Below are 112626 nucleotides of genomic sequence, written 5' to 3'. Positions count from 1 at the left end.
CCTGTGAAGTGCGCGCGTCATAGGCCGAACCATCGACCGAGGCAAGCGCCTTTCGTCCCGTGTTCCTCTGGCCACCAATACCTCGGGGAGCGCGAGGGGCTGGCCCCGCGCCCCGTCCGTGCGGCCAGCGCAGGGTCAGGGGATGATGCGGTTGTATTTCTGCCCTTCGATCGTCGCCCCGGCGATCAGGCCCGCCTGCCCGAACACGACGGCAACGACTGGCGTCAGCAGCGACGTCGTATCCGTCGTCAGGGACCGTGCATTGGACGATGCGGCATACTCAAGGTCCGCCCCCGCAACCCAGCCCGGCGACGCGCGGAAATTGTTCAGCGCGGCTGGCGTCATGAAGAACAGGGCATGCGCATACTGCTGCGCCCCGATCTGCAACCCGATGGAGGCATTGGTGGAGGAGTAGTAATCCACCGTCACATTGTCGACGCGCAGGGCCCCGCGGCCGAAACCACCACCAATGCCAAGGCCCGCTTCGGTGATCAGCGGCATCATCAGGATACCGGACGCTTTCGACGCGAGGGTCTGCGTTTCGGGCAACGTGTCATACATGAAGTTGGTAGCTTCATCGACGCGCGCGTCGATACGGCTGCTGCCGGGGCTGCCGATGCCGTTGCCACAGGCCGCCAGGGCCAACGGAGCACTTGCCGCCACAAGAAAGCGGCGACGCGAAAATATGGTCATGGGTTCTGTCCTGTCCAAGTCTGCTCTGGCCGGTCAGGGTCTGTCGCCCCGATCCGTGCAGAAGGATACCCGATGTGATCCCGGCTGTCACCTGCCGAGGCAGAACGGCATCCCGACCGGCCTTCTGGCCGCCGATCGGCGGGTCAGGGCGTCCAGCCGCCGGGGGTGTTCACAGGCTCTTCCTCGGGGTCTTCCGGCCCACGCGGATCGAATTCCGGAAAGGCCGCGCCGAACCGTTGCGCCTGCCGGTCGGTCCAGCGCAGGGCCAGAACAACGCCGGTATCGCCGGCCGTCTCGGATTGGATCACACCCTCTTCGTGCAACCACGCGCGCGCGCGGCCCGCGTCAAACGGAAGGGTCAGGGACAATTCACTGACGCTGTCGCCCAGTTCGCTGGCAACGCGGTCAAGCAGGCGTCGCAACCCCTGCCCCGACAGCGCAGACCCCAGGTAGACGTCATCGCGGCGGGCGGCCACATTTGCAGCCGCCTCCAATGCATCCATGTCCAGCGCATCGGACTTGTTCCACATCTCGATACGCGGGGTGTCGCGCTTGACGCCCAGCTGCTCGAGAATCGTATCGACATCGCGGGCCTGCGCCTCGCTTTCCGGGTGGCTGATGTCGCGGACGTGCACGATCAGATCGGCGTCTAGCACCTCTTCCAGGGTGGCCCGGAACGCGGCGACCAATTGCGTCGGCAGGTCCGAGATGAAGCCCACCGTATCCGACAGGATGACGTCGAATCCGCCAGCCCCGGTTTCCAGCGTCACGGCCCGCATCGTCGGGTCCAGCGTCGCGAACAGCATGTCCTTGGCCATGACATCCGCCCCGGTCAGGCGGTTGAACAGGGTCGATTTTCCCGCGTTCGTATAGCCGACCAAGGCCACGACCGGGTAAGGCACCTTGGCGCGCGCGGCGCGGTGCAGCTCGCGCGTCTTGACGACCTTTGCCAGTTGACGGCGCAATTTGTGCATCTGTTCGTCGATGGCACGGCGATCCGCCTCGATCTGTGTCTCACCCGGGCCGCCGACAAAGCCGAGGCCGCCGCGCTGCCGCTCCAAGTGGGTCCATGCACGCACGAGGCGCGTGCGCTGATAGGTCAGCGCCGCCAGATCCACCTGCAACACGCCCTCGCGGGTGGCGGCCCGGTCGGCGAAGATCTCAAGGATGAGGGAGGTCCGGTCAAGCAATTTGACCTTCCACGCCTTCTCCAGATTGCGCTGCTGCACCGGCGTGACGTTCCCGTCGATCAAGACGAGGTCGATCTCATCCGCTTCGATCAGGGCGCGCAATTCCTCCACCTTGCCGGAACCGAACAGCATGCCGGGGTGCGGTTTCGGAAGGCGGACGACATCCTCGCCCGCGACCTCCAGGCCGGGCAGCGCATGCGCCAGGGATACCGCTTCGCCCAAGGCAAGACGCGGATCACGACCCGAGCGGTCGCCACCACGGGTGTCGGGGTGCAAGACGAGGGTACGGGTTGGCCGTGCCTCGGTCGAATGCGTCTGATCAGGAGGATTCGCCAGAATCGTCCTCGCCCGAATAAAGGTTGATGGGTTGTGCCGGCATGACGGTCGAAATCGCGTGCTTGTAGACAAGCTGGCTTTGGCCGTCGCGGCGCAAAAGCACGCAGAAATTGTCGAACCAGGTGATGACACCCTGAAGTTTGACGCCGTTGATCAAGAAGATCGTAACCGGCACCTTGGTCTTGCGGACATGGTTAAGAAACGCGTCCTGTAGGTTTTGCTTATCCGAGGCCATGCTTGCCGTCCCTGTCGTGCGCGGCCCATTTTTACGGGTCCGTCCTTTTCAATGCTGCGTTTATGAGCGGCTGTTCTCGAAAGTTCCAGCCCCCCGCAACGTTAATTCCCATGCGGGGCCGGTTTGCATCGCCTTTGCTGCTTTCGGCGCCTCAGCGGCGCCAGAAATCGGGGTTGAACAGGGCAATCAGGGCCAGGGCTTCCAGGCGGCCAAGGATCATGGCCGCCCCCCAGATCAGCATCGCGATATCGCTGAGCGTGCCGATCCCCCGCGCCGGTCCGGTGCCAAGCGTCAGATCGGCCAAGGGCCCCGTCGTCGTCAGCGCGGCAATCGCGAGGATCATGGCATTCGAGAACTGCAACCCGGTCGCAGACAGGGCTAATGTCACCGCGGCGATGGTGATGGCGAACAGCATGAAAAAGACCCAAGCCGCCTGCACGCCGCGCATCGGGATCCGCAAGCGGGCCCCCTGCCCGCCGACGATACCGTGTGGATGCACCAGCAGGTGCATTTCCCTGCGGCCATGTTCGTACAACGCATAGATCCGCAACAGCTTCACGCCGCCGGCGGTGGTCGCGATGCCGCCACCGAACACCGCAAGCCCCAGCAACAGGACGACCGGGGTTTCCAGCCCCGACCAGTTGCGCGCGGTCGACCAATCGCCACTTTCCCATCCGGTGGTCGTCAGGAACGACAGCACCGTGAACGCCGTCCCCCAGAAGGCCCGCAAGGCAGAGGCGAAACTGGCCTCCGCGTTCACGTCGAGCGAGCTGTACCAATGCCGCACGAGGATCAGCGTCGAGACCGACACGACGATCAGGGCGGCAATCCGCAACTCCCTGTCCTGGCTCAGCCGGATGGCGCGATCCTTCTGGATGTCGGTGGTAAAGGTCTGTCGGCTGACCGCGAAGATCAGAAAGGCGAACACCGCGATTTCACCGGGCAAACCGGCTGGCGAACCTGCGACGCCGTCGGCACCGGTGATGCCGGATGTGGACATCGTCGACATGGCGTGGATGGCCCCGGCGGTCGGCGCCTCGCCCAGTGCGACAAGGATGGCCCACAACGTTCCCGTCAACACGATGTAGACCGGCGCGATCAGCCGGGCATATCGTATGACCCGGAATTCCGGATCGACCGCCTGCATCTGCGGCGACAGGCGCGCGTATTGGCCGTCACGGGCGGAATAGGTGACTTCGAACCCGCCAAGCCTCAGTGGCGCGAGGATCGCCACGGCGGCGACAAGGATCAGGAAGCCGCCCTGCCACGCGACGAGGGCGCGCCACAGATGCGCGGTTTCCGACAGGCGTTCGGGCGCGAATAGCGTGCCGCCGGTCGTGGTTATGGCGGCGATCATCTCGACATAGGCGCGCACGGGATGGGTGTCGGCGACGACCTCTCGCAGGGGGATCGCCGCCATCGCGGGCAGGATGGTCATCGCGCCCAACAGGGCGACGAGGTGGCTGCGCGTCGGGTTCGACGACCGCGTTCGCACCGTGGCCAAGGCAATCCCGAGGCAGATCGCCAACATGAAGGTTCCGCTGTAGAAGAATGCCTGCGCCTCGCGATGCGCATCGCGGACCAAGGCATGAATGGCGGGCACATACATCGAGGCGGAAATCGCCATCGCGAAGCGCACCAGCAACGGCAACCGCACGCGCAGCAGATCCCGCGCGCGCGTCATCAGAAGAAGTCCACTTGCACCTGCAACAGCCGCTCGACCTCGGGGACGTCGGCAGACAGCGCAAAGATCGCGACCGTGTCACCTTCTTCGATAAGGGTGCTGCCGCCGGGGCGCACGACCTTGCCGCCGGCCTTCTGGATCACCCCGACCAGCGCGCCCTCGGGAAAGGACACATCGCGAATGCGGCGTCCTGCAAGTGGCGAAGTCGACATGACCTGCGCCTCGATCACCTCGGCCTCGGCGTCCCCGACCGAATAGACGTTGCGCACCCGGCCATGCCGGACATGGCGCAGGATGGAACTGACGGTCGTCTGCCGCGGGTTCACATAAGCGTCGATATTCAGCGGGCCCATTAGCGGCACCAGCGTGGGATCGTTGATCAGCGCGATGGTCTTGCCACATCCCGATGCCTTGGCCCGCACAGCCGCCAGCAGGTTCGTCTTGTCGTCATCCGTCACGGTCAACACGACGTCCGCACGTTCGATGTTCGCCTCGTGCAGCATTTCGATATCCAGACCGTCGCCGGACAGGACGATGGTCCGTTCCAACGCTTCGGCGGCCCTTTCGGCACAGACCCGGTTGCGTTCGATCATCTTGGTGCGCAGCCGCTCCGGCGCCGCCTCCAACGCCCGCGCAACGGTCAGGCCCACGTTTCCGCCGCCGATCAGGACGATACGTTCCTGTTTCTTTACCTTCTTGCCGAAAATCTCCTGCGTCCGGACCAGGTCATCGGTATGGCACAGGACATAGATCTGATCGCCGCCCTGCAACTGATCGCGCGGCGTCGGCGCGAAAAGCCGGCCACTGGCCGCGCGTCGGATGCCCACGACCACGGCCCGCAAGGTGCTGAACAATTCCGACAACTGGCGCAGGGGCGTGTCCAGAACCGGGCAATCCGCGTCCAGGCGCAGGCCGATCAGCTGGGCCTTGCCGTCCATGAATTCTTCGATGTCGAAAGCTTCGGGCGCGCGCAGGCGGCGCAGCGCGGCCTCCGCCACCTCGCGTTCCGGGCTGATCACCACATCAATCGGCAGGTGATCACGGCGATAAAGGTCGGACCGCATGGCCGACAGATAGGATTGCGCACGAAGGCGCGCGATCTTGCGCGGAACCGTGAAAACGGAATGGGCAACCTGACAGGTCACCATGTTGACCTCGTCCGAATGGGTCGCGGCGATCAGCATGTCCGCGTCTTCGGCCCCTGCCCGCTCCAACACGTTGGGGTAGCTGGCAAAACCGGTAATGCCCTGAACATCCAGCGTGTCCGTCGCACGATCGACGAGGGCGGGGTTGTTGTCGACGACGGTCACGTCGTTGCGCTCGCCCGCCAGATGGCGCGCGATCTGCCAGCCGACCTGCCCCGCGCCGCAGATGATGACTTTCAAAGCCGTCGCTCCTCGAAGTGGCTGTAGCCGTCTGGATAGGCCCCGCAATCGGGGCGGTCAACTCGGGCCTTCCGTGGCAAATGTCTGACATTCAAGGCGGGCTGCTTTCGAATGTCAGACATCAGACGTCACCTCAGTCGTCCACTCGCGCGACCCGCGCGCCACCTCGCGCACTCGTCACCACGCCCAGGGACTTGAGCTTGCGATGCAGGGCGGACCGTTCCATGCCGACAAAGCTTGCCGTGCGGCTGATGTTTCCACCGAAGCGATTGATCTGCGTCATCAGATACTGACGTTCGAACAATTCGCGCGCGTCGCGCAGCGGCAGGCTGGCAAGGCTACCGGTCAGGGTCATCTCACCATTGTCGCCCCCGCCGTCGGTGGGGCTGGGCAGTTCGGTAGGCTCGATCGGGCCGGTTCCGTCGCCAAGGATCAGCACACGCTCGATGACGTTGCGCAATTGTCTGACATTTCCGGGCCAGCGCATCGTCTGCAACAACGCCCGCGTCTCATCGCTCAGCTGGCGCAGCGGCAGGCCCTGCGCCTTGTTCAGGGCCCCGATGAAATGGTCCGCCAGAACGGGGATGTCATCGCGACGATCCTCCAGCGACGGCACGGCAACAGGCACCACATTCAGCCGGTGAAACAGCTCCTCCCGAAACCGCCCGGCCCGGATCTCGGCCTCGAGGTCTCGGTTCGTCGAGGAAATAACCCGTAAGTCGACGCGCACCTTTTCCTGTCCGCCGACCCTCTGGAACGATTGATCGACCAGCACGCGCAGGATCTTGGATTGCGTACCCAGCGGCATGTCGGCCACTTCGTCGAAATAGACGACGCCTTCGTGCGCCTGCTCCAGCAATCCGGGTTCGATGCCACGCTCGCTGCTTTCGCGCCCGAAAAGAACCGCCTCCATCCGGTCAGGTTCGATGCTGGCCGAAGAGACGGTGACGAACGGCGCGGATGCACGGTTCGAATTGGCATGGATATAGCGTGCGGCGACTTCCTTGCCGGACCCGGCCGGCCCGGTCAGCATTACGCGCCCGTTGGAATTCATGACTTTCTTGAGCTGTCCGAGCAGCGATTTGAACGCCACGCTCTGCCCGATCATCTCGGCGGAGGAGGCATCCTTGCGCCGCAGTTCGCTGTTTTCATGTCTCAGGCGCGACGTCTCCATGGCGCGACCGACGACGACCATCAACTGGTCGATATTGAACGGTTTCTCGATATAATCGTAGGCACCCTGCTTGATCGCCGCGACGGCAATCTCGATGTTTCCATGCCCCGAAATGATGATGATCGGGATATCCGGGTGACTGCGCCGGACGGATTTCAGGATATCGATCCCGTCCATGTCGCTGTCCTTCAGCCAGATATCGAGGATCATCAGGCTTGGCGCCTCTTCTTCGATGGCGGCCATGCATGCCTCGGACGTGCCCGCCTTGCGACAGGTATATCCTTCGTCTTCCAGAATATCGGCGATCAGGCCACGAATGTCGGCCTCATCGTCGGTGATCAGAATGTCGCCCATTATCCCTCCTCTGGCAGCGGCAGGCGGATCACGGCCTGCGCACCCTTGTGGCCGGTGACGTCCGGCTCTGCATCGCGCAGCTCCAGCGTACCACCATGTTCTTCTATGATCTTCTTGACGATCGGCAGGCCCAGGCCAGTGCCCTTGTCGCGCGTCGTCACATACGGTTCGAACAGGCGTGCCCGATCCGCCGGCAGGCCGATTCCGGTGTCCGATATCGCGATTTCGGCCATCCTTGGCGACAGGGTCAGGGTCACGGTCACTTCCTGTGGACAGGTCGGGTCCGCCTCCGCGCGCGCCTCGATTGCCTCGCCGGCATTCTTGACGAGATTGGTGAAAGCCTGCCGCAGCATCGTGGTGTCGATCTCGGCGGTCACGGGCTCATCCGGGATCACGTCGTTCAGGACGACCGGTTCGAGGGCCGCGCGCTGCAACGTCACGGTGTCGCGCAGAAGACGTGCAATGTCCGCGGTGCGGCGTTCCGGTTCGGGCATACGGGCGAACTTGCTGAACTCATCAACGATGCGCCGCAAGTCATTGGTCTGACGAACAATGACATCCGTCAATTCGCCCAGCTTCTGCGCGCTTTCCTCCGGCAACTCCCGGCCAAAGCGCCGTTTCACCCGCTCGGCCGACAACTGGATGGGCGTCAACGGGTTCTTGATCTCATGGGCAATGCGACGGGCCACGTCACCCCATGCGGCCATGCGTTGCGCACTGACCAGTTCGGTCACGTCGTCGAAGGCCACGACGTAGCCCTCCAACGTGCCGTCGGTGCCGGTCCGGGTCGCGATGCGCACGAGCAGGTTTTCAAGCTTGCCGTCGCGGACAAGCCGGACCTCATCCTGTGCCGTCGTGGCATGTCCTTCGGTCAGCCGGTCGAAAAGGTCCGCGAATTCGGGCACGAGGTCACCCAGTTCGCGCCCATAGTGATCGGCGCCCTCGACCTGCAGGATCCGTTGCGCGGAACGGTTCGTGAAATCGACATTGCCCTGTGCGTCAAGGCCCACGACACCCCCCGTAATGGACCCCAGAACGCTGTCGAACAGCCGTCGGCGACGCTCCGTCTGCTGATTGGTCTCGACGAGGGCATCGCGTTGTCCCTTCAACTGCCGCGTCATCTGGTTGAAGATACGGCCAAGCATGGCGATCTCGTCTTCGCCCTGCTCCTCGGTGACGCGCACATCCAGATCGCCTTGGCCCACGCGTTGGGCGGCACCGGCCAACTGGCCGACAGGTCGCGACAGCCGCTCGGCGATCCACAGACCCGCCCACGTGGCAGCGAGGATCAGGATGACCGCGAATTCCAGATACAGAAGACCGAAGTCAAACAGCAGCCGGCCGCGGTCCTCCTCCAACTGCTGATAGAGCTGCACCGTCTCTTCGGTCTCGTCCAGCAATTGCAGGATCGCGCCATCCACCTCGCGCGTGACATACAGGTATCTGTCCGCGAAGGCATTCAGATGAATAAGGGCGCGGAACTCGTTGATTTCCTTGTCTTCGATCAAGACAACTTCGCCGGACTGGGCGCGCGCCAGCTGTGCCGCCGTCACCGGCTCGAAATCGAAAAGATAGCTGCGATCACCTCGCGCGCGGATGTCGCCAAGGCCGTCGATGACGAAAGCTTCCTCAAGACCCCGTTGAACGAGTTCCTGACCCTGCGACAGGATCTGCCGCAGGTCGCCGTCGGTCATGAAGAAACTGGCCTGCTTTGCGACGTTCAGATACCCGGCAAGGCCGCGACCGTCTTCGATCAGGTCATCGCGGTGTTCCTGCGCATAGGCCTGTGCGGCGGCGACGCTGTTGCCCAGGGCGCTGCGCACCCGTTCGGAAAACCATCCTTCAAGTCCGATGTTGATCGTGATCGTGGCAAACACGGCAACCAGGATCGTCGGGATCAGGGCGATGCCCGTGAAAATACCCGTAAGGCGCAGGTGCAGTTGCGATCCGGCCGACCGCGCCCTTCGCGCCGCAACCATCGCGGTGATCCGCCGCACGACCATCGCCGCGATCAGGAGGATATAGATCAGATCGATCAGAAGGACGGCGCGCAGGGCCGTCTGACTGTCGGATGGGCCACGCAGGCCAAGCACGATGAACGTCAGGACCACGAGGACGGGACCAAGCGCGACCAAGGCAATGGTCACACCTGTCCTCAACTGTTTCCTGCCGCCCCAAATCAAGGAGCGCCACAGAGTCTCCGTGGTGGTTGGGGATCGCAAGATCGCCTCGCATCAATGTCTTACCGCGCGTTGGTCGCCGGGTTGTTCCCGATCCGCAACGCATGTGGCGAATCTACATCAATTTGCGGCGGCGTGTCACGAGGATATCCAGATCGGTGATCTTCTTTCTGAGCGTATTGCGATTGATCCCAAGCAGGTCGGCGCATTTGGCCTGATTTCCGCCGGTCGCATCGAGCGCGATCTCGATCAGCGGGCCTTCGACGTCGCGCAGGATGCGCTGATACAGACCCGGAGGCGGCAGTTGTCCCCCCTGAAGGTCGAAGTACCGGCGCAGGTGCTTTTCCACCGCTTCGGACAGATCATCGGTCGCCGCCGTGGAATCCGGCCCGAGATTGACCGTTGCGGTTCCGACGACCAATTCCACCTCCGAGCGTGAAATCTCCTCTGCCGGGCTGGTCGCGACAAGGCGGCGAACGGTGTTTTCCAACTGTCGGACATTGCCGGGCCAGGGGTGGGACCGCACAAGGCCCAATGCATCTTCACTGAACCGGCGCAGGCTTCCGCCCTCGCGTTCGGCGCGAGACAGGAAATGGGCCGCAAGCAGGGGAATGTCATCCACCCGTTCGCGCAGGGACGGCACGTCGATCTGTGCGCCCGCCAACCGGTAGTAAAGGTCGGATCGGAACGCATCGCCAAGCCGGGTCGACAGATCCTGTTGCGAAGTGGCAAGAATGCGCGGCCCGGATCCGTTCAGCCCGTCGAGCATGCGGACGACCCGGGCCTGTGCCTCGGCGTCGAGGTCGCCGACCTCATCGAAAAGCAGTGACCCGCCCTTTGCCTGCGCCAGAAGTTCGGCGGGGCCATCGAAGCTGGCCAACTGGGCGCCAGTGGCGGTGACGAACGGCAGGGTCCGTCGATCGGAAAAATCGTGGATGGCCCGCGCGATCAGGGATTTTCCCGTCCCGCTTTCGCCCGTGATCATCACGGGCAGATCGGTATTCATCACGCGCGCGACAAGACGGTACAGCGCCTGCATGCGCGGGGTGCGCCCGACGAGCGGCAGATCATCCGCCTCGGTCGGGACGCTGGGCGCAGATTTGGGTGTGGCGGCGACCGATTTGCGCTCCAACGCGCGGGCGGCGCGTTTCATCAGATCCGGCAGGTCGAACGGTTTCGGCAGATAGTCATAGGCGTCCGCTTCGGTCGCCTGAATGGCTGTCATGATGGTATTCTGTGCCGATATGATGATGACCGGCAGGCCCGGCCGGGCCGAACTGATCTTGGGCAGCATCTCCAGCCCGTTGCCATCCGGCATGATGACATCGGAGACGACAAGGTCACCTTTGCCCTCCTCGACCCAACGCATCAGGGTCATCAGGCTCGAGGTGGCATGCACCTTGCACCCTGCCCGGGTTAGGGCCTGCGTCAGAACCGTTCTGATCGTGCGGTCGTCGTCAGCGACAAGGATTGTTCCATCCATAAGATTAGCCTCTATTCAGTCGCTTGTAGCGCGTTGTTCATGTTCCACGTCCCGAGGGACGAGCGGGAGGGAAAGGCGAAAGACGGTCCGGCCGGGGGTGCTTTCGGCCTTGATCCATCCATCGTGCTCGTTGACGATCTTGGCGACGAGCGCGAGGCCGAGACCGGTTCCGTTTTCGCGGCCCGATACGAAGGGTTCGAACAGGTTGTTCTGCATCTCGTCCGGAATGCCGGGGCCGTCGTCGATGATTTCGACCTGAAGCGGCACGGCACCGCCGGACCCGTCGGGGCGGCGGACACGCAGCGAAAGCTCGTAGAAGGTCCGGATCGTGATCCGCCCGCCCTGCTTGCCGACCTGCGCGGCGTTCTTGAGCAGGTTCAGGAAGATCTGGAGCAGCTGGTCCGGATCGCCCCATGTCGGCGGAAGCGACGGATCATATGCCTCGTCGATCGTCATGTGCGCGGCAAAGCCGACCATCGCAGAGCGTCGCGCACGGTCGAGGATATCATGCAGGTTGACGGAGCGACGGGATGGGGGGCGCAGGTTTCCGAACTGCTCGACCTGTTCCAACAGCTTTACGATCCGGCGACTCTCCGCCACGATTAGATCCGTCAATTCAAGGTCTTCCGCGCTGAGGTTCATGCTCAGCAGCTGGGCGGCGCCCGTGATCCCGGCAAGCGGGTTCTTGATTTCATGGGCCAGCATCTCGGCCATGCCGATCGCCGATCTTGCCGCCGAGCGGGAATCGCGTCCGCGATCGACGCGGCCCGCGATATCCTGCGGTGTCACAAGGACGAGGGCGCCCGGCTCCATCGGGGAAATGTGGATGTCGCACCGGATGTCGGGCGCGGGGCCGATCCGGACGGACGTGTCGTGCAGGGTCAGGGGGGCGTCATTGCGCAGAACCCGCGCAAACGCCGCCGTCAGCCCGCCCTCGACCGTCAGAACATCCCCAATGGGGACACTGGCAAGCGCCTTGGCGGATCGGTTCACGAACCCCTCGGCCGGGCCGTTGACCTCGATGATCCGGCCTTCGCTATCCAGGATGAAGGCGGGCACGGAGAGGCATTGCCAAACGGTAGACGTGTCGGTCATGCGGCCTGCTTTCCGTGATATTGAATGGCAGAGGGTAGAAGCCGTCGAACAGCCTCCGGTTCGGCCGTCAGGACCGCGCGGCGGATGTCGGCCGGTGTGCCCGCACCATCCATGTACCAGCCGAGATGCTTGCGCGCGGCACGCGCGCCAAGGGCGCCGTAGAACGTGAGCATCGCATCGTAATGTCCTGTGATCAGGTCACAAAGTTCCTTGTCGCGCGGGATCTGCGGCGGTGTCCGGCCTGCCAATGACGCGGCAATGTCGGCACAGGCCCAGGGCCGCCCCTGAATGCCCCGTCCCACCATCACGCCGGCCGCGCCCGAGGCGGCGAGTGCGGCGCGCGCGTCCCGGCCATCGAGGATGTCACCATTCACCAGAACCGGGATGTCGACGGCGTCGACGATCTCGCCCACGGCGGCCCAATCGGCCTTGCCCTTGTAGAACTGGCATCTGGTGCGCCCATGGATCGTGAGCATCCTGATGCCCGCGTTCTCCGCCCGCGTGGCAAGGGACGCCGTGTTGCGGCTGTCGTCATCCCATCCCAACCGGGTCTTTAGCGTCACGGGAACGGAGACGGCACCGACCACGGCCTCGATCAAGGTCATGGCGTGGTCATGATCGCGCAAAAGGGCAGATCCGGACGCCCCGCCCACGACCTTCTTGGCCGGGCATCCCATGTTGATATCGATGATTCGGGCGCCCTGCCCTTCGAGCATGCGCGCAGCTTCGGCCATCCAATGCGCCTCGCGTCCGGCGATCTGTACCGATGTACCCTCGACGCGCGGGCCGATCTCGGCGCGGTCGCGCACGCTGCGCTTGGCCTGGACCATTTCACGGCTGGCAACCATTTCTGACACGACCAGACCCGCACCGAACCGCTGCACGAGGGTGCGCATCGGCAGGTCTGTGATCCCCGCCATGGGGGCAAGGACGACGGGCGATGTCAGCCCCAGTGCGGCGAGGCGTGCATCCAAGTGTTGTGCGGTGTTTTCGGGCACGTGCTGAAACCCTGTGCAGATTCATCAAGTGGATAGACCGTCGAGCAGGCGAACGCAGCGGTCTGGCGGGTGTGTTGGTGGTTCGCGCATCGTTTGCACAATAATTGCGCAGATCGCTAGGGGTATGCCTGTCCTGTTGTCAGGTCATGACCACACAGCTAGGAACGGCGCGGCCAGTTAACAGGATATCGCCTGCCGATGACACGTCCAACCGTCACCTTGCTGATCGTCGCCGCCGGACGGGGCCTGCGTGCGGGTGGCGGGATTCCCAAGCAGTATCGCGTCCTTGGCGATCGCCCCGTAATCGCCCGCAGCGTCGATGCCTTTGCCGGCCTTGTGGATGACACGCTGGTGGTGATCCACCCGGATGATCAGGCGCGGTTTGCGCGGGCCTGCCCGACCGTTCGCCATGTCGCCGGTGGTAATACGCGCCATGCCTCGGTTCAGGCCGGGTTGGCCGATGTGCGGACGGACCTTGTCCTGATCCACGACGCGGCGCGGCCGCTCGTATCGCGGGCCGTCATCGAAGGGGTGCTTGCTGCGCTGACGCATCAGGATGCAGCCGCCCCGGCCGTGGCGGTCACCGACGCGCTGTGGCGCGGGGAAACTCTGGTGACGGGCGTGGCGGACCGGTCCGGGCTCTGGCGGGCACAGACCCCGCAGGGGTTCCGCACGGACGCCTTGAGGCAGGCGCATGCGGCCTATTCCGGCGAGGCTGCGGATGATGTGCAGGTCGCGCGTGCCGCAGGTCTGTCGGTTGCGATCACGCCGGGGTCCGAGGATAACATCAAGATCACCGCGCCCGACGATTTCGTCCGGGCCGAGCGCCTGCTGACAGGAGACAGAGCCATGGATATCCGCGTTGGCAACGGGTTCGACGTTCACCGGTTCGGACCGGGCGATCATGTCGTGCTGTGTGGTGTGAAGGTGCCGCATGGGCGCGGCCTGCAGGGGCATTCGGATGCCGATGTCGCCCTGCACACGATCACGGACGCCATCTATGGCGCCTTGGCCGAGGGCGATATCGGAACGCATTTCCCCCCCTCCGACCCCCAGTGGAAAGGCGCCGAGAGCGGTCAGTTCCTGCGCCACGCCGTCGATCTGGCCGCGGCGCGGGGCTTTCGCATCAGCAACGTCGACTGCACCCTGATCTGCGAAGAGCCGAAGATCGGACCGCATGCCGCCGAGATGCGCACGCGGGTGGCCGACTTGATGGGACTGGGCCGCGATCGCGTATCGGTCAAGGCAACCACGACAGAAAAGCTGGGCTTTGCCGGACGGGGCGAGGGGATCGCCTGTCAGGCGACCGTCGCGCTGGTGGCCCGATGAAGGCCGCGCGATTGATCGCGACGGTCGGGGGCGTCGGCAACCTGCGCCCCGCGCCCGGTACTTGGGGGTCTCTGGCTGCGCTGCCGCTCGGGTGGCTCGTGATGCAAGGGGGGCCGATCCTGTTCACCTTGGCGACCTTGGCGGTGCTCCCCCTCGGCCTGTGGGCCACCAAAGGCGTGACCGCGGGCAGCGGCGATCATGATCCGTCCGAGGTCGTCATCGATGAGGTGCTGGGCCAGTGGATCGCCCTGCTGCCGCTGGCGTGGGGGGCGGCGAATGCGGGCGTCCCGGTCGAGCGTCTGTGGCCCGGCTGGATCGCGGCCTTTGTCCTGTTCCGCCTGTTCGACATCTGGAAACCGGGGCCGGTCGGCTGGATGGACAGGCGATCGGACGCCTTGGGTGTAATGCTGGACGATGCCGTGGCGGGCGTCCTGGCCGCAATCGGCGTGGTCGTGTTGGCCGCGTTGGCGCACCTGTGACGGCGCAGGCCATCCTTGCGGCGGCTGCCGGTCGCACGATCGCAACGGCCGAAAGCTGCACCGGTGGCATGGTGGCCGCGGCCCTGACCGACCTGCCCGGATCGTCGGCGGCCTTCCTTTGGGGGGTCGTTACCTATTCGAACGACGCCAAGGTCGACCTGCTGGGGGTTTCACCAGAAACGCTGGACCGGGTGGGGGCGGTTTCGGAAGATGTCGCGCGGGAAATGGCCGAGGGCGCGCGGGTGCGCGCGATGACGGATATCGCGGTGTCCGTCACCGGCATCGCGGGTCCCGGCGGGTCCGAGCACAAGCCGGAGGGGCGCGTCTGTTTCGGGTTGGCCACCAGCACGGGAACGCGGGTGGAAACCGTGGACTTTGGCGCCTTGGGTCGCGACGCCGTGCGCCGGGCGGCGCGGGATCATGCGCTTGAACTGATCTTGTCGGCGCTTCAGGCGGCCGGGCGCCCGTAGAGCGCCTTTGCGCGCTTTTCGAAGGCGGCGACGACCCTCTGCATCGCCTCGTTGAAGACCACGCCGACCACCCGGCCGATGATGGCGTTCCGAAACTCGAAATCGACCCAGAAGTGCACGCGGCATCCCCCGCCGGACAGCGGTTCGAACCGCCATTCCGATTGCAGGTGGCGGAACGGACCATCGAGGTATTCGGTCTCGATCCGCTTTTCCTCGGGCCATAGAACCACCTTGGAGCCGAACTGCTCCCGGAAAACCTTGAACGAAATCACGAGGTCGGCAAGCATGACTTCCCCCTCCGGGCCGCCCTCGCGCGACCGGATGCGCGCGGCTGCTGTCCACGGCAGGAACTTGGGGTAATTGGCGACATCCGCGACCAGGTCGTACATCTGGTCCGCCGAATATGGCAGGACACGGCTTTCGGAATGGCGCGGCATGGGTGGACCCCTTGGTCGTGATCGAACAGCGTGTTAACGCCCCAGATGCCGGAAGGTTCGCGAGGAGTCAAAATGCCAGAGGCTTACGTAATCGATCAGATGATCAGCGCCAAGGCCATCGCGGCCCGGATCGAGGCGTTGGCCCGCGACATCGAAGCGCGGTTCGACGGCACCGACAAGCTGGTCGTCGTCGGCCTGTTGCGGGGGTCATTCGTGTTCATCGCGGACCTCGTTCGCGAACTGAACCTGCCGGTGGAGGTCGATTTCCTCGAGGCGTCGTCCTACGGCGACGGGATGGAGAGCAGCCGCGAGGTGCGCATCCTCAAGGACCTGCGCGGCGAGATCGGCGGCCGTGACGTGCTGGTGGTCGAGGATATCGTCGACACGGGTTTCACGCTGCACCACGTCATCGGCCTGTTGAAGTCGCGCGCCCCTGCCCGGCTGGAAACCATTGCTTTGCTGGACAAACCCGCCCGGCGGGAGGTGGACGTGAAGGCCAGCTGGACCGGGTTCGAGATACCGGATGAATTCGTGGTGGGCTACGGGATCGACTATGCGCAGCGGAACCGCAACCTGCCCTTCATCGGCAAGGTGCGGTTCCCCTGATCGCTCAATCCTCGGCGCGGGCGGCGCGCAGGGACCGCAACTCCTGCTGTGACAGCACGAGGACGGGCTTGCCGGTATAATCGACCTGCGGCACGTTCCCGAGCTGCCGGAAGAAGCTGATCAGCAGGGCCGAGGTGACGGCGACACCGGCCAGCGCCTTGAACACGCCGGGCGCGGTGGCGTGCAGGGTGGCCCAGTACATGTCGGGGGTGAACATCTCGATCCCGACATGCAGCATCGGCAGCAGGATGAAGGCGGTGGCGGCCAGCAGGACGGCCTTGAGCAGTCCCCCGATCACATGGCGCGGCGCGGTGATAAAGCGCGGCAAAAGGTAAGGCACCGTCATCAACGTGCCGACCCCGGCATAGGCGTAAAGCGCGTGCATCGGGTTCTGGCCATAGCTGATCTGGAACGCCTGGTAATCGCGCCCTCCTTCGATCAGCTGCCAAAGGATCCAGGCGGTGCCAAGCAGCCCAAGCCCCAGCAAACGCATCATCAACCAATCGGCGATGACATACAGTTTCATCGCGGCACCGATGGACGGCAGCTTGGGTTCCGGCAGCTTGCCCTTGTTCATGTTCTTCTTGGGCGCCACCTCCGGCAAGTCGGAGGCGCGCTGGCTGGGATAGGGGCGCAGGGCGTCCGGGGATGTGGCCGCGGGCGGTTTGCGGGCGATGACGGCGATGGTCGTGGCAATCAGGCCGAGGAAGGAAACGGCGCTTATAATGGTAGTCGTTGACCCGGCCTGGACCAAATCATAGCGCGTGAAGACGCCAGGTGATTGTCCCTCTAGAATCGACGTCAGCGCGGGAGGTGCCATAACCAGGAGCGGGGCAAGTGCAGCAAGCGAGACGGCAGAGATGTAAAAACCGATGGCCGGAAAGTGGAACCAACGCGTGGGGCGATGAACAAAGCGCGGCAATGTGCGCGTTGTGAGAAAGGAAAGACCAATCGCAACGCAGAGACCGGCAGAGACCATCGCGTAAGAAAATAAATCGGTCGCGGCATAGAGCGCGGCGACCTGTGGGTCCCGTTGCGATGTCAGGTGGATGGCAACGCCAAATGTGATCATCGCGACACCGCCTAGGGCGAGCAGAGCGCGATGAATGCTGAGAACGACGAAGGCGTCATCACTCGGACGTCCCCGAGCCTGCCGGGTTATTCGGTCTGCTGGCGCCGGAATGTTCCCATCCCCCCCACCTGACAGTATGGACTTGATACCGGTGACAACGGACGCGACGAAAAAGAAGATCCCGAAACTGGAGAGAATCCGCATATGGACTTGTGTTATTTGCTCCGGTGCCATCCCGGCGGCGATCCCTTGATATGAGATCAAAAACTGACCGGAAGCGCTGAAGAGATAGAGCGCGAGGAGCAGTATCGGCAAATGCAACCAACGCGAAGGCGCCTTGACCGCGTTTGGCATAACTGGGCGACACCCAAGAATAAGCGGCAGAAGACAAGACAGTGCCAGCAAACTTGCGGGCAGTATATTCGCTGCGGGCGCCTCAAGCAGCGCCGTGTCACGGGCCACATTCCAAGCCCATTCGCCTGCTTGCATCGCATAGACAAGGCCCACGCCAGAAATCATGCTATGATGAATTTCGGCGATACTTTTTCCTTTGAACAGCGGCATGAGAGGCAATCCTTGATAAGACTGCCCCGACGTGTGTCCCCCCATTCCGGCGAAATCGGGGCCGATCAGCGGTAAAGCAGCGACACTCCGTTGCGGAATATGTGCACTTTCGCGGGATCGGCCGCCAGACGGATGGTCTGACCCCGCATGTTCGGGTGGATGCCCTGCAGCTTGGCGATGACCGGATCGGCGTCCGGCGTGGCCCGCTTGAAATACAGCAGCGTCACCTCGCCCAGCCGTTCCTCCACCTCGACCACGCCCTCGAACGCGAAATCCTCGCCCTCGGTCGCGATGGCATCCTCGGGGCGGATGCCGAACTTGACAGAGGATCCCATGTCCTCGGGCTTGGTCGGTATGGTGGAGGTGACCGTTCCGCCGCCATGCTTGCTGCGGATGGTGGTCGTCTCGCCGGTGCCGGTGATTTCGCCTTCCATCAGGTTCATGGCGGGCGAGCCGATGAAGCGGGCGACGAATTCGCCGTTGGGGCGTTCATAGAGGTCCAGCGGCGTGCCGACCTGGGCGATGGAATACTTGTGCCCGTTGTCCTTGAGCGCATCCAGCACGACGATGCGGCTGGCCAAGGTCATCGCCTCCACCTGGTCGTGGGTGACGTAGATCATGGTCGAGTTCGGCATCTGCTCCTTGAGCTGCGCGATCTCGATCCGGGTCGCGACGCGCAGGGCCGCATCGAGGTTCGAGAGCGGCTCATCGAACAGATAGACCTTGGGGTCGCGCACGATGGACCGGCCGATGGCGACACGCTGTCGCTGACCACCCGACAGGGCCTTGGGCAGGCGGTCAAGGTATTCGGTCAGTTGCAGCTTGGCCGCCGCCGCCTCGACCGCCGCATTCATCTTGGCCGGATCGACCTTGGCGATCTTGAGCGCGAACTGCATGTTTTCGCGCACCGTCATATGCGGATAGAGGGCGTAGGACTGGAACACCATCGCGATGCCCCGCTCGGACGGGGGGACGTCATTGACGACCTGACCGTCGATTTCCAGCGTCCCGCCCGAGATCTTCTCCAACCCGGCGATCATGCGCAGCAGGGTGGATTTGCCGCAACCGGAGGGACCGACGAAAACGATCAGCTCGCCCTGTTCGATGTCGAGGTTGATGTCCTTCAGGACTTCGACGGTACCGCCGTAGACCTTGGACACGTCGGTCAGTTTCAGGTTCGCCATGATCGTCGTCCCTCCCGGGTCTTTTTATGGATCGCGCCGCCGCCCGCACCCGATGCGGATGGCGGCGCGGGTATCATACGCCCTTGAGCAACGTGTATTGCCACGGCCCGAGGCTCATGCCCCCTGCCCCGGTCGCGCGTCCGGGATCGGTTCCGCCGATCCCATCGACGAATTCCCAGTTGCCTTCGGGCGGGTGAACGCTGGCCGCGTCGCCGCCAAGATTGAAGGCACAGAACCAGCGTTCGTCCCCTTCGGACCGGACGAAATGCAAAAGCTGTCCATCGGCCTGCATGTCGGTCTGCTCGCCCTTTTGCAGCGCAGGCGCAGCGGCACGCATCGCGATCACGCGACGATAGTGGTGCAACAGGGCATCCTTGCGATCCTCCTGCAGGGCGACGGCGTTGCCCAGATGCTCGTGCGCGACCGGCAGCCACGGCTTGACCTCGGAAAAGCCGCCGCCTTCGTTCGACGCCTCCCAGACCATCGGGGTGCGGCAGCCGTCGCGGCCCACGTATTCGGGCCAGAACTCGATGCCGTAGGGGTCCTGCAGATCCTCGTAGGCGACACGCGCCTCGTTCAGGCCCAGTTCCTCACCCTGATACAGACAGACCGAGCCGCGCAGGCATTGCAGCAGCGTCGCGTAGCAACGCGCGCCCTGCTCATCGAGGTTCCAGCGGGTCACATGCCGCGTCACATCGTGGTTGGACAGCGCCCAGCAGGCCCAGCCGTCCGGCGCTTCGGCGTTCAGCTTGTCGTAGACCTCGACGATGCGGGGGGCGGTCAGCAGGTCACCGGCGAGGAATTCGAAGGCATAGCACATCTGCACGCCCTGCCCGTCCCGTGTGTATTGACCGAGCAGTTCCATGCCACGCTGCGCATCGCCCACCTCACCCACCGCGGCGGTGCCGGGATATTCGTCCAGCAGTTCGCGGAACCGCTTGAGGAACAGGAGGTTCTCGGGCTGGTTCTTGGAATAGATGTGTTCCTGGTGGTTGTAGGGGTTCACGGCGGGCGCGATGTTCGCGTTGCGCTTTTCGGGCGGTAACGCGGGGTTGTCGCGCAGGGCCTTGTCCGCGAAGTAGAAGTTGATGGTGTCGAGGCGGAAGCCGTCGACACCCCGGTCCAGCCAGAACCGGGTCGCATCCAGCAGCGCATCCTGCACGTCCGGGTTGTGAAAATTCAGGTCCGGTTGCGAGGTCAGGAAGTTGTGCAGGTAATACTGCAACCGCCGCGCGTCCCAGTGCCAGCCCGTGCCACCGAAGATCGACAGCCAGTTGTTCGGCGGGGTGCCGTCCGGCTTGGGGTCGGCCCAGACATACCAGTCGGACTTGGGGTTGGTGCGGCTGCTGCGGCTTTCCTGAAACCACGGGTGCGCATCCGAGGTATGCGACAGCACGAGGTCGATCATGATGCGCACGCCCAGGCGGTGCGCAGTGGCGACGAGGCGGTCGAAATCCTCCAACGAGCCGAACATCGGATCGACGTCGCAATAGTCGCTGACGTCGTAGCCGAAATCCTTCATCGGCGACGTGAAGAACGGGCTGATCCAGATGGCATCGACCCCCAGCGACGCCACGTAAGGCAGTCGCTGGGTGATGCCGTTCAGGTCGCCGATACCGTCGCCCGATGTATCCTGAAAGGACCGCGGATAGATCTGATAGATCACGCCGCCCTTCCACCAATCGGGATTCATGTCAGGCGACAGTTGTTGAGCGATTGCAGTCATGTATCGTCCTATTTCACGGAACCGGCCAGCAGGCCGCGCACCAGGTAGCGTTGCATGGTAAAGAACACGATCAGTGGCACCGCGATCGACACGAAGGCCGCCGCTGCAAGGATGCCCCAATCACCGCCGCGCGACCCAAGCAGGTCGTCGGCGATCTTGACCGTCATTACCCAGGATTCGGAGTTGGATGGAAGAAAGACCTTGGCCACCAGCAGGTCATTCCACGTCCAAAGGAACTGAAAGATCGCGAAGCTGGCCAGCGCGGGAAAGGACAGCGGCAGGACGATCTTGGTGAAGACCTGAAAATCCGTGGCACCGTCGACCTTGGCGCTTTCGATGATGTCGCGCGGCAGGCCGACCATGTAGTTGCGCAGCAGGTAGATCGCCAGCGGCAGGCCAAAGCCCGTGTGAGCGAACCAGATGCCATAGAACGATTGCCCGATCCCGATCTGGTTGTGAAACTTGAGCATCGGCACGAGCGCCAGCTGCAGGGGTACCACCAGCAGACCGACGATGATCGCGATGATCGTGCCGCGGAACGGAAAGTCCATCCACGCCAGCGCATAGGCCGCGAAGGCCGCGATCAGGATCGGGATGATCGTCGCCGGAATCGTCACGGTCAGGGTATTGATGAAGGCCGTGTCCATCCCGTTCGAGAACAGGATCGTCTCGTAGTTGTCGGTCGAGAAATTGGGCGGCACCGACGTTCCGAAATAGAGGGTCGGATTGCGGCCGGGCGCGTCATCGGCCGGGTCGACATAGCGATAATCGCCGTTGGTCTCGACCGTCAGGGTGCGACCGCGCACCAGCTCTCCGGTGGTGCCAGGCTCGAATGCCGTCGGCTCCGCTCGGCGGCCACCGAAGGCCGTGATCTCGCCGCTGCCGTCCTCGCCGAAGACGTTGCCCGTCAGGACCCAGCCGTCGACCTCTCGTTGGAACTCGCCCTCGGCCCCGGCGGCGAAATTCTGCTCCGTCGCGAAAGGCGCATTCCACCAGCCCGAATTCGAGATCGCGTCCCGGTCGCGGAACGAACTGACCAGCAGGCCGACGGTCGGGATCAGCCACAGCACGACAAGCAGGGCGACCGAAATGTTCGTGACCAGCGCGAGCGAGCTTTTGGCGCCCGCGATTCCGTCATCGTTCGCAGACATCAGCGCACCTCGTTTCTGGCTTGTAGGATGTTCCAGATCATGACCGGCAGGACGATAAGCATGATCACGAAGGCCACCGCCGTGGCGCGGCCGTCATCGCGGAACATGTATTCCATCATGTAGCTGGGCAGGATCTGCGTGCCGAAATTGCCGCCCGTCATCGTGTAGACGATGTCGAACACCTTCAGCACGAGAATGGTGATCGTGGTCCAGACGACGACGATCGTTCCCATGATCTGCGGGATCTTGATCTTGAAGAAGATCTGGATCGGGCTTGCGCCATCTATGATGGCCGCTTCGATCGTTTCCTCCGGTATCCCGCGCAGGGCGGCGGACAGGATGACCATCGCAAAACCCGTCTGGATCCACACGAGGATGACCATGAGGAAGAAGTTGTTCCAGAATGCGACCTGCAACGGATCGATCGGCGCCATGCCGATGGTGTCGCGGATGGCGTTGATGATCCCGATTTCCGGATCGACGGCATAGACGAACTTCCAGATCAGGGATGCGCCCACAAAGCTGATCGCCATCGGCATGAAAATCAGGGATTTGGCGATGTTCCCCCACGACAGCCGGTCGGTCAGCTGCGCCACAAGAAGGCCGAGGAACGTCGCCGCGGCGGGGACGAACAGGACCCACAGGAAGTTGTTGAACAGCGCCGTGCGGAATTCGCCGTCCGCGAACAGCGCACCATAGTTGCCCAGCGCGATGAATTCCTCGCCCGACCGGTTGAAGAGCGAGCGGTAGAAGCTGCCGAATACGGGATAGACGAGGTAGAGCGTCAGCGCCGCGAGGGCGGGCAGCAGGAACAGCCACGGGCGGATCTGGTTGGCGCGATTGATGTTGCGCCCGGCGTCCGGGCCACGGGCCGGGAACAAGACCCTGTCCAGCACGAGGTTCGAGGTCCAGAAGTACCCGATACATCCGCCGACGCCGATGATGACGGTCAGGATGCCCTGCAAAAGCGGTGACATGGCTGGTCCTCCCTTGTGCTGAATTGGTGGGGTGGACGACCCGGACCATCCTTGCCCCGGAATGTCCCGTTGCTGGCGAGCCCCCCTCGTGAGGGGCGCGCCGGGGAACCTTGCGGTGTCTTAGTTCAGTGCGTCCCAACGCTCCTGGATGCTATCGGCCACGTCCTCGGCAGAGGCGCCGGTGACGTAGTCGACCATGCCGGTCCAGAACGCGCCTGCGCCGATCTCGCCGGGCATCAGGTCGGACGCATCGAAGCGGAACGTGGTCGCATCGGCAAGGATCTGTCCCTGCGCGCGCAGCGAGTCGCTTTCGTAGGCGTCGAGGTTCACGCCGGCATGCGCCGTCAGGAAACCGCCCTGCGCCATCCACATCTCGTGCGCGATCGGCAACTTCATGAACTCGATCAGCGCATTCGCCCCTTCGGACGGGTTGGTGATCGAGAACAGGGTGCCGGCGCCCAGAACAGGCTTGCCCAGATCCTTGCCCTCATAGGCCGGGAAGTAGAAGAAATCTGCGTCCTGCCCCATCTCAGTGCCTTCGGGGAAGAACGCCGGGATGAACGAGGCCTGACGGTGCATGTAGCAGGCAGGCGGGATGTCGAAGAGGCCGGTCGGGCTGTCACGGAAGTCCGTGTTTGCAACGGCTTGCGACCCGCCATTCACGTAATCGTCGTTCAGGGCGAAGGCGCCGAACTCCTCGATCGCGGCCACGACCTTGGGGTCGTTGAACGGCATTTCGTTCGACACCCAAGCATCATAGTCCTCGGGCGACTGCGTGCGCAGCATCATGTCCTCGACCCAGTCGGTCGCGGGCCAGCCGGTTGCCGCACCCGAGCCCAGACCGATGCACCACGGCGTGCCACCGTCTGCGACGATCTGGTCGGTCAGCGCCTTGAGCTCTTCCATCGTCTCGGGGATGTCATAGCCGCTTTCGTCGAAGGCGGCGGGCGAATACCAGACCAGCGACTTCAGATCGACGCGGTAGAACATGCCGAACAGCTGATCGTTGCCGTCCGCGTCCGCATAGGTTCCCAGATCGACCCAGGACGACCCGGCGGCGAAGTTGTCGGCGACCCACTCGGCGGTGCCGTCGGCCAGCGGTGTCAACAGGCCCTGCGACGCCATGTCGGCGGCCAGACCCGGCTGCGGGAAGACGGCGAGGTTGGGGGCGGAGCCAGCGCGCGCCGAGATCACGATGTCCTGCTCGAACGAGTCGGATCCGGAATAGGTGACGTCCGCGCCGGTCGCATCGGCGAAGAACGCCATGATGATGTCGAACTTGGCCTTTTCGTCGCCGGTCCAGGGGCCGGTGATCGTGACCGTCTCACCCGACAGGTCGGTGGCTTCGGCAAATGCGTTGTAGCTGTCCCAGTCGAACGGGCCTTCGCCCGGCGTGAATGCGGATGTGTGGCCGTCCGCATAGGCGGCGCCAGACAGAAGCACCGCGATTGCGGTGCTGCTTGCAAGCTTCTTCATGTAACCCTCCCGCGCGGCCGATGTGCGACCGCAAGTTGTTGCCGGTTCCCGGCGATCTCGATCTCTGCGGCTGCCTCTTCCAAACCGCTTTGACTGGCGAAGAATGACTCCGCCTTCACCGAAAAGTCAACGCCCCTGTCCGACCACATCGTGGGTTTGCTGTCGATTTTTTTCAGTTGCCAAACAATGACCATTCGGGGCACCTCACGGCAAGGCTCGTTCGGTCGAGTGGAAAATTCAAACCGATTTGGGTGCATTTGCCCCTTAACTTTCAGGACGTCGCAGGGTGAATCTCAGGGAATTCTCGGAACTGCTGGGTCTGTCGCCGACAACGGTCAGTCGCGCGTTGGGCGGCTATCCCGAGGTCAAGGAGGAGACCCGCCGCAAGGTCGCAGAGGCCGCGCGGACCCACGGGTATCGTCCGAACCGGCGGGCCGCATCCCTTGCAACCGGCCGGGCGATGGCCATCGGGCATGTGATTCCCACCTCTCTGAACCACGAGATGGTGAACCCGGTCTTTGCCGACTTTCTCGCCGGTGCGGGCGAGATCTATTCCGATGCGAATTACGACCTGATCCTGTCGGTGGTCAACGATGGCAACGAGGTTCGCGCCTATCGTCAGATGGCCCGAGCGGGCAGCGTGGACGGAATCATCGTGCACGGCCCGCGGGATGACGACGCGCGCGTGGCCCTGTTGCGCGAAACCGCCCTGCCCTTCGTCGTGCACGGACGCGTTCCGGTGGCCCCGACGGATTACAATTTCGTCGACGTGGACAACCGGCGGGCCTTTCAACGCGCGACGGATCTTTTGCTGGATCTTGGGCATCGGCGCATCGCGCTTTTGAACGGACATGAGACGATGGATTTCGCGCGACGGCGGCGCGACGGCTACCTTTCCGCAATGGTCGCGCGTGGCCTGCCTGATTGCGCCGAGCTGCGGTTCGACGGCGAGATGTCGGAGCAGAATGGCTACCGCACGGCGTGCGGGATGCTGGCACAGCAGGATGCGCCGACGGCCTTCCTCGTGTCTTCCATGATCATGGCGATCGGGGTGCGCCGGGCCATCCACGACGCCGGGCTGGTCATGGGCCAGGACGTGTCGGTCGTTACCCATGACGACATGCTCAGCTATCTCGGAAACGGAGATGACGTTCCGATTTTCACGGCGACACGCTCTTCCGTCCGGGCCGCGGGTCGCCGCTGCGCGGAGATCCTGCTGGATCGGATTTCACGACCTTCTCAGGACCCCGTTCAGGAGGTTTGGGAAAGCGACCTGATCCTCGGCGCCTCCACCGGCCCCGCCCCCCGAAGCCGCACCTGACATTTTTTCGGAGACTACGATGCCCAGCCGTGACCTGCGCGATACCTTCAGCATACGCCGATCCGATTTTCCGGATGGGTTTCTCTTTGCCGTGGCCACCTCGGCCTATCAGATCGAGGGACACGCCCACGGTGGCGCAGGCCCCACGCATTGGGACAGTTTCGCAAAGCAACCGGGCAAGGTCGATCGGGGCGAAGACGGGGCGCTGGCCTGCGATCATTATCACCGCTGGGCCGAAGATCTGGATCTGATCGCCCAAGCCGGGCTGGATGCCTATCGCTTTTCGACGTCCTGGGCGCGCATCATGCCCGACGGCAAGACGCTGAACCCCGAAGGGCTCGATTTCTACGATCGCCTCGTCGACGGGATGCTGGAACGCGGGATCAAGCCGATGGCGACCCTCTATCACTGGGAGTTGCCGCAGGCGCTGGCCGACAAGGGCGGCTGGACGAGCCGGGAAATCCCGCAGCGCTTTGCGGAGTTCAGCCGCGTCGTCGGTGCGCGCTTGGGCGACCGTCTGTATTCGACGGCGCCCGTCAATGAGCCGTGGTGCGTGGCCTGGCTGAGCCATTACGAAGGCTATCACGCCCCCGGTCTGGCCAACCTTGGCGCCGCCGCGCGCGCCATGCACCACGTCGCCCTGGCCCATGGCCTGTCGATCGAGGCGTTGCGGTCCGAGGACGTCCCCAATCTGGGTGCCGCCTGCAACATGGAATACGCCCTGCCCGCCACCGACCGCGATGCGGATGTCGCCGCGGCCGAAATATACGACGGCATCTACAACCGCTGGTTCGTCGGCGCGATGACCAAGGGCGAATACCCCGAGGATGTGCTGGACGGGCTGTCCGACCTGATGCCGGATCGCTGGCAGGATGACATGAAGGTCATCTCCCAACCGATTGATTGGATGGGGATCAACTACTACACCTGCAAACGGATCATCGGTACGGGCAAGGCATGGCCTGCTTACGGCACCGTGGACGGGCCGCTGCCCAAGACGGACATGGGCTGGGAAGTCTGCCCAGAAGGCTTCGACTGGCTGCTGCGCCGGACCGCGCGGGAGTATACCGGCGACCTGCCGCTCTTCATCACCGAGAACGGGATGGCCAATGGCGACAAGCCGGGGCGCGATGATCTGGAGCGGATTGATTATCTGGACCGGCATCTGGAGGTCGCACGCGATCTGGTGGCCGATGGTGTCCCGCTTCGGGGGTATACGATCTGGTCCCTGCTCGACAATTACGAATGGACGCTGGGCTACGACAAGCGCTTCGGCCTGATCCATGTGGATTTCGCCGACTTTGCACGCACGCCCAAGGCAAGTTATTACGCCCTTGCGCGTGCGCTTGCGGAATAGGGACAGATAGAATGACCGAACCTTGCTTTCTGGTGGCCGATGTCGGCGGAACGAACACGCGTGTCGCCCTGACCGCGGGTCGACAGGTCCTGACCGAGACGATCCGCAAGTATCGCAACCGCGATTTCGCCAATCTTGCCCCCGTCTTGCGACAGTATCGCATGGATCAGGGCGGGGCGACGCCCGACGGGGCCTGTGTCTGCGTGGCGGGTCCGGTGGCCAACGGTGTGGGCGAATTGACCAACCTCGACTGGTCGATCGACGGTGCCCGCCTTGCCGAGGCCACGGGCGCGACCCGCTGTGCCATCCTGAATGACCTTCAGGCGCAGGGGCATGCGATCGGTTACCTGCCCGAAGACGCCTGCGAGACGGTGATCGGTGCGCCAACGCCGGGCGGCGCGCGCCTCGTGATCGGGATCGGGACCGGGTTCAACGCCGCCCCGGTCCATGACACCCCCGGCGGGCGTTTCGTTCCCCCGTGCGAGGCCGGGCATGCGAACCTGCCGATCCGGACGGACGCCGAGCTGCGCCTCTGCACTTTCGTGTCGACGGCGCATGGCTTTCCGGCGGTCGAGGATGTCCTGTCCGGCCGGGGCCTTGAACAAGTCTATCGCTGGCTGTCGCACGAGGCGGGCAGCAGCGAGGAATACCTTGCGGCCGAGATCATGGCACGCATCGACACGGACCCCCGCGCCGAAGCCGCCGTGCGGCAGTTCATCCAGATGATGGGCACGGTCGCCGGCAACCTGTCGCTGATCCATCTGCCGCTTGGCGGGGTCTACCTCGTCGGCGGTGTGGCGCGGGCGATGGCGCCCTATCTGCACCGCATGGATTTCGCGGATGCCTTCCGGGACAAGGGCCGGTTCGCCGGTTTCATGGCGAACTTCCCGGTATCCCTTGTGATCGACGACTTTGCGGCGCTGACCGGCTGCGCGTCCTTTCTGGCGGAACAGGCAGAGTAGTCGCGCCGTAACGCTTTGTTAGCGGCCTTGCAGCTAGGGGTTCCGAAACACCCCCAGTTCGCGGAGGCATACGGTGCACTCAACCCCCGATACCAAAGGCCCGGTCACGGCGATGGACCTTCCATCTCGTCTGGATATCACGACGGCTGGCGCATTGCGGGACTGGTTCCTTGCCTGCCAGACCGATGGTCGCCTGAATGGCGCCTTGGTCGAGGTCGTGACGACGCCCGCCCTGCAGGTCCTGATGGCGGGGCGCGATCATCTGCGTGATGCGGGCCATGCCCTGTCCATCGATGCACCCTCCGCCGCGTTTCTGGGCTGCCTCTCGACATTGGGCACGGACCTTTCCCGGCTGTCACACCCTATGGACGGGGGGGCATCCTGATGCGCGTTCTTGCAATCGATGACAGCCGCACCATCCGCGACATGGTTCACCTCACGCTGGAGCGGGAGGGGATCGAAACGACGATGGCGGAAGACGGGATACATGGCATCGAAGTCCTCGAAAGCCTCGATCCCCGCCCGGACGCAATCCTGACGGATGTGAACATGCCGCGCCTCGACGGGTTCGGGTTCATCGAACGCGTTCGCCTGATGGATGTCTTCGCGGGTATCCCGATCCTCGTGCTGACCACCGAAAGTGCGAAAGAGCTCAAGCAAAGGGCCAGAGCCGCCGGTGCGACCGGTTGGATCGTCAAACCCTTCGACCCGGCACGCCTTGTCACTGCGCTGCGGACAGTCACGGGCCTGCGCTGATGTCCGGGATGGAGGAGATCAAGGCCACATTCTTCGAGGAATGCACCGAGCTTTTGGAGCAGTTGGAGGCAGGCCTTCTGACGCTGCAGGCCGGGGATCAGAACGACGACACGGTCGATGCCGTCTTTCGGGCCGTTCATTCCATCAAGGGCGGCGCCGGAGCCTTCGACCTTGGGCAACTTGTCGGTTTCTCGCACGAGTTCGAAACCGTTCTGGATGGTCTTCGCACGGATCGGCTGGCCCCAACGCCCGACGTCATCGCCGTGCTGCTGCGCGCCAGCGACCGGCTGGGCGATCTTGTCGCCCACTCCCGAACGGGCACGATAGACACCGGTGACATCCCGGCCGACCTCATAGCCTTGCGTGATCAACTGGGTGACGCATCAGGTCCGCCGGGTGGCAACGAATTCGACCTTGATCTGGGTTTTGCCCCCATACCTCTGGATCTGGACCTCGCGGAACCGCTGGAGGTCGGTCCCGGGGGGCAGGAAGCAGTTGCGGCCTTGCCGGGCGAGGGCCCGATACATTCGGCAAAAGCCGATGCCGGCAATTCTGCCACCAATACCGGATGGCTGCTGACATTCGATCCCTTGCCGGATCTTCTGGAAAGCGGGAACGAGCCTCTCTTCCTGTTTCGGTCCCTTCAGGTTCTTGGCCAGATCCGTTGCGAGATCGACGACGGGGACCTTCCCCCCCTGACATCCATGGACGCAATCATCCCGAGGGTGCGGTGGCGAATCCTCCTTGCCCCCACGGCCGAAGACCTGACGGAGACGGAGATCGAGAGCGTCTTCGAGTTTGCCGACGACCTTTGCGTTCTGAATATACGTTGCGCGACTGATGACGACCTGCGGTATTTCGCAGGCCATAGTGAACATGTCGTCGACGAAACCGTGAAAAAGGAGCCCCCTGCGGAGCCTGATCTGTCCAGCGCAGCACCCCCGGCTGATGCGCCGGTCAGCGACCCTCCCGCGGCACAGCCTGTCCCGGACACGGGGCCCAAGGGCAGTCTGGCGGCAACGATACGTGTCGACCTCGAAAGGATAGACCGTCTGGTCAATCTGGTCGGGGAATTGGTCATCAGCCAGTCCATGCTCGCGCAGAGCATCGTGCGGGATGGCCTGGATACCAACTCCGATTCCGCATCCGGCATCGATGGCCTGCAACAGCTGACCCGTGATATTCAGGACAGTGTCATGGCCATCCGTGCACAGCCGGTCCGGTCCCTGTTCCAGAGGATGACCCGCATCGTCCGCGAAGCTGCGCAGACGACCGGCAAGTCGGTCAGGATGGAAACCGTTGGCGAAACGACGGAAATCGACAAGACGGTCGTCGAACGCCTTGCCGACCCGTTGACCCACATGATCAGGAACGCAATCGACCACGGGTTGGAGAGCCCTGCTGCGCGCGCGGCCGTGGGCAAACCGGGCACCGGCATTGTGCGCCTGAGTGCACGCCAGCAATCGGACCGGGTCGTGATCGAGGTCAGCGATGATGGCGCGGGCATCGATCGCGGTCGCGTTCTTGCACGCGCGATCGAACGCGAATTGATCCCCCGCGACGCAGATCTCGCGCCCCATGAAATCGACCGGCTTTTGTTCCTGCCCGGCTTTTCGACCGCGACGGATGTCTCGTCCCTTTCTGGGCGGGGTGTGGGAATGGATGTCGTGCAGCGGGCCATCCGCGATCTGAACGGCACCATATCTGTCAGCTCGGAACAGGGTGTGGGCTGCACGATCTCGATCAGCCTGCCTCTCACGCTCGCGATACTGGACGGCATGATCGTCAGGACATCCAGGCAAAGGATGGTCATTCCGTTGTCCGCGATCGTGGAAACCCAGACGGTATCAGCCGCGAGGACCGAAATGCTGGGTCCTCGCCGGCAGGTCGCTCTGCTGCACGACCGGTTTGTTCCGATCATCGACCTTGCCACAGGTATGGGGTTCGAAAGCACGGTTGCCCATTGTCCGGCGGCGGATGAAGACGATCGCGCCCTGCTGTTCGTGCAGCCGGACGATCTTGGCCCATTCGCCGTGCAGGTCGACGCCATCGAAGCGCAGCGGCAGGTCGTCATCAAGGGCTTGGGCGACAGCTTCGGACGTATTCCTGGCGTATCGGCTGCGACAATCCTCGGCGATGGACATGTCGCGTTGATCGTTGACCCGAGTGGCCTGGCCGCAACGGCCGGCCTGGCCGCCGGGTCCTTGCAGATGTCGCAGGAGGTGCGCGCGCAATGAACCAGGTCCTGACAGATGCCCCATTCAAGTCGCCGGTTGCCAATGCCGAGCCGTCCAAGACGGATCTGCACGCGTCGTTGAGCGGTCTGGAACTTCTGACGTTTCAATGTGGCGGCAGGGGATATGCGGTCGACATCATGGCCGTCCGCGAAATCCGCAGTTGGAGCCAGCCCACGCCCCTGCCCCACGCCCCGCCATACATGCTCGGGATGGTCAATCTCCGCGGTTCCGTCCTGCCGGTCATGGATCTGGCGCAACGGCTGGGTCAGGCGCCGACCGAAGAAAACCCGCGAAACGTCATCATCGTGATACAGCAGGGAAATCGACTGCATGGCCTTCTGGTCGATGCTGTCTCCGACATCGTTCACCCGCAGCCTGACCAGATGCAGGACATGCCCAAGGCCGTCGCCGACGAGACATCCGGCATGTCCGAACGATTGTTCGTCGTCGAAGACCTGATGATCCAGGTTCTGTCGATCGACTGTGTCCTGCCCGAACTGTCGCGGCAGATCGGGGACGGTCTGCAATGAAGACGATGGATGACGCAGAGTTTCAGGCCATTACGTCGATCGCGATGGCAGAAGCGGGGCTGAGCCTGCCACCCGGAAAACGGTCGTTCGTGTCCGCAAGGCTACAACGCAGGCTGCGTGCGACCGGAATGGAGAGTTTTCGCAGCTATGTCGCCCTTGTCTCCGGGGCGGACGCGACATCGGTACAGGAACGTTGCGAGTTGATTTCCGCGCTGACGACGAACGTGACAGGTTTCTTTCGTGAACCCCATCATTTCGCCGCCCTTGCGCGACAATTGGAACATGGGCGCAAACGAACGGCGTGCGATCCCATACGCATATGGTCCGCCGGATGTTCAAGCGGGGAGGAAGCGCTTTCGATCGCGGCGACCTGTGCCGCCTGTCTGGGCGCAGGCTGGAACGACAAGGCCCGCATCCTTGCGACCGACATCGATATCAATGTCCTCGGGGCGGCAATGAGGCAGCCGGAAGACAAGGAGATTGCCAGACGTCTGGCCGACGGGGTCGCTGCCGTCTTGCCGAAGGGCATGATGCCTGCCGAGCATTCGGTCGCATCTTTGAAAACCGGGATCACGTACATGCGGCATAACCTTCTGGATCGGCTTCCGACATCCCAACCATTCGACGCGATATTCTGCCGGAACGTGACGATCTATTTCACGCCCGACGTTCAGGCCCGGGTTCATGCGCATCTGGATGCCTGCCTTGCCGGCGATGGTCTGCTCTTCCTTGGCCATTCCGAACGTCTGGCCGTGGCACTCCCGCACCTTCGGCTTGCCGGGGCAACAACCTACCTGAAATGCGGTCCCGCACCGGAAGGAGACATTCGGTGGCATTAAGAGACAGCCTGAAGGTCCTCGTGGTGGACGACATGTCCACCAGCCGCGGCATCCTGCTTCAGGCCCTGGATGGCCTGGGTATCACGCACGTTGAATACACGGACGACGGAAAGAAGGCGATGCAGCGGGCGCGGGAGTTTCTGCCCCATCTGATCCTGTCGGACCTCTACATGCCCGAATTGAACGGTTTGCAACTCTTGCAGCATCTTCGACACGATCCGACGACGCGGAAAATCGGCTTCATCCTCGTGACCGGTCGCAGCGACAAGACGGTCATCGATACCGGCAGGAAACTGGGGATGAACAACTTCCTCGCAAAACCCTTCACCCCCGGCGATATGAAAAACACGATCGAAGCCGTGGTGGGGCGTCTGTGACGGGAGGCATGTGCCCGAAACTGGCCAATGGGCTTGCGCGCGAATGCTCTGATGCCGCGGTGAAATTGCAAGCTTTGCAGGCGGAGCTTGCGGGGGCGATCGACAACGGATCGGCCACGTCGAACCTTGTTCGGCAATTGCAGTCGCTGGATCTGGTCGAGCAGACGATGGCGGACCTTGCGCGGTTGTTCGACGTGATCGGACGGGAAAATGGTGGGCAAGCGCCCGCAAGCTGGCCTGTCGCGCTGGCGGCGATGAAACAGGGCGCACTCCGCGCTCGGTTGGTCTGTGACGTCCCACCTCAAGAGGGAGGGGACAGCAACGACATCGAACTTTGGTAAGGTGTTGCCTGCGCTGATGCCCGGCCCCCGTGGTAGTACCGGTCAGGCGGCGTCTTCATCCGCCTGCTGGCGATGCCACATGGATGCGTATCGACCGTTTCGGCGTAGAAGGTCATCGTGGGTTCCGACCTCGGCGATATGCCCGTTCTCCAGAACGACAATCTGATCAGCATCCACAACCGTCGACAGACGGTGGGCAATCGTGATCACCGATCTGCCTTGTGACATGGCGCGCAATTCGGACTGAATCTCCTGTTCCGTCTCACTGTCGAGGGCGGACGTCGCCTCATCCAGAAGGAGGATCGGCGGGTTCTTCAGAAGGGTGCGGGCGATACCGACACGCTGTTTCTCACCCCCTGAAAGTTTCAGCCCACGCTCGCCCACCGCCGTTTCATATCCTTCCGGCAGGGACTTGATGAAGGTATCGATCTTGGCCGCGCGCGCGGCTTCTTCGACTTCGGCCTGCGTGGCATCCGGTCGACCGTAGGCGATGTTGTAGCGAATGGTGTCGTTGAACAGAACGGTATCCTGCGGAACCACGCCGATCATCGCGTGCAGGCTGTCTTGCGTGACGGCGCGCACGTCCTGACCGTCGATCACGACGGCCCCGTCATTCACGTCGTAGAAGCGGAACAGAAGCCGCCCGATGGTCGACTTGCCCGACCCCGAAGGGCCGACGACCGCAACCGTTTCACCCGGCCCGACATCGATGGAAATGCCCTGAAGGATCGGCCGTGCGGCATCATAGCCGAACCAGATGTCGCGAAACTCGATCCTGCCCTGCGGCACGGTCAGGGCATGGGCATCATCGGCATCCTGAACCTCGGAAGGTTGCTCCAGAAGGCCGAACATCTCGCCCATGTCGACCAGGGCCTGACGGATTTCCCGATAGACCGTGCCGAGGAAGTTCAGGGGCATGGTGATCTGGATCATGTAGGCGTTGACCATGACGAAATCGCCAACCGTCAGATCGCCGGATTGCACCCCCATCGCCGCAAGGACCATGACGGCGACGAGGCCGCTGGTGATCAGGATGGCCTGTCCGAAGTTCAGGAAGGCCAGAGAATAGGACGTGCGAAGGGCCGCTTTTTCATAAAGCTGCATCGCACCGTCATAGCGCGCGGCCTCCCGACGTTCGGCGCCGAAATACTTGACGGTTTCAAAGTTCAGAAGGCTGTCGATCGCCTTCTGATTTGCATCCGTGTCCTGATCGTTCATCTCCTTGCGAATGCGGACGCGCCACTCGGTGACCTTGAACGTGAAGGTGACGTAGGCCGCGATCGTTCCGACGACGATCACCAGATACCAGATGTCGAACACCGCCCACAGGATGACCGAGATCATCAACAATTCGAGGATCAGGGGCCCGATGGAAAACAAAAGGAACCGCAGCAGGAAATCGACACCCTTCACGCCGCGTTCGATGATGCGGCTCAACCCACCGGTCTTGCGCGTGATGTGATACCGCATCGACAGGCGATGGATGTGCGTGAACGTTTCGGACGCAAGCATGCGCAGCGCGCGCTGGCCCACGCGGGCAAAGATCACGTCGCGCAGTTGCTGAAACCCGATGTTGGCAGCCCGGGCGATACCATAGGCGACGGTCAGGGCGACGGCCCCTGCCCCCAGTGTCCATGCCGCCGACGGGGCATCACCCCCAAGGCTGTCGACCGCGGCCTTGTAGAAGAAGGGCGTCGTGACGGCGATGATCTTGGCGAGGATCAACATGCAAAGCGCTGCGACGACACGTACCTTGATGCCCGGCTTGTCGGCAGGCCAGAGGTATGGCGCCACGCGCCTGACGATGTCCCACCCGCCGGTCGGCGCGTCGGTCGTTGTTATGGTCGTTCTGCGCATGAGGTCCCCGGCTTCCGACGTTCGGGAACCTTATGGTTCGTTCCGGTGGATGGAAAGGTCGGCTACGTCGTACCAGGCTATTCCGTCGGCAGGGCGAAGACCTGACCGGGATAGATCAGGTCCGGATCGCGGATCTGATCGCGGTTCGCCTCGAACAGCTGGACGTATTGAACGCCGTTGCCGAAGTAGCCTTCCGAAATGGCCCACAGGGTATAGCCCGGCTGAACGGTGATTGCCGTCGCACCGTCGCGGCGCAACTGGGCGGCAATTTCGGGGGCCGTACGCTGAAATGGTGTTTCGATGCGGGATTGCACCGTGCCATCCAGCGATACCTCGTCGATGCGCAGCGTGTAGACGCCGCTGTCCACGTTCGGCAACGGCGACGTCCATGCCCCCGTATCGTCGACCCGCACGGTCTGCACCGGCTTGTTGTCGAGGTAGATGCGCAACTGTGCATCCCGCTGTCCGGTCCCGGTCAATCGAACATCGCCGATGGCGTCATAGGCGATCGCATCGATCCCGAGGTCCACGTTCGCGACCGGCAAGGCGCCGGGCCCATCCGACACGACCGAGATTCCCGCCGGACCAGCCCGGAACAGGCGCGGCGCGGTCGGACGTTCGACGTTTCGTGGCGCCGTGACCGCCGCAAGGGACGGCGCCGCGCTGGGTTGCGGATTGGCGGGGCGCAGTGTCGGGTCCGCCGTGGTGGCCGGAACAGGCGGAACGGATGGCGGCCGCGTCGTGTCGGCCGCGCTCAACCCCGAGGGTTGACGCCCCTGTGCCGGTGCGATGTCCGTCGCGGCGACCGTCGTTTCGGAAAGGGTCGCGCCCGGGCGTGTCGGGGGTGAAGGTGCCGACGGGGTGTCGGGTGACACGAGGCTATCGGAAACCGGAGCGGCTTCGGATGCGACCGGCGCGGGGGCTTCGGCGTCCATCCCGGGATTGTCCACGCCGTCGCCATCAGCAACCGTAGCATCCGGAAATTTGTCGGTTTCGGGCAACTGCGTCGGCACAGAGGGTTCGCCGCTTGGCACCTGTGCATCCACGATCGCGGGCGCACCGGGGGCCTCGGGCGCGACGGCTGCCATCTCGACTGGCGGGTCGGCACGGTCCCCTACCTGATCGGGCAAGGACGTCTGTGCCTCGGCCATGGCGGGGGGCGCGGGGGATGTCGGTGCGACGATGACGCTTTCGGCGGCGCGCAAGGGGGGGTCATCTTTGGTGACGGTTTCCAACGTCAGAATGCGGGGCGCGTCCCCTAAGGGCACGTCGAACAACGAGACGAAGTTGCCGGATCCGTCCGTCCGCGTCGTTGCCACCTCCTGCCCGTCGAGGCGCAGGACGACGTCTGCGGTTGCGGGGCCGGAACCTGCGACGACTGCCGCGCCATTCGCATCCACCCGGACAAGGTCCAGCGTCGGCAAGCGCGGGGCCATCGGCAGGTCGGGCGTAGCCGGTGCGGTCTGCGCCGACAAGGCGGCCTCCGGGGCCGTTGCGCCGACGTCCGGCGACCGGTCCGGTGTTCTGGCAACCGCAACCGCAACCGGCTCGGCCGTCGGTTCCGTCACCTGGATTGCGGCGGCCTGATCCGGAATCGATGTCACCTGCATGCGTTGGTAGAGGACATAGCCGCCCGCCCCGACGGCCACGGTTCCAGCCGTGAAAAGGCCCACCAAGACGGCATTGGACATCATATTCCTCGTTCCCCCGAGTGGCCGGTTGCGCAGGCCTCGGTGAACCCTATCAATGGTCCACGGCAGCGTCAAAAACACAAACCTGCGTTCACACGAGAGGCAAGCCCATGACCCCATCCATCTGCGTTTACTGTGGCAGTCGGGACGGAAACAGCCCAACCTACAGCGAGGCGAGCGAGGCCCTCGGGCGCGGTATCGCCGCGCGCGGCTGGCGGCTGGTCTATGGTGCGGGGGATGTCGGCCTGATGGGGCGCGTGGCACGCACCGTTCAGGCAGGGGGTGGTGATACCTTCGGCGTGATTCCGACCCACCTCATGCAGCTGGAGGTCGGAAAGCGTGATCTGACGTCGTTCGTGGTCACTGAAACCATGCACGAGCGCAAGAAGGTCATGTTCATGAACGCCGATGCGGTGATCGTCCTGCCGGGCGGCGCCGGGACACTGGACGAGTTTTTCGAGGTGCTGACATGGCGACAGCTCGGCCTGCATGAAAAGCCGATCATCCTGTTGAACATCGACGGCGTCTGGGACGATCTGATTGCGATGCTGCACGGGATCGTCGCGCGCGGTTTTGCCGAACAGAGCCTGCTGGACTTCGTGCAGACAGCCCCCGATGCGGAGGCTGCCCTTGATCTGCTGACCTTCGGCTGACCGTCAGGCCGCCTGACGCAGGCTGTCGCTGACGATCGACTCGATCTCGTGCAGCGGGTGATTGGTCAGGGTCTTCGCGACCTCGCCGATCACCTTGTCCGACACTTCCTGATGAAGGGCTCCGCGCATGGTGCCCAGAACCTGCGGCGACGCCACGAGGATCAGACGGTCGAATTCGCCCGCATGGGCCATCTTGTACAGCCGGTCCGCAAGGTCGGTCGCGAAACGCTCCTTCTGCAACTCGTGGAAATCCGTCTCGTCATAGGCCGACACGCCGGACCCATGGCTTTCCTGCACACGGCCACGGCGGTTTTCGGTCTGCTCGCGATCCGGCGGATTCTCCTCCTCGCGTTTGCCGACGACTTCCAGATTGGGATTCTCGGCATCCGTGAGGTTTTTCAGGAACAGCGCCTTTTCGCTATCCGTGACGACGACGAGGGCGTTGTGGGGAATACCGGCCATCATGCGTCCCCCTCATCGCTGTCGTCGCGTTCGTCCGACTTGCGGACACGCGTGACACCGGCAACGCCCTGCTGCGAGGCGCGCTTCAACGCATCCTGCGTGCCGACGTCGCGGGCCACCTGACCGCCACTGCGGCCCTGGTGATCTGGCGTTTCGGGCATGTCCTCGATGAACTTGTCCGTCTCTCGGGTGTGGTCGCTAGAGCGATGGCGATCGGCCATGTCGTGCCTCCAATCCTTTTTAGTTCTGGGATTTAACGCACGAGGGGTCGGATCGTTCCGGCATGAAAAAAGGGGACCGCACGGGCCCCCTTTCGTGTCTTGCCGTTCACGCCCCTTACATGCGCGAGGCGACGTTTTCCCAGTTGACCAGATTGTCGAGGAAGTTGGTCAGGTAGGCAGGGCGCTTGTTGCGATAGTCGATGTAGTAGGAATGCTCCCACACGTCGCAACCCAGCAGCGCCGTCTGGCCGAAGCACAGGGGGTTCACGCCGTTCTCGGTCTTGGTCACCTTCAGGCCACCATCGGTGTCCTTGACCAGCCATGCCCAGCCCGAGCCGAACTGACCGGCACCGGCGGCCGAAAACTGCGACTTGAACTCATCCACGGAGCCGAAGCTGTCGACGATGGCCTTTTCCAGCTCGCCCGGCATGGCGCCGGAATTGGGCGACATCATTTCCCAGAACTGGTTGTGATTCCAAAGCTGGCTGATGTTGTTGAAGATACCGGACTGAGCAACGGCGCCCGCGTCATAGGTGCCCTTGATGATCTCTTCCAGCGACTTGCCTTCCCACTCGGTCCCCGAGATCAGCTTGTTGCCGTTGTCGACATAGGCCTTGTGATGCAGGTCGTGGTGATACTCCAGCGTCTCCTTCGACATGCCGTGCGCGGCCAGCGCGTCGTGAGCGTAGGGAAGATCAGGTAGGTCGAATGCCATGTTGGCCCCCAGTTGATGTTACCGTCACGCGGTAACTGAGCGCACAAACCCGCCCCGTCAAGCAGCCGCATCGCTCAACAGGTCCAACGCATAGTCCGCAACGGACCGAAAACAGACGACGCGAATGCCGTCTTCAATCTGCCAAAGCGCCGCAGGGATCAATGCAAGCCGCGTGCGTCGCACCTCTGTCGGGGCGAGCCGGGCAAAATCGACAGGTGACAGCCTCATGATCACATCACGGGCCCCGGCCCCTTTGATGTCGAACGCCACGCGCGCGTCGCTGACCACGGCGACGGTGGCAAAGGCGCCGCCCAGGGCCCCGCGCAGATCATCCGCAAGTCCGGGGGCCGCGCCGTGATCGCAGATCACCAGAAGCTCGTCCGGGGACATCCACAGGATACTGCTGCTGTCGTCGCGCGTCATCATGCGCTGTGCGGGCATGCCTGCTTTCAGAACCTGATCGATCGCAGGGGCCAGAACGGCATGGTCGCCGCGCAGGGTGATCATGCCCAGCGGGCCGACGGGGGAAATCGTGGTCTCAGACATTCTGTTTCGCCCCCTCGGGATCGAAGAAAACGGAGGATACGATCCGTGCTTCGACCGGGTCCTTTCCGATCCGCGTGAAATGCAGCACCTCACCCATCCGATCCGGGCCACGCGCCACCAGACCCATGGCTATCCCCCGGTCGAGTGTCGGGGAATAGTAGGTGGAGGTCACGCGTCCTTCGGTGTTGCGCTGACCATTGGCATTGGTGCCCTGCCCGATTGCATAGGCCCCATCTTCCAGCACCGACCCATCCAGCGTTTCCAGCCCGACCAGCTTCCACCGGTCCGGCTTGTGGAATTCGACCCGCTGCTGGCCACGCTTGCCAAGGAAGTCGTCCTTCTTTTTCGAGATCGCCCAATCCAGCCCGAGGTCCTGCGGTATGACCGTCCCGTCGGTTTCATCACCGATCATGATGAATCCCTTTTCGGCGCGCAGAACATGCAGCGCCTCGGTGCCATAGGGCGTCACGTCGAAGGCCGCGCCTGCCTGAAGCAGAGCATCCCAGAGCGCCTGTCCCTGCGCGGCCGGCACGGCAATTTCGTAGGACAATTCACCCGAGAAACTGATGCGGTAGGCACGCACGTCGAAGCCGCCCAGCGTTCCGTCGGCCCACGCCATGAAGGGCAACGAATCCGCGCTGACGTCCATGCCGCCGAGCGCCTCCAACGTCTTGCGCGCGTTCGGGCCGACGACGGCGATCTGCGCGTATTGCTCGGTCAGGTTGACGGTATGCACCTTCCAATCCCACCATTCGCATTGCAGCCAATCCTCCATCCAGCCGTGGATGTGATCGGCGCCGCCCGTCGTGGTGTGACACAGCCACGTCTGATCATCGATCCGGGCCACGACCCCGTCGTCCATCAGGAAGCCGTTCTCATCACACATCAGGCCATAGCGACACCGCCCGACCTTCAGCGTGCTCATCATGTTGGTATAGATCATGTCGAGGAACCGCCCCGCATCCGGACCCCGGACAAGGATCTTTCCCAAGGTCGAAGCATCAAGCAGACCAAGGCTTTGCCGGGTGTTCTTCACCTCGCGGGTAACCGCCTCGGCGTGGCTTTCGCGACCGACCGGATAGCAATAGGGCCTGCGCCACTGACCGACCGGTTCCATGTAGGCGCCGCGCGCTTCGTGCCAGTCGTGCATCGGCGTCTTGCGGATGGGCTGGAACAAAGTGCCATGCGCCTCGCCCGCCAGAGCCCCGATGGTCACGGGGGTGTATGGGGGGCGGAACGTCGTGGTGCCGACATCCGGAATGGCCTGATCAAGGCGATCGGCCAGAACGGCGAGGCCGTTGATATTGCTCAGCTTGCCTTGATCCGTCGCCATGCCGAGGGTGGTATAGCGTTTCGCGTGTTCGACACTTTCGAACCCCTCCTGCGCGGCAAGACGGACGTCCGAAACCTTCACATCGTTCTGATAATCCAGCCACATCTTGGCGCGCAATTCGCGACCCGCGCCATGGGGCATGACCCAGACAGGCATGATCGGGGCCGTGTCTTCGGCGGCGGCCTCTGGTGATGCGATGCCGACTGCCTGCGCGGCGTCGGCCAGAACCTCTGATGTGGTCAGCGCACCCGAGGCCCCGCCCACGGCTGTCACGAACCCTTGGCCGTCCGCGCCGGTTGGCGGGCGGGTGGCGTCGGGCCGGAACATCGCGCGGTCCGCATCCCACCACAGCTTGCCGCCGCAATGGGACCAGAGATGCACGACCGGCGACCACCCGCCGGACATCGCCACACAGTCGCAGGCGATTTCCTGCAGGACCGACCCTTCGCCCGCCTGAAGGCAGACCGCGACACCACGAACCTTGTCGGACCCCATGACCTTCGCAATGCCGCGACCAGCATGAACCGTGACGCCCAATGCCTTGATTTCGCTTATGAGGGGGCTGTCCGGGGCGGGACGCGCATCGATGATCGCAGGCACCCGCAATCCGGCGGCCAGCAAGACCTTGGCCGTACGGTAGGCATCGTCGTTGTTGGTGACGATCACCGTCCGATCCCCAAGCGAGACGCCATAATCGACCACGTAATCGCGCAATGCCCCCGCAAGGACGACGCCGGGCACGTCGTTTCCGGCGAAACTCAGCGGGCGTTCCAGCGCGCCTGTCGCCGCGATCACGCGGCCGGCACGGACACGCCAGACGACTTCGGCCAGTTTGCCATCGTCGCGGATTTCATTGCACAGGACATAGCCGTGATCATAGACGCCGGATCCCTCGCACCGCGAGACGATGGTCACGTTGTCCATCGTTTCAAGGCGTTGCAGCCTGTCGTTCACCCAATCCTGCGCATCAACGCCGTCGATCCGTGCGCCATCGACAGGCGCGCGCCCCCCCCAATGACCGGACCGTTCGATCAGCATGACCCGTTCACCCGATTGCGCCGCACCCAGCGCCGCCGTCAGCCCGGCAATCCCCCCGCCGACCACCAACGTGTCACAGAACGCATAGCGAAAGGCATAGCGGTCGCCGTCCCGCTCCCTCGGCGCGGGGCCAAGACCGGCGGCCTTGCGGATCACGGGTTCGAAAACATGTTTCCACAGCGGCCGCGGATGCATGAAGGTCTTGTAGTAGAACCCGGCCGGAAGGGCCCGCGCGACAAGATCGTTGACCCGCCCGATGTCGAAACTCAGGCTGGGCCAGGCGTTCTGACTTTGCGCCTTCAGACCGTCGAACAGAGCTTGATCGGTGGCCCGCTGATTGGGGGTGAAATGATCGCCCTGCCCGATCGCCATGAGGGCGTTCGGCTCCTCGGGCCCGGAGGCGACGACGGATCGGGGACGATGATACTTGAAGCTGCGCCCCATCAGAAGCTGACCGTTGGCCAGAAGCGCAGAGGCCAGCGTATCGCCGCGATAACCGCGCATCTGTCGTCCGTCGAACGTGAAGGAAACGGGCGCGGTGCGGTCGATCAACCGCCCGCCCTTGGCAAGACGACCGCTCATGCCCGCGCCCCCTTGGCTATGCGTTCAAGGATGTCGGGCGGTGGCGCCTTGGTCTGTGCGGGATAGGTGCCATAGACCTGCAGCGTTGCCGTATCCCGCGCCGCCAGAAACCACTTGCCGCACCCATAGGCGTGACGCCAGCGTTCGAAATGCACGCCCTTCGTATTGTCGCGCAGGAACAGATACGCCTCGAAGGCATCATCGTCCGACCCCGGTCCGAACCGTTCCAGATGCGCTTCGCCACCGGGGGACAGTTCGGTTTCCTCGACGGAAAGGCCGCAGTTCGGACAAGTGAGGATCAGCATGGCAACGCTCGCAGCGAAAGACCGGACATGCGTCGCACGACCGGTCGGAACAGGTTCAAGGTTTGGAATGCGGCCCTACTGGCCTTCGATGTGCACTTCGGGCGCGCCCATGCCGAGGTCGAAATCACCGCCAAGAAGGGAGAACGCAATGAAGACACAGGCGACAAGAATGCCGCCAAGCAGGAAGTTGATGCCGCGTGTGCGTCGGAACGTGGGGAACGCCATAGCTGTCGGTCCATTGCATGATGACCAAATTCCGAACCTAACCCTTCGACGCAGGAGTTAAAGCCCCCCGTTCGCGGGGTTTGCGAAGCAATCTGTTTCGCGCCCATCACGGAATCGGTCAATGGGCCACCCCTGCGGCCACGGATTCGTCGATGAACCGGCCTTCGCGGAACCGCTCCATCCCGAAACCATCGGTCAGCGGCGACTCACCCTTTGCGATCAATTCGGCCATGCCCCAGCCGGATCCGGGGATTGCCTTGAACCCGCCCGTCCCCCAGCCGCAGTTCACGAACATGCCGTCGACCGGGGTTTTCGACAGGATCGGGGACCGGTCGCCCGTCACATCGACGATGCCCCCCCATTGGCGCAGCATCTTGAGACGCGAGATCATGGGGAAGGTCTCGCACAGGGCGCGCAAGGTTTCCTCGATGTGCTGAAACGATCCGCGCTGCGTATAGTTGTTGAACCCGTCGGTGCCGCCGCCGATCACCATCTCGCCCTTGTCGGACTGGCTCATGTAGCCGTGGACCGTGTTGGCCATGACGACGACGTCCATGCATGGCTTGATCGGCTCGGACACCAGCGCCTGAAGCGCGACCGATTCCAGCGGCAGGCGAAAGCCCGCCATCTCCGCCAGAACACCCGAGTGACCGGCCACGACCACGCCCAGCTTGTCGCAGTCGATCGGCCCCTGTGTCGTATCCACACCCGCGACGCGTGCGCCGTCCCGGCGGATGCCGGTGACCTCGCATTTCTGGATGATATCCATGCCCATGTCGGTGCAGGCCCGCGCCAGACCCCATGCCACGGCATCGTGCCGGGCGGTGCCGCCGCGCGCCTGCCAGAGACCGCCGAGAACGGGGAACCGCGGCCCGTCGATGTTCATGATGGGGCACAACTCCTTGACCCGCTCGGGCCCGATCCATTCCGTCGTCACGCCTTGCAGGCTGTTGGCATGGGCCGTCCGCTTGTAGCCGCGCACCTCGTGATGGGTCTGGGCCAGCATGATGACGCCCCGGGGGCTGAACATGATGTTGTAGTTCAGGTCCTGGCTCAGTGTTTCATAGAGGGACCGGGACTTTTCGTAGATCGCCGCCGACGGGTCTTGCAGGTAGTTCGACCGGATGATCGTCGTGTTGCGCCCGGTATTGCCCCCGCCCAGCCAGCCCTTTTCAAGGATAGCGACGTTGGTGATTCCGAAGTTGCGGCCCAGGTAGTAGGCCGTGGCCAACCCGTGCCCCCCGGCCCCGACGATGATCACGTCATACCGCGCCTTGGGTGGGCGTTTGGCCCATGTCCGGCCCCAACCCTCGTGCCAGCGGGCGGCCTCCCTTGCGATGGCGAATGCGGAAAAGCGTCTCATGTCTGGTCCTCTGGCACGGGATGCGACGAATGGGTCCGTCCCGATCTAGCGTTTGGAACGCGCCCCGCGGCCATGGTCAAGCGGCACACTGGATACGCTTTGCGACATGGCGTCGCTGGCGCATATGGTCACGACCGCGTAACGACGGCCCAACGGGGGTTTTGACCGGCCGCCATGGCGGTTAGGTCAGTCCCATTCGATGATCGAGGGAGGGTTCCATGCTGTTCTGGATCGTGGCGGGCGTTCTGACGCTTGTCTGCGTGACCCTGTTGGTCACGGCCTTCCGCACCCCCCCGGAAACCTTTGCCCCGGACGTGGAGGTGTACCGCGACCAATTGGCCGAACTGGACCGCGACGCGGCGCGCGGCGTCATCGCCCCGCAGGAGGCCGAGGCCACCCGCGCCGAGGTGGCCCGCCGCCTGCTGGCCGCCGATCGCGCCGCCAGGGGACAGACGGCAGGCTGGCAGGGCAACGTCACGGCCGGTGCGGGTCTGGCGGGTGTTGTGGTCATCGGCGTGACGGGTGCCGCCTATTGGCACCTCGGCGCGCCCGGCTATGGCGATCTGCCCTTGGCTGCGCGGATCGACGCGATCGAGGCGCAGCGCGATGGGCGTGCCGGTCAGGCCATCGCCGAGGCCGAGGTGCCGGACAATATCGACACCACCCGGCCCGAGATCACCCAGATGGCCGACCAGCTGCGCAGCGTGCTGGCCGAGCGTCCCGACGATCTGCGCGGCTGGCGCCTCGCGGTGCAGACCGAAAGCGGTCTTGGCGATCTGGAGGCCGCATGGCGCGCACAGGACCGGGTGATCGCGATCCTCGGCGAGGCCGCCACGGCCGAGGATTTCACCCTGCTGGCCGAATTGATGATCCTTGCGGCCAACGGCTATGTCTCGCCCGAGGCGGAGCGCGCCCTTGCCCGTGCTCTGGACATGGATCCGACGAACGGCACCGCGCGATATTTCGCGGGGCTGATGTATGCACAGGGCGGGCGGCCAGATCTGGCCTGGCCGATCTGGCGACGTCTCGTTGGCGACAGCACCCCCGACGCGCCATGGCTGCCGCCGATCTATGCGCAGATCGAACAGGTGTCCGCCGCGGCAGGCGACCCCACGCCCATCGAACAGCTGCCTCGCCCGCGCGGCCCTTCGGCCGAGGATGTCGAGGCCATGGGCGAGCTGAGCCTCGAGGAGCGGATGGATGCCATCGGCGGCATGATCGAGGGACTTGCCGCGCGCCTGTCGTCCGATGGCGGCCCGCCCCGCGACTGGGCGCAGCTGATCACGGCCTACGGCGTTGTCGGCCGTATCGACGCGGCGTCGGTCATCTACGAAGAGGCCAAGCTGATCTTCGCGGGCGATCAGGGCGCGCTGGACATCCTTGCCGCCGGGGCGGACCGTGCGGGGCTGGCCCCATGATCCTCGACGATGTCCCTGCCCTTGCGACCGTCCTCGGGCCATTCGGCGCAGTTGCCGGTCTGGACCTTGGCACCAAGACGATCGGGGTCGCCGTGTCCGATACCATGCGGTCCGTCGCGACCCCGTTGGAAACCATCCGGCGCACCAAGTTCACAAACGACGCGGAAGCGTTGGAGGCCATCCTGAACAAGCGGGACATCAAGGCGATCGTGCTTGGCCTGCCGCTCAACATGGACGGCTCCGAAGGGCCGCGCGCGCAGTCGACCCGCGCCTTCGCCCGCAACATGGCCCGTCGTATCGACACGCCGATCACGTTCTGGGACGAACGCCTGTCGACCGTGGCCGCCGAACAGGCCCTGTTGCAGGCGGACACGTCACGCAAACGCCGCGCCGAAGTGATCGACCATGTCGCCGCCGGTTATATCCTGCAGGGCGCACTGGACCGCCTGCGCCATATCGGAGCGACCTGATGGACGACACACCCGCAAAGCCGCGCCCCGCCGATCGCGTCTGGTCCCGTGCCGAAATCGACAGCCCCTGTATCCAGGTCTGCGTCGTGCATCCGCAGACACGTCTGTGCACCGGGTGTCTGCGGTCCATCGATGAAATCGGGGCATGGTCCAGCATGACGCCCGAGGCACGCCGCGCCGTGATGGATCAGCTGTCCGAACGCGAAGCCCTGCACAAGGTGCGTCGCGGGGGCCGTGCCGCGCGGCTGAACCGTCGGGGGCATTGACGCCGGGCAGACAGGGGTATCTGACACGGGCGACCCCCGCATAAGGATTCCCTTCATGTCCGACCTTGCCAGACGCGCCGCGATCCTCGGACTGCTGTCCGCGGTCGGGCCCTTCGCCATCGACATGTATCTGCCCGCGATGCCGACCATCGCCGCCGATCTCGGCACCACCGTGGCCGGGGCGCAGGCCACCTTGACCGTATTCTTCGTGTCCTTCGGCCTCGCGCAGCTGATCTACGGCCCCTGGGCCGACGCGGCCGGACGCAAGCCGCCCCTGATGGCGGGGCTGGCTCTCTATCTGCTGGCGTCGATCGGCGCCACGTTTGCCCCCGATATCGCGACGCTGACCCTCGCCCGCGCGGTTCAGGGGCTTGGCGCGGCCGCAGTCATGGTGATCCCGCGTGCGATCATCCGCGATTGGTCCACGGGGCCCGAGGCGGCACGCATGATGGCCCTCGTGATGATGGTCATCTCCGTCTCGCCCATGCTGGCGCCCCTTGCCGGCAGCCTTGTCATATTGTGGTTCGACTGGCGGGCCATCTTCGGCGTGCTGGCCCTCGCCGCCGTGATCAGCCTGATCGTGACATCTCGCGGCCTGCCCGAAACCCTTGCCGTTGCCGATCGTCGGCCCGTGCATTTCGCCGGTCTGCTGCGCGACGCAGGCGGCCTGTTCCGGCATCGCGGGTTCATGGTGCTGACCTTCATCGGTGCCTTCGGCATGGCCAGCTTCTTCGTCTTCATCGCCTCGGCCAGCTTTGTCTATACGGGTCAGTTCGGCCTGTCGCCGATGGGCTTTTCGCTGGCCTTCGCGATCAACGCGGCCGGGTTCTTTCTTGCATCACAGCTAGCGGGCCCCTTCGGGGAGAGGTTCGGAATGGCGCGCGTGGTCCGGACCGCGACCGCTGGTTTCGCGGCCGCGACGGTCGCGCTCGCCGGGATCGCGCTTGCCGGACAGGCCAGCCTCGTCGTGATCGTCGGGATGCTGCTGCTGGCGAATGCCTGCCTCGGGCTGGTCATACCGTCTGTCATGGTCATGGCCCTCGATGATCAGGGTGAAGTCGCGGGCCTTGCCTCATCCCTTGGGGGCACGCTTCAGATGCTGACCGGCGGCGCCATGGCGGCGGCAGCCGCGCCGTTCTTCGACGGAACGGCAACGCCGATGATCCTGACCATCGCGCTGTGCGGGGTGATTGCGCTTATCCTGTCGCGCCTGTTGCCCGATCAGGCGGCCAGCGTCGCCACGTGATCAAGGGCCGCGTGCAGGACATCGACACCTGCGCCCGGTTTGGCGGCCCCCTCTGACAGGGTGCGCCGCCATCCCCGCGCGCCCGGTTGCCCCGCAAACAGCCCCAGCATGTGGCGCGTGACCTGACCAAGCTTGCCGCCATCCGCCAGATGCGCCTCGATATGGGGCACCATCGCCAAAGCCGCCGACGCACGATCGCCACAGGGGTCCGTCTTGCCATGGATACGGCTGTCGGCGTGCATCAGGATCGCGCCCGGATCATGATAGGCCGCGCGTCCGATCATGACGCCATCGACATGGGCCAATTGCGCCTCGGCCAGATCAAGGCTGTCGATCCCGCCGTTCAGCGACACATGCATATGCGGGAACCGCTGCTTCATCGCATGGACAAGCCCGTAGTCGAGGGGCGGCACCTCGCGGTTTTCCTTCGGGCTCAGGCCTTTCAGCCATGCCTTGCGCGCATGCACCGTCACCCGCCGGATGCCGACGTCGGACAGGTGCTGCAACAGGGCCGGCAAGGCCGTCTGCGGATCCTGATCATCGACGCCGATACGGCATTTGACCGTCACCGGCACCGACCCGGCCGCGCGCATCATCGCCGCCACGCAATCGGCAACCAGCGCCGGATTTTCCATCAGGACCGCCCCGAAGGAGCCCGACTGCACCCTGTCCGATGGGCAGCCGACATTCAGGTTCACCTCGGCATAGCCACGGTCGACGGCCATTTCCGTGGCGCGTGCCAACTCCTCCGGATCGGACCCACCGAGTTGCAGGGCAAGGGGGTGTTCGCTGACGTCATAATCGAGCAGATGCGCCGCCCCCCCACGCACAAGCGCCGCCGACGTCACCATCTCCGTATACAGAAGGGTCTGGCGCGACATCACGCGGTGAAACGCCCGACAATGCCTGTCGGTCCAATCCATCATCGGGGCGACGGACAGACGCGCGGCGCTGGACAGCTCGATCTTCGCTTGTTTCATTGCTCTTCCAACTGGCGGTACGCTGATGTCGTGACGGGGCGGATGCTACGGTTGCCGCCGTTACCAGCAGAAAGCTTGGGCGGCTGAGGCGGAGGTGCATAGCACTCTGGCAGATCAAACGTAAAGCACTGGCATCTTGATGCCTGAAAACCGCCGCCATCCCATGCATGCGTCGGTAAAATTAACCTGGCGGATGTGGCGGATCTTTCCCCGAAGGATGGACAAGGCAGTTCCCCCTGCCCTCCCCGCCAATTCATGCCGATATGCCCCACTTGACCGGGGCAGGCGCCATCTGGCCGAGCGGGTGCCGGGCGAAGGACGATCGGTTTTCACGCTTCAACGAATGCCCCCCAGTCAAGTAACTTTTGTAGTTGCCATGAAATCGTAACTTTTCTAGTTGCCTGAATCGACCTTTGGGAGAACTCGGTTGCGCGACATCATCATTATCGGGGGCAGCTTTGCCGGTCTGACCGCCGCCTTGCAACTGGCCCGGATGGGACGGTGCGGCACCCGGCGATATTCTTGACCGGTTCCGCGCGGACGTGGCGCGATATGGCACCGTCGAAACCCTTACGGACGTGGTGCAGGCGGTCGAGGGCGCGACCGATGCTTTCCGCGTGACGCTTGCCGGTGGCCATTCAATCGACGCCCGCCGCCTGATCCTTGCCCACGGGGTGCGTGATGTGCTGCCCGATCTGCCCGGCGTGGCCGAGGCCTGGGGACGGACCCTTCTGCATTGTCCCTACTGCCACGGTCACGAGGTGCGGAACCGACCGCTCGCCGTTCTGGCGGTGCATCCCATGGCGGGACATCAGGCGACGATGCTTCGCGCCGACTGGAGCGCGGATGTCACGTTGCTGACGGGATCCGGCGCCGAAATCGATCTCTCGCACATCGGCGCAGGCCACGTCGCTGTCGATGCCCGCCCGCTCACAGCTCTGCGATCCGATGGAGACAGCATCTCGGCCACGTTCGCGGATGGCAGTTCTGCGACCTTCGCCGCGATCTTCACCCAGCCGCGCGTCGCGCTGAACGGGACACCGGCCACGATGCTTGGCTGTGCATTGGCCGACGGCCCGCTTGGTCAATTCGTCCGCGTCGGACCGATGGGTCAGACCTCTGTGCCGGGCGTTTTCGCGGCGGGTGACTGCGCGCGACCGGGTCATTCCGTGACGCTGGCCTTGGGCGACGGCGCGGCGGCCGGAACGGGATGCCATCAATCGCTGCTCTTTCCCGAGATGATCCAACCCCTTGAGACCGCCTGATGACCGATGACCGTCTTCCTGTCACCGTCCTCTGCCGCGGCCTTGGAGCGGGAAAGACCACCCTCTCCGCCCGGTCGATCGACGACCGCAAGGGCCGCGGCGTCACGGTGATCGTCAACGACATGTCCGAGGGGAATATCGGCGCGGATCCGGTGCGGGCCACGGAGCTGTCCCGCTTCGCTGATTGCCGGCGTCCGGAGGAAGCAGCATGAGGGGCAATCTGGGCGCGACGACGTTGAGACGCAGGAAGCGCGCCTGCGATCCGATGCAGGTCTATGACAATCTGCCGCCGGAGTTGCGGCGGTGGATGTCGCAGGCGGCCCTGCCGTGGTCGCCACGTTCGTGCGAGCGGCTCTGGCGCAAGGCCCGTCGCAAGGGTCTGTGCGCCGAGGCGGCTACCGATCTGTTATCGCGTGCCGAGGCGAAGACGCTTGCCCGCGACCGTATCGCCACCTCGCAGTGACGGCGCAGGCCACCGTCGACGCAAGCTCGGCCATGTCTGAAGAACGCGACAAGTAGCTGACCGCCCCGCTGTTGCCGCCCTTCCACGTGGCGCTTCCGCTTTGGCGCATGGGTGCGGGCATTGCTGGATCCGGGCAGAAAGTCCCCTGTCGATACCCCTGCGCGTGGCAGGCGGATGGGCCTGTTCAGTCGCTGGTCGACTTGGCGACGACGATTTCCAATCCGCGGGCTTCGAAATCGCGCAGGAGGCTGGCAGGGGCCGCCGCGTCGGTAACCAGGGTGCCTGCCTCTTCGATGCTGACGATGAGGGCGCTGCCGACGTGGCCGAACTTGGTGTGGTCGGCCATGTAGACGGCCCGCGCGGAGGAGGCCGCCATCGCCAGCTTCATCTCGGTTTCTTCCCAGTTGGAGTTGGTCAGACCACGTTCGGAATCGATGCCGGCACAAGACAGGAACGCCACATCGGCATTGATCCTCTCGATCAGGAGATTGCCGAACGGCGCGACGAGCGAGCGTTGCGATCTGCGCACGCGCCCCCCGGTCAGAAAGGTCGACACCCCGGCATGATTTTCCAGCGCGAGTGCGATAGCGATGGAGTTGGTCACCAGCACAACATCCTGCAAAGACTGGGAAAGCGCGCTGGCAAAGGACAGGTTGGTGCTACCCGCATCCACCATGACCGTCTGACCATCGCGGACCATGGCTGCGGCGGCGCGACCGATGGCTTCCTTTTCCGCGATCAGGGAGCGACTGTCCTCGGTCATGGTCATTTCGAACCGGGCCGTCCGCGATTCCACGGCACCGCCCCGGATGCGGCGCAGGAACCCGCGCCGTTCCATAAGCTCCAGGTCCTTGCGTATGGTCACCGACGACACGCGCATCTGGTCTGACATGTCGACCACGGACACCTTGCCGTCCTTTTGCAAGGCAGACAGAATGTGCTCATGGCGCGCCATGGAACTGAGAGTCGCCATCGAGATCTCCACCGGCTGGTTCTTCGCTGGGCTTCAATTGCCCACATATCTAAAAGTTTCGCAACTTTTTCTTGTGACCGGTCTTCGGGCACCGCAACATCACCGTGACAACGGACGGTCCTTCGCGAACCGGGCGTGTCGTTTTCAAGGTGGGCGCCTGCGCAGGCGCCGCCACCAAGTGGCAAAAGTTCAACCCATGAACAACACACCCACGCAGATCGGCACCCCGCACCAATGCGTCTGACGGTCGTCAATCCGAACACCTCTGCCGCGTTTCGAACGCTGCTCAAGGCGCAGCTGTCCCCCCTGATCGCGGACCAAACGGTTCTGCGTGTCGTCTCTCCGGTGATCGGGTTCGGGGCCATCGAAGGGTTTCGGGATGAAGCCTATGCCTCCGTCGGTGTGTGCGAGGTGGTCGAGACAGAGCAGAGCGACGGAGCGGACGGCTTCCTGATCGCCTGTTTCGGGGACACCGGCCTGTTCGCGGCGCGCGAAGTTGCCGATGGGCCCGTCGTCGGCATGACGGAGGCGGCCATACAGGCGGCCAGCATGATCGCGGAGCGGTTCGCGATCGTCACCCTGCCCCGTCGCACACGCGCCCATAGCGACCGGGTCGTGGCGCATCTGGGAATGGCCCACCGCTGTTCCGTACGCGGTATCGATGTGTCCGTCGGCACGTTGGAGGAGGAGGCCGAGGCCGCCTTTCCCGCCCTGCTCGCATCGGCGCGGGACGCGGTCGATGACGACGGGGCCGAGGCGATCATTCTTGGCTGTGCCGGTATGGCCACCTTGGCCGATCCGCTGTCCGACCGTCTTGGAATGCCCGTGATCGATGGGGTCAGCATCGGGTTGAAGATGCTCGAAGGTCTGGTGGCTTGCGGGTTGCGCACCTCCAAGGCGTCCACCTTCGCGCGCCCCACCCTGCACGACGAACCTGTGCCACATTTGAGCCGGGAGCGCTGACGCATGACCGAAATCCTGTTCCGCGGCGGCCACATCTTCGATCCCGACGCGCCTTCGGGCATGACGGATCCGACTGACCTGCTGATCCGGAACGGCAGGATCGCCGCCATCGGTCAGATAGGGGATCGGCCGGGTGCCGAGGTCGTGATCGCCACGGACACGCTTCTGATGCCGGGGCTGATCAACGGGCATTTCCATTCGCCCGTCAACCACATGAAAGGCGCGCTGCCCAGCCTGCCGCTGGAACTGTTCATGCTGTATGAGAGCCCGGCGGTCGAGGTGCTCCGGCCCTCCCCGCGCGAGGCATATCTGCGCACGACGCTTGCCGCGATCGAAATGCTGAAGGGCGGGGTGACCGCCGTGCAGGACGACGCCTTTTTCGTACCGACGCCAGAGCCCGAGATCATCGACGCAGTGATGCAGGCCTACGCGGATACCGGCCTGCGTGCCAGCGTCGCACTGGATCAGCCGGAGCTGCCGGAACTCGAAAAGCTGCCGTTTCTTGCGGACCTTCTGCCGCCCGACTTGCGCGAGGTACTGGGCAAGGCACCGACGCCTGATGCGCAAGGCCTGCTGGACCTTTACGATCACCTGATCGCGCGGTGGCATGGGGCCTGCGATGGGCGATTGACGGCTGCCGTCTCCTGCTCGGCGCCTCAGCGCGTGTCACCCGACTATATGCGGGCGCTCGATGACGTCAGCCGCCGGCATGACATTCCCTACTATGCGCATATGCTGGAAACCCGGTTGCAGCGGGTTCTGAAGGATCATCAGCCCCGGTTCGCCGGGCGCTCCCTTATTGAATACACCGACGACCTTGGCCTTCTGTCCAAAAGGATGAATGTCATCCATGCCATCTGGATGGACGATGGCGACTATGACCTTATCGCCAGCCGGGGCGCGACCGTGGCCCATAATCCCATCAGCAACCTGCGTCTGGGCAGTGGAGTCATGCCTTGGCGACGTATCGCGGACAGGGGCATCAACCTGTGTCTGGGCACGGACGAGGCCATTGCCGACGACTCGGTCAATCTCTGGCAGGTGATGAAGATGGCCGGCCTTGTCCACAATCTGTCCGGCCCCGATCATGCCCTCTGGCCGAAGGCGTCCGAGATCCTTAGGGCCGCCACTCAGGGCGGTGCACGCGCCATGCTGCGCGGCGACGACCTAGGCCGGATTGCACAAGGGTTCCGGGCGGACATCACGCAGATCGACCTGACCGCCCTGCCCTTTACCCCCATGAACGACCTGCGCAGGCAACTGGTCTATTGCGAGACCGGCAATTCGGTCCTGCTGACCATGGTCGACGGCCGCATCGTGTATCGCCACGGGGGGATCACGACCGTCGACGAATGCGCCCTGCTGGCCGAAGCGCGCAGCCTGTTCGCAGACAGGCAGGCCGCGTTGCGCGAGGCGCGCGATCAGGCCGCCGAGGTCCGCCCCTTCTATGAGGAAATGCTGCGACTGGCCGAGGCGCAACCGGTCGACATCCACCGTCGCCTGCCGTCCGCCACCGACGAGGGAACATCGCCATGAGGCCGGACCGCTACAGCTATTCCGCCATAACACAGCGACCTGATTTCGACTGGCCGGGGGGCAAGCGACTTGCGCTCTATGTCGCCATCGGCGTCGAGGAGTATACGCCCGACACCGGCGAGACGGAGGATATCGTTCCCGGCGCCGGCACGCCGGATCTGGTGAACACGGCATGGCGCGATTACGGAAACCGGGTCGGCGGCTTTCGCCTTCTCGACCGGCTGGCCGAACTTGGCTGTCCGCCGACGATCCTTCTGAACACGGATGTCTATGACAGCGCGCCCGCGCTGCTTGATGCCGCCCGGCAGGCTGGGGCGGAGTTCGTGGGCCATGGTCTGCGGAATTCGGATCACCTGCAGACCATGACACCCGAGGCCGAACGGGCCTATGTCGCGCAGGTCCGCGACCGGATTGCCGCCAAGGAAGGCCGCGCGCCGGGCGGCTGGTCGACGCCATGGCTGGCGCATACGCCGCACACGATCGATCATCTCGCCGCCGAAGGATATGACTACCTTCTGGATCTGCGGCTGGATGATCAGCCCGTCAGGCTATCGACGTCGACACGCCCACTTCTTTCGATTCCTTACGCGGCAGAAATAAACGACAGTTCATCCTGCATCGGAAGACAGGTTTCGGCCAACGACTTTGCGCAGATGATCATCGACGAGTTCGACGAGCTTCTGCGCGCGTCAACGCAACAGTCCGTCGTGATGTCGATCGTTCTGCACAGTTTCATATCGGGACGGCCCTTCAGGCTCCGCGCGCTTGATCGTGCGTTTCAACACATCGCCTGTCATCGCGACGCGGTCTGGATGACCACGCCACGCGAGATAAGTAACGCTTTTGATCGCCTTTCGGGCATGGAACAGTCCCTGTAGCCGGTCCTGCAATCGGCCGGGCGCCCTTTCGAAAACCTGCAACCAACCAGCCACGCGGTGCGGGCAATTGCGCCGCCTGCCGCCCGAATAAGCGGCTGTTGCCCTGTTTTGCATCACCTTGCCCCAACGATGATCTGCTGTCTCGATTTTATCTTTCGATTTTTTTCATCGGATACTATATCGAAAGATAACCGAATACTGCCGACCGGAGCATCATGAGACACCAGACCATCAGATCCGCCGCACCCTTCCTTGTCGGGGGGGAATGAACGCATGTTGAAGAACCGTATTATCGGTGCCTTGCAGATCCCGTCTTTCGGGCATGGTGCTGCCCGCTCGATGGCCTGGTACGAGGATTTCGTGCTTTCGAATGCGCGCAGCTACGTCGAGAACGGGATAACGGCGATCAAGTTGCAGGATGAAACCGTCGAGGCGGGTCCCGCACAGGCCCGAACCCTTGCCCGCACTGCCACGCTGGGTGCGGCGATGCGGCGCGAGTTTCCCGACCTCGAACTGGGCATCATCGTCGAGGCGCACGACCCCGTGGCGGCGATCGCGGTGGCCGATGCCTGCGACGCCGCATTCGTGCGTCTGAAGATCTTTGTCGGCGCCATGGTCAATTCCGGCGGCACCCGAGAAGCACTGGGACCGGAGGCCATCGCGTTCCGCAACCGGATCGGGCGCGAAGACATCCAGATCCTGGCCGATGTGCACGACCGCACCGCCGTGCCGTTGACCGACGTTCCCAACGAGATGGCCGCCCACTGGGCGTCGCGCTTGGGCGCAGACGCCTTGGTCATCACGGGCAGCAGTTTCGATGACACGCTGGACCGCATCGCCCGCGCCCGTGACATGGGCATAAAGACACCCACCGTCATCGGCGGCAGCGTGACCGCCGCCAACGTCACACGCGCCCTGTCTGCGGCCGACATGATCGTGGTTTCGTCCGCATTGCTGCGCGATGGCGCGGCGGATGACGCCATGGACCGCTGGGACCCCACCAAGATTCGCCGCTTCATGGAGGCCGCAAACCAATGAACAACCTGTCCAATCCGCCCGTCTCGCCGCTGATCGCCGTCGGATCCCGTCTGCCCGATGACGATCAGACCCTTGTGCGCACCCTCATCCGGGCCGAGGAGGAGCTGATCCGGGGCCTGCCCAGTGACAGCGCCCGTGACCCGAAGCGCCGCAAACGCGTCGGTGCCACCGCAACGGAAATCGAAGACCAGCCGCAATGTATCGCCAAGACGCTGGCCGGCAACGCGGACACGATCGACGCCGTCGCGGCGCGTCTGGCCGCAAGCAATCCGACCCGACTGGTCCTGACCGGCTGTGGCGACAGCCTTGCCTGTCACATCGGGATGCGCCTCTACTGGGAACAGGCGACCGGCTTGCCCTGTCTTGCGGTGCAGGCGCTGGATCTGGCGTATTATCCTGGTGCCTACGTTGACGACCGGACCATCGTTCTGGCGCTTTCGTCGTCCGGCAGCACGCCACGCACGGTCGAAGCCCTGTTGAACGCACGCGAAAACGGGGCGACCACCATTGCCCTGACCAACACGCCCACGTCCCCGATCGCGGACATGGCGGATGCGACGGTCCTGATTTCGGCAAAGCGGGTCGGCTGGCCGACGCAGGCATCCACCGCCGCGATGGCCGCCGAGGCGCAGATCGCCGAAGCGCTGGGCAAGGCCCTTGGCCGCGAACCGATGCCCGACGCCTTGGCCCCCGCCCGGATGGAGGGTTTTGTCGCGGACGCCCTTGCCGCCACGCGCGAAACCGCCACGGCCGTGGGCAAGGCCCTTTCGGGCGCGCCGCTTGTCCACCTGTGTGGCGGTGGCCCCGCCATGGCCTGTGCGATGTTCGGTGCCGCCAAGATCAAGGAATGCACGTCGGGCCATGCCATCGCGCACCCCCTTGAGGAAGTGCACCATTACACCAGCACGAAGCCCGGCGAGACCATGATCGTGATCGCACCGGACGGCCCGTCCCGTGCGCGCGCCCTCGAAACCCTGCGCCAGGTCCGCGCATGGGGTGGCAAGACCGTCGGGATCATCGCGCAAGGCGACGACGCCTTGGCGGCAGAGTGCGACTCGGCGATATTCGTGCCGCAAACGCCCGAGATCTTCGTGGCACAAAGCTTTACCATCCCGCTGCACTACATCGCCCTTGCGATGGCGATGGGCGAATTCGAGAGAGCCGACAATGGCTGATGCGTCGACCCCGCCAATGGTCTGCCTTGGCAACATGACGATCGACGACGTGGTGCTGCCTGACGGCACGCGTCGTCCGGGCTGCATCGGGGGCGACGCGCTTTACGCGGCGCTCGCCGCGCGGCCATGGTGCCCGGGGGTCGAGATCGTTGCACCGGTCGGGGACGACGTGCCTGCCGCCATCCTCGATGGGCTGACGCGTGCGGGCTTCTCGGCCGAGGGCCTGCCGGTGCGGCCCGGAAAGACCCTGCACAATCAGGTCGTCTACGATGCCGAGGGTGGCCGTGTCTGGACGCTCTACAACGATCCGGCGGATTTCGACAGCCAGTCACCGATGGCCGCCGATCTGCCGCAGCATTATCGCAGCCCGCGACGCGCGCTGATCTCGGCGATGGCCCTCGCCTCGCAGGAGGATCTGGTCGATCACTTCACGCGCACGGGTGAAACCTTCGTCGCGCTGGACCCGCAGGAGGATTACATCAAGGGCAACGAGGATCGGCTGCGATCCATGATCGCCAAGGTCGACGCCTTCCTGCCCAGCGAGGACGAGGTCACGCAACTGACCGGCCTGACGGATTGGGCCAAGGCCGCACGGCTTTTCGCGGCGCTTGGGCCACGGATCGTCGTGATCAAGCGCGGCGCGGCCGGGGTTCTGCTGCATGATGCGGAAAACGATACGGATTATCACGTCCCCCCCGCGCCGGGTGCCGCGGTGGTCGATACGACCGGCGCGGGCGACAGCTTTTGCGGGGCGTTCACCGCCGCGCTCGACGTGCACCCGCCGCAGATCGCGGCAATGGCCGGTGCGGTCGCCGCGTCCTTCACGGTTGCCGGCTACGGTGCCACGCCGCTGTTGAGCGCGCCGACTAGCGACATTTCGCAACGGTTCGAAGACTGGCGCGCCCGGATGACCTTCCGGCAGGGGGCCGATGGCTTCCATCTGGTGGGGGGCGCGGCTTGAGCGACGTGCTGATTTGCGGCGACACCGTCCTTGAACGTTTCGAGGGCGATACCCCGGTTTTGCACCATGACGCTGCGGTCCTGATCACGAACGGCACGGTCGCCGAGATCGGCCCCATGTCCGACATGACCGAGCGCCATCCACAGGCGGACCGTCACGGCGGGGCCGGTCACGTCGTCATCCCCGGACTGGTCAACGGGCATCACCATGTCGGTCTGACGCCGTTTCAGCTGGGCGCGCCGGACATGCCGCTCGAACTCTGGTTTGCGGCCCGGCTTGGCTTGCGGGCGGTGTCGCCGCGCCTCGACACGCTCTATTCGGCCTTCGAAATGCTGGCCTCGGGGGTTACCTGCGTTCAGCATCTGCACAGCCGCGCGCCCGGTGGGTTGGCGGGGTTGGAACGCGTCTCGTCCGAGATCCTGAACGCCTATGACGAGATCGGGATGCGGGTGTCGTTCTCGATGGCGCTGCGTGACCAGAACCGTCTGGTCTACGAAGATGACACCGCATTTCTGGCCCGCCTGCCCGAGGCGCTGCGTCCCGGTCTGGCGCGCTATTTCGACGATTTCTTCGTGCCGCTGGATGATCAGATCGCGCTGACGGACACGTTGCTGAGCCTCGTCGCGGGGCGCGACCGACAGCGCATCCAACTGGCGCCTTCCAACCTGCACTGGCTCAGCGATACCGCATTGGAGGCGGTGGCAGACCAATCGGAACGCCGCGACATGGGCATGCATGCCCACGTTCTGGAGACACCCTATCAATGGGATTACGCGCGCCAGCGCACCGGCGGGTCCGCCGTCGATTTTCTGGCCGAACGCGGCCTGCTGACCCATCGTCTGACGCTTGGTCACGGCGTCTGGCTGAGCGAGCATGACATCGACAGATGCCACGACGCCGGTTGTGCCATCTGTCACAATTGCAGCTCGAACATGCGGTTGAAAAGCGGGATTGCGCCCCTGAACCGCTTTCTGTCACGCGGAATGCCCGTGGCCCTCGGGATCGATGAGGCGGGCATCAACGAAGACCGCGACATGTTGCAGGAAATGCGCCTCGTCAAACACATGCACCGCGAACCGGGCATCCACAGCCCTGCCCCCAGCGCGGAACAGGTCCTGCGCATGGCGACCGTCGGCGGTGCGGGGACAACGCCCTTCGGCCACCGGATCGGCAGTCTTGCCCCCGGATCAGCCGGCGACGCGGTTTTGCTGGACTGGGCCCGACTGACATGGCCCTACCAGGACCCGTCGCGCAGTCTGGCCGAGGTCATCGTGCATCGTGCACGCCCCGATGCCATTCAAAGCGTTTTCGTCGGTGGCGAAGCCGTGATCCGCGACCGCGTCTTCACGCGCATCGACCGGACCGCCGTGATGGAGGAGATCGCCGCGGCGCTGGCCGCGCCGCCCGATGCCGATACGCTTGCCCGCAAGGACCTCGGAGAAGCCCTGATGCCCCATGTCTCACAATTCTACGACAGCTACCGCCTGCCCGACGGGCCATCGCATTACACCACGAGCAGTCGGCGTGGTCCGGGGCACGACGGATGAGCCGCGATCTGATCGGCTATGGCGCGACGCCGCCCGATATCGTCTGGCCCAACGGGGCGCGCGTTGCCGTCTCGCTCGTGGTCAATGTCGAGGAAGGCGCCGAACGCTCGCTGCTCGATGGGGACGAACGCAACGAAAGCGTCTACGAAGCGCGCGAGGAGGTGATCGGCGCGGCCGACCCCTGCATGACCAGCCACTTCGGCTATGGCCCCCGGCGCGGCTATTGGCGCATCGCCGAGACGTTGGACGCGTTCGAGGCCAAGGCAACCTTTTCCACCTGCGGACGGGCGGCCGAGGCGACGCCGTGGCTGATCCGCGATGTGGTTGCACGCGGGCACGAGGTGTCCTGCCATGGCTGGCGCTGGGAAACGCATGCGGGCATGGATGAGGCCAGCGAACGGCAGATCATCACCCGCACCCATGACGCGATCGAACGGATCGCGGGCGTCGCGCCCAGCGGGTGGCACACCCGGTCCGCCTCGACGGTCAACACCCGGAGGCTTCTGATCGAGCATGGTGGTTTCGACTACGATTCAGATGCCTACGACGACGACTTGCCGTATCTGGTCGCCGGTTCGCAAGATCGCCCGCATGTGATCCTGCCCTATGCCTTCGACACCAACGACATGCGCTTTCAACCCGGCGGCGGGTTCATCACCGCCGAAGATTTCTCGGGCTACTGCCTTGCCGCCTATGACCGGCTGCTCACGGAAGGTCGCGGCGCGATGATGTCGGTCGGACTGCACCTGCGGTTGATCGGCAAGCCCGCGCGGATCGACGGCCTGAGACAGTTCCTCGACGGGGTGAAGGCCCGCGGCGGCGCATGGATCGCCCCACGCCGGGACATTGCCGCACACTGGCGCACGGTCAGCGGCCGCTGATCAGGTCAGCAATCCGCCGCGCCGCTTCGGGCACCGGTTCGATCAGCGGCACCGGGCTTTCCGCGATCAGCAGACGGGCAACCCGGGCCAACGGACCGCCACCGATGATGACCCGTTCGGCGCCATCCTCAACGCAGGACAGAACCGCGCGCAGCATCGCCTGGCGCAACAACTCCGGATCCTGCATCAATGGCAGCGGCGCGCCTTCGGTCAGGCGCACCGGCAGCATCTGGTCCGCGACGCCGTATCGCTGTGCCGTCTGTTCGATCCGCCCGACGAGGGCCGGGGTCGTTGTCGCGACCGAGAACCGCGCCCCCCCTTCGGCCGCGCGCAGCATGCTGGCCTCGGCGATACCGACCACCGGGCATGCCAGACGTCGGCGCAACGCCATCAGACCCGGATCGCCGAATGCCGCGACGATCACACCGTGGACATCATCCGGAATGTCCCGTGCGGCCACGTGCGCGGCAGCCTCATCCAGGGTTTCGGGCGTCGTGATGACCGGTGCCATGCCGGGGGTGGAGACCGGGTCGAAGCATACGGACGGCACCGCATCCGACGCGATGGCCGCCATATCGTGTCCCGTGCTGTCGGTCCCGTTGGGATTGATCAGAAGGACGCGTGGCGCGATCATGCGGTTGCGTCCTTGAAGGCTCGCACGATGTCTGCCCGGGGGGCCACCCAGACCTGATCCTGCAGCCCGTTCAGCATGGACAGGACATCCTCGAAGGCCCTGAACCGGGATGGACGGCCCGCAATGCGCAGGTGAAACCCGATATTGAAGACCGATGACCGCCCGCGCCGCCCCTCGGCCAGCAGCGTGCGCAATCCGTCGGCGACGTAATCGATCATGTCCGCCGCGCGCACGAAGCCGTTGGGGTGAAAGAACTTCATGTCATTGGCATCCAGCGCATAGGGCAAGACCGTAAGCGCCGGATGCAGCGGGTCCGCATAGGGCATGTCGTCGTCGAAGGCGTTGGACGTATAGAGATAGCCCAGTTCGGACAACAGCGCCCGTGTCCATGTGCTTTCGCTGCCCCGGCAAAAGAACCCCTCGGGCGGCCTGCCCGTGACGGGCCGCAGGGCATCCGCACATCGCAGCAGGTCTGCGCGCTCGGCCTCGGGGGTGGCGTAGTCGGCGTGCGGACGCCAGCGCCAGCCATGGCAGGCAAGTTCGTGCCCGCGGGCATGCACCTGTCGCGCGGCCTCGGGCGTGCGGGCCACGGCCTGACCGCAGCAGAAGAACGTCGCCTTCGTCGCATGGCGATCCAAGGCATCCAGCATCCGCCACAGGCCGGCCCGCATGCCATAGGCAAAGATCTGTTCCTGCCCCATGTCGCGAACGCCCGGCTCGACCACGCTGAGGACTTCGCCCATGACCTCGCTGCGCCGGTCACCATCTCCGACCTGCTGCTCCGCGCCCTCCTCGAAATTCACGACGACGGAGACGGCAAGCCGCGCACCGTTCGGCCACACCACGTCCGGCGGCTGGCCACCATAACCCCATAGGTCCCGGTCCGCCGTCATCACTTGGCCAGTCTTTCGAGGCCGATGGTCCGCGACAGCAGCAGCATGATCACGAAGGCCAGCAGGATTTCGAGGCTGGACAAGGCTGCTACCATGGGGCTGCTGTCGAATTGCACGAGGTTGTACAATTCCACCGCCAGTGGCCGACCACGGGGGGACGAGGTGAACAGCGCCACGGTCAGGTTGTCGAAGCTTTCGATGAACACGAAGGCCGCGCTGGCCATGATGGCCGGGATGATCTGGCGCAGAGTGATCTGAACGAAGCCCCTGAACCTGCTGGCGCCAAGCGACAGCGACGCCTCCTCCAACGCCGGGTCCAGCAGTTGCAGCTGGGCCATGACGAGGCGTACTGCGAAGGGCAGGCAGAATACGGTCAGCCCGAGGATCAGCATCAGGTCCGATTGACGGAACGAGAAGTAGGCGCCGAAGAACAGCAGGGCGACGCCGATCACCATGCCCGGCATCATCTGCGGTGCCACGATCAGCGCCCCGGCGAACGTCTTGCCGGGATAGCGCCCGCGCACCAGCGAAAAGGCCGCCGGGATCGCCAGCGCAAGTGCCGCGAAGGTCGTCCAGACCGAGATCCGAAGGCTGGTAAGGGCCGCGTCGATCAGCTGTCGGCGGCCGAAAAGATCGGCATACCATTCAAGGCTGAATCCCTGTGGCGGGAAGGTGATGTAGGCCGTTTCCGTGAACGAGATGACGACCACGATCAGGCTGGGTGCGATCAGAAGCAGCAGGGCAAAGCCTGCAAGGAACCAGATCAATCCGAAACCCAGCCGTTCCAGCACGACGGATAGAAGGCCCTGCCGAACGGCGGGAATGGTCGGGGTCGTGTGTTCTGCCATGGCCATCAGGTGGTCTCCTTCTCGGACCAGCGCATCGCGCGGTTGCCTGCCAGGCCGATGAGCAGGACGAAGACGAAACAGCTGCTCAGCAACAGAAGGGCCAGCATGGCGCCCTTGCTCCAATCCAGAAGCACGACAATCTGCTCGTAGACCTGCACGGCGAGCGTGGTGAACCCGCCACCGCCCAGCAGCTGCGGGATGATGAAATTCGTATAGGACAGGGCAAAGACGATGGTCAGCCCCGCAACGATCCCCGGAATGGACAGCGGCACCGTCACCTTGAAGAAGGTCGCCAATCGTCCGACGCCGAGGCCCAATGACGCCGCCTCGATGTTGCGGTCACGTCCGGCGAGGGCCGTGATCAGCGGCAGCACCATGAACGGCAGATGCACCTGCGCCATGCCGATGATGACCGCCCAATCGGTGTTGAGCATGCGGATGGGGCGGTCGATCAAGCCCAGTTCGAGCAGACCGGCATTCACGACACCGCGCCGCCCGCCAAGGATGACCAGCCACGCATAGGTGCGCACGATCGCACTGGTCAGAAGGGGCGAGATGGTCAGCGTCAGGATGATCAGCCGCAGTGTCCGCCCGCTCTCGGCGTAGAGATAGGCAAGGGGATAGGCCAGAACGAAACACAGCGCCGTCGCGAGGACGCCGATGTAGAAGGACTTCCACCAGACCCACCAGAACAGGTCGTCCTGAAGTGTGCTCGTCAGATAGGACAACGTGAATTGCGCATCATCCACGTTTCCGCGTTCGATGCTGAGAAATCCGAAGGACAGCAGCGTGCCCATCGGCACGACGAAAAAGACGAGCAGGAAGACAAAGGCCGGAACGGCGGGCCAGATGCCCTGCCCGCGCCGTATCCTGCCCCAGATATCGGTGATCATGCCACGCCCTCCATGCCCGCGGACAGGGCGATACAGGCCGCCGGATTGCGGACATCCACGCGCACAGTCTCGCCGACCGAGAATGCGCCATCGCGGTCGCGGTCCAGCAACGCCCGCACAAGCGTGCCATCTTTCAGCGCCACCTCGTATTCGACGCACGGTCCGGTCAGGCGTGCAAAGACGACGCTTCCTTCGACACCCGCATCGGTCGGGGCCGACCTCAGCGTCAGGTTCTCCGGACGCACGACCAGCGCGGCACTGCCGTTCAACTTTGACTTGGCGCTTTCAAAACCCTGCGCGGTTGCGCGGGGCAGAATGTTGGCGGCACCGATAAAATCGGCCACGAAGGCCGATACCGGCATGTCGTAGATCTGTTCGGGCGTCGCAAACTGCTGGATGCGCCCGGCATTCATGACGGCGATGCGGTCACTGATCGTCAATGCCTCGGCCTGATCATGGGTCACGCAGACCGCGGTGATGCCCACGTGCTTGACGATCTTGCGCAATTCTACCTGCATCGCGCCGCGCAACTTGGCGTCGAGCGCGCTGAATGCCTCGTCCATCAGCAGGACCTTGGGCCGCATCACGAGGGATCGCGCCAGCGCCACGCGCTGTTGCTGTCCGCCGGACAGCGACTTGGGGAAACGGTTCGCGAAATCGGTCAGGGAGACGAGGTCGAGGATCTCGGCCACCGCACGATCGATCGCGGCCTTGTCCATCCGGCGCGCCTTCAGGCCATAGGCGACGTTTTCCGCCACCGTCATGTGCGGAAACAGGGCGTAGTTCTGGAACACGAACCCGACATCGCGCCGGTTCGGCGGCTCTCGCGTGACATCGTTTCCGGCCAGAACGATACGCCCAGAACTTGGCGTCTCGAAGCCCGCGATACAGCGCAGCAGGGTTGTCTTGCCGCACCCGGACGCACCAAGCAGGGTCACGACCTCGCCGGTCTGCACCGACATGTCGCAATTCTGCAGGACATGGTTGGCGCCAAAATACTTGTTGGCGTTTTCGACCTCGATCATGCCCGTCTCCTCAGATTGCCTTCTCACCGTCGCCAGCCATCTTCAGCAGCGACCGTCGGGTGAGCATACGGCTTGTTTTGAATCGCTTCGTATCATTCTTCAGATGCAGCCGGCGGTTCGGGTCGAAGCCGTTCGCCCGCGCCCAGTGATAGCCGACGCATTGCAGGACAACGGCCTGCAGCATGAACGGATCGACCGCTTCGTCGCCGGGCCAGGTGAAGACGTGATCGGCCTGCGACGCCCATGCTTCGGGTGCGATGGACAGGCTGCGCACACCCATGTTGCGCAGGGCATCGGCCGAGGCGGACGCGATTTCGGCCACCTTGGGGCCGGTGGGAAGGTAGATCACGCTCTCCCCCTCCTGCATGGTCCAGAACTGGCGATGGGCGAACTCCTCCACGTCATCGCTCCAGACCGGCGTGGCAGACAGCTCCACGATCTTGGCCGCGCCATAGTCGGCCATGGCCATGCCCGGTCCGCCACAGGACAGGATGCGCAGACCCGGCGCGCCGGCCGCCGTCTTTGCGAAGGCCTCTGCCATGCGATTGGCGCGGGGCAGACATTCCTCGATCCCGTCGGCAAGGGCACGCAGATCTGCCGCCAGTTTCGATTGCGGAACGCCGCGGCGCAGATCCGCAAGCAACCCCAGCATCGCCCGGGTCATCACGAAACTGGACGTGCCACACAGAAAGGGCGCGACATCGGGCAATTGAAGGCTGATGTTCGGCAACCCGAGGTCCGCAAGCCGTCCACCCGAACTGTTGGTCAGGGCGACGACACGGCCCGCGATCTGCTGTGCGCGCTCCGCCGCCTCGACCGTGCGATCGACGTTGCCGGACATCGAAATCGCGACGACGCAATCGGTGGCCTGCGGTGCAGGGCCGACATCGCCCAGCACCTCGAGCCCCGAAGCCGGCGTGACACCCATCCCCGTCAGGCTGCGCGCGGCAAACCAGCCATCGCCGCTACCAAAGGCGATGAGGCGCCCGTCGAACCTTGGCGGCAGGGTTTCGGATACGAAGGCCGCCACCTCCGGCAGACGTTCGGCCAGTTGCCGCAGCACGTCGGGCTGCCGCAGGATATCGGCCTGCATGGGAGCGGCCTCGACCGCTCCCTGCGTTGCATCAAATTGCGAATTCACGGTCGAAACGCTCCACCAGTTCCGGGCGAACCTTGACGATCTCGGACCAGTCGACGGTTTGCAGGGCCGCGACCTCCTCGGGGGTGGACGGCGTGTAGGGGCGCGCGGCTTCGGGCACCGCGACGCCCTTGACCGTCGTGCCGAAGTAATAGGGCGCGTCCGCGGCCATCTCCTGGTACTCGGTGCTGATGATGCCATCCATCCAGCGATAGGCCAGATCGGAATCGCGCGCGCCGGTGATTTCGGACATGAACGACAGGATCGCGACCGGACCGGGATCGGGTTTGACGAACTTGATCGGCAGGCCCTTCGCGGCCGCAACGGCGGCGTCGTTGTTCCACAGCGGCGCAACCGCGATTTCACCGCGTTCGAGCATCTGTGCCAGAATGCTGGGGCTGCGACCTGCGACGGGGTCCAGTTCCTTGAGCTTCGCCCAGCCCGGCTCCAGATCGCTTTCCGAGCCGCCGAAGATCTTGGCCGCCATCGCCAACGTGCCAAGCCCGAGGTTCGAGGACGTCCGGCAGATGCCGACCTGGCCTGCGTATTCCTCGTTCCACATGTCTTCCCAGCTTGTCGGCGCGTTCTCGACCAGTTCCTCGTTATAGGCGAGACCGATCAGCGAGAATGTCGCCGGAACGCCGAAACCGCCGGACTTGTCCCAGAACTCGGGCACGACGTTGTCCGCGTTCTGAAGGCGCGCGCGGTCCAGCTTCTGGATGTATCCGTCACGCTGCGCGATCAGATGCGGCGGCTCTCCGTTGGGCATCAGGTCATAGGGGCTGAAGCCCTGCGCGGCCTTGATCTGCGCGACGATGTCCTGGCTTTCGGAGGGCACGAGGCGCACGGTCAGGCCGCTGACCTCGCTCTCCATCTTGTCGGCCAGCCAGCGGTGCGGCTCCTGCAGCTTGCCGCCATAGCTGATCACGACCAGTTCCTTGTCCGCCGCACGGACGATTCCCGGCGCCGCAAGGGTCGCACCCGCCGCCAGCATGGACCGTGTGAATGTTCTTCTCGTGAGTTTCATTTCTTTACCTTTCCTGTTGGGCCGCTTGAGGAACCGGCTTGCGCCCTACCGCTGAGATCCGCCCCGTTTGCACCACGAAAGCGCGAAATCCCCACCCGAACGCAAGTTCACGTTACTTTCGTTTATTTAACTTTCAACACTTTTTGTAAAAATTCGAGAAAGCGCCAAATCGATACCAGGCCTTGGGTGTAGGCGGAGCGGAGCCGCTTGGTCAGCCTATCCAATTGTTAACAATCAGACAATGATCCCGGAGGGTCGGCCATGCATGCGCCAACAGCCGACGGAACACCGGTTTCACCTGCTCCAATAATCCGCAGGCGACTTCCTTTTGATTATTTTTTTTGCGCCCAAAAAAGAAAGTTCGCAACCGAAGGGTCGCAGACGGGGACACTGAACAGTGACCCCTTGGGACAAGGCCGCCCGCGATGATTTCGACATACCGGGCCTTGCAAGGTCGGGCGTATCAAGTGTCGCGCCGATCGGCCGGGCTTATCACGGTTCTGACCGGGGCAGGTAACCGTTTTCAACAGTTTGGCGGCCGTCTGACGGCGCGACCATTTGGCCCGCACCGAACCGACGCCGTGCAGAACCCGGACGTCTCAGGTAATCCGAACCCCCTGCGAGACGAGGACGGACTGAACCGCTGTGACATCCACCTCGTCGAAGTCACAGTCGGATTTTACCGACAGCGCCGCCGCGACACCGGCCCCCTGCCCCGCCACCGCGCAACACGCCATGTTCCGCGTCGCCGCGTGGGCAATGCGGTCACCGCCGATGGCGCGCCCTGCAACGATCAGATGATCGACACCCTTCGGCAGCATCGCCCGATACGGGATGTGCATGTAGCGCCCCGTCGTCGGAATGATCAGGACGCCATAACCGTCAATGAACTCCGGATAGATGCCGATCGTGTCGTCGAAACGCGCCTCGCCGCGCACATCCGCCTCGGTCATGTTGTAGACGGCGTCCAGTTTGCGTGTGTCGCGGATTCCGATCGACATGCCGAAGTTACGCAATCGCGCCTTGTCACACCCGGCGGTGTAGCGGCGCAGCGCATCGATCGCGTGCATCGCCTGCCGCCGTCCTTCGATCTCGAACCTCGTCATGCTGTCCGGATCGGTGCCGTCGCAACCGGCCAGATGCACAAGGTTCATGTAGGTCAGTTCCCCACTGTCGTGCAGCGCGCCCCACGTGCCCCCGATCGTGTTGAGATGGGCGGGAATGACGCCGTCCTTCAGGGCCTGTTCGAACGGCTTGCCGAGGAAGGGCGAGAACATGTCGTCTTCCTTGCCATCCGTTTCGACCACCCATTCCCCGGACGACCAGTCCTTGTAGGTCTGCGGATCCTTCCTGACGCCCGACAGGAACGCCTCCTTGTCGACACCCGCGAGGTGAAACATCACGCTGGCCGCCTGCATGTCTTCAACCGGCGTCTTGCGCGTCGGCGCACCGGCACGATGCGCGACATCCGCGTCGCCCGTCGCATCGATCACCCGTTTGGCAAGGATCGCTTCGCGCCCCGCCTTGGATTCCACGATGACGCCCCTGATGGCGTTGCCCTGCATGATCGGGGCAACAAACTGCCGATGCAGCATGGGGTGGATGCCCGCTTCCTCGACCAGCGTATCGGCAACCAGCTTGAAGCCTTCGCTGTCCAGTTCGTAGCTGAGCGATTGGCTTTCCGGCACGGCCGCGCCCATCGCCTTGGCCCGTTCCTCGAACTCCCACCCGATCCCGGCGGCCTCGACGGTGGCTTCGTGGCGATACCACGCGAACCCCTCGACGCCGACCACGGTGATGTTGCCCCCGAAACAGCCGAAGCGTTCCAGCAGGGTCACGTTCACCCCACACCGCGCCGCAGCCAGGGCCGCAGCCAACCCTCCGGGGCCTGATCCGACGACCAGAACGTCAGTTTCGTGGATGACGGGTGTCTGGCGTGCGGGTTCGGTGATGGTCGGAATGGAAATCTGGTCTCTCCTGCGGGTCCGGGGTCAGGGTTCTGCACGGTGGGGCGCCTGCGTATCGCGCGGTCATCAACGGGTAGGGCGACCGCCTCAGCGGTTGCAAGCGGGTTCCGGATCGCGGGCGCAGGCCGGCCGCCACGTCATTTCGGGGGGGGGCGCCATGCCCGCGTCCGGTCCGGTACGGCGATTCCCGGCCCCATCAGTCACCAATCATGTCGGCGCGCCGCGCCAGCAGGCTTTCATAGAGGAAATCGACGAACACCCGGACCCGGTGAACGCGTTTCAGGTCCCCCCGGATCAGGACCCATGTCGACCGGCTTTGATCAAGGTCGGTGCCCGGCACGCGTTGCAGTTCCGGAAAGACGCTTTGCACCCATGCGGCCAGAAAGGTCATGCCCACCCCTGCCCGCGCCAGATGCAGATGCATCGCCGGGTCGGGAACGCTGTGGCGCTGTGCTGCGTGGGGAAACGGCGATGCGGCGATCATCGCCTGCAATTCGGGAACGGCGCCATAGCCGATCCATGTCAGGCCGCGCCCGCCGGGCCCTGCGTCATGCAGATGTCGGTCGATGTAGTCACGCGCGGCGAACACCCCGATCGACAGGGGGAACAGCTTGCGCCCCACCGCGTCCCCCGTGACCTCCCGGACGTGACGGATGGAGACATCGGTCTCCAACCTGTCGATGGAATCAATGCCGTAGGACAGGTTCATGTCGATCTGGATATCCGGGTACAGCGACAGGAACTCGGCCAGGATCGGCGCCAACAGGAAATGCGCCGTCATGGGATCGACCGACAGGCGGATCCGGCCTGCGGCTTCGCCGTCCAGACCGCGCACGGCATTGAAACCCTGGCGCAAGGCTGTCTCGGCCTCCAACGCCTGCGGCAGCAACTTGCGTCCCGCCGCCGACAACGCAAGGCCCCCGGCGCCGCGACGGAACAGCCGCACGCCTAGCTGAGCCTCCAACCCCTCGATCTGTCGGCGCAGCGTTGCATGGGTGCCGCCCGTCTCCTCGGCCGCCCGGCGCAGGGACCCCGCGCGCGCCACGGCAAGAAACGCCGGTAGAGATCGCCAATCCATCATGTGGAACGATCTTGAACCACAGCGGAGCGTTTGCGGCAATATCCGTATCGTTTTGCGTTCTCTAGACCGCTTGGCATCTTGCTACAAAGGAGATGGCCATGCCTGCCACTGTCACAGGTTGGAGCATTGAACGCTATGGCGCGCCCGAGGTTCTGCACCCCGTTACCCGGCCCATGCCGACGGTTAGGACATCGGATGTCCTGATCCGCATCCATGCCTCGGCCGTCACCCGCGCCGATGGCATGATGCGGTCCGGTTCGCCTTGGGTCGCGCGCCTGTTCCTCGGGCTGCGCCGCCCCCGTCAAAACCTGATCGGGACGGGGTTTTCCGGCGAGGTGATCGCCGTCGGAGCTGGTGTCACGCGCTTTGCCCAAGGTGACCTCGTGTTCGGAGAGACCGGCATGCAGTTCGGCGCAAACGCCAGCCATATCTGCGTTGGGCAGGACGGCATGCTCGTGCAAAAGCCTGCGACACTGTCGCATGAGGAAGCGGCCGTGATGTGCGACGGGCCCCTGACCTCCTACCACTTTTTGCACCATGTGGCCCGGATACGAACGGATCGGCATGTCCTGATCCTTGGCGGGGCGGGCAGCCTCGGCTCCGCCGCGGTTCAGATTGCCGCCGCTGCCGGATGCCGTGTCACCGCAACCTGCAGCCCCCGAAATCGCATGTTCCTCGGCCAGCTCGGGGCGGATCAGGTGGTTGATTACACGCAGCAGGGTATTCCGGACCGGGCCGGCGGCTACGATGTCATCTTCGACACCATCGGCATCAGCGGATTTGCCGACATGCGCGGGAAACTGTCTGATGGAGGCGAATATCTTTGCCCCGTCCTGTCGTCGGCCGTGTTGCGCGACATGCTGCGCACGCGGGTCGTCGGGTCACGACGCGCCCGGTTCGCCGCCGTCGGCATGCAGCAGCCGGCCTTGCTCAAGGCGCATCTTGCCCAACTGTTGTCCATGCACGCGGCGCAGACCCTGCGTCCGGTGATCAGCCGGACCTATCCGCTGTCCGACCTTGTAGAGGCGCACCGCTACGTGGATGGCGGTCACAAGCGGGGCAATGTGGTCGTCGTCTGACCCCGAGGATCGGCCCGATCATGATGCACCGGTCGCATCCAGCGTAGCCATCCACGACACCCCGATCAGCAGGAGCGCGGCGGCCGTCACGCAAGACACCGCACGCACGGTATTCCAGGCCGTCCAACGCGGCAGGTACGTGCCATTCCAGTAGATGCCGGTCGCGGCGTCCTCCACGTCCATCGCGGCCAGCGCTTCGTTCATCGGCACGTTGAAACCCACCGTGACGGCGAAACAGCCGACCAGATAGGCAAGCGCGGCACCAAGGATCAGACCACCGGACGGATGCGACAGATGGGCCGCGCCAACCACGGCAATGCCCAGCGAGGCGATCGCCATGCCAATGAACACCGTCATGAAGACCCAGCGGAAAACCTCGCGGTTGATCGTCTGCATTGTCTGTATTCCACCCGCCCCGTCTATCCGGCCAAGCGACCGCATGATGAAATCCGAGAACGCAAGGAAGACGCCGCCAAGCACGGCATAGGCGAGCACGGCCGCCTGCAAGGCTGTTTGGATGAACGGCGACATTGCGCGGACTCCTCTGGTATGCGGGTGGGATGGGTGGCAGGGAAACTGGGGCCGGTGGAGACGGTCACGCCGCACGAACCCACGCGCCGGACGCCGCCGCGGTCCCGGCATAATCGGCAAAGTCCCGTGGCGGCCGACCCAACGCACGCATTACCCCATCGCTGACGTGGGCGTTGCGTCCGTCCAGCGTTTCGCGCGCGATTGCCGTGAACACGTCCGCGACGAAGGTATCGCCTGACTTGGCGATCTCTGCGTGGAAATCCTCGAAGCTGATCGGGATGTGTCGGATCGGACGGCCGATCGCATCGCCCAGCACGCGGGCCATGTCGGCAAAGGTCATCAGGCGCGGGCCCGTCACCTCGTAGAGGTGTCCGTCATGGTCATCTTGCGTCAGGGCGGCGACCACGACGTCCGCGATGTCATCGATGTCGATGATCGGTTCCGCGATGCCTCCGCCCGGCATGGGCAGGACCCCGTCAAGGATGGGCGCGCGCAGATAGCCTTCGGAGAAGTTCTGCGCAAACCACGCGGAACGGACGATCGTGAAACCGATGCCGGATGCGCGCACCACATCCTCGCCCAGTTTCGCGTGATGCTCACCGCGCCCCGACAGCAGGACGAGGCGCTGAACCCCGACCTCTTTCGCCACCGCGCAGAGCGCCTTCAGTTTCTCGACCGCGCCCGGAAAGGCGAGATCCGGAAAATAGGTGACGTAGGCCGCGCGCGCGCCGCGCAGCGCGGGCGCCCATGTCTCGGGCGCCTGCCAGTCGAATGGGGTGTCCGACTGTCGCGCGCCAAGGCGTACAGGTAAATCCATCGCCTGCAGTCTGGCTGCAACGCGGCGCCCGGTCTTTCCGGTCGCTCCGATGACAAGAACGGGATCGGTCTGCATTGGATATCTCCGAACGTTGGGGTCATCGCAGCCTAGCCGCCCCCGCGCCGCGGAATATTGACCGACCCTGCCACCCCTTTGACCATCGCCGCCAAGGATGGTGTCAGGCCGTTCGGTTCCCCTTGCGAAACTGGGCCGGGGTCACGCCAACCCACCGCTTGAATGCGCGGGTAAAGGCGCTCTGCTCGGAAAAACCTGTCAGGAACGCAATCTCGGCAAGGGAATGGCGGTCATCGCGCAGCAACCCTTCTGCGAGGTCGCGGCGGGTCCGTTCGGTCAGACCCTGAAAACTCATCCCCTGTTCGGACAGACGCCGATGGAACGACCGCACGCTTAGCCCCAGTTGCCGCGCGATATCGGACATCCTGGGCGTCCCCTCGTTCAGCGATTGCGCAATTGCATCCTGTGTTCGGCGCACCAAGGGGGCCGCGTCATCGATAAGGGCCAGTTCGGCATCCAGATGAGACACGAGATAACGGGAAATCCCCTCGTCCCCCAGGATATTCGGCTGGGCCAGGGTGTCGGTCGAAAACAGGATCGCGTCCAGATCAGCATCGAACCGGACGGGGCATCCGAACCAGTCGTGATGCCCGTCGACGCGGCACGGCGCGTGGTGCCTCACGCGAACCTCCAGCGGATGAACCGGGACCGGGCTGACCTGCCGGGCGATGGAAACCGCACTGGCCAGCGTGGCCTCGTTGGACAGACGCAGGCCAAGTCGGCGTTCACTCGCACGGTGCAGAATGAACAGCGTCCCACGCGGATGCGCGCGCAGTTCGTATTCCACGACGCTGGTCCATAGGCGTGCATACCGTTCGACCCGCGCGAAGGACGCGCCCAGCGTCGTGGCCGCCTTGAAGGCCAATCCCAAGGCCCCGTATTCGTCCAGCCGCATGGAGGCCCCGGTTCGCAAAGGCAGGTCGGTGACGTCGATCTGAGCCGCGATGCGTTCCAGCATGTCGTAGTAGGCGGTCGCGGGGATCATCTGCCGCGGGTCCGCCGGGGCGGCCGGATCGACCCCTGCGCCCGACAATAGGCGCGCCGCGTCGATATCCGGCCCCGCGGCCGCAACCATCTTGCGTGCAAAGAGAGACGTGACCAGACCCATGCCGCGCAGACTACCCCCTGCCGGATCGCAGGCAAGGAACAACGAACATAGCCTCGGAAACCTGCCCCTTGATCCACGTAGCGACAGGTCGGACGCGAAGGGGTATCCCTTCGCCTATCGCGGTGACAAACGCGCCGTAAGATCCCGCCACCCTGCCACGAATGCGTCCTCGAGGAACTGGCTGCTGCGCGGCTTCGACGGCGCTTTCGGCGTGGCATCGCCCACTGCATCCGCCAGCGCGCGTTGCCACGCCGCGACCGTCCCGCCTTCGACGGTCTGCGCGCCATTCGGGGCGTGATCGACAAGACCGTCGATGTCATTGACCAACAGGCCGCGCCCCGCCGCGAGGGCTTCGATCGCGACCAGCCCGTAAGCTTCCCATGCGGATGACATCGCCACGATGTCGACGGCTGCCATGGCGGCGACCGGATCGGCGCTGAACCCCATGAAGCGGATACGCGGGTCGTCCCCGGCCAGCGCGCGCAATGCGGCCTCCTGATCCCCTTCGCCGTAGATGTGCAGGGCGATGTCCGTCTGCGGCAGGTTGCGAAACGCACGGATCAGCGTGTCGAAACCCTTCTGCCGGTCCAGCCGCCCGATGGCCCCGATGACCCGCGGGGGCGTCGCGAGGGCCGGGACCGCGCGAAAGGCCGACAGGTCGACGCAGGACCGGATGACATCCAGCTTTGCCATCGGGACGGCTCCGCTGCGCACCAGCCAGTCGCCCTGCGCCTGACTGACGGCCACGACCCGGTTGAACAGACCATAGGCCAGTCGCAGCAAAGTCGCGAAGCGTCCCTTGCGGGCGACGTTGAGCGCTACGAATGCCTCGGTATAGCTGTGCTCCACATGAACGAGCGGGGTGTTCGGGTGGCGAAGGCGCAGCGCCATCAACATCGGCATCGCCCGCCAGCTGACCGCAAGGTGCGAGACGACGATATCCGCATCCATCCCGGCAAGACTGACCTTGCCGCGATCGATCCGTTGCAGGCTGTGATCCGCTAATTCACCCATCGGCGGCGCGGTCATGATGTGATCCAGCACCCGCATCACCCCGCCGGCGGTCGTGTCATCGACCAGATGAACAATGCGCGGACGTCCCATCAGATGGCACCGGCGCCGCGACGGCCACGCAGCAGGCCCATGGCCTGTCGAATGGCGGCCCCGCCGAGGATCGAAAGGGCGGCGGTCGCGCCAAGGGTGACCAGCGACTTGATCGGTTCCTCGATCAGGGGCGCGCGGGATTGTGCCATCCATGACCGGCACAGCGTTGCGGCACGGGGGGCATCCAGATCGCTGACGGCCCGACGGCACAGGTAGCGCAGCTGATAGGCCCGCGCATCCCGGGTGTTCACGATGAAGAACGCGGGGTTCAGTGGCGAGAGCTTAAGGACCATACGCTCCCACGCGGCCAACTGTCGGTCCGTGGCGGCGGACAGGCCGCCCGCGCTGACGCGGTAGCGCGTCAGAAGGCCCTCGACACCTTCGAACCTCCAGTCCGTGGTCAGCGCGATGCGCAGCCAGCATTCGATGTCCTCGGACTGCCGGAACGTCTCGTCGAAATACCAGTCGCGCACATCTTCGTGGCGCGGACGATAGGCGATGGCCTCCAGAACGGCGCGCCGCAGAACGACGGCGGATCCATTCCCGATCGGATTGCGTTTGAAGATGACCGCGGCGTCGATGTCGCGCAGGCGCGGGCGCTGGGCCTGGCCCATCAGTACGCTGTCGTCATCCATCAGTGCCGAGCCGGAGTAGCTGACCCCGACGTTCGGATTTGCCTGCAGGTGCGCGACGTGCACGGCAAGCTTTTCCGGCTCCCAGACATCATCCGCGTCGCAGAACCCGATGAAATCCCCACGGGCCGCAGCGATGCCGGAATTGCGTGCCCCGGCCAATCCGCGGTTCGCCTGACGCACGACGCGAACGCGCGGGTTGCGGGCGAACTCTTCTGCCAGACGCGGGGTCGCGTCGGTGGATCCATCGTCGACGATGATGATCTCGAAGGTCGCATAGGTCTGCGCCAGCAGGGCCGTCAGGGTTTCACGGATCGTGCTTTGGACGTTGAAGGCGGGAACGATGATGGAGGCGAGCGTCATGGTCATGGGTCTTTCTGAACGATCACGAAAACAGGGATTGGCGCGTGGTGCGCGGCAGGGCAAGGGCACCGCAGGCCCCCACCAGTGTCAGGGCGCCGCGGCGAAACGGGCTGAAGAACCCTTTCGGGCTGTGGCGCAGCCCCGTCACCGCATGGCGCAGGGCCGTGGTGCGGGCCTCGCTCAGACGCAGGGCGCGGCGGGCAAGATAGCGGTGATGGATGGCGTGGCTGCGCGCGGTCGGGCGCACGCCGAACCCCTCGGCTGCCCGGATGGCGCGGGCCCGGCCGGCCAGCATCGCATCCAGATCCGTCGACAACCCACCGACCGAGGTGCGGTACATCGTCTGCAACGTCTGGCATCCGATGATACGGGCCCCTGCCCCGACCAGACGGATCAGCCATTCCAGGTCCTCGTTATGGACCATCGTCGTGTCGAAACCGCCCGTCCGCCGGAAGGCCGCCGCGCGCAGGGCGACGTTCGACATGGTGCAGACCGGGTTTTCCCCCAAAAGGCCCTCGATCGTCAGATCCTCGTCCGGAACGGTCGAAAACGCGGTCGGATCATGGGGATCGGTGTGAAAAAAGCCGATCTGGCCATAGGCACCATCCACGTTCGGGTCGGTAAAGGTCCGGGCCAGTTCGGCCAGCTTCGTCGGAAGCCAGACATCGTCTGCATCGCAGAACGCAAAGACCTCGCCCTTGGCCAGCAGGGCGCCGAAGTTGCGCGCGTGGCTGGGGCCCTTGCCGGAATTCGGGCCGATGCGGATGCGGTCGTCCTGCTCGGCCATGTCGAGAACCAGGTCCACCGTCCTGTCGGAGGACCCATCGTCGATGCAGATCGCCTCCCAATCCGAGAATGTCTGGGCGCACAGGCTGTCGAGGGTCTGACGAATGGTTGCTTCGGCATTGTAGCAGGGCACGATGATCGAGAATGCGGTCATGGGTCAGATCCTTGCGAAAGAGCGGCCAAAGGCCAAAGACAATGCGGGCAGAGAAGCGCCGACCATCACGATGGTCGCGACGATGGCGTATCCCGTGGCGACCGCCTCGAGGCCACGCGAGGCCAGCAGCGCGGTGTTGGCCATGAGTGCCACGGTCATCAGTGCGGTGACCCAGAATTCCCTTGCGGCCTGATCCGTGGCGCGCAGCCAACCGGCGGTGGCCGACCACAGCGTGCCGGGAATGGCGACGAGGCACAGGATCGACACGATGTGATCCAGCCCGGTCCATCCGTCCCCCAGCAGAACCGGCACGTAGTACGGGGCAAGCAGCGCCTGAAGGACGACGGCGGGCGTGATCAGCGACAGGGCGAGAACGGTGCTCTGGCGCAGCGCCTGCCCCTTGTCCTCATGGGCACACAGATGCGGGAACAGGACGGTCGAGAAGGCGACGGAGAAGGAATTGGCAAGCCCGAGACCGGCGTTGAATGCCATGAAGTAAAGTCCAAGCGCCTCGGCCCCCATCAAGGTGCCAACGATCAGCTTGTCGGCCTGCAGGCGCATCGCCTTGACCAGTTCCACGCCCAGAACGGCCCAGCCGAAGCTGATGAAGGGGCGCAGCGGCGCGCGACCCTGGCTGAGGTCGCGGGTCCAGGGGTGCAGCCTGCGCATGGCGATCAGCCAGAAGGGCGCCGTCAGCAGGCGCGGCAGGATCAGGGCGATGGCGGACGGCCAGACCAGCGCAAGAACAGCCGACATCAGGTTGGCGCCGACGTTCTGCGCACCGGCGATCGTCGCCGTCTGGCGCAGCTTGCCCGCGCGCATGGCCAGGGCCGTCTGCACGAGGCCTGCGGGCATGAACAGGTATTCACCCGCCAGCAGAAGGATGAGGATCAGCAGTTCGAGGCTGCCCCCGGTCAGATAGAGCGCGACGCCGACGGCGGCCTGCGCCAAGAACAGGCCAATGCACCAGACCCAGAAGATGCGATGCGCCGTGGCGCATGTCTGCGCCAACTCGGCGTTGCGGGCCGCGATGATGCGCTGGCCGACACCGTTCTCCGTCAGGGACTTGAGGATATCGGCCGCCGCCAGCGCCGCCGCGGCCATGCCGATCTGGCTCAGGTCCAGCGACCGGGCCACGACGACGACGACCAGCAGACGCGACGCCTTGGCAGCCGCTTCCGATGCGCCATAGGCGAACAGGTTGCGGGCGATGCGTGATGTCTGCGACGTGGCGCTCATGGCGTGTGTTCCAATCTGATCCGTTGTCTCGGGTCTACGGCAGGACGCTCAGGCTGTCTCGTCCCCCACCGGAGGGGTGAAAGGGGCAACGGAGTGGGCCCATACCCCTTCGGATAGGTCGCGCATGCAAACCTGCTCTCGACCATGCAGGGTGGATTGCCTATGAAAGTGGAAACCTCAGGCCAACGCATTGAGAACACCCATGTCCAAGGCAGTGAAATTCGGATCGGTCCTGTGTGCCGGTCTCGCCTTGAGCGGCTGCGCCGGGTTCGATACGCCCCACAACCTCGAGCCGATCGCAATCGGCGACGGCTATCAGGCGCAATACCGTGCACCGGATGTCAGCCGGCGTGACGCCGTGGCGCTGCGTTCCGCGACCATCAACGCAAGCAAGTGCCTGCCCTTCAGGGGCGGCGCCGGCGGCAAGGGCGACGGCCTGGCCGCAACGGCCCTGCGCGGTGAACGTCTGACCCGCAACGACCTTGTGAACATCAGGGTTGGCGATGACGAGACGTTCAACGGCGATTACGTCGTATCCCGCGATGGCACCATCAAGCTGCCGTTCCTGACGCCGATCCTCGCACAGGGTCGCACGACCGGCGCCATCGAGGATGACATCGCCGCGCAGTTGATCGCCGATGACTTCTTTGCCGAACGTCCCCGCATTTCGGTGCGCGTGGCTGACCTCGCCTCGGTGACGGTCGGCGTGTCCGGCGCGGTGTTCGAGCCGCGCGCCGTCGAGATCGGTGGCGTGAACGGCGATCAGGTCGATGCCCGCAGGCAGGCCGCACTTGGTGCCTCGACCGAGGGACGCAACCTGTCGGCTGCCTTGCGGGCGGCCGGTGGCGTGCGCCCGGATGCGGATATCTCGGCAGTGGAGGTGCGGCGCAGCGGGCGGCTCTACAGGCTGGACATGCGCGGCGTGTTCGAAGGCCGCAATGCCGTGGATATCATGCTGGTGACCGGCGACGAGATTTCCGTTCCAAGCAGACAATGCTTTCAGGAAGACCTTATGCGGCCCAGCCCGATCAGCCCGCCCGGCGTGACCCTGTTCCTGTCGAACCTGACGCAGCCGGCCACGGCCAATGCGCAATCCGCGATCGGAACCGACGTGCGAGAGGTGCCATATGGCACACGGTATCTGCAGGCCGTAATCGATACGAACTGCGTCGGCGGGGCCCGTGCGACCAGTGCGGATCGGTCCGCCGTCCTGTTTTCGCGCAATCCGGTGACCAGGATCTCGGTCGTGATCGAGCGGGACATCGAAGACCTGCTGCGGCGCGCCGACCGTGATGACTACGATCCCTTCGTCCTGCCGAACGACTCGATTGCCTGTTACGACAGCACGATCACGAACGTCGGCGAGGTCGGTCGCCTGCTTGGCGTCCTCGGGATTGCAGCCGCCCTTTAGGTGTCCGACGCGTCCTTTGCGACGCCATGCAGGTCGGCCCGCATGAAGGGGCGCGTTCTGGACCACACATCCGGCAGGGCATCGATCGCCGCGGCAGTGCCCGGCACATCGTCCCGTTTTGCCGCGTTCTCGACCGCGATCAACGCCTGACGCAGATCCGTGGCCCCCATCGCCGCCGCGCTGCCGGCTATGCGGTGGGCGTGCTCGGCGGTGTCCTTCATGCCGTTGGTCTCATGCGCGGCCAGATGCTCCAGCATCGCGTCGACTTCGCCCACGAAACGGTCGAGCAGGGTCTGGGCAATCTGATCACCAAGGTTGTCGCGCAGCTCGGCGATCTGGCTGGTCATCACGGCGGGCGCGGATGTCGGGACATCGGCTGCGGCGGCTGCGCCCGTCGGAACATGGGCCCGGGTCACGCGCATCAGGCCCTCGCGTGTCAGGGGTTTCGTCAGGATCTCGTTCATCCCGTCCTTCAGGAAGGCCTGCTGTTCCTCGGCCATGGCGTTTGCGGTCAGGGCCACGATGGGCACCGTCGCCGATGCGCCCTGCCCCGCGCGAATGGCCTTGGTCGCGCTGCGCCCGTCCATCACGGGCATGCTGATATCCATCAGGATCAGGTCAAAGCGCTGCGCCTCGGCCATGTCCACCGCGATGCGCCCGTTCTGCGCCTCCGTCACCGTGTGCCCCGCCGCCATCAACATCTCGCGCGCGACGACGCGGTTGATCTCGTTGTCCTCGACCAGAAGGATGTTCATCGCACGCGCATCTGCGTCCTGCGGTCCCTTGGTGTCGATCGTGTCGACGGCCTCGATCGGATCGATCGGGAACTGGATCGTGAAGATGCTGCCCTTGCCGACTTCGCTTTCGACGGTGATCGTACCGCCGAGGGCCGTGACGAACCGCTTGGCAATTCCAAGGCCCAATCCCGTGCCACCGGTGTCGCGGTCATAGGAACTGTCACCCGTCATGAAGTCGTCGAAGATCTGGGCGCGCAGCGTATCGTCCATCCCGATGCCGGTATCGCTGATGCAGATGCGCAGGTCTGGCCGCGCCTCGCCGGTATCGACGACCTCGGCGGTGACGGAAACGTTGCCGTCGCGGGTGAATTTCACGGCGTTGCCGATCACGTTCATCAGGATATGCTGAATCCGGTCCGGGTCCGCCTCGATCCATTCGGCGGGCGTGCCGAGCCATCCCCATTTCAGCGTGGTGTTGTGGGCCGAGGCGGCACCGCTCTGATTGTCGATGATGTCCTGCAGAAGGTTGCTGATGTTCATCGCCACGGGACGCAGGCGCAGCTTGCCAGCATCGTATTTCGTGATGTCGAGGACATCGGAGATATGGTTCATCAGAAGCTTGCCCGACGTATCCATGTTCTTGATATATCGGGCCTGCCGCGGGCTGAGCCGCGTATCTTCCAGCAGTGCCAGATTGCCGAGCAGCCCGTTCAGCGGCGTGCGGATTTCGTGGCTCATGGTTGCAAGGAAATCGGTCTTGGCCTTTTCCCCGGCCAGGGCGCGGTCGCGGGCCTCGACAAGGTCCTGTTCCGCACGCACCCGGTGGGAGATGTCGCGCAGAAACGCGATGAAGATCTCGCCCTCGTCGGTCTGGGCGGACTGGATGGCCAACTCGCATGGGAACACCTCGCCGCCCTTGCGCTTGGCTTCCAGCTTGACGCGCCCTTTGCCGACGACACGCTTTTCCCCGTTGGCACGCATCCGTTCCATCCCGGCCTCATGCGCGGCGCGATGGTGATCGGGCACGATCATGTCGCTCATGGTTTCGCCGACCGCTTCCTCGGCGGTATAGCCGAAGATCTGCTCGGCCGCGGCGTTGAAATCGAGGATGAAGCCTGCAGCGCTGCTGACCACGACGGCGTCCAACGCGGTGCTGGTGACGATGTTCATGCGCTTGCTGGCTTCGATCACCTCGGACCGGCGGCGTATGTTGATATTGTTGAGCCGCATCAGGTACAGCGCCAATAACAGCAGCGCGAGCAACAGGACCGTCACGCCGACGGCCAGTTGCATCAGCGTGACGCTGACATTGTTCCTGCGGGCGTCGGAATCCTGCGCGAAGTAGTTCAGGCCCGAATTGGACATGGACCGGACGCTGGGACGGATATCCTGCGACAGGCGCAGAAGGTCCGGCAGGCCGGCAATCAGATCCGCATCGGCGGAATCGATGATCGGCACGGCTGTTCGCAGGAACGATTGCACCCGTTCCAGCTCCGTCGAAAAGGAGGGCACGGCCCGCAGCGCTTCGTAGATCGAGGATTGCTGAAGTGTCTGGACCCGGCTGTAGAAGATGTCGAACTCGCGCCGCACCAGCGCCAGATCGGGTTCACTGGTCTGCAAGGCGCTGACGAGGTAGAGTTCGTATTCCAGAAACTCCACCTCGGCCTGCGACAGGGTCCATTGCACGTTGTCGGAACTGGCCGAATTCAGAAGGCGCAGATCGCGCACGACGTTCACCGACATCGCGATGATGCCGCCACATATCGCAATCGCCAGAATGACCCCGATCATCAGGCGTGTTGGCGACATCGGCCCATGGCGTTTGGAATTCATGTCGCCTCCTGCCTCGCCGCCCGAAAGCGGGCGGCGATTACATCACCGAGCCTAGTCGACCGCTTCGAGGCGGTCGAGTTGCCAGATGCTGCGGGAATAGATGACTTCGGTGCGATAGTCAGAATTGCTGTCATAGGGATAGATCACCCAGAGCGGACCCTTGTCACGCACCGACATGGTGTTTCCGTCCATCCGGTAGGCCACGATCGGCCCGCCTTCGACGGCATCGGTCATCGGGATCTCGATCGCGTAATCGTTGATCGCCGTTGCCTTCAACGTCGTCCCTTCGATCCCGAGCGCATCGACAAGGACCGCCAGGGAAACGCCTTGAAAGCTGTTCTCGCCCTCGGTCCAGATGGTCGAGGTCTCGATGGTCGTCATGTCGAGGTCTTCGAGCATGGCAAGGTCGAACTGGGCGCTGTCATCGACGTTCGTCACGTCGAGCGATCCGGTCACCGTCAGGATCACGTCGCCTTCGGGAACGGCAAGATCATCGGCAAGCAGCGGCGTTGCGGACAGGGCGACGACTGCCATGGCATGGGAGAGGGCACGGAGCATGGGAGGTATCCTTTGTTTCTTAACCTTACATGCCACGAGGATTGCCAACCTCCTAAAGGTCAGAGGGATAGCGCCCTATCCATTGGGATAGGACGCTGCATCCTTTGTGGTAGGATGGCGGGGTCAGTAGGCGCCGCGTCCCGAAGCGACCGCGCCGAATGTCCGTAGGATCAAGATGATATCTACAAGCAACGTCCGCGAGGTAGCGTAGGAGATATCCATTTCAACCATCTGGTCGAAGCCGATGTTCGCGCGGCCCGACACCTGCCACACACCGGTGATGCCGGGCTTGACCGCCAGGCGACCGAGGGCGCGCTTGGGATATTCCGCCACTTCGCACGGCAGGGCGGGACGGGGGCCGACGATGGACATCTCGCCGCGCAGGACGTTCAGGATCTGGGGCAGCTCATCAATCGAGAAGCGGCGGATGAACCGGCCGACCTTGGTGACGCGCGGGTCGTTGCGCGACTTGAAGCAGACGCCCTGCCGGTCCGACATCGCGAGCAACGCGGCGCGACGGCTTTCGGCATCCGTCGACATCGACCGGAACTTGAACATGGTAAAGGTCCTGCCGTCCTGCCCGACCCGCGTCTGACGGAACAGGACCGGGCCCCGGCTGTCCATCACGATGGCCAGCGCGGTTCCGACCAGCAGCGGCGACAGCAGCAGCAGAGCGCTTGCCGACAGGGTGATATCGAGGAACCGCCGCTGAAACCCCGCGACGGAGGTCTGACCGATCACGGTCTTTGCCGCATGGGCCATGAAGGTGAAGTTGCCGGCAAGATAGCGACGGGCCAGGCGGCGCGGTTCCTGCGCCAGGCGCCAGACCCATTCCATCTTGGCGCGACGGACCAGCTTCGGCGCGCGCACGACCGACCCTGCCAGGAAGTCGAACAAGGCGCCGACGCCAAGGGTCAAGGGGGCGGCCAGCCTGTCGGCATGCCGGTGCAGCCAGATTTCCTGCATCGGGACGCCAAGGGCGACCAACACGATGTCCGCCCCGCTTTCGTTGATGTCGTCGATGACGGCTTCGGCATCCTTCGCACCGTCATAGCCATCGCGCGTCCCGGCGATCCGCAGATGCGGGATCGTATGGATCAGCTTGCTGGCTGCCGCATCCGCCGTGCCGGGCTTGCCACCGAACAGATAGACCGACTTGCCCAGCGTCGCCGCCCGCCGCAACAGCGCAGGCACGAGGTCGGTGCCGTTCAGGTTCGCCGTCAGCGTCTGACCGGTCATCCGCGCGGCCAGTTCGACCCCGATCCCGTCGGGCAGCAGGACGTCGCAAGCGGCGACCGCGCGGCGATACTCTTCGTCCTTGCGGCGGACGTTGCAGCAATGGGCGTTCATGAAGAAGGCGCGACGGCGACCGGCCGACAACAGATGCTCGATGACCTCGCCCTCGGCGGCATCGACAAGGTTCAGATCCAGCGCCGGGAGATGCGCAGTCGGCAGTGGCGACGACGTGATGGCAGCGGTGTCAAAGGCGGCGGTGGCGGTGTCGAAGTGGAAGGTCATCTTGTAAGTCCCTGAATAGGCTGTGCTTGCCCTAAAGCTGACAAACAGGTCGCCTACGCTCAACGAAGCGAACGGACAGAGGATCGGGACTTTGGTTAAGACGATCGCCCGCTTGGGCAGCCGAACTATCCGACCGGACAGGTCCTCAGCCAAAAGTGCCGCGCGACCGTCTGGTGATTGCCCGACATTCCGTGCAACCATTGGGGACAGGACATTTGACCAGGATTAGGAAAGAGACATGCGCGTCTTGATTGCCGACGACCACGATCTGCTCCGCGATACCGTCGTTCTCTTTCTGCAATCGCAGGGCGACATCGAAACCAGCACCGCCGCCGACCTTGCCGGGGCGTGCAAGCTGATCGAGACCGAGGATCCCTATGACCTGGTTCTTCTGGACCTGAACATGCCCGGCATGAACCGCCTTGAGGGGTTGAAGCGCGTTCTGGACATGGATGGCGGACAGCGGGTCGCCCTGCTGTCCGGCGAGGCGACCCGCGAGATCGTCGAACAGGCGCTGGAGGCCGGGGCCGCCGGGTTCGTGCCCAAGACACTGCCTGCGAAATCCATGATCAACGCGATCAAGTTCATGGCCATGGGCGAGCAATATGCCCCGATCGATTTCATGACCGCCGCCGAGGAGACCGCCTCGCACCCCTTGGCGGACAAGCTGACGCCGCGCGAACTGCAGATGCTCAAGGGGCTGACCGAAGGCAAGTCCAACAAGGAGATCGCGCGCGACCTCGACATCTCCGAGCCTACGGTCAAGCTGCACATGAAGACGCTTTATCGCAAGGTCGGCGCCACGAACCGCACGCAGGCGGCCCTGATCGCGCGCGAGGCCGGCCTGTTCTGACCTATCCGCCCGGATAGGAGGATGCGCGAATGTCCCATCGGTCTGACCGGGCGCGCGCAAGACTTGTCCGCCGGATTAACCGTATCTTACGGGCAAAGGAGACGCCCGATGACCATGCAAGATACCTTTTCCGGCCAAACCATTTCGACACCGCGCAAGCCCCGCCTGTCGCTGCGCCGCATTCTGATGGGGGGTCGTGTCGGCGACCCCAAGCGGTTCCCCCGGTATCTGGCCATCGCGGTTCTGGGCGGCGCCCTGATCTGGGCACCCATCACCGGCTATCTGCGCACCGCACCCCTGTCGTTCAGATCCACGACGTCGCTGATCCTGCCCGGCTCGGGCGCGTCCGCCTCGATGAACCTGAGCGGGATCGGTCAGGCCTCGTCCTATTCGAACTCCGCGTTTTCCAGCAATTCGGTCAGCCCGACCGAAACCTACAAGCGGCTGATCGGCGCCGACCGCATTCTGGAGGCGGCCGCAAGCTCCATGGCGCTGAGCCGGCAGGAATTCGGCAAACCGCGCATCAACCTCGTGGATCAGACCAGCCTGATCCACCTCGAAATCGCAGGCGGCAGCGCCGAGGAGGCACAGGCCCGCGGTGATGCCCTGCTGACGGCCTTCTTTGCGGAACTGGACGCCCTGCGCTCGGACGAGCAGACGACCCGCGAGGATAGCGGCCTTGCCGCCATCGACGACTATCGCACCTCAGTCGCGGCGACCCGGTCCGACATCGCCCGCCTGCAACAGGAAAGCGGCCTGATCTCCGCCGATCAATACGACGCCATCGTCGAATCCACCCGCATGCTCGAAAGCCGCGTGCTGGATCTGACAGCGACGCTGGATGAAAAAACCCAGAGCGTCCTTGCCCTCGAAGCGAGCCTGGGCATTCCTGCCAGCGCCGCCGCGGCGACGCTGAAGCTCTATGCGGATGCCGAGTTCAACGCCCTGACGGATGAGGTCGGCATCCACGCCGCAGCATTGGCCGAGGCCCGGTCCCAGTTCGGCGAAGGCCACCCCAAGGTTCAGACCGCGCGCGCCGCGCATTCGGCCGCCACGACGGCGGCCCTGCAACAGGCCGGGGCCGTGACAGGGTTGGAACGGGCACAACTCGAAATGCTCGACCTCGCCCCCGCCGGGGCCCGTGCCGACCTTCTGGCACAGCTTGTCCGGATGGAGGCCGAGCGCGCCGGTGCCGAGCGGGAGCTTGCGACGCTGTCCGCCCGTCTGACGGACGAACAGGCCCGGCAACAGGGCCTGGCCGCAGCCGCCGCCCGCCTGCAGGATCTGCAGCGTGACTTCTCGGTGGCCGAAGCCGTGTTCGCGACCGCCATCGCGCGCACGCAGTCGACCAAGTCGGATGTCTACGCGTCCTATCCGCTGGTGCAGGTGCTGGAGAACCCGTCCCTGCCCGACAGCCCCTCGTCCCCGAACCGCAAGCTGGCAATCGCCGCAGGGGTCGCTGCGACCTTCATGATGCTGCTGGGACTGCTGCTGGGCTGGATGCGGTCGGCGATGATCGGTCGCCTTCTGAACGCGCCGACCGGCCGCAAGACGGGTCTGGACGGGGTCGGTGTTCCGGCATGACCCCGAACAACCCGGCAGAACGCATGATCTTCAAGGCCATGACGCTGACATGGCCGTTCTACGCTGTCGGGGCGCTTTATGTCGTGGGTCCGGTTCTGGCCTGGGTTCTGGGCGGGCTGGCGATCCTGTCGCTCTACCTCGGGCCGGCGATCCGGCACGACCTTCGGGCCACCGGTTCGATCCCACCGCTGATATGGGTCTGGATCATCGGCATGTTCGTCATGCTGGTGGCGCTGTGGGCCGGGCATCTCGATTGGGGACTTGGCCTGAAGAAGACGATCAAGTCATCGATCGGCTGGGCCAAGGGTTGGGCTCTGCTGGCGCTGTTTCCCCTGATCGGCGCGGTGCTGCCGATCCGACGCGCGGTCCTGATCCGGGGCCAATGCGTGATCGGCGCATGGACCCTGGCGCTGGCCCCTGTTCTGCTGGCGGCGCCCTACCTTGGATTGCCCGAGCGGATCTTCACATCACCTCTCAAGGCCGTGGGCGGTCCGGGGCCAGAATATTTCAGCGTCTATTTCTATACCTTCGACCCCGCAAGCTGGACCCCCCGGTGGCAGTTCTATGCCCCGTGGTCGCCCTTTGCCGCGCTGTTGGGCGTCGTCATGGTCCTGTTCGCGCTGGAGGAGGAGGACCGCAAATGGATGCTGGCCGGGGTTGCGGCGGGTGTTCTGATGATCCTCGCCTCCAAGTCGCGCATGGGGCTGGTCGGCCTTGTCGCCTGCACGATTGCGCCGCGCATGATGCCGCTGATCCTGCGCGGCTGGGCATGGCACGTCACCGCGGCCCTTACGGCCTCACTCGCGGTCATCGGCACGGCCCTCGTGTCCCTGGCGCAGGACGCGGTCTCCGCCTTCAAGGGCGCCCGCGCCGACAGCACCCGTGTTCGCGAAACCCTGCAACGCATCGCAAGCGAACGCTGGCAGAACGAGGCGATGTGGTTCGGTCATGGCACCGTGCATCCGGGATCGCATGCCGTCGAATACATGCCGATCGGCAGCCATCATACGTGGTATGGTCTGTTGTTCGTCAAGGGCCTTGTCGGGTTTGCCGCCCTGCTTGTGCCGATGCTTTGGCACACGGGCGTTGCAATGATCGACGCCGCGCGCAATCCCCGCGGGCGTCTGCCGCTGGGCATCCTGATGACAATCATCCTGTTGTCGTTTGGCGAGAACGTGGAGATCGAGGCATACATGCTCTGGCCCGGTCTGATCCTGCTGGGGATCCACCTGCGCGAACTGGCGACCGATGCGGCAACGAAGGCGGCCGATGACGACGCCGCTGATACGCATGCGCCAGAAATGCGGACCGAAGGATAGGGGCGCCCTACCCCTCCAGCGTGATGGAGATACGCCGGTTCGCGCGGCCCTTGCTTTCGATCTTGCCCACGCGAACGGCGCCAATTTCACCCGTGCTGCGCACATGTGTGCCGCCGCAAGGTTGCAGGTCGACGGGGTTCTCCTCCGCCCCGATACGGACGAGGCGCACCTTGCCGGCCCCCCGCGGGGGCTTGACCGTCAGGGTCTTGACCAACCCCGGGTTCGCATCCAGTTGCGCATCGGTGATCCACGTGTCCGTCACCGGGTGGTCGCCCTCGACGAAGGACGTCATGCGCGCCTGAATGAAATCACGGTCGTGGATCACCTCGGGCATGTCGAAATCCAGCCGGCTTTTCTCCAACCCGATCTGTCCGCCCGTCACCGGCAACGGCACGACGACCGACAACAGGTGCAACGCCGTATGCATCCGCATGAAGCGGTGACGGCGATCCCAGTCGAGCAGCATCTCGATCTCCGTGCCCTCGACCGGCATCGGTGCGGGCGCCGATGGCACGAGGATCGCGCCCAACCCGTCGGGCGTCTTGACGGTCGAGGCGATTTCCGCGCTGCCACCGGCCCAGACGATCCGTCCACTGTCGCCCGGCTGTCCGCCGCCGCGCGGGTAGAAGATCGACCGGTCCACGACGACGCCCCCCTCCTCGGTGCGCGCGATGATCTCGGCCGTCGCGGTCTTGAGGTAGGGGTCGGCGTGGAACAGGGCCTCGGTCGTCATGTCGTCTCCGGCAGGTCTTTGGCATCCGGCTGCCCCTCCGGCGACTGGGGTTGCAGCACCTCGGGGTTGCGCAGCCAGACGTCACGCTGGGCAAAGGGAATCTCGATGCCTTCCTCGCGGAAGCGTTCGGCGATCCCATGGTTTATTTCCGATTTCACGATGACCTTCCAAAGGACATCGCGCAAGACCGCCCGGATCAGGAAATCCTGACTGTCGGCACCGAAGCCTTCGAAGGTGATGGTCGGTGGCGGGTTCAGGACGACCATCGGATGCGCCTCGGTGATCTCGCGCAGGATCGCCTCGACCCGCCGTGTATCGGTGCCATAGGCCACACCGACGGGCACAAGCACGCGCCCCGTCGCATTGCCCAGCGTATAGTTCGTGACCACCCCCGAGATCAGGTCGGCGTTCGGGACGATCACGTCCTGCCGGTCGAATGTCTCGATCCGGGTGGACCGGACACTGATCTGGCGCACGAATCCCTCGATCCCGCCGACGGCGACCCAGTCACCGATCTTGATGGGCCGTTCGATCAGCAGGATGATGCCGCTGACGAAGTTCTGCACGATCGTCTGAAGGCCAAAACCGACACCGACGGACAGGGCACCGGCGACAATCGCCAGACCGGACAGGTCGATCCCCGCCGTCGTGATGGCCAGCAACGCAGCCAACGTGATCCCGACATAGCTCGTGCCCGACAGGATGGCGTTGGTTCCGCCCGTATCCAGCTTGGTCTTCGGCAGGACGTTGGTGCGCAGCACGCCCTTGACCAGCCGCGTCAGAAGATAGCCGAGCGCGAAGACGACCGCGAAGGTCAGAAAGCTGGTCGGGGACAGGCGTGTTCCACCGATGGCATATCCGTCAAGGAACCCCTGCCACCATTCCAGCAGGGTCTGTTCCCGCACGCCCCAGATCAGGGCGAACAACGGCATCGCGGCAACCGCAAGGGCAAAGCCGACAAGCGTCGGGGCCAGGGCATCCCGCGCCGTCTCCGCCCGGCGGGTCACGGCGGCGTAGACGTCGAACACGGCGGATTGCACGACCCCGATCACCACGATCAGCGACAGGGACATCACCGTGGGCCACATGATCGCGAGGCCGAGGTTCACGTATCCGGCCCCAATCATCAGTGGGGAAACCGCCCCGACAACCATCAGGATGCGGCCCGTCAGGCGCATCAGCTGGGCCCAGAAACCGCCATCCCCGTCATCGCGTGCCGACAGGCCTTCCCGCAAAAAGAACTGTCCCAGACGCAGCAGGCTGAGCCCCGTCATCACCGCGATGGCAAAGTGGATCACGCCCCGGTAGTCGTCCGACGCGGGGTCGCCCTCGGCCATGGCCTCGACCCCGATCGCCATGGCGAACAGGACACCGATCAGAACGGCATGGAACCTGCCTTCGGCGCGGTTGTCTTCCGCGACGGGGAACAGGATCGGCGTATCGGGCCGCAGGGGAAAGGCCTGCATCGATAGCCAGCGCGCGATCAGGATCGCCGCACCCATGACCGGAATCGCGTCCAGAGCGACGCCGACGATGGGCCCCTCGGCGCCGATAAGCTGCGGTATGCGCGCGGCGGCGACCAGCCCGATCAACGGCAGGGCAAGGCGCCCCAGCGATGTGCCCAACAGGCCAAGGCGCGCGATAGGACTCGTGGCTTCGTGCACCGCCAACCGGTCCCGAAGGCGGTTCAGCCACGTGCCGGACCGAAACAGCAGCACCAGCGCAACGGCAAACAACAGGCCGATCTGTACGCCCTGCGATTGCACGTAGGCGCGGGAAGATGCCGTCGCGAAGGGCGCCACCGTCTGATCCGCCAAGGCAACGAACCACGCCCCCGCCGAAGTGACGGCGGGCCACCATGTCACCGGGTTCAACGGCGCCGCCTCCTGGCGGAACAGGGCTTCGGCGGCCCGGTTCGCGATCAACTCGTCGGTTTCCGCAATCAGGCCATCGGCAGAGTTGAACGCCACCTCGGCGCTGCGCACAGGGGCCTGCAGCACCTCGAGGTCGGCCGTCAGTTCCGCACGGCGGTCCGCCACTTCGGCTGGTTCGCTTTCCCCTTCGGCCGGGGGATCGCCCAAGGCATCGAGCGACGATTGCACCGTTGCGATGCGCCCGCTGTTCGTGCCGCGTAAGGCCTGAAACCGCGCGCGCCAGTCGACAAGTTCCGCGCGCAGTGCGCCAAGTGCCTCATCCGACGCCTGTCCCGATTGCAGGACAGCCGCCGCGCGGTTCGACACGATCGACCATTCGGCCGGAACGCCGTCGTCCTGCGCCGAAAGCGCAAGCGGCAACGACGCAAAGAAGGTGACCAGAAGGGCCGCAAGAAGACGCCGCATCATTCAAAGACCGACACGACCTCCGGCCCGGCTGTGTCCAGCCAGCCCGGCACGGGCAGACCCTTTTCGCGCAGGAAGACCGGGTTCCACAGCTTGGATTGATACCGCGTGCCATAGTCGCACAGGATCGTCACGATGGTATGTCCCGGCCCCATGTCCCGGGCCATGCGCACCGCGCCACCGACGTTCACCCCGGTCGAGCCGCCCATGCACAGACCTTCCTCGGACAACAGGTCGAACACGATGGTCAGCGCCTCCGCGTCGCTGACCTGACAGGCAAAATCGGGCGTGAATCCTTCGAGGTTGGCCGTGATCCGCCCCTGCCCGATCCCTTCGGAGATGGACCCGCCTTCGGATTTTAATTCACCCGTGGTGTAGAAGCTGTAGAGCGCGGCACCCATAGGATCGACAAGGCCGACCTTCACCCCCTTGGGTTGCAGCGCCGCCGCGACGCCTGCCACGGTGCCGCCCGATCCGGCCGCACAGATGAAACCGTCGACCTTGCCCCCGGTCTGGTCCCAGATCTCGGGGCCCGTCGTCTCGATATGCGCTTGACGGTTTGCGGTGTTGTCGAACTGATTGGCCCAGATCGCGCCGTTCGGTTCGGTTTCAGCAAGCTTTGCCGCCAGACGGCCGGAATAGCGGACGTAATTGTTCGGATCGCGATAGGGCTTGGCCGGAACCTCGATCAGGGTTGCGCCCGCAAGACGCAGCATGTCCTTCTTTTCCTGGCTCTGCGTTTCGGGAATGACGATGACCGTCTTGAACCCCATCGACGCCCCGACCAGCGCAAGGCCAATGCCGGTATTGCCCGCCGTGCCCTCGACGATGGTGCCGCCGGGGCGCAGGTCGCCGCGCGCCACCGCGTCGCGGATCATGAACAGCGCCGCGCGATCCTTCACGGATTGGCCGGGGTTCATGAACTCGGCCTTGCCAAGAATCTCGCAGCCGGTCTCGTCCGAAACCTTGTTCAGCCGGATCAGGGGCGTGTTGCCGATCGCATCGGCCAGATTTGCGTGGATGGTCATGGGGCCCCCGAAGATGTTCTGTCCGAGACCTAGACGCCCTCCGTCAGCCGTTCAACCGCAACCGTTCGCGATGCAGGGCCAGCCATTGTGCGGAAACGATCAAAGGCGCGTTCGCGGCCTCGCAGGTGGAAATCATCGCGACCAGATCGTCGAGCGGGATGAGATGCGCGCGAATATCCTCGGCCTCCTCCTCCAACCCATGAAGGCCGCCGGCGTCATCCGGCAGATCCACCAGCGCCACATAGGAATGCAGCACCTGTGCCAGCCCGCCGGGACTGGGGTAGTAGCGGGCGACGAAATGCAGATCCGCGGCCGACAGGGTGAGGCCGGCCTCTTCCTCGCATTCGCGCAGGGCCGTGGATTCGGGCGTTTCGCCCGCATCTATCAGGCCGGCGACCGGTTCGATCATCCAGGGCCGGGGATCACCCTTGGCCACGGCACCGACGCGGATCTGTTCGACCACGAGGACGCGGTCCCGCACCGGATCATACGGCAGGACCGTCGTCGCATCGGTGACATGGCTGATCGCCCGCTCGATCAGGCCGCTGCGCGTTCCGTCAAATCGCGGATGATCAAGCAGCCATTCCTCGACCCGGTGGAACCCGTCGTAGGGATAGCGGATTTCCTCGACCGTCACGTCCGACAGAACCGGGCCGCCGCCGACCGTGATCGGACGCGTCGTTGCCCGCCCCATGACGACGCCGTGGGCGCGCGCGTGGACGACGCCGCGGCGCGCCATCATCTGATCGGGTGACAGGCGCCCTTCCGCGCGGAGGATTTCGGAACTGGCGATCAGCGTCCTTTCGCCATGCGCTGCGATCCAGTCGTCGAGATCCCAGCCCTGCCCCGATGCGCCGCCGGGATCGTTGTGCCGATAGACCATGGCGGGAACCTCGGCCCCGTCTACCATGACATTCACCACCTCCGGCACATAGCCGAACGCGACTTCGTACCAGTTCAGGCGCCCCAGTGCGTCGGGGTCCAGCGGATCGGTCAGCAAACCCTCGGCCGCCTGCTGCCCCGGGATCAGCAAGGGCCAGTCACCGGTAGACGCGCGTGCAACCTGCCACCCCGGCAGGGTGGCCGGTATGGTCGGAATGTCCTGCCCCGCGACGGCATTCAACAGGTCGGGCCAGCGCAGCGTGCCAAACAGGAAAAGCCGGGTCATCGCGTGACCCGCCCGACGATACCGCCGATCAGGCCGACCACGGCCGCCCCGCCATACAACGTGCCGAGGATGATCGGATCCGCGATCAACAGGACGTTGTCCCATGTATATTCCATCCACGCCGTCGCGGCCTGCCCGACCTCGGTATACTTGCGGTCGAGACTTTCGATGATCATCACGACGAAGCCCTGCAGGATCACGCCCCCGACAGTCAGGACGAGCGCGCCACCGATGCCTGCCGTGATCGCAACGGTGATCGTCGTGCCCTTGTTCATCGGCCCCGAGCATGTCCTCCCGATCATCTTCCACCCGATCAGCAGACCGGCAAGGGCGACCCATTCCCGGAACCGGCCGACGCGCACGCCTTCAGGCAACGCTTCGCGGACGATGGTTTCAGCGGTCCACCAAGACAGGGCGGCAAAGAGAATGGCGCATGCAAGCTTGGCGGGCGTCGGCATCAACTGGGCTTTCTGACAATCATCTGGATCACGTCGCAATTGTCGTATTCGAAGGCCCCGGCGCAAGACGTCAGATAGGTGTTCCACATCCGCCGGAACCGGTCGTCGAAGCCAAGCGCCGCGATGTCGTCCCAGCGATCGTTGAAGCGGTCAAACCACCGCCTTAGCGTCAGGCTGTAACCCTTTGCGATGGACAGGGAACTGCCTTCCTCCAGCCCCGCGCGCTCGATCTCCTCCGACAGGCGGAAGGGCGCGGGCAGGAACCCGCCCGGAAAGATGTATTTCTGTATGAAATCAACGGAACCCGTATAGATATGCCAGCGTCGGTCAGGCACGGTGATGATCTGCAGCGATGCCTGCCTGCCGGGGCGCAGCCGATCTCGCAGCGTGCTGAAATACGCAGGCCAGTATCGCTGGCCGACAGCCTCAAACATCTCGATCGAGGCGATGCCATCGTAGGTTCCGGTTTCATCGCGGTAGTCTTGCAACTTGAACTCGACCAGATCAGACAAGCCAGCCTTTTCAATACGTTCCTGCGCGAACTTCAACTGGCTCGGGCTCAGCGTCAGGCAGGTGACGCGCAAACCCCGCTCCTTTGCGGCGTATTCCGCAAAGCCGCCCCAGCCACACCCGATTTCAAGGACATGTTCGCCCGCGGCGACGTTCATCCGGTCGACGATCGACGCATATTTTGCCGTCTGCGCCGCCTCGAGGCTTTCCTGACCGGTTTCGTAGATGCCCGCGGAATAGGTCATCGTGTCATCCAGCCAGAGGCTGTAGAAATCATTGCCCAGATCGTAGTGCGCTTCGATGTTCTTGCGGGCCTGTCGGCGCGAATTCTGTTGCAACCAGAACCGGATACGTTCGAACATGCGCGCGACCATGACCCCGCGGTTCTGTTGTATCAGGCTTTCGCCTTCCTTGTTGATCAGATCATAGAGCGCCATCAGGTCGGGTGTGCTCCACTGCCCCTCCAGATAGGCGTCGGTGAAGCCCAGATCGCCTTCGCGCACGAGGCGGGTGAACACCGTGGGGTCATGCACGATGATCTCTCCGACCGGGCCCGGCTCGGACGCTTCGTGGCGGAACCGACGGCCATCCGGCAGCACGACGTCCATGCGCCCTGACTTGGCGTTCTTGAGCATCGTCCAGGCTGCGCTGAAATAGCGTGGCAGGTCGGTTTGCCCGTCAAGGCTGGTGATCACGTCCATTTGGTCCCCGTGGTTCGGTTTGTGGCACGAAACCACCCATTAACAATTGGAGCAAGGCGCCCGCGCCTAATCTTCGTCATCCCGCTGCTTGTAGGCCGAGAGGGCACGATCCCGCCCTTCCTTCAGACCGACGATCGGTTCCGGATAGGCGTCCGTTCTGGACAGACCCCAAGCCTTCGGGATGGCATCGTAGAACGCGAGGGCCTCCTGCTGCTCCGGCCCCGGCAATTCGGCGATCCAACGGGTCCGATACCGCCCCTTGGGATCGAACTTCTCGGCCTGCGTGTCGGGGTTGAAGATGCGAAAGAACGGCGACGCATCTGGACCGGACCCGGCCGCCCATTGCCACCCCATCGCGTTCGACGCCGGATCCCAGTCGACGAGACAATCGGAAAACCAGTCGGCCCCGACCTTCCAATGCGTCATCAGATGTTTGGTCAGGTAGCTGGCGGTCAGCATGCGCGCCCGGTTGTGCATGCGACCGGTGACATACAATTCGCGCATACCGGCATCGACGGCCTCGATCCCGGTGCGCCCCCGGCGCCATGCCTCGGCCTGATCGTTGTCGTCGCGCCACGGGAACGCGTCCCATTCGGATCGCCAGTTTTCCGTGGTCAGTTGCGGGGTGTGATAGGCAAGGTGGTGGGCGAAGTCGCGCCAGACGAGCTCCTTGAGGAAGGTTTCCGCACCGCCCGTCCCATCGCGCAATGCGTCCTGTCCTGCGGCCCAACAGGTGCGGATGCCGATTTCGCCGTAGGTGAGGTTCTCGGACAGGCCGCTCGTGCCATCCTCGGGCAGGCGATCCCGCGCGGCGTCGTAATCGGCGACTTTCTCGGCGATGAAATCGTCCAGCCTGTCGCGGGCCGCGTCCTCTCCCACGACGACATGCTGTGCGACCACGTCCGCGCCGCGACGCATGGCGCGCCCAAGGTTCCAATCTTCCAGCGTGTCGCTATCGGGCCAGCTCTGCGGCGCCTCGATGGCGTCGGGCGCGGTTTCCGGTGCGCCGGGATCGCGGTCGCGGACGGATTTCCAGAACGGGGTATAGACCTTGTAATAGCTGCCACTGCCGGTCTCGACGGTCCACGGCTCGAACAGGACATGGGCGGCAAAGCTCTTGGCGGTGATGTCGTCGGCGCGCAACGCCTCCTTCACCGCGGTATCCCGCTCCCGCTCCGCCGCGGTGTACAGGCGGTTCCAGATCACCGTATCCGCCCCGGTCTGATCGATCAGGGTCCGAAGGGTCGGCAAGGCATCGCCACGTCGCAGGATCAGCTTGGACCCAATGCCATCCAGACGATCCCGGAATGCCGACAACCCCAGACCAAGCCGCCATTTCGGCGCAGCGCCCCATGTCTCGACGACTTCGTCGAGCAGGAAAACCGGGATGACGGGTCGATCCTGCGCCACCGCCCAAGTCAGCGCGGCATTGTCGGCAAGGCGCAGATCCCGGCGCATCCAGTAGATTATCGCTGACACGTCGCCTCCGCCACTCGTCCTGACAAGGGGCAGTTAGACCAAACCTTCGACCCGCCCACCCCCAAGATACGCCTGAGGGCGGGCGACGCAAGGTAACGTTGGATCAGGCGTTTACGTCGACGACGACACGGCCGCGCACCTGACCGGCCAGAATGTCGCTGCCCAGCTTGGGCAGATCGGCCAGGGTGGCGGGCACGACCATCCCTTCCAGCTTGTCCATCGGCAGAACCTCGGCGATCCGGGCCCACGCGCGCAGCCGGTTCTCATAGGGCTGCATCACGCTGTCGATGCCCAGAAGGTTCACGCCACGCAGCAGGAAGGGAATGACCGTGGCGGGCAAGGCCGCACCACCGGCAAGGCCGACGGCGGCGACAGAGGCGCCATATTGCATCTGCCCCAGCAGACGGGCCAGCATCGCCCCCCCGACGGCGTCGACACAGCCGCCCCAGGTTTCGCCCTCCAGCGGGCGCTTGACCGTCTCGGCCAGGTCTTCGCGTGCGACGATCTGCGTGGCGCCAAGATCCCTCAGGTAGTCGGCCTGTTCCGGGCGCCCCGTAACGGCGGAAACCTCGTGCCCCATCGCCGCCAACAGGGCGACCGCGACAGACCCCACGCCACCGGCCGCGCCGGTCACCAACACCGGACCCGGTTTGATGCCGTGGTCGGTCAGGGCCTGCACGGCCAGCATCGACGTGAAACCGGCCGTGCCGACCGCCATCGCCTGTCGCGTGGTCAGCCCGTCGGGCAGCGGGACAAGCCAGTCGGCCTTGACGCGCGCCTTCTGTGAATAGCCGCCCCAATGCGCCTCGCCCACGCGCCATCCGGTCAGAACGACCTTGTCGCCGGGCGCATAGCGCGGATCTTCGGATGTCTCGACCGTGCCGGCGAAATCGATGCCGGGCACATGCGGATAGTTCCGGACAAGCCCGCCACCCGGCCCGATGCACAGGCCGTCCTTGTAGTTGACCGTGGAATACTCGACCGCCACCGTCACCTCGGCGGCGGGCAGATCGTCCAGCGTCAGGTCCTTGACCGAGGCAGACGTGCCCTCTTCGCCCTTATCGACCACCAATGCCTTGAACGTCATCTTGTATCCTCTTCTATCGCCAGAATTTATCGCGCAACTGCGCAGGCTTCGGCCCATCCTGCGTCTCGACCACCACGACCTCGCCCGCGCCCCAGCGGCGATCGACCATGCCGATCGCAACACCACAGCCGAACTCCTGCGACCAAGCGGCCGAGGTGACGACACCGATGCGGGTATCGCCCAGCATGATAGGCCAGCGCCGGTCACAGGTCGGGATCGGCCCGCCCATCTCAACCGCCATCAGGCGCCGGTTGGACACGTGGTCGCGCAGGGCCGGACCGCCGATGCAATCGTAGACTTGCACGTACTTGTCCAAACCAACCTCGAACGGCGTATCCAGATCGGTCATGTCGTTGCCGTAGGACAGCATCCCGCCTTCGATCCGTTCGACCAGATTGGGACAACCGGCGCGCACATCCAGATCGGCGCCCGCCTCGAACAACGCATCCCACAGGGGCATGGCGTCCTGCTGACGCTCCACATAGATCTCGAACCCGCCCTGCTTGGAGTAGCCGGTCCTGCTGATGATCATCTCGGTCCCGTTGAACGCAAAGCGGTCGTGGCGGAAGAACTTCAGCTCCCGCACCTTGTCGCCGAACACCCGCGCGGCCAGCTCGTTCGAAAGGGGCCCCTGAATGGCCAGCGGCTGCACGTCCGCCTCGAACACCTGCACGCCGTAGCCGCCCGCCTCGGCCATGCCTTCGATCCACAGGCGCAACTCACCATCGGCAAGGCTGACCCACCATGTATCGGGGCGCGGTTTCAGCGCGACAGGATCGTTCAGCATGCCGCCGTCGTGGTTGCAGATCGGCACATAGGCGCATTGGTTCGGCTGCAACTGCGACAGGTCGCGGGGCGTCAGCCGCTGCATCAGGGTGTCGGCATCCGGCCCCGTGATCTCCACCTGCCGTTCGACGGCCACGTCCCAGACCTGAACCGCGCGCTTCAGATGTGCGGCGTCGACATCGGTGCCCGCGAAGGACGCGGGCAGCAACATGCGGTTATAGACCGTGTAGGCGGTGCACCCCGCCCGATCCACGGCGTCGGTCCACCATGTGCGGCGCACCCGGTTCGATCGGGCCAGCGCGACCATTACCGGGGAACTTCCGGGCCGGACCAGTCGATCTGGCAGATTTCGGCGGACCGGCCGTCGAAATCCCAGACGCGGCCAAAGGCGCGGACGCGCCCCTTGGTGGCGGTGGCGACCGTGATGTCGGAGCCCATCCAGTATTCGGTGTTGGTGGCGACGATATCCTCGTCCGGGCGCTTGCCCTTGACCGGCACGACGGAGCCCTGGATCTTCTTGCCCACCATCAGGTGCCGTGTCTTGCCCTCGGTCTCGTAGCTGATCGTGGCCCGCTCGGCGCCCAGAAACTCGCTGACCAGCAGCTTGAACAGACCCGTGGTGCCCTTGGCCCGGCCCGAGAAGATCTCGATCAGGCCAAGGTACGCGGCCTGGCTGGCACGGTCGTCGATGAAGGCCGCGGCCTTCCAGTTGCCACGCGCCATCAGGCCGGGGATTTCCAGCAGCAGGCCGACGTTCAGACCGGACAGATCCTCGTCGCCATAGTGGCCTTCGTCGATGCGAATGCCCGACCACGCCTGGCAATAGCCTTCGGTCGGCGCGTGCTTGCCCAAGGACACGACGCAGGGGCAGAACACGGTGCAGTTGCAGTTCAGGATCAGCTCACCCTTGATCGCCCAAGGCGTCTGGCCACTGGCGGCGGGGCGGGCTTCGGGGTGGCGGCTGCTCACCACCGGTGCGGCAATCTTGGTCATAGGTATCCTCCGATCAGAAAGCCCGCGCCTGCAAGGCAGCCAAGGCCGATGGCGGAGGGCACGAAGCCCCCGCGAGTGAGTTTTTCCAGCGTCATCAAAACGGTCGCCAACGCCATGAAGCCCAGCGACATGGTGCCGCCGATCAGTCCAAGCGCCATCAACGCCCAGCAGCAGCCGAGGCAGGTCGCCCCGAGGCGCAGGCCCATGCGCCACGGTCCCTCCTCCCAATGCTGCATGAAATAGGTCAGCGGTTGGCGGCATTTAGACAGGCACGCCTCTTTCAGGGCGCTGAATTGATAGGCCCCGGCCGCGATCAACAGGGCGGGGGCAAGCCACACCGCATCCGCTATGCCGACGCGCGCCGCAGCCATCTGAGTCAGCGCGGCAATGCCCGAAAACCCGACCCATACGACCGCATATCCGCCAACCAGCCATGCGCCACCACCGACGCCTTGGGCATCGGCAATCTGATCATGGGTCGCGAAGGCGGGAATGGCGGTCGGCAGCATCATGGCCGATGACATGATCAACCACATGGCCAGCAATCCGGGCAGGCCCGCCTGCGCGGCGGGGGTCATGCACAGATCGCGCAGGATGGTGGCGAATTCGCCCGGCGACGACATCGCCCAGACACCGATCCACGCCAGCAACAGGCCGGCATAAAGCGCCAGCCAATGCGGCGCGGTCATTCGGGCCAGATGGCGCAAGCTGTCCCTCCCCGGCTGGCTTGTGCGGTGCGTGATTCTCTTCTATCGAATGTCAGACAATTAAATGTCTGACAATTGGAAATCGCGTGACCGCCCCCAAACTCCTGTCGACCGACATTTCCGACCGTATTGCCGCCCGTATCGCCGATGGCGACCTGATGGCCGGTGATCGCCTGCCGTCCGAGGCCGAGCTGGGCGTCCAGTTCGACTGTTCGCGCGCGACGGTGCGCGAGGCACTGAAACGGCTGGCCGCGCGCAACCTGATCCGCACGCGGCGCGGCCATGCGGGCGGGGCCTTCGTCAATCGTCTGACATATGATGCGGCGGTCGACAGCCACGTCGCAACCTCGACCCTGCTGTTGTCGATGAACGCCATCGACTTCGAGACGGCGGCCGAAGCGCGCTTTGCCCTTGAGCGGGCCTGCGTGGATCTTGTCTGCGCCAATCACGATCACGACGACCTCATGGCCATGAAGCATTGCATCGACCGCCTGTCCGTCCCCTGTGACGACGTGGCTTTCTGTGCGGCGGATGTCGGGTTTCACCGCACCTTCGTCGACGCCGCGCACAATCCTGTCCTGTCCTATCAGCTGGCCGGCGCGATCGAGGCGATGCAACCGCTGATGAACATGATCACCTATCGCGACCGCGATCGGACACAGATCCTGTCTCTGTATCGTGGTCTGGCCAATGCCGTTCGGGCCCGCGACGGCGCAGAGGCCAGTCATATCCTGTCGCAGCTTGGAAGGGTGATGGTCGCGCTGTTCCACAGCGGCAGGATCCGTCGCGGCCATGCCTGAAGTCCGCTTGCCGCCGCGCCGCAGCACGCCTAGGTTCGCCCCAGCAGGACACGCGCCGGAACAGGTGCGGTCCCACAGTCGGTCCAACACGGGAGAGACCAATGAACGTCAAAGCCACCCTGATGACCGGGGCCGCCGCCCTGATCGCCCTGCCCGCCTTCGCCGACATGGTCGTGTTCGACTATGCGGGGTTCGAGGATCCGGCGTTTCATTCCCAGTATGTCGAAAAGCACGGCTCCAGCCCGGATTTCGCGTTCTTCGGTGACGAGGAAGAGGCCTTTCAGAAGCTGTCTTCCGGCTTCAAGGCCGACGTGACGCATATCTGCGCAGGCTCGGTCACGAAGTTCGTGGAATCGGGCATCGTCGAGCCATGGGACACGTCGCGCATCCCCGAATGGGTGAACCTGAGCACCGACCTGACCGGTCGTGCCGTGTCGGATACGGACGACGTGTTCTTCCTGCCGATCGACTACGGCTCCACCGCGATTGCCTACAACATGGATGAGGTTCCGGCCGAGGATGTCGCCTCGCTCGACGTGTTCCTGAACCCGAAGTATCAGGGTCGCATGACCCTGCCGGACAACGTCGACGACGCCTATGCGCTGGCCTACCTCGCGACCGGCGTGACCGACTGGTCCACCGCCACCACGGAACAGTTCGAGGCCGCCTCCGACTGGCTGCGTCAGGCACATGGCAACCTGCGCACCTACTGGACCGACCCGGCGGAATTGGCGCAGCTTCTGGCATCCGGCGAGGTCTTGCTTAGCTGGGCATGGAACGAGACGCTGCCCGCAATGGCGGAAGAAGGTTTCCCCATCGGGTTCCAGCGTGAGGCCGCCGAAGGGTCGTCCCTCTGGCTGTGCGGCTACGTGAACATGGTCGACGCCGAGGGCGAAGAGGATCTGGCCTATGATTTCGTGAACGCCATGCTGGACCCATCCGCCACGGTGCCCCTGCTGGATGCAGGCTATGGTCAGTCGAACCAGGCCGCGATGGAAGGTCAGGGCGAAGAGGCGCTGATCGCCTCGGGCCTGGGAACGATCGACGCACCTGTCCTGGCGCAGCTGCCGATGCCGTCCGACCTGCGCGAAATGCAGAACCAGACGTTCGAGCGTATCAAGGCCGGCTTCTGATACCGCGCACCGCGTGAAACACCGGGGCGGTCCGATGGGAACATCGGGCCGCCCTTTGCCGTTCTGGTGGGAACGGCGCAAACCCGCGCCCCCATCCGTTCGGAGCGTGCCATGACCCTCGTCGATACCATCAACGTCCTTCTTGCCTTTGCGACCATCGGGTTCGGGTCCGCCGGTTGGCTCGTGCCGAAGTGGACGATGCAGAAGGTCGGCCTTGCCGATACCGGCACGACGATGGGCATGTCCGAGGTGCGTGCCGCCTCGGGCGCGCTGTTCGTCATGGCGGGTGCTGCGGCGCTCGTCCTGGCTCATCCCATCGCCTACGCCATGCTCGGCTTCGTCTGGCTGGGCGGCGGTCTGGGTCGCGGAACGTCCTTGCTGGTCGATGGGCGCACCCGGCGCAAATGGGGCTTCTTCGCCAGCGAGGTGGTGATCGGCCTGACGCTCATCATCCTGAATCTGCAAGGCGCGTAACCCCTTGAAACGGGGCGCGCCGGTCGCTATCTGTCTCGTGTCCCCTCGGGGACTATGGCGATAAACGCACCTGTAATAAGCGGCTCGGACCCGGGGGCGGTACCCGGCGACTCCACCAACATCCCTGTATTGGGGGACCATGGGGTCGAAATAGGATCGACGAACGTCTAAAGAGGCCAGCTTTCGCTCGGTGAGATACCACCGTTATCGGTTCGATTTGTACAGTTGCCAATACCAACCGTGCTCCGATGGCGATGGCCGCGTAAGCGACCCTAACCATCGAAACTTAAGTCCTTGCGCCTAGCCGCGTAAGGCGGGGTTCGCAGGCACCTGGCAACAGAAGCCTGCACTTCCCCCCCCACCTTGCACTTCCGTCGCAATCTGCCGCTCATGCGGGCAGGTCGACGGCAAATGCACCAGTCCGCCGTCCGGTCCGGCCCGCGCCGCAAGCGGGGCTTGTCCCTCGTCGCCGGCTCTGGTCTATCTTGTGCAAGCATAGCGTCGGGGGACCAGATGGCTGATACATCGCAAACCATCGATTATGGCGGCATGATGCACGATGCCATGCGCGGCCTGATCGCCCGGATCCTGCGCCAGGTCGCCCGCGAGGGTCTGCCGGGCGAGCATCACTTCTTCATTTCCTTCGACACCCATCATCCGGGGGTGGAAATCGCCGACTGGCTGCGCGACCGCTATCCCGACGACATGACCATCGTGCTGCAACACTGGTTCGACGGGCTGGAGGTGGAGGACGACAAGTTCTCCGTCACGCTCAATTTCGGAGACAGCCCCGAACCCCTGATCATCCCGTTCGACGCGTTGCGCACTTTCGTCGACCCGTCGGTCGAATTCGGTCTGCGCTTCGAGGAGCGGCAGCTACCGGCAAACGACATCGACGATCTGGATCCGGACGAAGAGGTCGAGGAAGCCCCCTTCGCCGAGCTTCCGTCCGAGGATGACGCCCCCCGCGGCGATGCCGAGATCGTCAGCCTCGACAAGTTTCGCAAGTAACCGACGCGGCAGGCCATGTTAGCGCCAACCCCCGGATAGACGCGCGCGACGGGGGGCGGTAAACGCCAGACCGACGCTTTGACATCCCGAGGACCGACATGACCCAGACCCGCACAGAGACCGACAGCTTCGGCCCGCTGGAGGTACCGTCCGACAAGTACTGGGGCGCCCAGACGCAACGGTCCATCATGAACTTCCCCATCGGGTGGGAACGCCAGCCGGTTGCCATCATCCGCGCATTGGGCGTCGTCAAGAAGGCCGCAGCCGCCGTCAACCTGTCGTTCGGTGATCTGGATGCGGCGCTGGCGCCGGCCATCGATCAGGCCGCCGGCGAAGTCATCGACGGCAAGTTCGACGACAACTTCCCCCTCGTCGTGTGGCAGACAGGTTCCGGCACTCAGTCGAACATGAACGCCAACGAGGTCATCGCCAACCGCGCGATCGAGATCCTCGGCGGCGAGATGGGGTCGAAGTCGCCCGTCCACCCCAACGATCACTGCAACATGGGGCAGTCGTCCAACGACACCTTCCCGACCGCGATGCATGTCGCCATCGGCATGATGGCGCGCGATACCCTGCTGCCCGGCCTGCGCAAACTGCACGCCGCGTTGGAGGCCAAGTCTGATGAGTTCAAGGACATCATCAAGATCGGCCGCACCCATACGCAGGACGCCACACCCCTGACACTGGGCCAGGAATTCGGCGGTTATGCCCATCAGGTCGCCAAGGGGATCGAGCGGGTCGAGGCCTGCCTGCCCGATATCTACGAACTGGCGCAGGGCGGCACCGCCGTCGGCACCGGGCTGAACACCCGCAAGGGTTTCGCCGAAAAGGTCGCGGCCGAGATCGCGTCGATCACCGGCCTGCCCTTCGTCACGGCCCCCAACAAGTTCGAGGCGCTGGCCGCCCATGACGCGATGGTCATGTTCTCGGGCGCACTGAAGACCGTGGCTGCCAGCCTGTTCAAGATCGCCAACGACATGCGCCTGCTCGGCTCCGGCCCCCGGTCGGGCCTGGGTGAGCTGATCCTGCCGGAAAACGAACCCGGTAGTTCCATCATGCCCGGCAAGGTGAACCCGACCCAGGCAGAGGCCCTCACGATGGTCTGTGTCCACGTCATGGGCAACGACGCCGCCGTCGGCATGGCCGGGTCGCAGGGCCATTTCGAGCTGAACGTCTACAACCCGATGATGTCCTACAACGTGCTGCAATCGATGCAGCTTCTGGGGGATGCCGCCGGGTCGTTCACCGACAACATGGTGACGGGCACCAAGGCCAACGTGGAGCGTATCGACAAGCTGATGAAGGAATCGCTGATGCTGGTGACGGCGCTGGCGCCGACCATCGGCTATGACAACGCCACCAAGGTTGCCAAGACCGCGCACAAGAACGGCACGACGTTGCGCGAAGAGGCGATCGCCCTCGGGCTTGTCGATGCCGAAACCTTCGACCGGGTCGTGCGCCCCGAAGACATGATCGGCCCCAAGTGAGCAAGATCACCTCCCTCTCCCGCGCCCGCAAGGACCGGGAGCGGGCGGCCAAACGCAAGCAGGGCGACGAAAACGCCGCCCGCTTCGGCCGCACCAAGGCCGAAAAGGCCCGCGATACGGCCGCCGTGGAAAAACAGGTGCGCCGTCTGGATGAGCATCGGCGCGAATGAACGACGCGCGGCCGCGAAAACGTTCTCTTACGTTGCACGGGCATCGCACGTCGGTGTCGCTGGAGGATGCGTTCTGGGTCGCCTTCGTTGAGATGGCCCGGCAGGAAGGCGTTTCGGTGAACGCCCTTGCCGCGCGCATCGACCGGGACCGGGGCGTCTCGGCCGGCCTCGCCTCCGCCATCCGCGTCGCCGTTCTGAAACGGGCGCAGAACCTGCTGGACCCCTAGGTGCCCCGATCACCTGTGGCCAAGGCGGGTCCGGTCAGGCCCGATTGGCCTGCGCAAACGCGGTCATCGGCGTGGCGCGCATCCTTCAGCGAAAGGCATCGCCCGACGCACGCAGCGTTTCCAGAACCGCCGCCGCAGGCACGTCGGAGGTGACGAATGCCTGCCCCAGACCACGCGCAAGGATGAAGCGCAGCTTGCCGTCCAGCACCTTCTTGTCCTGCCCCATCAGATCCAGCAGCGCCTCCGCATCCGGCAGATCGCCCGGAATGTCGGACAGATCACGCGGCATGCCCATCGCCTGAAGGTGGCCCCTGACGCGGCTCGGATCCTCCTGAGAGCACAGGTTCAGACGCGCCGACAGATCGAAGGCCAGCGCACAGCCGACCGCAACACCTTCACCATGCAGCAGGCGATCCCCATAGCCTGTTGCAGCCTCCAGCGCGTGACAGAACGTGTGACCGAGGTTCAGCAAGGCGCGATCCCCCTGCTCCGTCTCGTCGCGCACGACGATGTCGGCTTTCATCTGGACCGAATGGCGCACCGCTTCGATCCGAAGCTCCGTATCGCGGGACAGGTCGGGGCCATGGGCCTCCAGCCATTCGAAGAACGCCGCATCCCCCAGCAGGCCGTATTTCACGACCTCGCCATATCCGGCAAGGAAATCGCGCGGGCGCATCGTCTCCAGCAGGCCGACATCGGCCAGCACGAGGGAAGGCTGATGGAACGCCCCCACAAGGTTCTTGCCATGGCGGGTGTTGATGCCCGTCTTGCCCCCGACCGAGGAATCGACCTGCGCCAGCAGGGACGTCGGCACCTGCACGAACCGCACGCCACGGCGCAGGATGGCGGCTGCAAACCCCACCAGATCGCCGATCACCCCGCCGCCGAAGGCCACCACGACATCGCCGCGTTCACAGCGCCCGTCCAACAGCCATTCGACCACCTGCGTCAGATAGGGCCAGGATTTGGTCCCCTCGCCCGCGGGCAGTTCCAGAACCTCGCAGGCAATGCCGCCAAGCCCTTCGCGCAGCGAAGCAAGGTGCAACGGACCGACGCGATCCTCGGTCACGACGAACACGCGCTTTCGCCGAAGAAGCGGGGCAATATGGTTTTCGGCGGCGGCGATCAGGCTGGTTCCCACGTGCACGTCATAGGCGCGGTCGCCCAAGGGCACGTGTACGATCTTTTCAGCCATGCGGTCCCTCCAGAATGCCCGCGTTGCGCAATGTGTCGGCGACGCGCATCACCATGTCATCGATCGAAAAGGCGGGATCGGCATCCACGACGAGGGTGGCCTTGGCATAGGCCGGCTCCCTCTCGGCTAGAAGCTGACCCAACGTGGCCCTCGGATTTTCGGTGCGCAGCAGCGGCCGTGTCGTCTTGTTGCGCACACGCGCCCACAAAAGCGGTTCGGCGGCACGCAGCCAGACCGATATTCCCGCCTCGGCTATTGCGTCCCGGTTTTCGGCGCGCAGGAACGCACCGCCGCCGGTCGACACGATCCCCGGCGGCAGGGTCAGCAGGCGGCGCAGAACCTCGGCCTCGCGGGCGCGGAAGAACGCTTCGCCGTCCCGTTCGAAGATCTCCGGGATGGTCATGCGCGCGGCATCGACCAGCGCCTCATCCGTATCGCGGAACGGCACGCCCAGATATTGCGCCAACGCCGTGCCAACGGCCGTCTTGCCACTTCCCATCATGCCGACCAAGACCACGGGGCGCGTCAGCCTCGTCGTCTCCGGCGTCTTGTCGCCCATTGCTTCCATTTCGCTTCAATGACCTGTTGCGCAGGTGATTGCCAACTATATCTCGGCCCGCCACTATGGGCAAAACAAGAACGGTCAGGCAGGTCATGTTTCGCGCGCTCAAGTACATCTTCATCATCGCGGTTCTTTCGATCATTGGCCTGTTCGGATATTCCTATCTGCTGGAGCCGGAGGCCGCGCCGGTCACCGAAACGATCGAAATCGATGCGGGGTGATCCGCGCCGCGGTCTGGGGGCCGGCCTGTTCGTTGCCGGCGTTGCTTTCGGGGGGGGCATCCATGCGCAGGATGCCCCGCTGTCCGCGATTCCATGGCTCAGCGATTCGATAGCCACCCGCCCGGCCCCGCGTGACGAGGCACCGGCCACCGCATTGTCGGAAACATCCATCGCCGTGATGCCCCTTGGCCAGACGCGCCGCGATGCCGTCGGCCTGTTGTCGCAGCGGTTGACCGGCCTGCCGGCGGACACCTTCGCAGGCAGCGAACCGGCCCGCATCGCGGACCTGTTTTCGCGCCAACCCGTCGATGCCCTGCCCGCGATGCAGGACGTGGTACAGATGCTGCTGCTGGCGGAACTTGACCCGCCAAGGGCCGCGACCGACCCTGACCGGTTGTTCTTTGCGCGGATCGACACGCTGCTGCGGTTTGGCGCGCTGGATCAGACGCAGGCCCTGCTGGAGCGCGCGGGCGCCACCGATCAGGCGGCGTTTCAGCGGTGGTTCGATACCTCGCTTCTGACCGGGTTCGACACCCGTGCCTGTGACGCGATGACGGCAAACCCGGGTATCGCCCCGACCCTGCCCGCGCGCATCTTCTGTCTGTCGCGCACGGGCGACTGGGCGGCGGCGGCCCTGACGCTGGAAACCGGGCGGGCCATCGGCTCCATCACCGAAGAGGAAGACGCGCTGCTTGCGCATTTCCTCGACCCAGAACTCTTCGAAGGCGCGCCGCCACCAATTCAACCACGTCCGATGACACCGTTGGCCTTTCGCCTGCTGGACGGGATCGGCGAGACACCCGCGACCCTCGACCTGCCGTTGGCCTTTGCGGTCGCGGACCTTCGCAGTTCGACCGGCTGGAAAGCCCAGATCGAGGCGGCGGAGCGGCTGACCCGCGTCGGATCGCTCGACCCCAACCGCCTGCTGTCGCTTTATACGGAACGGCGACCGGCGGCCTCGGGGGGCGTCTGGGATCGGGCGACCGCGATTCAACGGCTGGATGCGGCGCTTATCGGCGGACAGTCGGAGGCGATCGCGAACGCCCTGCCCGGCGCGGTTGCCCGGATGCGCGCCGCCCATCTTCTGGTGACATTCGCGGATCTTTACGGCGCGCGACTGATGCCGGCGGAGCTGCCCCCTTCGGCGGCCGTGCTTGCCCTGCGGGTCGGCCTGTTGTCGCCGGAATACGAGGACGCGGCCCGCGCCGCAGGCAACCTGCCGTCCCCGCTGCAACCCCATGACGCCTTTGCCGTGGCGATCGCATCGGGCGACTTCGACGCCCCGCCGCCGCCCGGTGTATTGCCACAGGCGATCTCCGATGGCCTGACCGGGACCGCGCCGGACCGCCTGCTGGATCTTGCGGCAAACGGGCGTCTGGGCGAGGCGTTGCTGATCGCAGGCGTTTTGCTAGCGGAGGGCGCGGAAAGCGATCCGCAGGACATCGCGGACGCCATCGCGCTGTTCCGTGCCGTGGGGCTTCAGGATGCCGCGCGGCAGATTTCCCTGCAACTTCTGCTGACATGAACTGGCTCGACCGCTTTCTGGAGGCGCAGGCCGCTGAAAGGGGCGCCGCGCTGAACTCCCTCATGGCGTATCGCCGTGATATCGAGGATTTCGCGGCCCATCTCGCGGCCCGCGCAGGCGACGTCACGACGGCCAGCCGGTCCGACATCGAAGGCTACCTCATCGCCTGCGAGGCGGAGGGGCTTGCCCCCTCGACCCGCGCGCGGCGCCTTGCGGCGATCCGGGGTCTGTATCGGTTCGCCCACGAGGAAGGCCTGCGCGGCGACGACCCGGCGATCCGTATCTCGGGACCGTCCAAGCCCAAATCCCTGCCAAAGACCCTGTCGATGGACGAGGTCGACGCGCTTTTGTCGGCGTCTGAGACGCTGGGCACCACGTCTGAGCAGCGATTGCGCGACACCTGCCTGATGCAGCTTCTTTATGCGACGGGCATGCGCGTGACGGAGCTTGTGTCCCTTCCGATATCGGCGGCACGGGGCGATCCGCGCATGATCCTCGTGCGGGGCAAGGGTGGCAAGGAACGCATGGTCCCCCTGTCCCCGCCCGCCCGCGACGCGTTGGTCGCATGGCTCGGGCATCTGGATGTGCAGGCCGACCGCGCCCGCAGCGAAACGGGCGCACCACCACCGACGCATCTGTTCCCCTCGCGCGGCAAGGCCGGCCACGTCACCCGCGTCTGGTTTCATGGGCGGATAAAGGCATTGGCGGCCAAGGCCGGTCTGGATGCCGACCGGGTCAGCCCGCACGTCCTGCGCCATGCCTTCGCGACGCACCTGTTGCAGGGCGGGGCCGATCTGCGGGTCATTCAGACGCTTCTGGGCCACGCCGACATTTCGACGACCGAGATCTATACCCATGTCCTCGAAAGTCGATTGCGCGACCTCGTCCTGACGCATCATCCGCTGGCGGATCGCACCTGAGGACCACGGGGCGCGCCTGTCGTATAGACGCGAGACACTGGTTTCGACGAAAGACATTTCTCCTCGCTTGAACAGGTCCGCGCCGCACCCCATAACCCGGTCATGGAAACAACTGTCATCACATTGGGCTGGGGCGCGACCTGGGGCATCGCAGGTGCGATCCTGTTCCTGCTGGCCATGTCCGCCTTCTTCTCCGGCTCGGAAACGGCGCTTACGGCGGCGTCACGGGGCAAATTGCGCAGCCAGTCCGACAAGGGCAACGCGGGGGCCACCCGTGCGCTTGCGGTGACCGAGGACAACGAACGCCTCATCGGGTCGGTCCTGCTGGGCAACAACATCGTCAACATCCTTGCCGCGTCGCTGGCGACGTCGCTGTTCACCTCTCTCTTCGGGCAACAGGGGGTGGCGGTCGCGACCCTCGTGATGACGGCCCTCGTGCTGATTTTTGCCGAGGTTCTGCCCAAGACCTATGCCATTTCGAACCCTGAAACGGCCGCGGCGCGCGTGGCGCCGGTCATTGCCGTGGTCGTCCGCGTCTTCAGCCCCGTCGTGGGGGTCGTCCGCGCCCTTGTCCGCGCGATCCTGCGGATCTTCGGCGTGGATATCGATGCCGACGCCCTGATCATGTCCGCGCACGAGGAAATCGTCGGCGCGATCACCCTTGGCCACACCGAAGGCGGTGTCGAAAAGGAAGACCGCGATCGCCTGCTTGGCGCGCTCGACCTTGGCGAGCGGTTCGTGGAGGAGATCATGCTCCACCGTTCGAACATCGAGATGGTGAATGCCGACGACGCCCCCGAGGCGATCCTCGATCAGTGCCTGAACTCGCGCTATACGCGCCTGCCCGTCTTTCGCGACGAACAGGAAAACATCATCGGCGTGGTGCACGCCAAGGACCTGTTGCGCGCCATTCACGAACTTGTCCGTGGCGACAGCGGCGGCATGGAGGCGGTCAAGAAATTCGACGTCACCGCCGTGATGATGCCCCCCTACTTCATCCCCGAAACCACGACGCTGGACGACCAGATGCGTCAGTTTCTGCGCCGTCATACGCATTTCGCGATGGTGGTGGACGAATACGGTGCGTTGCAGGGCCTAATCACGCTCGAGGATATCCTCGAGGAAATCGTCGGGGAGATCACGGACGAGTACGATCAGCCGGAGGATCCGATCCTCAAGCCCGAGGCGGACGGCAGCATCATGATCGATGGGGCGATGACGATTCGCGACCTGAACCGCGCGACGGATTGGGGCCTGCCCGACGAGGAGGCGAATACCGTCGCGGGCCTCGTCATCCACGAGGCACAGTCGATCCCGACGGCCGGTCAGGTCTTCAGCTTCCATGGCTTCCGCTTCGAGGTGGCCGCGCGGGAAGCGAACCGCATTACCCAACTGCGCATCCGGCGCCTAAGCTGAGGGTCGGCACGTCCGGGCGACTGGCCTTATACGGCGCGGCGCGCTTCCAATCCGTGCTGATCGTCCTGTTCGAGTGGCGCCGCCCAAGTGCGCAGCTTTGCCGCGGCGCGGTCGCGTTTGGCCGTTGGGTGCAGGCTTTCGCTCGGGTCGATACCGACGGTGCGACGGCCGCGTGATACGAACACCGGTCCAAAGCCGCGCCAGTTCCCGGCCGAAGGTGCGTCGGGGTCCACCTCGAATCGATCCCGCCATCCATCCGGCAAGGTCAGACCGACGGCATTGAGCCGTTCCAGCATCCAGACCAGTGGAACGTTGGCCAGGGGACGTGCCGCGTCGTATCCCAGCAGATGCCCGCCCAGATCGCCATGGCTGCCACGAAACCAGACCTGTTCGACGGTGGCGGTGCGTGTGCCGTGGGTGCGCCATCGGTCCAGGGCAAAGGCGTTGCGCGTTTCATTCAGGGCCATCGCGTGAAATCCATAGTCGATGCTTTGCCCCAGGCGGTGTGACCGGAAGGCATGGACATGCGGGAACAGCCGCCAGACGACGGGCCATCGGATCCCGACCGCCTGCACCGTGTCGAACACCCCGACAGCCCGGATTCGCGTCTTTCGATCACAGTGCCTGTCGGCAAAGCTGCGCGCGGCGGGGTCATTGGGCGCGTCGCGGTAGTGGTCATAGGCCGTCTGGACCCGCGCTTCGCTGACCGCGTCCGACCGTAGAAGGCCGATACGGTCGATCATGCCTGCCAGCGCCCGCACCGCATAGGCCCCGCGGGAATAACCCAGAAGGAAGATCTGATCCCCCTCGGCATAGCTCTCGGCCAGATAGCTGTAGGCGCGCCGGATCTGACGGTTGATGCCCACACCGGCCATCACCTCGGGCGCCTGGCGCAGGCCGCGCCATTCGATCCCCGGCTCGTAGTACAGACAATCGTGCCCCTCGGATTCGAGCATCTTCCAGATCAGGCCGATCGACGTCTCGCGCCCCGGCTCAAGGGACGACATCGTGCCATCCAGAAGGACGACATGAGCCCGTGCCCCGGCCACCGGGCGGACACGCGCCGCCCGCCATTCCAGAAGGCGGCGCCAGATATTGAACTTACTCGGCAGCGATCGGCGCCTTCGCCTGCTGCAACATCTCCCACACGCGGGACGGCGTGAACGGCATGTCCACCCGGCGCAGGCCCAGCGGATACAGCGCATCAAGCGCCGCATTCCCCACCGCGGCCATGGCGCCGACGGTTCCCGCCTCGCCGCAGCCCTTCATGCCAAGGACGTTGGCCGTGGATGGCACCGGTTCGGAATGGAACGCGATCATCGGCAGGCCCAGGGCGCGTGGCATCCCGTAATCCATGAAGGACGCGGTCAACAGCTGTCCCGTCTCGTCATAGACGACGTGCTCCGTCACCGCCTGACCAATGCCCTGCACGACCCCGCCATGCACCTGCCCCTCGGCCAGCATCGGGTTCATCAACACGCCGAAATCATCGACCACGGTGTATTTCACGACGTCCAGCTGCCCCGTCTCGGGGTCGATCTCCACCTCGCAGAGGTGGCACCCATTGGGGAACGACCGACCGGGCAGCTTGATGGACTCCCGCGTCTTGAGCAGGTCATCGCGCCCCGCGTCGCGTGCGGCCTGCGCGGCCTCCAGCATGGTCATCACCACGTTGGACCCCGGCGCGCGCCACTGGCCGTCGTCGAACGACACCTCGTCCACCTCCAGCGTGTCCGCGACGAAGGGCGTGAACTTCTCGATCACCTTGTCGGAGGCGGCGCGGTTCGCCGACCCCTGCACCGTGACCGACCGCGACCCGCCCGTGCCGCCACCCTTGGCGATCAGGTCGCTGTCGCCCTGAATCACGTCGACCATTTCGGGCGGCACGCCCAGATCGGTCGCCACGAACTGCCGATACACCGTGTCATGCCCCTGCCCGTTCGACTGCGTCCCGACATACAGCTTCACGCGCCCCTCGGCGGAAAACTCGATCTCCGCGCTCTCATCCGGTGAGCCGAGGATACTCTCGATGTAATAGCAGACGCCCAGACCGCGCAGCTTGCCTCGCGCCTCCGTCTCGGCGCGCCGGGCGTCGAAACCGGGCACATCGCCCTCGACCTCGGCCCGCGCCAGAACGCGGTCGAAATCCCCCACGTCATAGGTTTCGCCCACCGCCGTCAGATAGGGCATCTGCGCCGATTTGATGAACGACTTGCGACGCAGGGCAAAGCGGTCCA

110 protein-coding genes and 1 other RNA gene (1 of these 111 only partly in view) are annotated in these 112626 nt (G+C 64.5%); 47 read left to right on the top strand and 64 right to left on the bottom strand.

Annotation, left to right across the window (positions count from 1 at the left end; genetic code table 11):
• Window positions 1–135: 135 nt before the first annotated feature.
• From V6N07_RS03060 to dusB, 10 genes are all read right to left on the bottom strand, one after another.
• Window positions 136–693 (bottom strand): YSC84-related protein, encoded by a 558-nt coding sequence (locus V6N07_RS03060; RefSeq protein ID WP_371153957.1) that lies wholly within the window; start codon window positions 691–693, stop codon window positions 136–138.
• Between the two features lie 143 nt (window positions 694–836).
• Window positions 837–2159, bottom strand: a complete 1323-nt coding sequence (gene hflX, locus V6N07_RS03055) for a GTPase HflX (RefSeq protein ID WP_371153955.1) — start codon at window positions 2157–2159, stop codon at window positions 837–839.
• A gap of 43 nt (window positions 2160–2202) precedes the next feature.
• Window positions 2203–2454, bottom strand: coding sequence for an RNA chaperone Hfq (gene hfq / locus V6N07_RS03050; protein WP_371153953.1), 252 nt, complete (start codon window positions 2452–2454; stop codon window positions 2203–2205).
• Between the two features lie 151 nt (window positions 2455–2605).
• A complete protein-coding gene (locus V6N07_RS03045; RefSeq protein WP_371153952.1) occupies window positions 2606–4138 on the bottom strand; it encodes a TrkH family potassium uptake protein in 1533 nt (510 codons plus the stop codon).
• A complete protein-coding gene (trkA, locus tag V6N07_RS03040) occupies window positions 4138–5523 on the bottom strand; it encodes a Trk system potassium transporter TrkA (protein ID WP_371153951.1) in 1386 nt (461 codons plus the stop codon). Before trkA ends, V6N07_RS03045 begins: the two co-directional genes overlap by 1 nt.
• Before the next feature lie 133 nt (window positions 5524–5656).
• Window positions 5657–7051, bottom strand: a complete 1395-nt coding sequence (locus V6N07_RS03035) for a sigma-54-dependent transcriptional regulator (protein WP_371153949.1) — start codon at window positions 7049–7051, stop codon at window positions 5657–5659.
• Window positions 7051–9198: an ATP-binding protein gene (locus V6N07_RS03030; protein ID WP_371153947.1), complete on the bottom strand. Its 2148-nt coding sequence runs from the start codon at window positions 9196–9198 to the stop codon at window positions 7051–7053. Before V6N07_RS03030 ends, V6N07_RS03035 begins: the two co-directional genes overlap by 1 nt.
• Window positions 9199–9346: 148 nt before the next feature.
• Complete coding sequence (locus V6N07_RS03025; RefSeq protein WP_371153945.1) at window positions 9347–10714, bottom strand: response regulator; 1368 nt, start codon at window positions 10712–10714, stop codon at window positions 9347–9349.
• Window positions 10715–10729: 15 nt separating this feature from the next.
• Window positions 10730–11809 carry a nitrogen regulation protein NR(II) gene (locus V6N07_RS03020; protein ID WP_371153944.1) on the bottom strand — a complete coding sequence of 360 codons (1080 nt, stop codon included), beginning with the start codon at window positions 11807–11809 and terminating at the stop codon, window positions 10730–10732.
• The gene (gene dusB / locus V6N07_RS03015) at window positions 11806–12783 is read right to left on the bottom strand and encodes a tRNA dihydrouridine synthase DusB (RefSeq protein ID WP_371153943.1); all 978 of its coding nucleotides are present in this window, start codon (window positions 12781–12783) and stop codon (window positions 11806–11808) included. Before dusB ends, V6N07_RS03020 begins: the two co-directional genes overlap by 4 nt.
• Window positions 12784–13005: 222 nt before the next feature.
• Between dusB and V6N07_RS03010 the strand changes: the two genes are divergently transcribed.
• The 3 genes from V6N07_RS03010 to V6N07_RS03000 are packed head-to-tail and all read left to right on the top strand — an operon-like array spanning window position 13006 to window position 15085.
• Window positions 13006–14136, top strand: a complete 1131-nt coding sequence (locus tag V6N07_RS03010; RefSeq protein WP_371153941.1) for a bifunctional 2-C-methyl-D-erythritol 4-phosphate cytidylyltransferase/2-C-methyl-D-erythritol 2,4-cyclodiphosphate synthase — start codon at window positions 13006–13008, stop codon at window positions 14134–14136.
• Entirely contained in the window at window positions 14133–14615 is a 483-nt protein-coding gene (locus V6N07_RS03005; protein WP_371153940.1) for a phosphatidylglycerophosphatase A, read from the top strand. The genes V6N07_RS03010 and V6N07_RS03005 overlap by 4 nt, the downstream gene beginning before the upstream one ends.
• Entirely contained in the window at window positions 14612–15085 is a 474-nt protein-coding gene (locus V6N07_RS03000) for a CinA family protein (protein ID WP_371153938.1), read from the top strand. The genes V6N07_RS03005 and V6N07_RS03000 overlap by 4 nt, the downstream gene beginning before the upstream one ends.
• Here V6N07_RS03000 and V6N07_RS02995 read toward each other — a convergent pair.
• Window positions 15064–15522 (bottom strand): type II toxin-antitoxin system RatA family toxin, encoded by a 459-nt coding sequence (locus V6N07_RS02995; RefSeq protein WP_371153936.1) that lies wholly within the window; start codon window positions 15520–15522, stop codon window positions 15064–15066. The genes V6N07_RS03000 and V6N07_RS02995 overlap by 22 nt on opposite strands.
• Before the next feature lie 72 nt (window positions 15523–15594).
• Between V6N07_RS02995 and hpt the strand changes: the two genes are divergently transcribed.
• Entirely contained in the window at window positions 15595–16128 is a 534-nt protein-coding gene (gene hpt, locus V6N07_RS02990; protein ID WP_371153935.1) for a hypoxanthine phosphoribosyltransferase, read from the top strand.
• 4 nt (window positions 16129–16132) lie between these two features.
• Here the strand turns inward: hpt and V6N07_RS02985 are convergent, their stop codons facing one another.
• The 7 genes from V6N07_RS02985 to V6N07_RS02955 form a co-directional block, all read right to left on the bottom strand.
• On the bottom strand, window positions 16133–17764 hold the full coding sequence (locus V6N07_RS02985; protein WP_371153934.1) for a hypothetical protein: 1632 nt from the start codon (window positions 17762–17764) through the stop codon (window positions 16133–16135).
• A gap of 65 nt (window positions 17765–17829) precedes the next feature.
• Window positions 17830–18948 carry an ABC transporter ATP-binding protein gene (locus V6N07_RS02980; RefSeq protein ID WP_371153932.1) on the bottom strand — a complete coding sequence of 373 codons (1119 nt, stop codon included), beginning with the start codon at window positions 18946–18948 and terminating at the stop codon, window positions 17830–17832.
• Window positions 18949–19021: 73 nt separating this feature from the next.
• Complete coding sequence (locus V6N07_RS02975) at window positions 19022–20674, bottom strand: alpha-amylase family glycosyl hydrolase (protein WP_371153931.1); 1653 nt, start codon at window positions 20672–20674, stop codon at window positions 19022–19024.
• An 8-nt stretch (window positions 20675–20682) separates the two neighbouring features.
• Window positions 20683–21825: a carbohydrate ABC transporter permease gene (locus V6N07_RS02970; protein ID WP_371153930.1), complete on the bottom strand. Its 1143-nt coding sequence runs from the start codon at window positions 21823–21825 to the stop codon at window positions 20683–20685.
• Window positions 21825–22802 (bottom strand): carbohydrate ABC transporter permease, encoded by a 978-nt coding sequence (locus tag V6N07_RS02965; RefSeq protein WP_371153929.1) that lies wholly within the window; start codon window positions 22800–22802, stop codon window positions 21825–21827. Before V6N07_RS02965 ends, V6N07_RS02970 begins: the two co-directional genes overlap by 1 nt.
• Before the next feature lie 120 nt (window positions 22803–22922).
• The gene (locus tag V6N07_RS02960) at window positions 22923–24278 is read right to left on the bottom strand and encodes an ABC transporter substrate-binding protein (protein WP_371153928.1); all 1356 of its coding nucleotides are present in this window, start codon (window positions 24276–24278) and stop codon (window positions 22923–22925) included.
• Window positions 24275–24472, bottom strand: a complete 198-nt coding sequence (locus tag V6N07_RS02955) for a hypothetical protein (protein WP_371153926.1) — start codon at window positions 24470–24472, stop codon at window positions 24275–24277. The genes V6N07_RS02960 and V6N07_RS02955 overlap by 4 nt, the downstream gene beginning before the upstream one ends.
• A gap of 92 nt (window positions 24473–24564) precedes the next feature.
• On the opposite strand from V6N07_RS02955, the gene V6N07_RS02950 reads away from it, so the two are divergent.
• The 10 genes from V6N07_RS02950 to V6N07_RS02905 all read left to right on the top strand — a co-directional run bounded on the left by V6N07_RS02950 (window position 24565) and on the right by V6N07_RS02905 (window position 32998).
• Window positions 24565–25599, top strand: a complete 1035-nt coding sequence (locus V6N07_RS02950; protein ID WP_371153924.1) for a substrate-binding domain-containing protein — start codon at window positions 24565–24567, stop codon at window positions 25597–25599.
• Window positions 25600–25618: 19 nt separating this feature from the next.
• A complete protein-coding gene (locus tag V6N07_RS02945; protein WP_371153923.1) occupies window positions 25619–26956 on the top strand; it encodes a GH1 family beta-glucosidase in 1338 nt (445 codons plus the stop codon).
• Window positions 26957–26967: 11 nt separating this feature from the next.
• Window positions 26968–27918 (top strand): glucokinase, encoded by a 951-nt coding sequence (locus V6N07_RS02940; RefSeq protein WP_371153921.1) that lies wholly within the window; start codon window positions 26968–26970, stop codon window positions 27916–27918.
• Window positions 27919–27991: 73 nt separating this feature from the next.
• Window positions 27992–28303 (top strand): STAS domain-containing protein, encoded by a 312-nt coding sequence (locus V6N07_RS02935; protein ID WP_371153919.1) that lies wholly within the window; start codon window positions 27992–27994, stop codon window positions 28301–28303.
• A complete protein-coding gene (locus tag V6N07_RS02930; protein WP_371155375.1) occupies window positions 28297–28674 on the top strand; it encodes a response regulator in 378 nt (125 codons plus the stop codon). Before V6N07_RS02935 ends, V6N07_RS02930 begins: the two co-directional genes overlap by 7 nt.
• Window positions 28674–30911: a chemotaxis protein CheA gene (locus V6N07_RS02925; protein WP_371153917.1), complete on the top strand. Its 2238-nt coding sequence runs from the start codon at window positions 28674–28676 to the stop codon at window positions 30909–30911. Before V6N07_RS02930 ends, V6N07_RS02925 begins: the two co-directional genes overlap by 1 nt.
• Window positions 30908–31441: a chemotaxis protein CheW gene (locus tag V6N07_RS02920; protein WP_371153915.1), complete on the top strand. Its 534-nt coding sequence runs from the start codon at window positions 30908–30910 to the stop codon at window positions 31439–31441. The genes V6N07_RS02925 and V6N07_RS02920 overlap by 4 nt, the downstream gene beginning before the upstream one ends.
• Window positions 31438–32280 carry a protein-glutamate O-methyltransferase CheR gene (locus V6N07_RS02915; protein WP_371153914.1) on the top strand — a complete coding sequence of 281 codons (843 nt, stop codon included), beginning with the start codon at window positions 31438–31440 and terminating at the stop codon, window positions 32278–32280. Before V6N07_RS02920 ends, V6N07_RS02915 begins: the two co-directional genes overlap by 4 nt.
• Window positions 32271–32657, top strand: a complete 387-nt coding sequence (locus V6N07_RS02910; RefSeq protein ID WP_371153912.1) for a response regulator — start codon at window positions 32271–32273, stop codon at window positions 32655–32657. Before V6N07_RS02915 ends, V6N07_RS02910 begins: the two co-directional genes overlap by 10 nt.
• Before the next feature lie 59 nt (window positions 32658–32716).
• Window positions 32717–32998, top strand: a complete 282-nt coding sequence (locus V6N07_RS02905; protein ID WP_371153910.1) for a hypothetical protein — start codon at window positions 32717–32719, stop codon at window positions 32996–32998.
• A gap of 42 nt (window positions 32999–33040) precedes the next feature.
• Here V6N07_RS02905 and V6N07_RS02900 read toward each other — a convergent pair whose 3' ends face one another.
• The gene (locus tag V6N07_RS02900; RefSeq protein ID WP_371153909.1) at window positions 33041–34855 is read right to left on the bottom strand and encodes an ABC transporter ATP-binding protein/permease; all 1815 of its coding nucleotides are present in this window, start codon (window positions 34853–34855) and stop codon (window positions 33041–33043) included.
• Between the two features lie 77 nt (window positions 34856–34932).
• Window positions 34933–36546, bottom strand: a complete 1614-nt coding sequence (locus V6N07_RS02895) for a LysM peptidoglycan-binding domain-containing protein (RefSeq protein WP_371153907.1) — start codon at window positions 36544–36546, stop codon at window positions 34933–34935.
• A gap of 110 nt (window positions 36547–36656) precedes the next feature.
• On the opposite strand from V6N07_RS02895, the gene V6N07_RS02890 reads away from it, so the two are divergent.
• The gene (locus tag V6N07_RS02890; protein WP_371153905.1) at window positions 36657–37199 is read left to right on the top strand and encodes a TIGR00730 family Rossman fold protein; all 543 of its coding nucleotides are present in this window, start codon (window positions 36657–36659) and stop codon (window positions 37197–37199) included.
• Between the two features lie 3 nt (window positions 37200–37202).
• Here V6N07_RS02890 and V6N07_RS02885 read toward each other — a convergent pair whose 3' ends face one another.
• The 8 genes from V6N07_RS02885 to V6N07_RS02850 form a co-directional block, all read right to left on the bottom strand.
• Window positions 37203–37661 (bottom strand): host attachment family protein, encoded by a 459-nt coding sequence (locus V6N07_RS02885; RefSeq protein ID WP_371153903.1) that lies wholly within the window; start codon window positions 37659–37661, stop codon window positions 37203–37205.
• Window positions 37661–37882: a hypothetical protein gene (locus V6N07_RS02880; RefSeq protein WP_371153901.1), complete on the bottom strand. Its 222-nt coding sequence runs from the start codon at window positions 37880–37882 to the stop codon at window positions 37661–37663. The genes V6N07_RS02885 and V6N07_RS02880 overlap by 1 nt, the downstream gene beginning before the upstream one ends.
• 115 nt (window positions 37883–37997) lie before the next feature.
• Window positions 37998–38597 (bottom strand): superoxide dismutase, encoded by a 600-nt coding sequence (locus tag V6N07_RS02875; protein ID WP_371153900.1) that lies wholly within the window; start codon window positions 38595–38597, stop codon window positions 37998–38000.
• Between the two features lie 57 nt (window positions 38598–38654).
• Window positions 38655–39143, bottom strand: coding sequence for a sarcosine oxidase subunit gamma (locus V6N07_RS02870; RefSeq protein ID WP_371153898.1), 489 nt, complete (start codon window positions 39141–39143; stop codon window positions 38655–38657).
• A complete protein-coding gene (locus tag V6N07_RS02865) occupies window positions 39136–42096 on the bottom strand; it encodes a sarcosine oxidase subunit alpha family protein (protein WP_371153897.1) in 2961 nt (986 codons plus the stop codon). Before V6N07_RS02865 ends, V6N07_RS02870 begins: the two co-directional genes overlap by 8 nt.
• The gene (locus V6N07_RS02860; protein WP_371153896.1) at window positions 42093–42401 is read right to left on the bottom strand and encodes a sarcosine oxidase subunit delta; all 309 of its coding nucleotides are present in this window, start codon (window positions 42399–42401) and stop codon (window positions 42093–42095) included. The genes V6N07_RS02865 and V6N07_RS02860 overlap by 4 nt, the downstream gene beginning before the upstream one ends.
• A 75-nt stretch (window positions 42402–42476) precedes the next feature.
• Complete coding sequence (locus V6N07_RS02855; RefSeq protein WP_371153894.1) at window positions 42477–42626, bottom strand: hypothetical protein; 150 nt, start codon at window positions 42624–42626, stop codon at window positions 42477–42479.
• A 118-nt stretch (window positions 42627–42744) separates the two neighbouring features.
• A complete protein-coding gene (locus V6N07_RS02850; protein ID WP_371153892.1) occupies window positions 42745–43989 on the bottom strand; it encodes a sarcosine oxidase subunit beta family protein in 1245 nt (414 codons plus the stop codon).
• 218 nt (window positions 43990–44207) lie between these two features.
• Here V6N07_RS02850 and ccmI point away from each other — a divergent pair, with 218 nt between their 5' ends.
• Genes ccmI through V6N07_RS02830 form a run of 4 tightly spaced genes read left to right on the top strand, consistent with a single transcriptional unit; the run spans window position 44208 to window position 47389 of the window.
• A complete protein-coding gene (gene ccmI, locus V6N07_RS02845; protein WP_371153890.1) occupies window positions 44208–45407 on the top strand; it encodes a c-type cytochrome biogenesis protein CcmI in 1200 nt (399 codons plus the stop codon).
• Entirely contained in the window at window positions 45404–45877 is a 474-nt protein-coding gene (gene ruvX, locus V6N07_RS02840; protein ID WP_371153888.1) for a Holliday junction resolvase RuvX, read from the top strand. The genes ccmI and ruvX overlap by 4 nt, the downstream gene beginning before the upstream one ends.
• Complete coding sequence (locus V6N07_RS02835) at window positions 45877–46143, top strand: DUF1289 domain-containing protein (protein WP_371153886.1); 267 nt, start codon at window positions 45877–45879, stop codon at window positions 46141–46143. The genes ruvX and V6N07_RS02835 overlap by 1 nt, the downstream gene beginning before the upstream one ends.
• A gap of 55 nt (window positions 46144–46198) precedes the next feature.
• A complete protein-coding gene (locus V6N07_RS02830) occupies window positions 46199–47389 on the top strand; it encodes a multidrug effflux MFS transporter (protein WP_371153883.1) in 1191 nt (396 codons plus the stop codon).
• On the opposite strand, the gene dusA is transcribed toward V6N07_RS02830, so the two are convergent.
• Window positions 47365–48369: a tRNA dihydrouridine(20/20a) synthase DusA gene (gene dusA / locus V6N07_RS02825; RefSeq protein WP_371153882.1), complete on the bottom strand. Its 1005-nt coding sequence runs from the start codon at window positions 48367–48369 to the stop codon at window positions 47365–47367. The two genes, V6N07_RS02830 and dusA, sit on opposite strands and share 25 nt — an antisense overlap.
• A gap of 542 nt (window positions 48370–48911) precedes the next feature.
• On the opposite strand from dusA, the gene V6N07_RS02820 reads away from it, so the two are divergent.
• The 3 genes from V6N07_RS02820 to V6N07_RS02810 are packed head-to-tail and all read left to right on the top strand — an operon-like array spanning window position 48912 to window position 50097.
• Complete coding sequence (locus tag V6N07_RS02820) at window positions 48912–49634, top strand: NAD(P)/FAD-dependent oxidoreductase (protein WP_371153881.1); 723 nt, start codon at window positions 48912–48914, stop codon at window positions 49632–49634.
• On the top strand, window positions 49634–49846 hold the full coding sequence (locus V6N07_RS02815; protein WP_371153879.1) for a GTP-binding protein: 213 nt from the start codon (window positions 49634–49636) through the stop codon (window positions 49844–49846). Before V6N07_RS02820 ends, V6N07_RS02815 begins: the two co-directional genes overlap by 1 nt.
• Window positions 49843–50097 (top strand): DUF6525 family protein, encoded by a 255-nt coding sequence (locus tag V6N07_RS02810; protein WP_371153877.1) that lies wholly within the window; start codon window positions 49843–49845, stop codon window positions 50095–50097. The genes V6N07_RS02815 and V6N07_RS02810 overlap by 4 nt, the downstream gene beginning before the upstream one ends.
• A 184-nt stretch (window positions 50098–50281) precedes the next feature.
• On the opposite strand, the gene V6N07_RS02805 is transcribed toward V6N07_RS02810, so the two are convergent.
• The gene (locus V6N07_RS02805; RefSeq protein ID WP_371153875.1) at window positions 50282–51070 is read right to left on the bottom strand and encodes a DeoR/GlpR family DNA-binding transcription regulator; all 789 of its coding nucleotides are present in this window, start codon (window positions 51068–51070) and stop codon (window positions 50282–50284) included.
• A gap of 234 nt (window positions 51071–51304) precedes the next feature.
• Between V6N07_RS02805 and V6N07_RS02800 the strand changes: the two genes are divergently transcribed.
• The 8 genes from V6N07_RS02800 to V6N07_RS02765 all read left to right on the top strand — a co-directional run bounded on the left by V6N07_RS02800 (window position 51305) and on the right by V6N07_RS02765 (window position 60049).
• The gene (locus V6N07_RS02800; protein ID WP_371153873.1) at window positions 51305–52033 is read left to right on the top strand and encodes an aspartate/glutamate racemase family protein; all 729 of its coding nucleotides are present in this window, start codon (window positions 51305–51307) and stop codon (window positions 52031–52033) included.
• Between the two features lie 3 nt (window positions 52034–52036).
• Window positions 52037–53569, top strand: a complete 1533-nt coding sequence (locus tag V6N07_RS02795) for an amidohydrolase family protein (RefSeq protein WP_371153871.1) — start codon at window positions 52037–52039, stop codon at window positions 53567–53569.
• Entirely contained in the window at window positions 53566–54447 is an 882-nt protein-coding gene (locus tag V6N07_RS02790) for a polysaccharide deacetylase family protein (protein ID WP_371153870.1), read from the top strand. The genes V6N07_RS02795 and V6N07_RS02790 overlap by 4 nt, the downstream gene beginning before the upstream one ends.
• Before the next feature lie 273 nt (window positions 54448–54720).
• On the top strand, window positions 54721–55485 hold the full coding sequence (locus tag V6N07_RS02785; RefSeq protein ID WP_371153868.1) for a BtpA/SgcQ family protein: 765 nt from the start codon (window positions 54721–54723) through the stop codon (window positions 55483–55485).
• Window positions 55482–56660 carry an SIS domain-containing protein gene (locus tag V6N07_RS02780; RefSeq protein ID WP_371153866.1) on the top strand — a complete coding sequence of 393 codons (1179 nt, stop codon included), beginning with the start codon at window positions 55482–55484 and terminating at the stop codon, window positions 56658–56660. The genes V6N07_RS02785 and V6N07_RS02780 overlap by 4 nt, the downstream gene beginning before the upstream one ends.
• Complete coding sequence (locus tag V6N07_RS02775; protein WP_371153864.1) at window positions 56653–57621, top strand: carbohydrate kinase family protein; 969 nt, start codon at window positions 56653–56655, stop codon at window positions 57619–57621. The genes V6N07_RS02780 and V6N07_RS02775 overlap by 8 nt, the downstream gene beginning before the upstream one ends.
• A 5-nt stretch (window positions 57622–57626) precedes the next feature.
• Window positions 57627–59168: an amidohydrolase family protein gene (locus tag V6N07_RS02770; RefSeq protein ID WP_371155373.1), complete on the top strand. Its 1542-nt coding sequence runs from the start codon at window positions 57627–57629 to the stop codon at window positions 59166–59168.
• Window positions 59165–60049: a polysaccharide deacetylase family protein gene (locus V6N07_RS02765; protein ID WP_371153862.1), complete on the top strand. Its 885-nt coding sequence runs from the start codon at window positions 59165–59167 to the stop codon at window positions 60047–60049. Before V6N07_RS02770 ends, V6N07_RS02765 begins: the two co-directional genes overlap by 4 nt.
• On the opposite strand, the gene V6N07_RS02760 is transcribed toward V6N07_RS02765, so the two are convergent.
• From V6N07_RS02760 to V6N07_RS02720, 9 genes are all read right to left on the bottom strand, one after another.
• Complete coding sequence (locus V6N07_RS02760; protein ID WP_371153861.1) at window positions 60036–60683, bottom strand: aspartate/glutamate racemase family protein; 648 nt, start codon at window positions 60681–60683, stop codon at window positions 60036–60038. The genes V6N07_RS02765 and V6N07_RS02760 overlap by 14 nt on opposite strands.
• On the bottom strand, window positions 60680–61576 hold the full coding sequence (locus tag V6N07_RS02755; protein WP_371153859.1) for a polysaccharide deacetylase family protein: 897 nt from the start codon (window positions 61574–61576) through the stop codon (window positions 60680–60682). The genes V6N07_RS02760 and V6N07_RS02755 overlap by 4 nt, the downstream gene beginning before the upstream one ends.
• Window positions 61576–62430, bottom strand: coding sequence for an ABC transporter permease (locus tag V6N07_RS02750; protein WP_371153857.1), 855 nt, complete (start codon window positions 62428–62430; stop codon window positions 61576–61578). The genes V6N07_RS02755 and V6N07_RS02750 overlap by 1 nt, the downstream gene beginning before the upstream one ends.
• Complete coding sequence (locus tag V6N07_RS02745) at window positions 62430–63317, bottom strand: ABC transporter permease (RefSeq protein WP_371153855.1); 888 nt, start codon at window positions 63315–63317, stop codon at window positions 62430–62432. The genes V6N07_RS02750 and V6N07_RS02745 overlap by 1 nt, the downstream gene beginning before the upstream one ends.
• Window positions 63314–64342, bottom strand: a complete 1029-nt coding sequence (locus V6N07_RS02740; protein WP_371153853.1) for an ABC transporter ATP-binding protein — start codon at window positions 64340–64342, stop codon at window positions 63314–63316. Before V6N07_RS02740 ends, V6N07_RS02745 begins: the two co-directional genes overlap by 4 nt.
• A 10-nt stretch (window positions 64343–64352) precedes the next feature.
• Window positions 64353–65435, bottom strand: a complete 1083-nt coding sequence (locus tag V6N07_RS02735) for an SIS domain-containing protein (protein ID WP_371153851.1) — start codon at window positions 65433–65435, stop codon at window positions 64353–64355.
• Between the two features lie 31 nt (window positions 65436–65466).
• The gene (locus tag V6N07_RS02730; RefSeq protein ID WP_371153850.1) at window positions 65467–66507 is read right to left on the bottom strand and encodes a PotD/PotF family extracellular solute-binding protein; all 1041 of its coding nucleotides are present in this window, start codon (window positions 66505–66507) and stop codon (window positions 65467–65469) included.
• A gap of 599 nt (window positions 66508–67106) precedes the next feature.
• Window positions 67107–68468 (bottom strand): FAD-dependent oxidoreductase, encoded by a 1362-nt coding sequence (locus V6N07_RS02725; RefSeq protein ID WP_371155372.1) that lies wholly within the window; start codon window positions 68466–68468, stop codon window positions 67107–67109.
• Window positions 68469–68670: 202 nt separating this feature from the next.
• Window positions 68671–69555, bottom strand: a complete 885-nt coding sequence (locus V6N07_RS02720) for a LysR family transcriptional regulator (protein ID WP_371153848.1) — start codon at window positions 69553–69555, stop codon at window positions 68671–68673.
• 98 nt (window positions 69556–69653) lie between these two features.
• Here V6N07_RS02720 and V6N07_RS02715 point away from each other — a divergent pair, with 98 nt between their 5' ends.
• Entirely contained in the window at window positions 69654–70634 is a 981-nt protein-coding gene (locus tag V6N07_RS02715) for an NAD(P)-dependent alcohol dehydrogenase (RefSeq protein ID WP_371153847.1), read from the top strand.
• Between the two features lie 18 nt (window positions 70635–70652).
• Here V6N07_RS02715 and V6N07_RS02710 read toward each other — a convergent pair whose 3' ends face one another.
• The 7 genes from V6N07_RS02710 to V6N07_RS02680 all read right to left on the bottom strand — a co-directional run bounded on the left by V6N07_RS02710 (window position 70653) and on the right by V6N07_RS02680 (window position 77443).
• Entirely contained in the window at window positions 70653–71165 is a 513-nt protein-coding gene (locus V6N07_RS02710; RefSeq protein WP_371153845.1) for a DUF1772 domain-containing protein, read from the bottom strand.
• Between the two features lie 64 nt (window positions 71166–71229).
• A complete protein-coding gene (locus tag V6N07_RS02705) occupies window positions 71230–72057 on the bottom strand; it encodes an NAD(P)H-binding protein (RefSeq protein ID WP_371153844.1) in 828 nt (275 codons plus the stop codon).
• A gap of 103 nt (window positions 72058–72160) precedes the next feature.
• Window positions 72161–73165, bottom strand: coding sequence for an AraC family transcriptional regulator (locus V6N07_RS02700; RefSeq protein WP_371153842.1), 1005 nt, complete (start codon window positions 73163–73165; stop codon window positions 72161–72163).
• A 114-nt stretch (window positions 73166–73279) separates the two neighbouring features.
• A complete protein-coding gene (locus V6N07_RS02695; protein ID WP_371153841.1) occupies window positions 73280–74269 on the bottom strand; it encodes a glycosyltransferase in 990 nt (329 codons plus the stop codon).
• Window positions 74269–75264 (bottom strand): glycosyltransferase family 2 protein, encoded by a 996-nt coding sequence (locus V6N07_RS02690; protein WP_371155371.1) that lies wholly within the window; start codon window positions 75262–75264, stop codon window positions 74269–74271. Before V6N07_RS02690 ends, V6N07_RS02695 begins: the two co-directional genes overlap by 1 nt.
• A 22-nt stretch (window positions 75265–75286) precedes the next feature.
• A complete protein-coding gene (locus V6N07_RS02685) occupies window positions 75287–76204 on the bottom strand; it encodes a glycosyltransferase family 2 protein (protein ID WP_371153839.1) in 918 nt (305 codons plus the stop codon).
• Between the two features lie 3 nt (window positions 76205–76207).
• Window positions 76208–77443 (bottom strand): oligosaccharide flippase family protein, encoded by a 1236-nt coding sequence (locus V6N07_RS02680; protein ID WP_371153837.1) that lies wholly within the window; start codon window positions 77441–77443, stop codon window positions 76208–76210.
• A 202-nt stretch (window positions 77444–77645) separates the two neighbouring features.
• Between V6N07_RS02680 and V6N07_RS02675 the strand changes: the two genes are divergently transcribed.
• Window positions 77646–78854, top strand: a complete 1209-nt coding sequence (locus V6N07_RS02675) for a polysaccharide biosynthesis/export family protein (protein ID WP_371153836.1) — start codon at window positions 77646–77648, stop codon at window positions 78852–78854.
• Here V6N07_RS02675 and V6N07_RS02670 read toward each other — a convergent pair.
• From V6N07_RS02670 to V6N07_RS02660, 3 genes are all read right to left on the bottom strand, one after another.
• Window positions 78851–81424, bottom strand: a complete 2574-nt coding sequence (locus tag V6N07_RS02670; protein ID WP_371153834.1) for an ATP-binding protein — start codon at window positions 81422–81424, stop codon at window positions 78851–78853. The genes V6N07_RS02675 and V6N07_RS02670 overlap by 4 nt on opposite strands.
• Before the next feature lie 51 nt (window positions 81425–81475).
• Window positions 81476–81982 (bottom strand): oxidoreductase, encoded by a 507-nt coding sequence (locus tag V6N07_RS02665; RefSeq protein ID WP_371153832.1) that lies wholly within the window; start codon window positions 81980–81982, stop codon window positions 81476–81478.
• Window positions 81983–82105: 123 nt separating this feature from the next.
• On the bottom strand, window positions 82106–83500 hold the full coding sequence (locus tag V6N07_RS02660; protein ID WP_371153830.1) for a WecB/TagA/CpsF family glycosyltransferase: 1395 nt from the start codon (window positions 83498–83500) through the stop codon (window positions 82106–82108).
• Window positions 83501–83738: 238 nt separating this feature from the next.
• Here V6N07_RS02660 and V6N07_RS02655 point away from each other — a divergent pair, with 238 nt between their 5' ends.
• From V6N07_RS02655 to V6N07_RS02645, 3 genes are all read left to right on the top strand, one after another.
• Window positions 83739–84353 carry a LuxR C-terminal-related transcriptional regulator gene (locus V6N07_RS02655; protein ID WP_371153828.1) on the top strand — a complete coding sequence of 205 codons (615 nt, stop codon included), beginning with the start codon at window positions 83739–83741 and terminating at the stop codon, window positions 84351–84353.
• Window positions 84354–84461: 108 nt separating this feature from the next.
• Window positions 84462–85937: a hypothetical protein gene (locus tag V6N07_RS02650; RefSeq protein WP_371153826.1), complete on the top strand. Its 1476-nt coding sequence runs from the start codon at window positions 84462–84464 to the stop codon at window positions 85935–85937.
• The gene (locus V6N07_RS02645) at window positions 85934–87256 is read left to right on the top strand and encodes an O-antigen ligase domain-containing protein (RefSeq protein ID WP_371153825.1); all 1323 of its coding nucleotides are present in this window, start codon (window positions 85934–85936) and stop codon (window positions 87254–87256) included. Before V6N07_RS02650 ends, V6N07_RS02645 begins: the two co-directional genes overlap by 4 nt.
• 7 nt (window positions 87257–87263) lie before the next feature.
• Here the strand turns inward: V6N07_RS02645 and V6N07_RS02640 are convergent, their stop codons facing one another.
• The 11 genes from V6N07_RS02640 to V6N07_RS02590 form a co-directional block, all read right to left on the bottom strand.
• Entirely contained in the window at window positions 87264–87989 is a 726-nt protein-coding gene (locus V6N07_RS02640) for an alanyl-tRNA editing protein (protein ID WP_371153823.1), read from the bottom strand.
• A complete protein-coding gene (locus V6N07_RS02635) occupies window positions 87986–90328 on the bottom strand; it encodes a DUF3772 domain-containing protein (RefSeq protein WP_371153821.1) in 2343 nt (780 codons plus the stop codon). The genes V6N07_RS02640 and V6N07_RS02635 overlap by 4 nt, the downstream gene beginning before the upstream one ends.
• Window positions 90328–91356, bottom strand: coding sequence for a cysteine synthase A (locus V6N07_RS02630; RefSeq protein WP_371153819.1), 1029 nt, complete (start codon window positions 91354–91356; stop codon window positions 90328–90330). The genes V6N07_RS02635 and V6N07_RS02630 overlap by 1 nt, the downstream gene beginning before the upstream one ends.
• Before the next feature lie 43 nt (window positions 91357–91399).
• Window positions 91400–92524, bottom strand: coding sequence for an NUDIX domain-containing protein (locus V6N07_RS02625; RefSeq protein ID WP_371153817.1), 1125 nt, complete (start codon window positions 92522–92524; stop codon window positions 91400–91402).
• Window positions 92521–92982, bottom strand: coding sequence for a TrgA family protein (locus V6N07_RS02620; protein ID WP_371153815.1), 462 nt, complete (start codon window positions 92980–92982; stop codon window positions 92521–92523). Before V6N07_RS02620 ends, V6N07_RS02625 begins: the two co-directional genes overlap by 4 nt.
• Entirely contained in the window at window positions 92982–94193 is a 1212-nt protein-coding gene (locus V6N07_RS02615) for a class I SAM-dependent methyltransferase (protein ID WP_371153813.1), read from the bottom strand. The genes V6N07_RS02620 and V6N07_RS02615 overlap by 1 nt, the downstream gene beginning before the upstream one ends.
• 66 nt (window positions 94194–94259) lie before the next feature.
• A complete protein-coding gene (locus tag V6N07_RS02610; protein ID WP_371155370.1) occupies window positions 94260–95651 on the bottom strand; it encodes a deoxyribodipyrimidine photo-lyase in 1392 nt (463 codons plus the stop codon).
• Between the two features lie 124 nt (window positions 95652–95775).
• On the bottom strand, window positions 95776–96759 hold the full coding sequence (gene acuI, locus V6N07_RS02605; protein ID WP_371153811.1) for an acryloyl-CoA reductase: 984 nt from the start codon (window positions 96757–96759) through the stop codon (window positions 95776–95778).
• Window positions 96760–96772: 13 nt separating this feature from the next.
• Entirely contained in the window at window positions 96773–97852 is a 1080-nt protein-coding gene (locus V6N07_RS02600; protein WP_371153809.1) for a dimethylsulfoniopropionate demethylase, read from the bottom strand.
• Complete coding sequence (locus V6N07_RS02595; protein WP_371153807.1) at window positions 97852–98538, bottom strand: DUF1326 domain-containing protein; 687 nt, start codon at window positions 98536–98538, stop codon at window positions 97852–97854. Before V6N07_RS02595 ends, V6N07_RS02600 begins: the two co-directional genes overlap by 1 nt.
• A complete protein-coding gene (locus V6N07_RS02590) occupies window positions 98535–99227 on the bottom strand; it encodes a DUF2182 domain-containing protein (RefSeq protein WP_371153806.1) in 693 nt (230 codons plus the stop codon). The genes V6N07_RS02595 and V6N07_RS02590 overlap by 4 nt, the downstream gene beginning before the upstream one ends.
• A 104-nt stretch (window positions 99228–99331) precedes the next feature.
• Between V6N07_RS02590 and V6N07_RS02585 the strand changes: the two genes are divergently transcribed.
• From V6N07_RS02585 to V6N07_RS02550, 8 genes are all read left to right on the top strand, one after another.
• Window positions 99332–100045 carry a FadR/GntR family transcriptional regulator gene (locus tag V6N07_RS02585; RefSeq protein WP_371153804.1) on the top strand — a complete coding sequence of 238 codons (714 nt, stop codon included), beginning with the start codon at window positions 99332–99334 and terminating at the stop codon, window positions 100043–100045.
• A 101-nt stretch (window positions 100046–100146) separates the two neighbouring features.
• The gene (locus V6N07_RS02580) at window positions 100147–101178 is read left to right on the top strand and encodes an extracellular solute-binding protein (RefSeq protein WP_371153802.1); all 1032 of its coding nucleotides are present in this window, start codon (window positions 100147–100149) and stop codon (window positions 101176–101178) included.
• Between the two features lie 111 nt (window positions 101179–101289).
• Window positions 101290–101652, top strand: coding sequence for a DUF4345 family protein (locus tag V6N07_RS02575; protein ID WP_371153800.1), 363 nt, complete (start codon window positions 101290–101292; stop codon window positions 101650–101652).
• Window positions 101653–102003, top strand: a transfer-messenger RNA (tmRNA) gene (gene ssrA / locus V6N07_RS02570).
• Between the two features lie 162 nt (window positions 102004–102165).
• Entirely contained in the window at window positions 102166–102663 is a 498-nt protein-coding gene (locus tag V6N07_RS02565) for an SspB family protein (protein WP_371153798.1), read from the top strand.
• A gap of 98 nt (window positions 102664–102761) precedes the next feature.
• Window positions 102762–104153 (top strand): class II fumarate hydratase, encoded by a 1392-nt coding sequence (gene fumC / locus V6N07_RS02560; protein WP_371153796.1) that lies wholly within the window; start codon window positions 102762–102764, stop codon window positions 104151–104153.
• Entirely contained in the window at window positions 104150–104323 is a 174-nt protein-coding gene (locus V6N07_RS02555) for a DUF4169 family protein (protein WP_371153795.1), read from the top strand. The genes fumC and V6N07_RS02555 overlap by 4 nt, the downstream gene beginning before the upstream one ends.
• Window positions 104320–104550, top strand: a complete 231-nt coding sequence (locus tag V6N07_RS02550; protein WP_371153793.1) for a ribbon-helix-helix domain-containing protein — start codon at window positions 104320–104322, stop codon at window positions 104548–104550. Before V6N07_RS02555 ends, V6N07_RS02550 begins: the two co-directional genes overlap by 4 nt.
• An 85-nt stretch (window positions 104551–104635) precedes the next feature.
• Here V6N07_RS02550 and aroB read toward each other — a convergent pair whose 3' ends face one another.
• Together aroB and V6N07_RS02540 are read right to left on the bottom strand one after the other, a co-directional pair.
• Window positions 104636–105745, bottom strand: a complete 1110-nt coding sequence (gene aroB / locus V6N07_RS02545) for a 3-dehydroquinate synthase (protein ID WP_371153791.1) — start codon at window positions 105743–105745, stop codon at window positions 104636–104638.
• Window positions 105738–106304, bottom strand: coding sequence for a shikimate kinase (locus tag V6N07_RS02540; protein ID WP_371153789.1), 567 nt, complete (start codon window positions 106302–106304; stop codon window positions 105738–105740). Before V6N07_RS02540 ends, aroB begins: the two co-directional genes overlap by 8 nt.
• Before the next feature lie 65 nt (window positions 106305–106369).
• Here V6N07_RS02540 and V6N07_RS02535 point away from each other — a divergent pair, with 65 nt between their 5' ends.
• The 4 genes from V6N07_RS02535 to V6N07_RS02520 all read left to right on the top strand — a co-directional run bounded on the left by V6N07_RS02535 (window position 106370) and on the right by V6N07_RS02520 (window position 110389).
• Window positions 106370–106528 (top strand): hypothetical protein, encoded by a 159-nt coding sequence (locus V6N07_RS02535; RefSeq protein ID WP_371153787.1) that lies wholly within the window; start codon window positions 106370–106372, stop codon window positions 106526–106528.
• Window positions 106518–108053: a hypothetical protein gene (locus tag V6N07_RS02530; RefSeq protein ID WP_371153786.1), complete on the top strand. Its 1536-nt coding sequence runs from the start codon at window positions 106518–106520 to the stop codon at window positions 108051–108053. Before V6N07_RS02535 ends, V6N07_RS02530 begins: the two co-directional genes overlap by 11 nt.
• A complete protein-coding gene (locus tag V6N07_RS02525) occupies window positions 108050–108973 on the top strand; it encodes a site-specific tyrosine recombinase XerD (RefSeq protein WP_371153784.1) in 924 nt (307 codons plus the stop codon). Before V6N07_RS02530 ends, V6N07_RS02525 begins: the two co-directional genes overlap by 4 nt.
• A 102-nt stretch (window positions 108974–109075) precedes the next feature.
• Entirely contained in the window at window positions 109076–110389 is a 1314-nt protein-coding gene (locus tag V6N07_RS02520) for an HlyC/CorC family transporter (protein ID WP_371153783.1), read from the top strand.
• 26 nt (window positions 110390–110415) lie between these two features.
• Here the strand turns inward: V6N07_RS02520 and V6N07_RS02515 are convergent, their stop codons facing one another.
• Window positions 110416–111438 carry a DUF2235 domain-containing protein gene (locus V6N07_RS02515; protein ID WP_371153782.1) on the bottom strand — a complete coding sequence of 341 codons (1023 nt, stop codon included), beginning with the start codon at window positions 111436–111438 and terminating at the stop codon, window positions 110416–110418.
• A gap of 52 nt (window positions 111439–111490) precedes the next feature.
• On the bottom strand, window positions 111491–112626 hold the 3' end of the coding sequence (locus V6N07_RS02510) for a xanthine dehydrogenase family protein molybdopterin-binding subunit (protein WP_371153781.1). Its footprint extends 1165 nt past the window's final position; only the last 1136 of its 2301 coding nucleotides appear in the window; its start codon lies off the right edge, out of view — the gene reads right to left on this strand; it ends in the stop codon at window positions 111491–111493.

It is taken from the genome of Jannaschia sp. 2305UL9-9 (assembly GCF_041403465.1).
GTDB lineage: Bacteria > Pseudomonadota > Alphaproteobacteria > Rhodobacterales > Rhodobacteraceae > Jannaschia.
Note: the sequence above shows the minus strand (reverse complement) of the source record. Positions and strands in the feature narration are given on the sequence as shown.

What these genes read in the sequence shown, in the direction of transcription:
- V6N07_RS02760 (WP_371153861.1), bottom strand. Translation starts at nt 60,683, where the DNA reads ATGATCGCGCCACGCGTCCTTCTGATCAATCCCAACGGGACCGACAGC.
- V6N07_RS02720 (WP_371153848.1), bottom strand. Translation starts at nt 69,555, where the DNA reads ATGATGGATTGGCGATCTCTACCGGCGTTTCTTGCCGTGGCGCGCGCG.
- V6N07_RS02665 (WP_371153832.1), bottom strand. Translation starts at nt 81,982, where the DNA reads ATGCTCCGTGCCCTCTCCCATGCCATGGCAGTCGTCGCCCTGTCCGCA.
- V6N07_RS02715 (WP_371153847.1), top strand. Translation starts at nt 69,654, where the DNA reads ATGCCTGCCACTGTCACAGGTTGGAGCATTGAACGCTATGGCGCGCCC.
- V6N07_RS02705 (WP_371153844.1), bottom strand. Translation starts at nt 72,057, where the DNA reads ATGCAGACCGATCCCGTTCTTGTCATCGGAGCGACCGGAAAGACCGGG.
- V6N07_RS02635 (WP_371153821.1), bottom strand. Translation starts at nt 90,328, where the DNA reads ATGCGGCGTCTTCTTGCGGCCCTTCTGGTCACCTTCTTTGCGTCGTTG.
- V6N07_RS02970 (WP_371153930.1), bottom strand. Translation starts at nt 21,825, where the DNA reads ATGTCTGCGAACGATGACGGAATCGCGGGCGCCAAAAGCTCGCTCGCG.
- V6N07_RS02580 (WP_371153802.1), top strand. Translation starts at nt 100,147, where the DNA reads ATGAACGTCAAAGCCACCCTGATGACCGGGGCCGCCGCCCTGATCGCC.
- V6N07_RS02790 (WP_371153870.1), top strand. Translation starts at nt 53,566, where the DNA reads ATGAGGCCGGACCGCTACAGCTATTCCGCCATAACACAGCGACCTGAT.
- hfq (WP_371153953.1), bottom strand. Translation starts at nt 2,454, where the DNA reads ATGGCCTCGGATAAGCAAAACCTACAGGACGCGTTTCTTAACCATGTC.
- V6N07_RS03025 (WP_371153945.1), bottom strand. Translation starts at nt 10,714, where the DNA reads ATGGATGGAACAATCCTTGTCGCTGACGACGACCGCACGATCAGAACG.
- V6N07_RS02855 (WP_371153894.1), bottom strand. Translation starts at nt 42,626, where the DNA reads ATGGCGTTCCCCACGTTCCGACGCACACGCGGCATCAACTTCCTGCTT.
- V6N07_RS02670 (WP_371153834.1), bottom strand. Translation starts at nt 81,424, where the DNA reads ATGAATTCCAAACGCCATGGGCCGATGTCGCCAACACGCCTGATGATC.
- V6N07_RS02710 (WP_371153845.1), bottom strand. Translation starts at nt 71,165, where the DNA reads ATGTCGCCGTTCATCCAAACAGCCTTGCAGGCGGCCGTGCTCGCCTAT.
- V6N07_RS02775 (WP_371153864.1), top strand. Translation starts at nt 56,653, where the DNA reads ATGGCTGATGCGTCGACCCCGCCAATGGTCTGCCTTGGCAACATGACG.
- V6N07_RS02615 (WP_371153813.1), bottom strand. Translation starts at nt 94,193, where the DNA reads ATGGACGTGATCACCAGCCTTGACGGGCAAACCGACCTGCCACGCTAT.
- V6N07_RS02955 (WP_371153926.1), bottom strand. Translation starts at nt 24,472, where the DNA reads ATGGTCATTGTTTGGCAACTGAAAAAAATCGACAGCAAACCCACGATG.
- V6N07_RS02765 (WP_371153862.1), top strand. Translation starts at nt 59,165, where the DNA reads ATGAGCCGCGATCTGATCGGCTATGGCGCGACGCCGCCCGATATCGTC.
- V6N07_RS03010 (WP_371153941.1), top strand. Translation starts at nt 13,006, where the DNA reads ATGACACGTCCAACCGTCACCTTGCTGATCGTCGCCGCCGGACGGGGC.
- V6N07_RS02565 (WP_371153798.1), top strand. Translation starts at nt 102,166, where the DNA reads ATGGCTGATACATCGCAAACCATCGATTATGGCGGCATGATGCACGAT.
- V6N07_RS02575 (WP_371153800.1), top strand. Translation starts at nt 101,290, where the DNA reads ATGACCCTCGTCGATACCATCAACGTCCTTCTTGCCTTTGCGACCATC.
- V6N07_RS02680 (WP_371153837.1), bottom strand. Translation starts at nt 77,443, where the DNA reads ATGAGCGCCACGTCGCAGACATCACGCATCGCCCGCAACCTGTTCGCC.
- V6N07_RS02815 (WP_371153879.1), top strand. Translation starts at nt 49,634, where the DNA reads ATGACCGATGACCGTCTTCCTGTCACCGTCCTCTGCCGCGGCCTTGGA.
- V6N07_RS03035 (WP_371153949.1), bottom strand. Translation starts at nt 7,051, where the DNA reads ATGGGCGACATTCTGATCACCGACGATGAGGCCGACATTCGTGGCCTG.
- V6N07_RS02655 (WP_371153828.1), top strand. Translation starts at nt 83,739, where the DNA reads ATGCGCGTCTTGATTGCCGACGACCACGATCTGCTCCGCGATACCGTC.
- V6N07_RS02865 (WP_371153897.1), bottom strand. Translation starts at nt 42,096, where the DNA reads ATGAGCGGTCGTCTTGCCAAGGGCGGGCGGTTGATCGACCGCACCGCG.
- V6N07_RS02690 (WP_371155371.1), bottom strand. Translation starts at nt 75,264, where the DNA reads ATGACGCTCGCCTCCATCATCGTTCCCGCCTTCAACGTCCAAAGCACG.
- V6N07_RS02700 (WP_371153842.1), bottom strand. Translation starts at nt 73,165, where the DNA reads ATGGGTCTGGTCACGTCTCTCTTTGCACGCAAGATGGTTGCGGCCGCG.
- V6N07_RS02785 (WP_371153868.1), top strand. Translation starts at nt 54,721, where the DNA reads ATGTTGAAGAACCGTATTATCGGTGCCTTGCAGATCCCGTCTTTCGGG.
- V6N07_RS02900 (WP_371153909.1), bottom strand. Translation starts at nt 34,855, where the DNA reads ATGCGCAGAACGACCATAACAACGACCGACGCGCCGACCGGCGGGTGG.
- V6N07_RS02895 (WP_371153907.1), bottom strand. Translation starts at nt 36,546, where the DNA reads ATGTCCAATGCCGTCTTGGTGGGCCTTTTCACGGCTGGAACCGTGGCC.
- V6N07_RS02800 (WP_371153873.1), top strand. Translation starts at nt 51,305, where the DNA reads ATGCGTCTGACGGTCGTCAATCCGAACACCTCTGCCGCGTTTCGAACG.
- V6N07_RS02620 (WP_371153815.1), bottom strand. Translation starts at nt 92,982, where the DNA reads ATGCCGACGCCCGCCAAGCTTGCATGCGCCATTCTCTTTGCCGCCCTG.
- V6N07_RS02685 (WP_371153839.1), bottom strand. Translation starts at nt 76,204, where the DNA reads ATGACCGCATTCTCGATCATCGTGCCCTGCTACAATGCCGAAGCAACC.
- V6N07_RS02920 (WP_371153915.1), top strand. Translation starts at nt 30,908, where the DNA reads ATGAACCAGGTCCTGACAGATGCCCCATTCAAGTCGCCGGTTGCCAAT.
- V6N07_RS02975 (WP_371153931.1), bottom strand. Translation starts at nt 20,674, where the DNA reads ATGACTGCAATCGCTCAACAACTGTCGCCTGACATGAATCCCGATTGG.
- V6N07_RS02630 (WP_371153819.1), bottom strand. Translation starts at nt 91,356, where the DNA reads ATGACCATCCACGCAAATCTGGCCGATGCGATCGGCAACACGCCCCTG.
- hpt (WP_371153935.1), top strand. Translation starts at nt 15,595, where the DNA reads ATGCCAGAGGCTTACGTAATCGATCAGATGATCAGCGCCAAGGCCATC.
- V6N07_RS02625 (WP_371153817.1), bottom strand. Translation starts at nt 92,524, where the DNA reads ATGACCCGGCTTTTCCTGTTTGGCACGCTGCGCTGGCCCGACCTGTTG.
- V6N07_RS02540 (WP_371153789.1), bottom strand. Translation starts at nt 106,304, where the DNA reads ATGGGCGACAAGACGCCGGAGACGACGAGGCTGACGCGCCCCGTGGTC.
- V6N07_RS02870 (WP_371153898.1), bottom strand. Translation starts at nt 39,143, where the DNA reads ATGTCTGAGACCACGATTTCCCCCGTCGGCCCGCTGGGCATGATCACC.
- V6N07_RS02885 (WP_371153903.1), bottom strand. Translation starts at nt 37,661, where the DNA reads ATGGCCGGTATTCCCCACAACGCCCTCGTCGTCGTCACGGATAGCGAA.
- V6N07_RS02755 (WP_371153859.1), bottom strand. Translation starts at nt 61,576, where the DNA reads ATGACGGCGGACCGGGACCTATGGGGTTATGGTGGCCAGCCGCCGGAC.
- V6N07_RS02645 (WP_371153825.1), top strand. Translation starts at nt 85,934, where the DNA reads ATGACCCCGAACAACCCGGCAGAACGCATGATCTTCAAGGCCATGACG.
- ruvX (WP_371153888.1), top strand. Translation starts at nt 45,404, where the DNA reads ATGATCCTCGACGATGTCCCTGCCCTTGCGACCGTCCTCGGGCCATTC.
- V6N07_RS02780 (WP_371153866.1), top strand. Translation starts at nt 55,482, where the DNA reads ATGAACAACCTGTCCAATCCGCCCGTCTCGCCGCTGATCGCCGTCGGA.
- V6N07_RS02550 (WP_371153793.1), top strand. Translation starts at nt 104,320, where the DNA reads ATGAACGACGCGCGGCCGCGAAAACGTTCTCTTACGTTGCACGGGCAT.
- dusA (WP_371153882.1), bottom strand. Translation starts at nt 48,369, where the DNA reads ATGAAACAAGCGAAGATCGAGCTGTCCAGCGCCGCGCGTCTGTCCGTC.
- V6N07_RS02795 (WP_371153871.1), top strand. Translation starts at nt 52,037, where the DNA reads ATGACCGAAATCCTGTTCCGCGGCGGCCACATCTTCGATCCCGACGCG.
- V6N07_RS02810 (WP_371153877.1), top strand. Translation starts at nt 49,843, where the DNA reads ATGAGGGGCAATCTGGGCGCGACGACGTTGAGACGCAGGAAGCGCGCC.
- ccmI (WP_371153890.1), top strand. Translation starts at nt 44,208, where the DNA reads ATGCTGTTCTGGATCGTGGCGGGCGTTCTGACGCTTGTCTGCGTGACC.
- V6N07_RS02525 (WP_371153784.1), top strand. Translation starts at nt 108,050, where the DNA reads ATGAACTGGCTCGACCGCTTTCTGGAGGCGCAGGCCGCTGAAAGGGGC.
- V6N07_RS02830 (WP_371153883.1), top strand. Translation starts at nt 46,199, where the DNA reads ATGTCCGACCTTGCCAGACGCGCCGCGATCCTCGGACTGCTGTCCGCG.
- V6N07_RS03060 (WP_371153957.1), bottom strand. Translation starts at nt 693, where the DNA reads ATGACCATATTTTCGCGTCGCCGCTTTCTTGTGGCGGCAAGTGCTCCG.
- V6N07_RS02650 (WP_371153826.1), top strand. Translation starts at nt 84,462, where the DNA reads ATGACCATGCAAGATACCTTTTCCGGCCAAACCATTTCGACACCGCGC.
- V6N07_RS02530 (WP_371153786.1), top strand. Translation starts at nt 106,518, where the DNA reads ATGCGGGGTGATCCGCGCCGCGGTCTGGGGGCCGGCCTGTTCGTTGCC.
- V6N07_RS02945 (WP_371153923.1), top strand. Translation starts at nt 25,619, where the DNA reads ATGCCCAGCCGTGACCTGCGCGATACCTTCAGCATACGCCGATCCGAT.
- V6N07_RS02965 (WP_371153929.1), bottom strand. Translation starts at nt 22,802, where the DNA reads ATGTCACCGCTTTTGCAGGGCATCCTGACCGTCATCATCGGCGTCGGC.
- aroB (WP_371153791.1), bottom strand. Translation starts at nt 105,745, where the DNA reads ATGGCTGAAAAGATCGTACACGTGCCCTTGGGCGACCGCGCCTATGAC.
- V6N07_RS03045 (WP_371153952.1), bottom strand. Translation starts at nt 4,138, where the DNA reads ATGACGCGCGCGCGGGATCTGCTGCGCGTGCGGTTGCCGTTGCTGGTG.
- V6N07_RS02730 (WP_371153850.1), bottom strand. Translation starts at nt 66,507, where the DNA reads ATGAAACTCACGAGAAGAACATTCACACGGTCCATGCTGGCGGCGGGT.
- V6N07_RS02960 (WP_371153928.1), bottom strand. Translation starts at nt 24,278, where the DNA reads ATGAAGAAGCTTGCAAGCAGCACCGCAATCGCGGTGCTTCTGTCTGGC.
- fumC (WP_371153796.1), top strand. Translation starts at nt 102,762, where the DNA reads ATGACCCAGACCCGCACAGAGACCGACAGCTTCGGCCCGCTGGAGGTA.
- V6N07_RS02890 (WP_371153905.1), top strand. Translation starts at nt 36,657, where the DNA reads ATGACCCCATCCATCTGCGTTTACTGTGGCAGTCGGGACGGAAACAGC.
- V6N07_RS02880 (WP_371153901.1), bottom strand. Translation starts at nt 37,882, where the DNA reads ATGGCCGATCGCCATCGCTCTAGCGACCACACCCGAGAGACGGACAAG.
- V6N07_RS02610 (WP_371155370.1), bottom strand. Translation starts at nt 95,651, where the DNA reads ATGCGCCGGGATCTGCGCCTTGCCGACAATGCCGCGCTGACTTGGGCG.
- V6N07_RS03005 (WP_371153940.1), top strand. Translation starts at nt 14,133, where the DNA reads ATGAAGGCCGCGCGATTGATCGCGACGGTCGGGGGCGTCGGCAACCTG.
- V6N07_RS02595 (WP_371153807.1), bottom strand. Translation starts at nt 98,538, where the DNA reads ATGACCAAGATTGCCGCACCGGTGGTGAGCAGCCGCCACCCCGAAGCC.
- V6N07_RS02740 (WP_371153853.1), bottom strand. Translation starts at nt 64,342, where the DNA reads ATGATCGAGGTCGAAAACGCCAACAAGTATTTTGGCGCCAACCATGTC.
- V6N07_RS02915 (WP_371153914.1), top strand. Translation starts at nt 31,438, where the DNA reads ATGAAGACGATGGATGACGCAGAGTTTCAGGCCATTACGTCGATCGCG.
- V6N07_RS02600 (WP_371153809.1), bottom strand. Translation starts at nt 97,852, where the DNA reads ATGGTCGCGCTGGCCCGATCGAACCGGGTGCGCCGCACATGGTGGACC.
- V6N07_RS02640 (WP_371153823.1), bottom strand. Translation starts at nt 87,989, where the DNA reads ATGACGACCGAGGCCCTGTTCCACGCCGACCCCTACCTCAAGACCGCG.
- V6N07_RS02925 (WP_371153917.1), top strand. Translation starts at nt 28,674, where the DNA reads ATGTCCGGGATGGAGGAGATCAAGGCCACATTCTTCGAGGAATGCACC.
- V6N07_RS02590 (WP_371153806.1), bottom strand. Translation starts at nt 99,227, where the DNA reads ATGACCGCGCCGCATTGGCTGGCGCTTTATGCCGGCCTGTTGCTGGCG.
- V6N07_RS02805 (WP_371153875.1), bottom strand. Translation starts at nt 51,070, where the DNA reads ATGGCGACTCTCAGTTCCATGGCGCGCCATGAGCACATTCTGTCTGCC.
- V6N07_RS02675 (WP_371153836.1), top strand. Translation starts at nt 77,646, where the DNA reads ATGTCCAAGGCAGTGAAATTCGGATCGGTCCTGTGTGCCGGTCTCGCC.
- V6N07_RS02660 (WP_371153830.1), bottom strand. Translation starts at nt 83,500, where the DNA reads ATGACCTTCCACTTCGACACCGCCACCGCCGCCTTTGACACCGCTGCC.
- V6N07_RS02520 (WP_371153783.1), top strand. Translation starts at nt 109,076, where the DNA reads ATGGAAACAACTGTCATCACATTGGGCTGGGGCGCGACCTGGGGCATC.
- V6N07_RS02940 (WP_371153921.1), top strand. Translation starts at nt 26,968, where the DNA reads ATGACCGAACCTTGCTTTCTGGTGGCCGATGTCGGCGGAACGAACACG.
- V6N07_RS02850 (WP_371153892.1), bottom strand. Translation starts at nt 43,989, where the DNA reads ATGAGACGCTTTTCCGCATTCGCCATCGCAAGGGAGGCCGCCCGCTGG.
- V6N07_RS02750 (WP_371153857.1), bottom strand. Translation starts at nt 62,430, where the DNA reads ATGGCCATGGCAGAACACACGACCCCGACCATTCCCGCCGTTCGGCAG.
- V6N07_RS03020 (WP_371153944.1), bottom strand. Translation starts at nt 11,809, where the DNA reads ATGACCGACACGTCTACCGTTTGGCAATGCCTCTCCGTGCCCGCCTTC.
- V6N07_RS02535 (WP_371153787.1), top strand. Translation starts at nt 106,370, where the DNA reads ATGGGCAAAACAAGAACGGTCAGGCAGGTCATGTTTCGCGCGCTCAAG.
- V6N07_RS02835 (WP_371153886.1), top strand. Translation starts at nt 45,877, where the DNA reads ATGGACGACACACCCGCAAAGCCGCGCCCCGCCGATCGCGTCTGGTCC.
- V6N07_RS02745 (WP_371153855.1), bottom strand. Translation starts at nt 63,317, where the DNA reads ATGATCACCGATATCTGGGGCAGGATACGGCGCGGGCAGGGCATCTGG.
- V6N07_RS02980 (WP_371153932.1), bottom strand. Translation starts at nt 18,948, where the DNA reads ATGGCGAACCTGAAACTGACCGACGTGTCCAAGGTCTACGGCGGTACC.
- V6N07_RS02735 (WP_371153851.1), bottom strand. Translation starts at nt 65,435, where the DNA reads ATGCAGGCCGATATCCTGCGGCAGCCCGACGTGCTGCGGCAACTGGCC.
- acuI (WP_371153811.1), bottom strand. Translation starts at nt 96,759, where the DNA reads ATGACGTTCAAGGCATTGGTGGTCGATAAGGGCGAAGAGGGCACGTCT.
- V6N07_RS02860 (WP_371153896.1), bottom strand. Translation starts at nt 42,401, where the DNA reads ATGCTGATCCTCACTTGTCCGAACTGCGGCCTTTCCGTCGAGGAAACC.
- V6N07_RS02695 (WP_371153841.1), bottom strand. Translation starts at nt 74,269, where the DNA reads ATGGGACGTCCGCGCATTGTTCATCTGGTCGATGACACGACCGCCGGC.
- V6N07_RS02995 (WP_371153936.1), bottom strand. Translation starts at nt 15,522, where the DNA reads ATGCCGCGCCATTCCGAAAGCCGTGTCCTGCCATATTCGGCGGACCAG.
- V6N07_RS02985 (WP_371153934.1), bottom strand. Translation starts at nt 17,764, where the DNA reads ATGCCGCTGTTCAAAGGAAAAAGTATCGCCGAAATTCATCATAGCATG.
- V6N07_RS02875 (WP_371153900.1), bottom strand. Translation starts at nt 38,597, where the DNA reads ATGGCATTCGACCTACCTGATCTTCCCTACGCTCACGACGCGCTGGCC.